The organism is Cryobacterium sp. Hz9, from assembly GCF_004402825.1.
GTDB classification, from domain to species: domain Bacteria; phylum Actinomycetota; class Actinomycetes; order Actinomycetales; family Microbacteriaceae; genus Cryobacterium; species Cryobacterium gelidum.
Window position 1 is genome coordinate 230,687 of the sequence record NZ_SOFC01000014.1, and the last position, 114,358, is coordinate 345,044.

General features: G+C 64.5%; 102 protein-coding genes and 1 tRNA gene (2 of these 103 cut by a window edge). 45 read left to right on the forward strand and 58 right to left on the reverse strand.

The annotated features are described in order from the left end of the window. Window positions 1-284, forward strand: partial view of a dihydrodipicolinate synthase family protein gene (locus E3N85_RS07870; RefSeq protein WP_134461722.1) — the final stretch only. 877 nt of this gene lie to the left of the window's left edge; only the last 284 of its 1,161 coding nucleotides appear in the window; its start codon lies beyond the left edge, outside the window; the stop codon is at window positions 282-284. Beyond that, the gene (locus E3N85_RS07875; protein WP_370289151.1) at window positions 281-1,141 is read left to right on the forward strand and encodes a sugar phosphate isomerase/epimerase family protein; all 861 of its coding nucleotides are present in this window, start codon (window positions 281-283) and stop codon (window positions 1,139-1,141) included. The genes E3N85_RS07870 and E3N85_RS07875 overlap by 4 nt, the downstream gene beginning before the upstream one ends. A gap of 76 nt (window positions 1,142-1,217) precedes the next feature. On the opposite strand, the gene E3N85_RS07880 is transcribed toward E3N85_RS07875, so the two are convergent. The 7 genes from E3N85_RS07880 to E3N85_RS07910 form a co-directional block, all read right to left on the reverse strand. Beyond that, the gene (locus tag E3N85_RS07880) at window positions 1,218-2,159 is read right to left on the reverse strand and encodes an aldose 1-epimerase family protein (protein ID WP_134461725.1); all 942 of its coding nucleotides are present in this window, start codon (window positions 2,157-2,159) and stop codon (window positions 1,218-1,220) included. Continuing rightward, complete coding sequence (locus E3N85_RS07885) at window positions 2,156-3,661, reverse strand: alpha-N-arabinofuranosidase (RefSeq protein WP_134461728.1); 1,506 nt, start codon at window positions 3,659-3,661, stop codon at window positions 2,156-2,158. Before E3N85_RS07885 ends, E3N85_RS07880 begins: the two co-directional genes overlap by 4 nt. 59 nt (window positions 3,662-3,720) lie before the next feature. Beyond that, the gene (locus E3N85_RS07890; RefSeq protein ID WP_134462225.1) at window positions 3,721-6,141 is read right to left on the reverse strand and encodes a glycoside hydrolase family 3 N-terminal domain-containing protein; all 2,421 of its coding nucleotides are present in this window, start codon (window positions 6,139-6,141) and stop codon (window positions 3,721-3,723) included. Between the two features lie 107 nt (window positions 6,142-6,248). Next, entirely contained in the window at window positions 6,249-7,109 is an 861-nt protein-coding gene (locus E3N85_RS07895) for a carbohydrate ABC transporter permease (protein ID WP_233200557.1), read from the reverse strand. Between the two features lie 26 nt (window positions 7,110-7,135). After that, window positions 7,136-8,119 carry a carbohydrate ABC transporter permease gene (locus E3N85_RS07900; protein WP_134462228.1) on the reverse strand — a complete coding sequence of 328 codons (984 nt, stop codon included), beginning with the start codon at window positions 8,117-8,119 and terminating at the stop codon, window positions 7,136-7,138. A gap of 57 nt (window positions 8,120-8,176) precedes the next feature. Next, a complete protein-coding gene (locus E3N85_RS07905; RefSeq protein WP_134461731.1) occupies window positions 8,177-9,469 on the reverse strand; it encodes an extracellular solute-binding protein in 1,293 nt (430 codons plus the stop codon). Between the two features lie 302 nt (window positions 9,470-9,771). Next, window positions 9,772-10,920 (reverse strand): endo-1,4-beta-xylanase, encoded by a 1,149-nt coding sequence (locus E3N85_RS07910; RefSeq protein WP_134461734.1) that lies wholly within the window; start codon window positions 10,918-10,920, stop codon window positions 9,772-9,774. A 349-nt stretch (window positions 10,921-11,269) separates the two neighbouring features. On the opposite strand from E3N85_RS07910, the gene E3N85_RS07915 reads away from it, so the two are divergent. Together E3N85_RS07915 and E3N85_RS07920 are read left to right on the forward strand one after the other, a co-directional pair. Continuing rightward, window positions 11,270-12,304, forward strand: a complete 1,035-nt coding sequence (locus E3N85_RS07915; protein ID WP_134461737.1) for a LacI family DNA-binding transcriptional regulator — start codon at window positions 11,270-11,272, stop codon at window positions 12,302-12,304. Between the two features lie 69 nt (window positions 12,305-12,373). Next, window positions 12,374-13,645 carry an endo-1,4-beta-xylanase gene (locus E3N85_RS07920; RefSeq protein WP_134461740.1) on the forward strand — a complete coding sequence of 424 codons (1,272 nt, stop codon included), beginning with the start codon at window positions 12,374-12,376 and terminating at the stop codon, window positions 13,643-13,645. 128 nt (window positions 13,646-13,773) lie between these two features. On the opposite strand, the gene E3N85_RS07925 is transcribed toward E3N85_RS07920, so the two are convergent. Further along, window positions 13,774-15,030 carry an FAD-binding protein gene (locus E3N85_RS07925; RefSeq protein WP_134461743.1) on the reverse strand — a complete coding sequence of 419 codons (1,257 nt, stop codon included), beginning with the start codon at window positions 15,028-15,030 and terminating at the stop codon, window positions 13,774-13,776. 197 nt (window positions 15,031-15,227) lie between these two features. Here E3N85_RS07925 and xylA point away from each other — a divergent pair, with 197 nt between their 5' ends. The 3 genes from xylA (at window position 15,228) to E3N85_RS07940 (ending at window position 17,989) form a co-directional block, all read left to right on the forward strand. Next, window positions 15,228-16,433 (forward strand): xylose isomerase, encoded by a 1,206-nt coding sequence (xylA, locus tag E3N85_RS07930; protein WP_134461746.1) that lies wholly within the window; start codon window positions 15,228-15,230, stop codon window positions 16,431-16,433. Window positions 16,434-16,706: 273 nt separating this feature from the next. Beyond that, a complete protein-coding gene (locus E3N85_RS07935; RefSeq protein ID WP_166783898.1) occupies window positions 16,707-17,594 on the forward strand; it encodes a thioredoxin domain-containing protein in 888 nt (295 codons plus the stop codon). 20 nt (window positions 17,595-17,614) lie between these two features. Continuing rightward, complete coding sequence (locus E3N85_RS07940) at window positions 17,615-17,989, forward strand: CHY zinc finger protein (protein ID WP_134461752.1); 375 nt, start codon at window positions 17,615-17,617, stop codon at window positions 17,987-17,989. Window positions 17,990-18,046: 57 nt separating this feature from the next. On the opposite strand, the gene crcB is transcribed toward E3N85_RS07940, so the two are convergent. The 4 genes from crcB to E3N85_RS07960 all read right to left on the reverse strand — a co-directional run bounded on the left by crcB (window position 18,047) and on the right by E3N85_RS07960 (window position 20,023). After that, on the reverse strand, window positions 18,047-18,427 hold the full coding sequence (crcB, locus tag E3N85_RS07945) for a fluoride efflux transporter CrcB (RefSeq protein WP_134461755.1): 381 nt from the start codon (window positions 18,425-18,427) through the stop codon (window positions 18,047-18,049). Then, on the reverse strand, window positions 18,424-18,876 hold the full coding sequence (locus E3N85_RS07950) for a CrcB family protein (RefSeq protein ID WP_134461758.1): 453 nt from the start codon (window positions 18,874-18,876) through the stop codon (window positions 18,424-18,426). Before E3N85_RS07950 ends, crcB begins: the two co-directional genes overlap by 4 nt. A 125-nt stretch (window positions 18,877-19,001) precedes the next feature. Beyond that, complete coding sequence (locus tag E3N85_RS07955) at window positions 19,002-19,502, reverse strand: universal stress protein (protein WP_134461761.1); 501 nt, start codon at window positions 19,500-19,502, stop codon at window positions 19,002-19,004. A gap of 155 nt (window positions 19,503-19,657) precedes the next feature. Beyond that, window positions 19,658-20,023 carry a helix-turn-helix transcriptional regulator gene (locus tag E3N85_RS07960; RefSeq protein WP_134461764.1) on the reverse strand — a complete coding sequence of 122 codons (366 nt, stop codon included), beginning with the start codon at window positions 20,021-20,023 and terminating at the stop codon, window positions 19,658-19,660. 116 nt (window positions 20,024-20,139) lie between these two features. On the opposite strand from E3N85_RS07960, the gene arsB reads away from it, so the two are divergent. Genes arsB through E3N85_RS07980 form a run of 4 tightly spaced genes read left to right on the forward strand, consistent with a single transcriptional unit; the run spans window position 20,140 to window position 23,730 of the window. Further along, complete coding sequence (gene arsB / locus E3N85_RS07965) at window positions 20,140-21,249, forward strand: ACR3 family arsenite efflux transporter (protein ID WP_255453870.1); 1,110 nt, start codon at window positions 20,140-20,142, stop codon at window positions 21,247-21,249. A 16-nt stretch (window positions 21,250-21,265) separates the two neighbouring features. Next, on the forward strand, window positions 21,266-21,679 hold the full coding sequence (locus E3N85_RS07970) for an arsenate reductase ArsC (RefSeq protein WP_134461771.1): 414 nt from the start codon (window positions 21,266-21,268) through the stop codon (window positions 21,677-21,679). Between the two features lie 2 nt (window positions 21,680-21,681). Continuing rightward, entirely contained in the window at window positions 21,682-22,350 is a 669-nt protein-coding gene (locus E3N85_RS07975; RefSeq protein ID WP_134461774.1) for an arsenate reductase ArsC, read from the forward strand. Beyond that, window positions 22,351-23,730: an FAD-dependent oxidoreductase gene (locus E3N85_RS07980; protein WP_134461777.1), complete on the forward strand. Its 1,380-nt coding sequence runs from the start codon at window positions 22,351-22,353 to the stop codon at window positions 23,728-23,730. It abuts the gene before it with no gap. 41 nt (window positions 23,731-23,771) lie between these two features. Here E3N85_RS07980 and E3N85_RS07985 read toward each other — a convergent pair whose 3' ends face one another. The 5 genes from E3N85_RS07985 to E3N85_RS08005 all read right to left on the reverse strand — a co-directional run bounded on the left by E3N85_RS07985 (window position 23,772) and on the right by E3N85_RS08005 (window position 28,691). Further along, the gene (locus E3N85_RS07985; RefSeq protein WP_134461780.1) at window positions 23,772-24,053 is read right to left on the reverse strand and encodes a metal-sensitive transcriptional regulator; all 282 of its coding nucleotides are present in this window, start codon (window positions 24,051-24,053) and stop codon (window positions 23,772-23,774) included. A gap of 1 nt (window position 24,054) precedes the next feature. Beyond that, entirely contained in the window at window positions 24,055-24,357 is a 303-nt protein-coding gene (locus E3N85_RS07990; protein ID WP_134461783.1) for a rhodanese-like domain-containing protein, read from the reverse strand. Then, complete coding sequence (locus E3N85_RS07995) at window positions 24,354-26,021, reverse strand: FAD-dependent oxidoreductase (RefSeq protein WP_134461786.1); 1,668 nt, start codon at window positions 26,019-26,021, stop codon at window positions 24,354-24,356. Before E3N85_RS07995 ends, E3N85_RS07990 begins: the two co-directional genes overlap by 4 nt. A 199-nt stretch (window positions 26,022-26,220) precedes the next feature. Continuing rightward, on the reverse strand, window positions 26,221-28,467 hold the full coding sequence (locus E3N85_RS08000) for a cation-translocating P-type ATPase (protein WP_134461789.1): 2,247 nt from the start codon (window positions 28,465-28,467) through the stop codon (window positions 26,221-26,223). Continuing rightward, on the reverse strand, window positions 28,467-28,691 hold the full coding sequence (locus E3N85_RS08005; protein WP_134461792.1) for a heavy-metal-associated domain-containing protein: 225 nt from the start codon (window positions 28,689-28,691) through the stop codon (window positions 28,467-28,469). The genes E3N85_RS08000 and E3N85_RS08005 overlap by 1 nt, the downstream gene beginning before the upstream one ends. Window positions 28,692-28,828: 137 nt before the next feature. On the opposite strand from E3N85_RS08005, the gene E3N85_RS08010 reads away from it, so the two are divergent. Continuing rightward, window positions 28,829-29,146 carry a metal-sensitive transcriptional regulator gene (locus E3N85_RS08010; RefSeq protein ID WP_134462231.1) on the forward strand — a complete coding sequence of 106 codons (318 nt, stop codon included), beginning with the start codon at window positions 28,829-28,831 and terminating at the stop codon, window positions 29,144-29,146. Between the two features lie 90 nt (window positions 29,147-29,236). Next, window positions 29,237-29,923, forward strand: coding sequence for a response regulator transcription factor (locus E3N85_RS08015; RefSeq protein ID WP_134461795.1), 687 nt, complete (start codon window positions 29,237-29,239; stop codon window positions 29,921-29,923). Here E3N85_RS08015 and E3N85_RS17025 read toward each other — a convergent pair. Both E3N85_RS17025 and E3N85_RS08025 read right to left on the reverse strand, forming a co-directional pair. Continuing rightward, window positions 29,823-31,694, reverse strand: coding sequence for a GAF domain-containing sensor histidine kinase (locus E3N85_RS17025; protein WP_134461798.1), 1,872 nt, complete (start codon window positions 31,692-31,694; stop codon window positions 29,823-29,825). The two genes, E3N85_RS08015 and E3N85_RS17025, sit on opposite strands and share 101 nt — an antisense overlap. A gap of 66 nt (window positions 31,695-31,760) precedes the next feature. Then, a complete protein-coding gene (locus E3N85_RS08025) occupies window positions 31,761-32,615 on the reverse strand; it encodes a universal stress protein (RefSeq protein ID WP_134461801.1) in 855 nt (284 codons plus the stop codon). A 255-nt stretch (window positions 32,616-32,870) separates the two neighbouring features. Here E3N85_RS08025 and E3N85_RS08030 point away from each other — a divergent pair, with 255 nt between their 5' ends. The 4 genes from E3N85_RS08030 to E3N85_RS08045 all read left to right on the forward strand — a co-directional run bounded on the left by E3N85_RS08030 (window position 32,871) and on the right by E3N85_RS08045 (window position 36,533). Further along, on the forward strand, window positions 32,871-33,926 hold the full coding sequence (locus E3N85_RS08030; RefSeq protein WP_134461804.1) for a zinc-dependent alcohol dehydrogenase family protein: 1,056 nt from the start codon (window positions 32,871-32,873) through the stop codon (window positions 33,924-33,926). A gap of 25 nt (window positions 33,927-33,951) precedes the next feature. Then, window positions 33,952-34,521 carry a flavodoxin domain-containing protein gene (locus E3N85_RS08035; protein WP_134461807.1) on the forward strand — a complete coding sequence of 190 codons (570 nt, stop codon included), beginning with the start codon at window positions 33,952-33,954 and terminating at the stop codon, window positions 34,519-34,521. A 109-nt stretch (window positions 34,522-34,630) separates the two neighbouring features. After that, on the forward strand, window positions 34,631-35,494 hold the full coding sequence (locus E3N85_RS08040) for a universal stress protein (RefSeq protein ID WP_134461810.1): 864 nt from the start codon (window positions 34,631-34,633) through the stop codon (window positions 35,492-35,494). A 121-nt stretch (window positions 35,495-35,615) separates the two neighbouring features. Continuing rightward, window positions 35,616-36,533 carry a hypothetical protein gene (locus E3N85_RS08045; protein ID WP_134461813.1) on the forward strand — a complete coding sequence of 306 codons (918 nt, stop codon included), beginning with the start codon at window positions 35,616-35,618 and terminating at the stop codon, window positions 36,531-36,533. On the opposite strand, the gene E3N85_RS08050 is transcribed toward E3N85_RS08045, so the two are convergent. Continuing rightward, window positions 36,530-37,303: an NUDIX hydrolase gene (locus tag E3N85_RS08050; protein ID WP_134461816.1), complete on the reverse strand. Its 774-nt coding sequence runs from the start codon at window positions 37,301-37,303 to the stop codon at window positions 36,530-36,532. The two genes, E3N85_RS08045 and E3N85_RS08050, sit on opposite strands and share 4 nt — an antisense overlap. 161 nt (window positions 37,304-37,464) lie before the next feature. On the opposite strand from E3N85_RS08050, the gene E3N85_RS08055 reads away from it, so the two are divergent. From E3N85_RS08055 to E3N85_RS08070, 4 genes are all read left to right on the forward strand, one after another. Next, the gene (locus tag E3N85_RS08055; RefSeq protein ID WP_134461818.1) at window positions 37,465-38,520 is read left to right on the forward strand and encodes a 2,3-butanediol dehydrogenase; all 1,056 of its coding nucleotides are present in this window, start codon (window positions 37,465-37,467) and stop codon (window positions 38,518-38,520) included. Between the two features lie 65 nt (window positions 38,521-38,585). Beyond that, on the forward strand, window positions 38,586-39,362 hold the full coding sequence (locus tag E3N85_RS08060) for an MBL fold metallo-hydrolase (RefSeq protein WP_134461821.1): 777 nt from the start codon (window positions 38,586-38,588) through the stop codon (window positions 39,360-39,362). A 371-nt stretch (window positions 39,363-39,733) separates the two neighbouring features. Further along, window positions 39,734-41,209, forward strand: a complete 1,476-nt coding sequence (locus E3N85_RS08065; protein WP_134461824.1) for an MFS transporter — start codon at window positions 39,734-39,736, stop codon at window positions 41,207-41,209. Between the two features lie 144 nt (window positions 41,210-41,353). Next, window positions 41,354-41,851, forward strand: a complete 498-nt coding sequence (locus E3N85_RS08070; protein WP_134461827.1) for a universal stress protein — start codon at window positions 41,354-41,356, stop codon at window positions 41,849-41,851. A 37-nt stretch (window positions 41,852-41,888) separates the two neighbouring features. Here E3N85_RS08070 and E3N85_RS08075 read toward each other — a convergent pair whose 3' ends face one another. The 9 genes from E3N85_RS08075 to mmsA (E3N85_RS08115) all read right to left on the reverse strand — a co-directional run bounded on the left by E3N85_RS08075 (window position 41,889) and on the right by mmsA (E3N85_RS08115) (window position 53,077). After that, window positions 41,889-43,202, reverse strand: a complete 1,314-nt coding sequence (locus E3N85_RS08075) for a class I SAM-dependent methyltransferase (protein ID WP_134461829.1) — start codon at window positions 43,200-43,202, stop codon at window positions 41,889-41,891. Then, window positions 43,199-44,578, reverse strand: coding sequence for an FAD-binding oxidoreductase (locus E3N85_RS08080; protein ID WP_134461832.1), 1,380 nt, complete (start codon window positions 44,576-44,578; stop codon window positions 43,199-43,201). Before E3N85_RS08080 ends, E3N85_RS08075 begins: the two co-directional genes overlap by 4 nt. 101 nt (window positions 44,579-44,679) lie before the next feature. Next, the gene (gene nrdF / locus E3N85_RS08085) at window positions 44,680-45,654 is read right to left on the reverse strand and encodes a class 1b ribonucleoside-diphosphate reductase subunit beta (RefSeq protein WP_134461835.1); all 975 of its coding nucleotides are present in this window, start codon (window positions 45,652-45,654) and stop codon (window positions 44,680-44,682) included. 73 nt (window positions 45,655-45,727) lie between these two features. After that, on the reverse strand, window positions 45,728-47,857 hold the full coding sequence (gene nrdE, locus E3N85_RS08090) for a class 1b ribonucleoside-diphosphate reductase subunit alpha (protein ID WP_134462234.1): 2,130 nt from the start codon (window positions 47,855-47,857) through the stop codon (window positions 45,728-45,730). Between the two features lie 5 nt (window positions 47,858-47,862). Beyond that, entirely contained in the window at window positions 47,863-48,267 is a 405-nt protein-coding gene (gene nrdI / locus E3N85_RS08095) for a class Ib ribonucleoside-diphosphate reductase assembly flavoprotein NrdI (protein ID WP_134461838.1), read from the reverse strand. 72 nt (window positions 48,268-48,339) lie between these two features. Continuing rightward, entirely contained in the window at window positions 48,340-48,573 is a 234-nt protein-coding gene (gene nrdH / locus E3N85_RS08100) for a glutaredoxin-like protein NrdH (protein ID WP_035880942.1), read from the reverse strand. A 460-nt stretch (window positions 48,574-49,033) separates the two neighbouring features. Beyond that, complete coding sequence (locus tag E3N85_RS08105) at window positions 49,034-50,125, reverse strand: sugar-binding protein (protein ID WP_134461841.1); 1,092 nt, start codon at window positions 50,123-50,125, stop codon at window positions 49,034-49,036. A gap of 91 nt (window positions 50,126-50,216) precedes the next feature. Next, a complete protein-coding gene (gene mmsB / locus E3N85_RS08110) occupies window positions 50,217-51,530 on the reverse strand; it encodes a multiple monosaccharide ABC transporter permease (RefSeq protein ID WP_134461844.1) in 1,314 nt (437 codons plus the stop codon). Next, window positions 51,527-53,077, reverse strand: a complete 1,551-nt coding sequence (gene mmsA / locus E3N85_RS08115) for a multiple monosaccharide ABC transporter ATP-binding protein (RefSeq protein ID WP_134461847.1) — start codon at window positions 53,075-53,077, stop codon at window positions 51,527-51,529. The genes mmsB (E3N85_RS08110) and mmsA (E3N85_RS08115) overlap by 4 nt, the downstream gene beginning before the upstream one ends. A 165-nt stretch (window positions 53,078-53,242) precedes the next feature. Between mmsA (E3N85_RS08115) and E3N85_RS08120 the strand changes: the two genes are divergently transcribed. Then, complete coding sequence (locus E3N85_RS08120; RefSeq protein WP_134461850.1) at window positions 53,243-54,052, forward strand: shikimate 5-dehydrogenase; 810 nt, start codon at window positions 53,243-53,245, stop codon at window positions 54,050-54,052. 76 nt (window positions 54,053-54,128) lie between these two features. Here E3N85_RS08120 and mmsB (E3N85_RS08125) read toward each other — a convergent pair whose 3' ends face one another. The 9 genes from mmsB (E3N85_RS08125) to galT form a co-directional block, all read right to left on the reverse strand. Next, window positions 54,129-55,358: a multiple monosaccharide ABC transporter permease gene (mmsB, locus tag E3N85_RS08125; RefSeq protein WP_104196801.1), complete on the reverse strand. Its 1,230-nt coding sequence runs from the start codon at window positions 55,356-55,358 to the stop codon at window positions 54,129-54,131. A gap of 30 nt (window positions 55,359-55,388) precedes the next feature. Further along, window positions 55,389-56,918 (reverse strand): multiple monosaccharide ABC transporter ATP-binding protein, encoded by a 1,530-nt coding sequence (mmsA, locus tag E3N85_RS08130; RefSeq protein WP_134461853.1) that lies wholly within the window; start codon window positions 56,916-56,918, stop codon window positions 55,389-55,391. Between the two features lie 170 nt (window positions 56,919-57,088). Then, on the reverse strand, window positions 57,089-58,213 hold the full coding sequence (gene chvE / locus E3N85_RS08135) for a multiple monosaccharide ABC transporter substrate-binding protein (protein ID WP_277612660.1): 1,125 nt from the start codon (window positions 58,211-58,213) through the stop codon (window positions 57,089-57,091). A gap of 55 nt (window positions 58,214-58,268) precedes the next feature. After that, the gene (gene araA / locus E3N85_RS08140; RefSeq protein WP_134461856.1) at window positions 58,269-59,786 is read right to left on the reverse strand and encodes an L-arabinose isomerase; all 1,518 of its coding nucleotides are present in this window, start codon (window positions 59,784-59,786) and stop codon (window positions 58,269-58,271) included. Continuing rightward, window positions 59,786-60,496 (reverse strand): L-ribulose-5-phosphate 4-epimerase, encoded by a 711-nt coding sequence (locus E3N85_RS08145; RefSeq protein ID WP_134461859.1) that lies wholly within the window; start codon window positions 60,494-60,496, stop codon window positions 59,786-59,788. Before E3N85_RS08145 ends, araA begins: the two co-directional genes overlap by 1 nt. After that, complete coding sequence (araB, locus tag E3N85_RS08150; protein WP_198412075.1) at window positions 60,493-62,214, reverse strand: ribulokinase; 1,722 nt, start codon at window positions 62,212-62,214, stop codon at window positions 60,493-60,495. The genes E3N85_RS08145 and araB overlap by 4 nt, the downstream gene beginning before the upstream one ends. Window positions 62,215-62,461: 247 nt before the next feature. Continuing rightward, the gene (locus E3N85_RS08155) at window positions 62,462-63,481 is read right to left on the reverse strand and encodes a LacI family DNA-binding transcriptional regulator (protein WP_134461865.1); all 1,020 of its coding nucleotides are present in this window, start codon (window positions 63,479-63,481) and stop codon (window positions 62,462-62,464) included. A gap of 143 nt (window positions 63,482-63,624) precedes the next feature. Next, window positions 63,625-64,785, reverse strand: coding sequence for a galactokinase (galK, locus tag E3N85_RS08160; protein WP_134461868.1), 1,161 nt, complete (start codon window positions 64,783-64,785; stop codon window positions 63,625-63,627). Beyond that, the gene (galT, locus tag E3N85_RS08165) at window positions 64,778-65,995 is read right to left on the reverse strand and encodes a galactose-1-phosphate uridylyltransferase (RefSeq protein ID WP_134461871.1); all 1,218 of its coding nucleotides are present in this window, start codon (window positions 65,993-65,995) and stop codon (window positions 64,778-64,780) included. The genes galK and galT overlap by 8 nt, the downstream gene beginning before the upstream one ends. 85 nt (window positions 65,996-66,080) lie before the next feature. Here galT and E3N85_RS08170 point away from each other — a divergent pair, with 85 nt between their 5' ends. The 7 genes from E3N85_RS08170 to E3N85_RS08200 all read left to right on the forward strand — a co-directional run bounded on the left by E3N85_RS08170 (window position 66,081) and on the right by E3N85_RS08200 (window position 73,979). Next, complete coding sequence (locus E3N85_RS08170; RefSeq protein WP_134461874.1) at window positions 66,081-66,998, forward strand: DeoR/GlpR family DNA-binding transcription regulator; 918 nt, start codon at window positions 66,081-66,083, stop codon at window positions 66,996-66,998. After that, window positions 66,995-67,960 (forward strand): aldose 1-epimerase family protein, encoded by a 966-nt coding sequence (locus tag E3N85_RS08175; RefSeq protein ID WP_134461877.1) that lies wholly within the window; start codon window positions 66,995-66,997, stop codon window positions 67,958-67,960. Before E3N85_RS08170 ends, E3N85_RS08175 begins: the two co-directional genes overlap by 4 nt. Window positions 67,961-68,026: 66 nt before the next feature. After that, complete coding sequence (locus E3N85_RS08180; RefSeq protein ID WP_134461879.1) at window positions 68,027-69,043, forward strand: LacI family DNA-binding transcriptional regulator; 1,017 nt, start codon at window positions 68,027-68,029, stop codon at window positions 69,041-69,043. Between the two features lie 88 nt (window positions 69,044-69,131). Further along, window positions 69,132-70,478: an extracellular solute-binding protein gene (locus tag E3N85_RS08185; RefSeq protein WP_134461882.1), complete on the forward strand. Its 1,347-nt coding sequence runs from the start codon at window positions 69,132-69,134 to the stop codon at window positions 70,476-70,478. Between the two features lie 145 nt (window positions 70,479-70,623). Continuing rightward, window positions 70,624-71,499: a carbohydrate ABC transporter permease gene (locus E3N85_RS08190; RefSeq protein WP_241978397.1), complete on the forward strand. Its 876-nt coding sequence runs from the start codon at window positions 70,624-70,626 to the stop codon at window positions 71,497-71,499. Beyond that, the gene (locus tag E3N85_RS08195) at window positions 71,496-72,395 is read left to right on the forward strand and encodes a carbohydrate ABC transporter permease (RefSeq protein ID WP_134461888.1); all 900 of its coding nucleotides are present in this window, start codon (window positions 71,496-71,498) and stop codon (window positions 72,393-72,395) included. Before E3N85_RS08190 ends, E3N85_RS08195 begins: the two co-directional genes overlap by 4 nt. Before the next feature lie 48 nt (window positions 72,396-72,443). Continuing rightward, window positions 72,444-73,979, forward strand: coding sequence for an alpha-N-arabinofuranosidase (locus tag E3N85_RS08200; RefSeq protein ID WP_134461891.1), 1,536 nt, complete (start codon window positions 72,444-72,446; stop codon window positions 73,977-73,979). A gap of 64 nt (window positions 73,980-74,043) precedes the next feature. Here the strand turns inward: E3N85_RS08200 and E3N85_RS08205 are convergent, their stop codons facing one another. Both E3N85_RS08205 and E3N85_RS08210 read right to left on the reverse strand, forming a co-directional pair. After that, window positions 74,044-75,195, reverse strand: a complete 1,152-nt coding sequence (locus tag E3N85_RS08205) for a cystathionine gamma-synthase (protein WP_134461894.1) — start codon at window positions 75,193-75,195, stop codon at window positions 74,044-74,046. A 43-nt stretch (window positions 75,196-75,238) separates the two neighbouring features. Then, window positions 75,239-76,603: a cystathionine beta-synthase gene (locus E3N85_RS08210; RefSeq protein ID WP_134461897.1), complete on the reverse strand. Its 1,365-nt coding sequence runs from the start codon at window positions 76,601-76,603 to the stop codon at window positions 75,239-75,241. A gap of 258 nt (window positions 76,604-76,861) precedes the next feature. Here E3N85_RS08210 and E3N85_RS08215 point away from each other — a divergent pair, with 258 nt between their 5' ends. After that, the gene (locus E3N85_RS08215; RefSeq protein ID WP_134461900.1) at window positions 76,862-77,542 is read left to right on the forward strand and encodes a DUF3105 domain-containing protein; all 681 of its coding nucleotides are present in this window, start codon (window positions 76,862-76,864) and stop codon (window positions 77,540-77,542) included. Between the two features lie 14 nt (window positions 77,543-77,556). Then, the gene (locus tag E3N85_RS08220) at window positions 77,557-78,261 is read left to right on the forward strand and encodes a DUF305 domain-containing protein (RefSeq protein ID WP_134461903.1); all 705 of its coding nucleotides are present in this window, start codon (window positions 77,557-77,559) and stop codon (window positions 78,259-78,261) included. A gap of 32 nt (window positions 78,262-78,293) precedes the next feature. Here E3N85_RS08220 and E3N85_RS08225 read toward each other — a convergent pair whose 3' ends face one another. From E3N85_RS08225 to E3N85_RS08240, 4 genes are all read right to left on the reverse strand, one after another. Then, window positions 78,294-80,219 (reverse strand): ABC transporter ATP-binding protein, encoded by a 1,926-nt coding sequence (locus tag E3N85_RS08225; RefSeq protein ID WP_134462240.1) that lies wholly within the window; start codon window positions 80,217-80,219, stop codon window positions 78,294-78,296. A gap of 98 nt (window positions 80,220-80,317) precedes the next feature. After that, entirely contained in the window at window positions 80,318-81,292 is a 975-nt protein-coding gene (locus tag E3N85_RS08230; RefSeq protein WP_134461906.1) for a carbohydrate ABC transporter permease, read from the reverse strand. Continuing rightward, the gene (locus tag E3N85_RS08235) at window positions 81,289-82,422 is read right to left on the reverse strand and encodes a carbohydrate ABC transporter permease (RefSeq protein WP_134461908.1); all 1,134 of its coding nucleotides are present in this window, start codon (window positions 82,420-82,422) and stop codon (window positions 81,289-81,291) included. The genes E3N85_RS08230 and E3N85_RS08235 overlap by 4 nt, the downstream gene beginning before the upstream one ends. A 152-nt stretch (window positions 82,423-82,574) precedes the next feature. Further along, window positions 82,575-83,894: an ABC transporter substrate-binding protein gene (locus tag E3N85_RS08240; protein ID WP_134461911.1), complete on the reverse strand. Its 1,320-nt coding sequence runs from the start codon at window positions 83,892-83,894 to the stop codon at window positions 82,575-82,577. A gap of 316 nt (window positions 83,895-84,210) precedes the next feature. Here E3N85_RS08240 and E3N85_RS08245 point away from each other — a divergent pair, with 316 nt between their 5' ends. After that, a complete protein-coding gene (locus E3N85_RS08245; protein WP_134461913.1) occupies window positions 84,211-85,239 on the forward strand; it encodes a LacI family DNA-binding transcriptional regulator in 1,029 nt (342 codons plus the stop codon). Between the two features lie 169 nt (window positions 85,240-85,408). Here E3N85_RS08245 and rplL read toward each other — a convergent pair whose 3' ends face one another. Together rplL and rplJ are read right to left on the reverse strand one after the other, a co-directional pair. Continuing rightward, window positions 85,409-85,792, reverse strand: coding sequence for a 50S ribosomal protein L7/L12 (rplL, locus tag E3N85_RS08250; protein ID WP_104083139.1), 384 nt, complete (start codon window positions 85,790-85,792; stop codon window positions 85,409-85,411). A gap of 54 nt (window positions 85,793-85,846) precedes the next feature. Next, entirely contained in the window at window positions 85,847-86,362 is a 516-nt protein-coding gene (gene rplJ / locus E3N85_RS08255) for a 50S ribosomal protein L10 (protein ID WP_092340410.1), read from the reverse strand. A gap of 435 nt (window positions 86,363-86,797) precedes the next feature. Between rplJ and E3N85_RS08260 the strand changes: the two genes are divergently transcribed. After that, window positions 86,798-88,411, forward strand: coding sequence for an MFS transporter (locus E3N85_RS08260; protein ID WP_134462242.1), 1,614 nt, complete (start codon window positions 86,798-86,800; stop codon window positions 88,409-88,411). Between the two features lie 9 nt (window positions 88,412-88,420). After that, window positions 88,421-88,891, forward strand: coding sequence for a MarR family winged helix-turn-helix transcriptional regulator (locus tag E3N85_RS08265; protein ID WP_134461915.1), 471 nt, complete (start codon window positions 88,421-88,423; stop codon window positions 88,889-88,891). Here the strand turns inward: E3N85_RS08265 and E3N85_RS08270 are convergent. Both E3N85_RS08270 and E3N85_RS08275 read right to left on the reverse strand, forming a co-directional pair. After that, on the reverse strand, window positions 88,875-90,425 hold the full coding sequence (locus E3N85_RS08270) for a cell wall metabolism sensor histidine kinase WalK (RefSeq protein ID WP_134461918.1): 1,551 nt from the start codon (window positions 90,423-90,425) through the stop codon (window positions 88,875-88,877). The genes E3N85_RS08265 and E3N85_RS08270 overlap by 17 nt on opposite strands. Then, entirely contained in the window at window positions 90,422-91,171 is a 750-nt protein-coding gene (locus E3N85_RS08275; RefSeq protein ID WP_134461921.1) for a response regulator transcription factor, read from the reverse strand. Before E3N85_RS08275 ends, E3N85_RS08270 begins: the two co-directional genes overlap by 4 nt. 200 nt (window positions 91,172-91,371) lie before the next feature. Here E3N85_RS08275 and E3N85_RS08280 point away from each other — a divergent pair, with 200 nt between their 5' ends. The 3 genes from E3N85_RS08280 to E3N85_RS08290 all read left to right on the forward strand — a co-directional run bounded on the left by E3N85_RS08280 (window position 91,372) and on the right by E3N85_RS08290 (window position 94,928). Next, on the forward strand, window positions 91,372-91,995 hold the full coding sequence (locus E3N85_RS08280) for a YqaJ viral recombinase family protein (protein WP_134462245.1): 624 nt from the start codon (window positions 91,372-91,374) through the stop codon (window positions 91,993-91,995). A 53-nt stretch (window positions 91,996-92,048) separates the two neighbouring features. Further along, window positions 92,049-93,026, forward strand: a complete 978-nt coding sequence (locus E3N85_RS08285; protein WP_241978379.1) for an NADP-dependent oxidoreductase — start codon at window positions 92,049-92,051, stop codon at window positions 93,024-93,026. 474 nt (window positions 93,027-93,500) lie between these two features. Continuing rightward, window positions 93,501-94,928, forward strand: coding sequence for a deoxyribodipyrimidine photo-lyase (locus E3N85_RS08290; RefSeq protein ID WP_134461924.1), 1,428 nt, complete (start codon window positions 93,501-93,503; stop codon window positions 94,926-94,928). A gap of 91 nt (window positions 94,929-95,019) precedes the next feature. Here the strand turns inward: E3N85_RS08290 and aceB are convergent, their stop codons facing one another. Beyond that, a complete protein-coding gene (gene aceB / locus E3N85_RS08295; RefSeq protein ID WP_134461927.1) occupies window positions 95,020-96,693 on the reverse strand; it encodes a malate synthase A in 1,674 nt (557 codons plus the stop codon). A gap of 265 nt (window positions 96,694-96,958) precedes the next feature. On the opposite strand from aceB, the gene E3N85_RS08300 reads away from it, so the two are divergent. The 4 genes from E3N85_RS08300 (at window position 96,959) to E3N85_RS08315 (ending at window position 102,133) form a co-directional block, all read left to right on the forward strand. Then, on the forward strand, window positions 96,959-98,440 hold the full coding sequence (locus E3N85_RS08300; protein WP_134461930.1) for a helix-turn-helix transcriptional regulator: 1,482 nt from the start codon (window positions 96,959-96,961) through the stop codon (window positions 98,438-98,440). A gap of 133 nt (window positions 98,441-98,573) precedes the next feature. Beyond that, on the forward strand, window positions 98,574-99,287 hold the full coding sequence (locus tag E3N85_RS08305) for a GAF and ANTAR domain-containing protein (protein ID WP_134461933.1): 714 nt from the start codon (window positions 98,574-98,576) through the stop codon (window positions 99,285-99,287). A gap of 244 nt (window positions 99,288-99,531) precedes the next feature. Further along, the gene (locus E3N85_RS08310; RefSeq protein WP_166783900.1) at window positions 99,532-100,449 is read left to right on the forward strand and encodes an ATP-binding cassette domain-containing protein; all 918 of its coding nucleotides are present in this window, start codon (window positions 99,532-99,534) and stop codon (window positions 100,447-100,449) included. Between the two features lie 250 nt (window positions 100,450-100,699). Continuing rightward, window positions 100,700-102,133, forward strand: a complete 1,434-nt coding sequence (locus E3N85_RS08315; protein ID WP_134461938.1) for an aminobutyraldehyde dehydrogenase — start codon at window positions 100,700-100,702, stop codon at window positions 102,131-102,133. A gap of 82 nt (window positions 102,134-102,215) precedes the next feature. Here E3N85_RS08315 and rplA read toward each other — a convergent pair whose 3' ends face one another. The 7 genes from rplA to E3N85_RS08350 form a co-directional block, all read right to left on the reverse strand. Then, window positions 102,216-102,905, reverse strand: coding sequence for a 50S ribosomal protein L1 (rplA, locus tag E3N85_RS08320; protein WP_134461941.1), 690 nt, complete (start codon window positions 102,903-102,905; stop codon window positions 102,216-102,218). 106 nt (window positions 102,906-103,011) lie between these two features. Beyond that, a complete protein-coding gene (gene rplK / locus E3N85_RS08325; protein WP_092106326.1) occupies window positions 103,012-103,443 on the reverse strand; it encodes a 50S ribosomal protein L11 in 432 nt (143 codons plus the stop codon). 183 nt (window positions 103,444-103,626) lie between these two features. Continuing rightward, window positions 103,627-104,631, reverse strand: a complete 1,005-nt coding sequence (gene nusG, locus E3N85_RS08330; protein WP_134461944.1) for a transcription termination/antitermination protein NusG — start codon at window positions 104,629-104,631, stop codon at window positions 103,627-103,629. Window positions 104,632-104,734: 103 nt separating this feature from the next. Continuing rightward, window positions 104,735-105,007 (reverse strand): preprotein translocase subunit SecE, encoded by a 273-nt coding sequence (gene secE / locus E3N85_RS08335; protein ID WP_134461947.1) that lies wholly within the window; start codon window positions 105,005-105,007, stop codon window positions 104,735-104,737. Window positions 105,008-105,047: 40 nt separating this feature from the next. Further along, a tRNA-Trp gene (locus tag E3N85_RS08340) sits at window positions 105,048-105,120 on the reverse strand. A 515-nt stretch (window positions 105,121-105,635) separates the two neighbouring features. Next, complete coding sequence (locus E3N85_RS08345; RefSeq protein WP_134461950.1) at window positions 105,636-107,090, reverse strand: NAD(P)/FAD-dependent oxidoreductase; 1,455 nt, start codon at window positions 107,088-107,090, stop codon at window positions 105,636-105,638. After that, window positions 107,087-107,929, reverse strand: coding sequence for a UbiA family prenyltransferase (locus E3N85_RS08350; protein WP_134461952.1), 843 nt, complete (start codon window positions 107,927-107,929; stop codon window positions 107,087-107,089). The genes E3N85_RS08345 and E3N85_RS08350 overlap by 4 nt, the downstream gene beginning before the upstream one ends. Window positions 107,930-108,084: 155 nt before the next feature. On the opposite strand from E3N85_RS08350, the gene E3N85_RS08355 reads away from it, so the two are divergent. The 3 genes from E3N85_RS08355 to E3N85_RS08365 all read left to right on the forward strand — a co-directional run bounded on the left by E3N85_RS08355 (window position 108,085) and on the right by E3N85_RS08365 (window position 111,164). Then, window positions 108,085-109,287 carry a pyridoxal phosphate-dependent aminotransferase gene (locus E3N85_RS08355; protein WP_134461955.1) on the forward strand — a complete coding sequence of 401 codons (1,203 nt, stop codon included), beginning with the start codon at window positions 108,085-108,087 and terminating at the stop codon, window positions 109,285-109,287. 81 nt (window positions 109,288-109,368) lie between these two features. Further along, on the forward strand, window positions 109,369-110,313 hold the full coding sequence (locus E3N85_RS08360) for an ABC transporter ATP-binding protein (protein WP_134461958.1): 945 nt from the start codon (window positions 109,369-109,371) through the stop codon (window positions 110,311-110,313). Further along, on the forward strand, window positions 110,310-111,164 hold the full coding sequence (locus tag E3N85_RS08365; protein ID WP_134461961.1) for an ABC transporter permease: 855 nt from the start codon (window positions 110,310-110,312) through the stop codon (window positions 111,162-111,164). The genes E3N85_RS08360 and E3N85_RS08365 overlap by 4 nt, the downstream gene beginning before the upstream one ends. Before the next feature lie 21 nt (window positions 111,165-111,185). On the opposite strand, the gene E3N85_RS08370 is transcribed toward E3N85_RS08365, so the two are convergent. Both E3N85_RS08370 and E3N85_RS08375 read right to left on the reverse strand, forming a co-directional pair. After that, entirely contained in the window at window positions 111,186-111,917 is a 732-nt protein-coding gene (locus E3N85_RS08370) for a response regulator transcription factor (RefSeq protein ID WP_134461964.1), read from the reverse strand. Further along, entirely contained in the window at window positions 111,914-113,326 is a 1,413-nt protein-coding gene (locus E3N85_RS08375; RefSeq protein ID WP_134461967.1) for an ATP-binding protein, read from the reverse strand. The genes E3N85_RS08370 and E3N85_RS08375 overlap by 4 nt, the downstream gene beginning before the upstream one ends. Window positions 113,327-113,454: 128 nt before the next feature. On the opposite strand from E3N85_RS08375, the gene E3N85_RS08380 reads away from it, so the two are divergent. After that, window positions 113,455-114,358, forward strand: the 5' portion of a protein-coding gene (locus tag E3N85_RS08380) for a PspC domain-containing protein (protein ID WP_166783901.1). It continues 656 nt past the right edge of the window; only the first 904 of its 1,560 coding nucleotides appear in the window; the start codon lies at window positions 113,455-113,457; its stop codon lies beyond the right edge, outside the window.

Sequence of the window (114,358 nt, forward strand, 5' to 3'; positions counted from 1 at the left end):
ATAATCCGGCCGAATACGCCCGCATTCTCGGCCCGACCGAGGCCTTGTCCCGACAGATCTTCGCGCCACCGACCTTTTATTATAAGACCGGCGTCGCCTTTATGTCGTGGCTGAACGGCCACCAGGCCGCTTTCAGCATGGTGGGCGGCCTGCACGCCACGCGCAGCCTGCCGCACCTGTCCGAAATCGTGCGCCTGGCCAACGATTCCGGCGCCCTCGAACGCCCCGAACTCGCTGCCACCCGTTGGCGCGGCATGCTGACCCTGAACGGAATCGACGTTTGAGTCTCGTGATCGCACCCCCGCACCCCCGGTTCTCGCTCAACCAGGCCACCATCAAATATGCCTCGCTCGCCGAAGCCGTGCGCCTCAGCGCCGAGTCCGGAGCCGAGAGCCTCGGCCTCTGGCGCGAGCCCGTGGCGGAGGTCGGCCTCGACAAAGCCGTTCGTCTCCTGGCCGAAGCCCGGCTCCGTGTGTCGAGCCTCTGCCGCGGTGGGTTCTTCACCGTGGCGGAAGGCCCCGCGCGCCGGGCCGCCATCGACGACAACCGCCGGGCCCTGGCCGAGGCCGCAGCACTCGGTGCCCCAACACTCGTGCTCGTGGCCGGTGGTCTGCCCGATGGCTCCCGCGACCTTGCTGGAGCGCGAGAACGTGTGCGCGATGCTCTCGGTGAGCTCGCCCCCGAGGCCCGCGCGGCCGGGGTCACCCTCGCGATCGAACCTCTGCACCCCATGTATGCCTCCGACCGGGCCGTGATCTCCACGCTCGGGCAGGCGCTCGACATCGCCGAGCAGTTCGGAGCGGATGCCGTGGGTGTCGTCGTCGACACCTTCCACGTCTGGTGGGACCCGCAGCTCTTCGCTCAGATCGCGCGCGCCGGCGCCGGCGGCTACATCGCGAGCTACCAGGTCTGCGACTGGGCCACCCCGCTGCCCGCCGACGTGCTGCTCGCGCGGCACTACCCCGGCGACGGCGTGATTGACTTCGAGGCAATCACGCGGGCCGTGCTCGCGGCCGGCTACACGGGTGACATCGAGGTCGAAATATTCAACCAAGACATTTGGGATGCCCCCGCTGCCGAGGTCGTCGCGCGAACCATCGCATCCTTTGGCACGAGTGTCGGTGTGCACCTGCCGAGCTGAACTCGAGTTCAGCCGACGTCGTCACACAACGCGTTCTCGAAACCCGTCGTCCGCGCCGGGTCCCACGAACGGGCCCCTACTGGATGGCGCTGATCGTCCACCTCGCCTGATGCACAGCTCCAGCCGTCAGGTTCACCACACTGTCCTGGGAATTGAAAGCGTCCGGAGCGCACGTCATCGGTTCGACGGCGAGGCCTAACCGGTCATGACCTCCGCCCGGAATATCCGCGGTGTGAATTTGAACCCACGAGCATGAATCATCAAATGTCATGGCGACACCTGCCCCGTCGCGTTCCCTCAATTCGACGCTGGCCAGTCCGTCGTGGCGACGCAGTGCGGTGAAGGCATGATCAATTTCAGTCGATCCGATCTCGCGCGGCTGACGAAAATCAAAGGTGCTGTTCTGCACCGGAGCCAGCGCGAGCGGGAGCAACCGGTCGGCACTGACTTCAAGGTACCGCTCCGCGGGAAGAGACAGGGTCCAACTGTTCAGGGGTGAGGCACCGGCGCGCAGGTAGGGGTGCGGGCACACCCCGTATGGCGCAATGTCTGTACCCAGATTCGTGGCCTCGACCGAGGTGCGCAGCCCGGAGGCCGTCACGGAATACGTCACGCTGAAGGCCAGGTGAAACGGGTAGCCGATGCTCGGCAGCAAGTCCAGGCCCAGGGACAGTGCATCGGCCGTGTGGGCGATGAGGTGCCACCGCTCATTAAAAACCAGGCCGTGCAGTGCGCAATTACGGCTCGGTTCATTGATCGGCAGCTGGTGCACGATGCCGTTGGCCTCATACTGCCCATCCGCAATCCGGTTGGGCCAGGGCGCTGCCAATGCCCCCCGATAGGCGATCATAGGTTCGTCGACGGCGAAGCTGACGATGAGTTCACGACCCATGAATTCCAACTCGCGCAGGCACGCACCGAGCTCGGTGATGACGGCGCGGTAGCCGAACCCCGCGATCTCATATTGAATCCCCGTGGCGCCGACGAAGGTCCTGGTCGGCTTCAGTCCCTGGGTCATTTGAGGGAGATCGCTGACCACGAGACCGGGGGTAGCGTCACCGTGAGCACCCCATCCGTGAGAACAGCACCGGCCAGCGCCTGCAAGCCGACCCTGGTCTGATCTTCCAGCGTGTTCTTGGCATACGCGTCAGAATCGTGCAAACTGACCGCCTCATCGACAACGGATGCGCCCAGCTCGGCCACATCGATCGTCACCTGCAGCGACTCGGTCTGGCTGCGGTTCACCAGGAACACCGCAGCCCGGCCGCTCCCCTCGTCAAAGGTCGCCACGGAATCCACCAGCGGGGCGGCACCGTAAACGGCAGTCTCATATATGCCGACGTCGATTCGGGGCCGCAACACCTCGCCGCGGGCCAGCCGCGACGTGACCGAAAATGGGAAGAACGTGGTTTGACGCCAGGATGCCCCACCCGGTTCCGTCATGATCGGCGCAATCACGTTCACCAGTTGAGCCAGCGATGCCGACCCGACCCGGTCGTGATTCTTCAGCAACGTGATCAGCAGGTTGCCCAGCACCACGGCATCCGCTACCGAATAGGTGTCTTCGAGCTGACGCGGCGCAATGCGCCACTCGTCGTTGACCTCTTCAGATGCCTGGTGTTCGTCGAGGTACCAGATGTTCCACTCGTCGAACGAGATCTTGATCGTCTTGTTGCTGTGCAGCTTGTTCTTCACGTGATCGGCCGTCGACACGACGGTGTCGATGAAATACTGCATATCCAGCGACGACGCGAGATACGAACCCAGGTCTCCATTGCGCTCCTGATAGTAGGCGTGCGCGGAGATATAGTCGACGTGCTCGTAGCTGTGCTCGAGGACGGTGCGCTCCCAGTCACCAAAAGTCGGCATCGTTGACCCCGAGGACCCACAGACCACGAGCTCCAGGTTCTTGTCGGCGGCCTTCAGCGCCTGCGCCGTGCGGGCGGCCAACTTGCCGTAATCATCGGCCGACATATAGCCGGTCTGCCACGGGCCATCCATCTCGTTGCCCAGGCACCACATGCGGATGTCGTGCGGTTCGCTCGTACCGTTAGCAATGCGCTGGTCGCTGAGCGCGGTGCCAGACGGATGATTGGCGTACTCCAGCAGATCCAGCGCATTTTCGATTCCCCGCGTGCCGAGATTGACGGCCATCATGAGCTCGGAGCCCGTCAGCTTGCACCAACGCGCAAATTCGTCCAAGCCGACCTGATTGGTTTCGAGTGAGTGCCAGGCCAGGTCCCGGCGCACCGGGCGCTCATCCTTGGGTCCGACGCCGTCTTCCCAGCGGTAGCCGGAGACGAAATTCCCACCGGGATAGCGGATGGTCGATGACCCCAGTTCTTTGACCAAATCAATCACATCCAGCCGAAACCCGTCTTCGTTGGCATTCGCGTGACCGGGCTCATAGATGCCGTCATAGACACACCGGCCCAGGTGCTCGACGAAGGAGCCGAAGATGCGGCGATTGATTGGGGCGACGAGCATCGTGCGGTCGATGGCAATCCGTGCCTGGGGCATTGGTGCGTACTCCCTTGATTCGTGAGGTGGATGGAGGGGAGCTTGGTCGTCGTTCACGTTCAGGCCGACACCGATGATCGCACCAGCGCGTCTTGACGAACATCCACCATGCGCAGATCCGCCGCGGTGACCTCATGGACGTCGCCAATGATCGCAACGATGGCGCGGGCGGTTGACACGCCAGGGATGCGTCGCACCCGTGCTGTTTTCTCGCTGACGATCGCGCCGTTGGTGGCCTCTTCTGCCCGCGCGCCATCTGAGGCGGCCGAGTGGGAAGCGAACCACACCTCCACATCGCCGGGTTCGACGACCTTGACCATGCGCCGGTCGCTGAAGGCGAATCGACTCGCCGGTACCGAGTAGGTCAACCGCACGGACTCCCCCGCATCGAGTTCCACGCGGGAGTAGCCGAGCATTTGCGCCACCGGACGGGCCACCGTGCCGTGCACGTCGTGCCCGTAGAGCTGCACGATGTCGGACCCACGAACGGCGCCGGTGTTGGACACCGTCACCTCGGCCGTGAAGACGCCGCTGGCCGCCACGGCAGTATCGACGTCGAGGTCGGAGTATTCGAAGGAAGTGTACGACAGACCGAATCCGAAGGGGAACAGCGGTGTCGAATCGGTCGCGGTGACGTCGGACGGCCCACCCAGAATCGGATGCAGATATGAATACGGCTGCGCGCCGACCGACCGCGGCATCGAGACCGGCAGGCGCCCCGACGGATTCACCCGGCCCGTGATGATGTCGGCAATCGCCAGACCGCCGCCCTCGCCGGGAAAGAATGCCTGGAGTACGGCAGCCGGGGCTGTGCTCGCACCCTCGACAGCCCACCCGATCGCGTACGGCCGCCCGGTCAAAAGCACCATGATGACCGGTGTTCCGGTCGCGATCACGGCCTCGACCAGTTGGCGTTGAAGGCCGGGCAGCTCCAGAGATTCAGAGTCATTGCCCTCGCCGACAGTGCCACGACCAAAGAGGCCTGCCTGGTCGCCAACGACGACGATGGCCAGTTCGCACGACGACGCAGCGTCAACGGAGGCAGCGAAGCCGGAGTCGTCATCGCCCTCGACGGCGCAGCCTGCGGCGTAGACGAACTCTGGCACTGCGAGGCCGGCCGCTTCGAAGGCACCGGGGAGCGAGTCAAGTACCGTCGGGATCTCGAAGCCGAGTGGGAGATCGGGATACCCGGAGAGCACGTGGTTCGCAAAAGAGTAACAGCCCTGAAGTGCCTCGGCCCGGTGGGCGTTGGGGCCGATGACCGCTACCTTCGAGAGCGGTCGCGCCCGGAGTTCCACCGGCAGTACGCCGTCGTTCGACAGCAGCACGACGGATTCCTCGGCGAGTCTGCGGGCCAGTTCTTTATGGCGCGGCGAGTCAAGGTCGATGTTCGTTGGCGGATCACCCTCGAAGGCATCCTCATCGAGGAGCCCCAGCTCTTCCTTCTGCGCGAGAGCACGCAACACCGCGCGGTCGACATAGGCCACATCGAACTTTCCCGCACGGATGCGATCAGCCAGGGGCTGCAGGTAGGCGTCGCCGGTCGGCAGCTCGATGTCGATGCCCGCTTCGAGCGCCAGCGCCGCTGCCTCGCCCCGATCGGCCGCGACGGCATGCATGACCTCAAGGAAAGCCACTGCGAAGTAGTCGGCGACGACAACGCCGTTGAATCCGATTTTGTGGCGAAGTACACCGGTGAGGTAGTCGGCATTGGCCGCCATCGGAATTCCATCGACGTTAGTATACGAATTCATGACGGACTTCGCGCCGCCGTCGAGGATCGCCATCTCGAACGGCGGCAGGAAGACGTCCGCGATCTCTCGCGGGCCGGCGTGCACCGGCGCATGATTGCGACCGGCGCGCGATGCGGAGTATCCGAGGAAGTGTTTCAACGTCGCATGCACCCCAGCTCCCTGAAGGCCGCGCACGTACGCCGTGCCGACGGTGCCGACGAGATAGGGATCCTCTCCGATGCACTCATCGACCCGACCCCAGCGGGGGTCACGGATCACGTCGAGCACGGGGGCCAGCCCCTGGTGAATGCCCAGTTCTTTCATCGAGTCGCCGATGACACCGGCCATCTCCTGCACCAGCGCTGGGTCGAACGAGGCGCCCCAGGCGAGCGGCGTCGGGAAGGTGGCCGCCTTCCATGCGGCGAGTCCGGTCAGGCATTCTTCGTGCACGAGCGCGGGGATTCCCAGTCGCGTCTCACGCTTGAGGCGGCGCTGCTCACCCCACAGCCAGGCGGCGCGTTCCGCCGGCTCAACGGGGCGTGTGCCGTAGACGCGGGTGTAGTGCCCGATGCCATGCCTGGTCACCTCGGCGAGGCCAGTGGACGCCTTCTGCCCCGCAACCATCTCGCCCTGCATGGGCGCGACGACGCCGTTCTGGTCGAGCCAGTAGCCGACGATCTGGGCCAGCTTCTCTTCGAGGGTCATCCGAGCATGGAGCGCACGTACGCGTTCAGACACCTCGGGCATAGCTAGGACTGTTTCAGTCACGAATTCATCACTTTCATTCACGGTCAAATATACGGTTAGTCCACCGCGCGCAAGCAGCACTTCACGGCCCGCACTGCGCGTACGGCTCAGCCCTTGACCGCCCCGGTCAATCCGCCGACAATGCGGCGCTCGAACAGTGTGAAGAAAATGAGCGCCGGGATCATGGAGAGGGAGGTGAAGGCCAGGACGCTGGCCGTGTCCACCGAATACTGCGATGCGAACGCCTGCACGCCCAGCGGCAGGGTGTACGTCGATTGGTCGCTCAGGATGAACAACGGCAGTAGGTAGCTGTTCCAGCTGGCGACGAAGGCGAGGATGCCGGTGGTCACGACGCCAGGAATCGACAATGGCACGACCATGCGAAAGAAGAAGCCGAGGCGGCTCGCACCGTCGATCGACGCGGCCTCCTCAATCTCATCGGGAATCGCTTTGAGGAACGGCACCAGGATAATGACGGTCACTGGCAGGCCGAACGCAATTTGCGGCAGGATCACACCGGCCAGGCTGTTCATCAGTCCCAGGTCCTTGACCAGGATGTAAAGCGGCGTGATTGCAACGGTCATCGGAAACATAAGCCCGGCCGCGAACAGGGAGTACATCGCCGCGCGCCCCTGGAAGTGGTAGCGAGCAAGTACAAAGCTGACCATCACACCGAGTACCACTACGCCGATCGTCGTCGTGATGCCGACGATGGCCGAGTTGCCGATCTGCTGCCAGAAGGTCGTACTCGACAAGACGTTGAGATAGTTATCGAAACGCCACGGGGTCGGAAATCCTGCGGGCGACGAGGTGATCTGGGAATTGTCGCGGAAGCCCCCGGTCACGATGTAGAGAACCGGACCCAGGCTCAGGGCGATGAACAGGAAGGCGATGAAGTAGGTGACGGGGTTACCCCACTTCTGGCGTTCGCGAGTGCCGCGTACCTCGGGCAGTTCCTCCTCGAGCATTGGCCTCACACTCGACGTTGCGGACATTATTTCTGCCTCTCGGTGAGCGCGCCAGCCGTGTCGCGTCGCAATACGAAGCGCTGATAGGTCAGCGCAATGACGAGTGAGATCAGGAACATGACGACCGCGACGGCGCTGCCGTAGCCGAAGTTGCCCGACGTGCGACCGTTTGCGACCATATATGTCGCCATGGTGGATGTTCCCGCTGTCGAAGCGACGTACTGGCCCCAGATGATGAAGACGAGATCGAATAACTGGAGCGACCCGATGATCGAGAGGAATGCCCAGATTCGCAGTGTCGGGCCGAGCAGCGGCAGGGTGATGTGGCGCTGCACCTGCCAGTAGGTCGCCCCGTCAATCGACGCCGCCTCAAAAAGCTCCTCGGGGATGCTCTGAAGTCCGGCGAGGAACAGGATGACCGCAAAGCCGACGTACTTCCAGGTGATGATGACCATCAGCGACCAAATGGCGATCTTGGGATCCGAGAGCCAGTCGGCCCTGAACGCACCCAGCCCGACAGCGGCCAGGAGGTCGTTCACCGCGCCATTGGTCTGGAGCATCAGTCCCCACCCGATGCCGACGATAACCTCCGAGATGATGTACGGCACGAAGATCAGAACTCGTATAAGGGATCGCCCTCGGATCTTCTGGTTGAGCAGCAGTGCAAGGAAGATCGCGATCGGCAGCTGGAAAACCAGTGACAGCACGACGATGATGCCGTTGTGGAGCACCACTTCGTGGAATGCGCTGTCTGCGAAGATGATGAGGTAGTTGCCCCAGCCGACGAAGTCGGTTGCCGGCCCATAGCCCTTCCAGCGAAAGAAGCCATAGTAAGCGGCCAGGATGACGGGAAAAATCACGAAGCCGACGAAGACGATGATTGCCGGCCCGGAGAGGATCGTGATCTCCAGGCGCTTACGCCAGTCTGCCGTTTTTCGCGTAGGGCGCGGTGTGGCCGGGGACGACGCACGAGGTGCGCCATCCCCAACAACCTTCCCCGTGCCCGGCATCGGCCGCTCGTCGGTCAACGACGCGGCGCCTGCGGACTCTTTTCTCATGGGTTCGAGTTATCCCTTGGCTGCTGCCGCGTTGACGCCTGAGACGAGGTCCGCTGCCCCACCCTTGCCGGCAAGCATGTCGACGACGCCGGTGTTCAGCGCGGTACCGACATTCTGGCCGAACAGGGTATCCAGCCATACCGTCACGTACGGTGCATCGTTGTAGGCCTTCAGAATGGATTGCAATGCGGGATCAGCCACGACGCTCTGGGCATCCGTATTAGCCGGAAGTGTGTGGAATGCGTTTGCGTACCCTTCCTGCTGTTGCTTCTGCATGAAGAAGTTGAGGAAATCGGTGCACTCCTGCTTGGGAGCCTGTGCTGAGCAGGTGAATCCGTCCACGCCGCCCATCATCGCGCCCGGCGTACCGTCGCCGCCTGTAACCTCGGGGAAGGGGAACCAGCCGAGGTCGGGTAGCGGCTTCTGGTCAGGGGTCAGGCTGGCGATCACACCCGGGTTCCAGGCACCCATGAGTTCCATCGCCGCCTCGTGATTGGCCAGGAGGCCAGCCGAGCTGCCCGCTCCCTGCTGCGCCGAGGTGGTGAGGAAGCCTTGGTTGAACGGCTCGGTCTTCACAAATGTTTGCATGTTCTCACTTGCCTGCAGCCAGCACGAGTCGTCGAACGTCTTGGTCTTGGCGGCCTCGTTCATGGCGTCCTGCGAGCACGCTCGCTGGGCGAAGAAGTAGTACCAGTGCGCAGCGGGCCAGGCGTCCTTCGCGCCCACGGCGATCGGCGCAACACCGGTGGCCTTGAGCTTGTCCACCGCAGCATCAAGCTCATCCAACGTTGTTGGCACGGCATCGATGCCGGCCTCCGCGAAGAGGTCTTTGCTGTAGAAGATGCCACCAGGGAGCACCGCGGTCGGCATGCCGTAGATCTTGCCGCCAATCGCGAACGCGCTGAGCACGCCTTCGGGGACTGCCGCTTTGGTGACGTCGTCAATGGAATCGGTGATGTCCATGGCCTGTCCGGCCGCTACAACGTCTGCCAGCTTGCCGCCGCCGCGTGCCATGAAGATGTCCGGTGCATCGCCGGAGTTCAGCGCGGTCTGGAGCTTTCCATCCATCTCCTCGTTCTGGATGGACTGCATCTCGATAGTGACCTTCGAGTTCGCCGCTTCGAACTCAGCGATCGTCTTCTCCCAGTAGGCCTTGCCTTCTCCGGTCGTTGAGTTCTGCCAGAAAGTCAGGGCGACGGTGTCCCCCTGACCGCTGTCGCCGCCACTGGCGCAACCGGAGGCGAGTAGTGCGGTACTCGCGGCCAGCGCGAGAATACCCGCGAATCGGTTTTTCCTCTTCATTGTGGAATCTCCTTGATAGTGATGACTGACAGACGTTACTTACCTGTTGCATACAGAGCTTCTCAGGATGGCTCCGGCGTTGTCAATCGATATCGATATCGATTTCGATAACGTTTTCCACTTTGGTAACGGCGCACAAAATGACTATGCCGCCTGGGCCGATCTGCATCGGCTACCGCGACCAACTTGGGACCGCGACAGACCTGAGCGGCAAGGCCACGAGGGGGCACGCCCGGTTGGATGTGCCCCTCGTGCGTTCCGAACCGAGCACTGCTGAACGTGAACTGCTGCTTATGCGGTGCTCAGGCGGCGTTCCGCAGTACCACGCGCAGCGCCTCGTACTGCGGCTTGGGATTGGAGTGCAAGTCGAAGATCAGCCCGGCACCCTGCCCGGTGAACCAGCCCGGGATCCACGAGTTCGCGTCCGAGACGCCCCACGCCGTGAAGGAGTTGCACGCCTCGACGGCCAGGCACGCCTCAAGGGTGCGCGCCCAATAGTCCACCTGCTGGGCGCCCTCCGCGGCGTCCGCCGGTGTGTTGGTGTAGGTACCGTTCGACTTCTGGGTCACGAAGGTGCGCACGTCTACCTCGGTCAGTGCGACCTCGATGCCCTGGTCGGCGAACCGCTGCAGGTTGCTCTGCAGGTCGGGGAAGCCGTACTGGGTGTCCAGGTGGCCCTGGAAACCAACGCCCTGGATCGGCACGTCGTCGGCCAGCAGCTCCCGGACGAACGCGTACGCAGCGTTGCTCTTGGGACCCGTGAACTCGAGGTTGTAGTCGTTGTAGAACAGGACGGCCGCAGAGTCGGCCTCGTGCGCCCAGCGGAACACGTCGGCGACGTATTGCTCGCCGGGCAGGCCCAGCTCCTCGTACGCCTGGTACCAGAGCGTCTCGCGGAAGCTCCCCGCGGCATCGTCGTTGAAGATCTCGTTAACGACGTCCCACTGCTGGATGTCGCCGGCGAAGTGCTCGGCGACAGTCCGGACGTGGTTTTCAAGAATCGCGCGCAACTCCTCAGCGCTGAAGCGGCCGGTCGTGAGCCAGGTCGGCAGCTGGTTGTGCCACACGAGCGTGTGCCCGCGGACGACCTGGCCGTTGGCCTCAGCGTTAGCGATGAGCGCCTCCGCCGCCGCCCAGTCGTATACTCCGGGTGCCGGGTTGATGGCCTCCCACTTCATGACGTTCTCGGCCGTCACGCTGGAATACTGGGTGTTGACGATGTTGCGATACTTGCCGTTCTTCGCCAGCAGGTCCGCGTTCACGGCGACGCCGAGCTTAATGCCAGCCTCTTCGGCCAGGCCGCGCAGGCTGTCCTGACCGATGACGGCCGAGTGCTGCGAGGCACTCGGGTCCGTCGGCGGTGCGGGGGCAGCGAACGCCCCGGTGGGGAGGACCACCAGAGAAGCCAGTGTCAGGGCGGCGGCGGCGGCGATGAGATGAGAAGTGCGCACTATATGCTCCTTTGCATAGGCAGCCGGTGGCACTATTCGGATATCGTTATCCACCGGTCAGGTGAACGCTAGCAGGGTTTGTTGAGCGGGTCAACAAATTCTCACGGCGGCAGCCGAGCTCGGGTTTGACCGGCGGCGCTGGTGGCGGGCGCTGCGGCATTCGCTTGGTGGACTTGAGGCGTGCGGGCGCGGGCTTGCTCAGCCGGACAGCCCTGTCGGAGCAGAACTTCAGCTCACGAAAACCCCTCCGTGCCTGATGCCAGCTCCCCATCGGCACCAACAGGAACATCCAATGGAACACCCCGGGCAGCGAGTCGGGTGTGTTGCACCGCGCTGTACCCTGAGCATTATGAACACCGATGTCAACGGATCCCCTCTGCTCGGGCGAGTGACAATCGCCGACGTCGCTCGTGAAGCCGGCGTTTCGGTGCCGACGGTATCAAAGGTTGTCAATGGACGGTACGGCGTCGCGCCCGCGACCTTCAAGCGAGTGACGGAAGTCGTCGCCGCACTCGGCTATGAGACCTCGCTCGTGGCGGCGAGTTTGCGGCGACAACGCACCAACGTGATCGGAATCCTCGTCCCTGAATTCGAGTCGTTCTCGGCCGAACTCCTCAAGGGCATCTCGACGGCTGCCACCGGGACCGGCTATGAGTTGCTCGCGTATTCGGCCCTCGCTCCTGGCGGCATCAGTGCTGGCTGGGAACGCCGATCCCTGTCCCGCCTGGCCGGCACGCTCATCGACGGCGCCATCATCGTCACGCCAACGTTGCTCATGCCGACGAACTCGATCCCAGTCGTCGCCATTGACCCGCATGACGGGCCGGGCGGACCTTCCACGATCGACTCGGACAATATCGGTGGCGCCCGGGTCGCCACCAGACACCTCATCGAGCTGGGGCACCGCCGCATTGCCCATATCCGCGGGCGGGGCGACCTCGTATCGGCCCAGCTGCGCGAGGCCGGTTACCGCGAGTCTTTGGAGAATGCCGGCATCCCGTTCGACTCAACCCTTATCCGCGACGGCGAATACCAGGCCGCCCTCACAGCCAAGGCGGCTCACGAACTGCTGATGCGCCCGGATCGGCCAACCGCGGTGTTCGCCGCCAACGACATGTCCGCCCTCGGCGTATTGGACGCTGCACGCGAACTCGGACTTCGGGTACCGGAAGACGTTTCCGTCATCGGGTTCGACGACATTCCCGAAGCTGCGAGCTCGATGCCGCCGCTGACGACCATAGCCCAGCCGCTGCAGGATATGGGCGCACAGGCACTGCGCATGCTCGTGAAGTTGCTCAACGGCGAGGACGTACCCAACCATATCCAGCTGCCCGCTGAACTCGTGGTCCGGGCAAGCACTGGCCCCGTACCCATCGGACGCTGATTTCTCATCTTTCCACCGTTTGATATGTTGACTGTTACAACAATCCAACCTGGAAAGTGACCTGCAACGATGCACTCCGCCAGCCTCTCATCCACCTCCTCCTCCAGCCATAAGGTCTGCGAAGCCGTCGTGACCGTGACGGATACCTCGGGTTCCCCCCTGACAAACACCGAGGTCGTCGTCTCGCAGGTGAGCCACGCCTTTGGCTTCGGCAACATCGGATTCGATTTTCTCCGCCTCGCGAACGGCGAGCCCGACGAGATCGGCACCGAGAGCCTCGCCGACCTGTATGCCGACCTCTTCAACACGGCAACACTCCCGTTCTACTGGGGCCGCTTCGAGCCCGTGCGCGGCGCACCAGACACCGCTCGGCTGCAACAGACCGCGCGGTGGTTCCGCCAGCGTGGCGTGACCCTCAAGGGGCATCCGCTCGTCTGGCACACCGTGCAACCCGACTGGCTGCTCGGCCTGTCCCTACAGGAGGTCGAGCGGCTGCAGCGCGAACGCATCCGCCGCGATGTTGCCGACTTCGAGGGACTCATCGACACCTGGGACGCCATCAACGAAGTCGTCATCATGCCCGTGTTCGCCAACGGCGACAAGGGCATCACCCCACTGGCTCGCGCCAGGGGACGCGTCGCGATGATCCGCATGGCGTTCGAAGAGGCCCGGGCGGCAAATCCTCATGCCAGGCTGCTGCTCAATGACTTCGATCTCTCGAGCGCATACGAGGACCTCATCGAGGAGGCTTTGGAGGCCGGCATCGAGATCGATGCCCTCGGGCTGCAGACCCATATGCATCAGGGGTACTGGGGCGAGGACGTCATGCTCGAGATGGTCGACCGCTTCGCCCGGTTCGGCCTGCCGCTGCACCTGACCGAGTCATCGCTTGTCTCAGGCCATCTCATGCCGGCCGACATCGTGGACCTGAACGACTACAAGATTCCCGAGTGGCCATCCACTCCCGAGGGCGAGGCGCGTCAAGCGGACGAGCTCATGCGACACTACCGCTCGCTCGTGTCGCACCCCTCTGTCGAGGCCATTACCTACTGGGGCATCACCGACGCAGGCGCCTGGCTCGGCGCACCGATCGGGCTGGTGCGTGCCAACGGCACTCCGAAGCCGTCCTACCAAGCGTTGCACGGGCTGGTCAAGGGCGAGTGGTGGCTGGCACCCACGACCGTGGTTACCGACGCGGAGGGCAGGATTACGGTCAAGGGATTCTCCGGCGAATACCAGCTCAGTCCCGGTGCCAGCTTCGCCGCTGGGGCACAGCCCACCCGATTCACCCTCCGTTCAAAGGAACAGAAAATTCGCGTCACCCACCCATCGATCGGCTGATCTCTCGGCGCTGGTCAGGCTGCGATCAGGTCAATCACGTCCTAAACTATGAGGGGTGCCGAGTGCGTGGATCCGAGAATTCTGCGGAATCGCGGTTGCGTGAATTGGCCACGCTCGCAGACGCACGATCAGCGCGCGAACACCGTTCGCTCCAGAAAGTCGTTACGAAACTTACCCGCCGGGTCGAGCCGATCAGCAAGGGCCCGAAAATCATCGAGCCGGGGGAAGCTGGTCGCAAGAGTCGCGGCATCCATCTGGAAGAGCTTGCCCCAATGCGGCCGAACCGCGAAGGGGGCCAGTGCCGCTTCGAGCGCCGGCAGCAACGCCTCAACGGCGGCCTGCTCGGGCTTCCAGGTGAAGTGCAGTGCCACGCCGGCGCGTTCGAAGTTCGGGCTGAGCCAGAGGTCGTCGGCCGCGATGCTGCGCACCTCGCTGACCAGCAGCAGCGGCGCGATCCGGTCGGAGAGAGTGCGCATCGCCTCGATTGCCGCGACGGCATGCTCGCGCGGCACGTGGTATTCGCTCTGCAACTCCTCGCCATTGCTCGGAGTGAAGGCCATCCGAAAGTGTGCCAGTCGCTCAGACCACGGTCCGGCCACACCGAGCTGCTCGGTGCAGTTGACCGCTGAGATATTGGGCAGCGGATGCCGCCCCTTTGTCGCCGGAGCTCCCCCGAAGAACTCGGATTCCCCCGCAAAATCATCGTTGCGGCTTTTCACCCAGGCCTGATCAGCCGACTCGCCTTGCCAGTCCGTGAACAGGCTCACGCTGTAGGCGCTGTTCATCACGGCATCAAAATTCTCCAGGACGCTGGTCCATGGCAGGTTCTCGTAGACGAACTGTCGCACGTCGAACGCCGGCTGAATATCCAGCGTGACCCGGGTGACGATGCCGAGGGCGCCCAGCGCCACGACCATGCCCGCAAAGTCGGGCGTCGAAGCCCGGCTGACCCGCAACAGTGCCCCGGAACCCGTTACGATCTCCAGGGCCGTCACTGCGGTAGCCAGACTACCGTTCTGGTCGCCGGAACCGTGGGTTCCCGTGGCGATCGCACCCGCCACGCTGATGTGCGGCAACGAAGCCAGGTTGTGCAGTGCGTACCCCTGGCGCTCCAGCTCCACGGCAAGCGTGCCGTAGGTCGTGCCGCCGGAAACGGTCACGCTCATCGCGGCCGGGTCAATGACGATCGCGTCGTCGACCCGGCCGAGCGCCAGGAGAATGCCGGGGGAATCGGCGATCGCGTTGAAGGAGTGGCGCGAGCCGAGCGCGCGCACCTGTGAGGCCGCGGCCACGAGCTCCTGTACTTCATCGATCGATGTCGGATGCACGATCGGAGCCGCGTAGCGGTAGTTCCGAGCCCAATTGCGTTCACTCGCCTGATTCATGCCGGCCGCCTCACGAGATTTGATGTTTTGGACAACATACCAGCCCAGTCAGGTCACCTTGGCACGATTGCACTCGGATTCTGGAGCTGCGTGGCTGCGGCGGATTCAATGGTCCGGCTATTGACGGCTGCACCCATCCCCGGTATATGTTTGAGTAACCAACAAATCATCGACGAAGCTGAATCGGAAGTACTGATATGACCCTGAGTGACGTGAGCCTGACCCCCACCCGTGACGACAAGTTCTCCTTCGGCCTCTGGACCGTCGGCTACAACGGCAGTGACCCGTTCGGCGGCCCGACTCGCCCCAAGCTCGACGTCGTCGATGCCGTGACCAACCTGGCCGAGCTCGGCGCCTACGGCCTGACCTTTCACGACGATGACCTGTTCGACTTCGGTTCAACGGATGCCGCCCGCCAGTCCCAGATCGACCGCCTGAAGCAGGCGCTCGCCGACACTGGCCTGATCGTGCCGATGGTCACCACCAACCTGTTCAGCGCCCCGGTCTTCAAGGACGGCGGCTTCACCTCGAACGACCGCGCGGTACGACGGTTCGCCCTCCGCAAGGTGCTGCGCAACATCGACCTCGCTGCCGAGCTCGGCGCCAAGACATTCGTCATGTGGGGCGGCCGCGAGGGCGCCGAGTATGACGCGGCCAAGGACATCCGTTCGGCGCTTGAGCGCTACCGCGAGGCCGTGAACCTGCTCGGTGACTACGTCACCGACAGGGGCTACGACATCCGCTTTGCCATTGAGCCCAAGCCCAACGAACCGCGCGGCGATATTCTGCTACCGACGGTCGGCCACGCGATGGCCTTCATCGAAACCCTCGAGCGTCCCGAAATGGTCGGCGTGAACCCTGAGGTCGGGCACGAGCAGATGGCCGGGCTCAACTTCGCCGCTGGCATCGCACAGGCGCTGTACCAGGGCAAGCTGTTCCACATCGACCTCAATGGTCAGCGCGGCATCAAGTACGACCAGGACCTCGTCTTCGGCCACGGCGACCTGCAGAACGCCTTCGCGCTCGTCGACCTGCTCGAAAACGGCGGCCCAAGCGGCGGCCAGGCCTACACCGGGCCGCGCCACTTCGACTACAAGCCGAGCCGCACCGAAGACGTCGCCGGAGTGTGGACGTCGGCCGCGGCCAACATGCGCACCTACTTGCTGCTCAAGCAGCGGGCGGCGGCGTTCCGCGCGGATCCCGAGGTGCAGGCGGCCCTCGCCGCGTCGAAGGTGCCTGATCTGTCGAGCAATACCCTCGCATCCGGCGAAAGCTACGATGACCTGCTCGCCGACCGCGGTGCCTACGAAGACTTCGACACCGACGCGTACTTCGGTGGCAAGGGCTTCGGCTTCGTGCACCTGCAGCAGCTCGCCCTCGAGCACCTGCTCGGCGCGCGCTAGCCCCACGGCATGCCCAACTGGGTCTGAGCGATGCCGATCCAGGAGGACATTACCGACGAGTCGGGTGCAGGTTTAATCGGCCATCAGATACTTCAGCCGCCCATGTCCACAACCGGGCCTTTTCTGACCCCCGGACGGGTGCAGGGTTCTGAGCTCTCAGCCAGCTCACAGCCGGTCGGAACCGCACGAGGAGCAACGGCCAGTAACGTCAGAGGCAGTGCGGTGCCCAGCAGCACCCGGCATCGACCCGACGAACGAATGGTGAACTTCCGCATGAGCACTTCCGGCCAGTCCCGTCCCCCGAAAAAAAGCCGACGCGAGGACGCCAGAGAACAGGCCCGCCTCCTGCTCGTAGAACAGGCTAAGCGGGACAAACGCCATCGTCTCTTTCTGCGCGGCGGCATCGGCATCGGCCTGCTCGCCGTGGTCGCCATCGTGGCCCTCGTCATCGTGAACAATGTCAACGCATCGGCGGCACCGGGGCCGGCCAACATGGCCAGCGACGGCATTCTGCTTGGCAGCGACGGCACCACGGTCTCCGCCGCCACGACGGTCGCCCGTGGCGCCGACGCCAATCCCATCGCGACCGACCAGACCACCCTGACCGATACGGCCAACATCGTGCTGTACGTCGACTACCTCTGCCCGATCTGTGGCAATTTTGAGACCACCAACGGCGAGCAGATCACCCGCTGGGTGACCGCTGGCAATGCCACGGTCGAGATCCACCCGATCTCGATTCTCGACCGCGCGTCGTCGGGCACCAGGTACGCCACTCGCGCCGCGAACGCGGCGGCCTGCGTGGCCAACTACGACCCCGACAACTTTCTCCCCTTCAACACGGCGATGTACGCCGGTCAGCCCGCAGAGAACTCGAGCGGCCTGACGGACGCTGAATTGACCAGCCTCGCCCAGGGGGCCGGGGTGACCTCCACCGAGGTCGCCGGCTGCATCACGGATCAGACCTACGCCGGCTGGGTGAATGCTTCGACCCAGCGCGCGCTCGCGGGGCCGATTCCCCACTCCGACATAGAAAAAGTCAAGGGAACGCCTACCGTGCTGGTGAACGGCGTGAGCTACACCGGCTCGTTTACCGACGCCGCCGCCTTCGAAGCGTTCGTCACCGCACAGGTGAGCAAAGCTGCCGGATCGAGCGAATAACCGCGTGGGCAGGAAACCAAATGTCGAACAGCGACGGCGCAGCACCGACGACGGGTTCCGTGCCGACCGTGTACGGGGCGGTTCTCGATGCGTCGACCCGGTGTATCCACTTTCACTCGGAGCGCGACATTGTGGCGATCAAGTTCGCCTGCTGCCGGCGGTATTATCCGTGCTTTCAGTGCCACGACGAAGCCGTGCGGCGGGAACTTTCCCCCCACACGGCCCGGCAGTGGCCGCAGGCGGAGTGGTCGGAACTTGCGATACTGTGCGGTGCCTGCCATCGCCAGCTCAGCATCACCGAGTATCGCCAGGTTGACCGCTGCCCCCACTGCGCCGCTGAGTTCAATCCCGGTTGCCGACTGCACGGTCACCTCTACTTCGACGAGTCTGACTGAGTTTCATCCCTAGACGGCTGGATTGTGGGCCCGCGGTCCGGCCGGGGCCGGGCAGCCCTAACCCAGCCCGAGCCCGGCCCAGAGGCCGAGCGCTGCAGCGACAACGGATGCCACGAGCATGCCCATTCCGTTGACGACCGCGGCCAGATACCGGTGCGCCTGGGCGAGCCGAACGGTCTCGAAGCTGGCCGTGCTGAACGTCGTGTAGCCGCCGAGCAGACCGACGCCGAGCACGAGGCTCCACTCCGGCGCGAGGAGGTGGTGCATGGCGAGGCCGGTGACGAGGCCGAGCAGCAGCGAGCCACTCACGTTGATGATCGTGGTGCCGAACGGAAACGCCCCGCCGAGGCGAGAGCGCACAACGCCGTCGAGAAAGAGGCGGGCGGCCGCGCCCGCGCCTCCGGCGGTGGCGATTGCCAGAAACAGCAGCGGGCTCATCTCTGCTCCCCTGCAGCGGATGCGTCGCCAGCGTTCCTACCCCGGTAAAGCGCTGTGCCGATCACGATGCCGAGGCAGGTGGCGAGGCCGCCGAACAGAACCGTGCCGATCATATAGGCAAGAGCGACTCCAACGGCGCCGTCCTGCAGTAGCACGGCACTGTCGGTTGCGAGGGCGCTGTAGGTCGTGAAAGCACCGAGCAGACCAGTGCCGAGCAACACGCGGGCGGTACGCCGGCCATCGGCATCGAGTCCGCCGCGCCCAAGGGCCTCGAGGAGCAGGCCGAGCAGCAGGGCGCCCAGCAGGTTGATGCCGAGTGTGGTCAGCGGGAGGCGTGAGCCCGAGGCGAGATCGACCGGTGGCAGCGCGAGCTCGAGCGCGGCGCGAAGAGCTGTGCCCACGGTTCCGCCGAGAAAAACCAAGCCGAGGTAGCGCCAGCGCAGGTGCACGGGGCTCGCCGTGATGCTATCGATGGTCTACCTGCCTGTTGGATCGCGGGTGTCGTCCGTCGGAATCGTCAGCGGTGTGCGCGCCTGCCCTGGCGGGATCCTTCGCCGTGGCCAGAATACATCCTCTAGTCGGTGGATGCCCACGGCAGCTCGTCGCGGAAGGCGACCGGTGCCAGCGGGATGACTACGACCGGCCGGTGCTGCCGGTGCGCGAGGTGCACTGCAACGGAGCCGCCGAAGAACTCCTGGATGCCAGCGCGAATGCCGGACTCACGGGTACCCACCACGATCATCGCAGCGTCGAGCGTGTCGGCAAGGTCGGCCAGGGCCCGGGCCGGGTCGCCTGCCAGAGCGCGAGTCGACCAGGCCAGGTTGCGGCGGTCGAGCAGGGTCGTCAGATGAGCCCGGAGCGCCACGTTGAATCCGTCGTCGTCCAGGTCGAGCAGGTCGGGGTCGACCGGCAGCGACACGATGCTGTTGTCGCTGAACTCATCAATGGCATACCGGCCCGGCTCGACCGTGGCGCAGACGAGCTCGGCATGAAACTGGGCCGCAAAGGCGGCGGCCTCCAGCACGATAGTGTCGGGCTGGCCCGGTGTCACCCCGACGATCACGTAGGTGCTCACGACTGACTCCTTAGCCTGACAACCCGACTCCCGGTGTGCCGCCAGCTTGGCAGAATTTCGGCCGACCGGCTAGGGGCGCCCGGTACGAGCGTGACCGAACCGGGCGAGCCGAACAGCGGCTGGCCGGGATCGCCTCTGCGGCATCCCCGCAGGCGTCAGATGGCGGCGAGCACTGCGCCGACGGCGGTGAGGGAGCCGGGAACGAGACTGTAGTACGACCAGGTTCCGCGTTTGGCACGGATCAGAAAGCCCGCTTCGACGAGCACCTTGAGATGGTGCGAGATCGTCGGCTGGCTCAGCGTGAGCTGGTCGGTCAGGTCGCAGACGCAGGCTTCCTGGTCGGCGTGGGCGGAGACGATCGAGAGGATGCGCAGCCGCGCCGGATCGGCGAGGGCCTTGAGTGAGTGAGCGAGGGCGTCGGCGCGTTCAGCGGCGATGGCCTCGCGGGCCAGCGGGGAGGAACAGGCGGCAGCATCCGCTTGGGAGATGTCGGTCAGTGGCAGGATCTGGGCAACCGTCACGTAAACACACACTCCTTGGATTGACAATGGTCGATATATTGTTCTAGCGTAGGCATCGACAACAATCAATGTTACCGCGAGTCGCCGTAACGGGTCTGTCCCAACTTTGGAGATTCGTGAGCATTACGGCACCCGCCCCCACCCGACTCGGCGCGATCGATCGGCTGCTGCCGGTGTGGATCATCGCCGCCATGGGCCTCGGCCTGCTGCTGGCCATCTACGTGCCGGTCGTCGGCGACCTGCTGCACGCCTTCACGATCGGGTCGATCAGTGTGCCGATCGCCATCGGGCTGCTCGTCATGATGTACCCGGTGCTCGCCAAGGTGCGCTACACGGATGCCCGCGCCGTAGCCGGCGACAAGCGCCTGCTGGTCTCCTCCCTGCTGTTGAACTGGCTGGTCGGGCCGGCGCTCATGTTCGCCCTGGCCTGGATTTTTCTACCCGACCTGCCGGAATACCGCACCGGCCTCATCATCGTTGGTCTCGCCCGCTGCATCGCCATGGTGCTGATCTGGAACGACCTGGCCTGCGGCGACCGCGAAGCCGCCGCCTTTCTCGTCGCCGTGAACTCGGTGTTCCAGGTAGTCGCGTTCGGCGCGCTGGGCTGGTTCTACCTGCAGATACTTCCGGCCTGGCTCGGCCTGCCGACCACGAGCGCCGAGTTCTCGATCTGGGCGATCACCGCGAGTGTGCTGGTGTTCCTCGGCATCCCGCTGCTGGCCGGCTACCTGTCCCGCAGCATTGGCGAGGCCCGGCGCGGCCGCGAGTGGTACGAGGGGCGTTTTCTGCCGCGGGTCGGCCCCTTCGCCCTCTGGGGGCTGTTGTTCACGATCGTGATGCTGTTCGCCCTGCAAGGCCAGCAGGTCATCGACCACCCCGGTGATGTCGCGCGGATCGCGCTGCCGATGCTGGTCTATTTCGCGGTCATGTTCCTGGTCGGTTTTCTCACCGGACGCCTGCTGCGCATGACCTACCAGCGCACCACGACGCTTGCCTTCACGGCCGCCGGCAACAACTTCGAACTCGCCATCGCCGTCGCGATCGGCACCTTCGGCGCGCTCAGCGGCCAGGCCCTGGCCGGCATCGTCGGTCCGCTGATCGAGGTGCCGGCGCTCGTCGCCCTGGTCTACGTCGCGCTGTGGCTGAAGCCTCGTCTGTTTCCCGAACGGATGCCGGCGGCCGACGCGCCGACGCCGGCCGCGGCATCCGCTCGCACTCTCGTCTAACCGAAAGAAGCCAAACATGACCATCGAAAAACCTTCAGTTCTCTTCGTCTGTGTGCACAACGCTGGCCGCTCGCAGATGGCCGCCGGTTTTCTGACCGCCCTGGCGCAGGGTCGCGTCGACGTGTTCTCGGCCGGGTCCGAACCCAAGGACCAGATCAACCCGGTCGCGATCGCCGCGATGGCCGAAGAGGGCATCGATATCGCGGGCAACGTGCCGAAAATTCTCACGACCGAGGCCGTCAGGCAGTCCGATGTGGTCATCACCATGGGCTGCGGCGACGCCTGCCCGATCTTTCCGGGCAAGCGTTACGAAGACTGGCAGCTCGACGACCCGGCCGGCCAGGGCATCGAGAGCGTGCGCCCTATCCGTGATGAGATCAAGACGCGTATCGAGGCGCTGCTCGCCGAGATCCTGCCGGCTCAGGCCTGACCTTGACGAACTTGAGCGACCGCCGCGCGCTGCCCGGCCTCAGCTATCCCGAAGAGTCGCTCAAGCGTCTGTCCAGTGATCTCGCCGAGCGATTTCACGGCATCTTCGCTGCCGAGACGGTCGAGCGATACGTGCTCGAGTCCTATACCGGGCTGCTACGGACGTCGAGCGTGAAGGCGCACCTGACGACCAGCACGTCGAGTTTTGCCCGAGAGCGCCTTACCGCGCTCGCCCAGGCCAAGGGGGCCATTGAACGCCCGGTGCCCGAGGTTCTGTTTGTGTGCGAGCAAAATGCCGGACGCTCGCAGATGGCCGCCGTGTTCACCAACGCGCTGTCCGGCGGTGCCGTGCACGTGCGGTCGGCCGGTTCGATGCCGTCCTCGGAACTCAATCCGACCGTGGTGCAGGTCATGAACGAACTTGGCCTGTCACTGGACGAGTCCTTTCCCAAACCACTCACCGACGATGTGGTGCAGGCGGCCGACGTCGTGATCACCATGGGCTGCGGCGACGCCTGCCCGATCTACCCCGGAAAGCGCTACGTGGACTGGGAACTCCTCGACCCGGCTGGCCAGTCGATAGATGAGGTACGTCGCATTCGCGACCAAATCAAGACGAACGTCAGCGCAATGCTGGTGGGGCTCGGTGTCACCCCGGTTGCGGAGCACTGAGTGTCCGAGCTCCTGACCCTCTCCCTGCCGCCGCGAACCGACGACTCGAGGCTTGCGGGGCTGCCCGTGGCCATCATCGGCGCCGGGCCGGTCGGCCTGGCTGCTGCTGCCCAGCTGCAGGAACGCGGCATTGACGTCGTGATCTTCGAGGCGGGCGGCGCGGCGGGCGCTGCGGTCTCAAGCTGGGGCCACACCCGTTTGTTCACACCCTGGGAGTACCTCATTGATGCGGCGAGCGCTCGCCTGCTCACCCGTGCCGGCTGGCAGGCGCCTGCCGACCTCACGGCTCTGCCGCTCGGACGCGAACTGGTCGAACGGTACCTTGTGCCGCTCGCCGCGACGCCGGAGCTGGCCGGTCGCATCCGCTTCAACTCGACCGTCGTCGCGGTCAGTCGTCAGGGCATGGATCGCAGTCGCTCGACGAACCGTGCCGGTACACCGTTCGTACTGCGGGTGCACACGGATGTCGGCACCCTCGATTACGAGGCCCGCGCCGTCATCGACGGGTCCGGCACGCATGGCACACCAAACGGCCTCGTCGCCTCTGGACTGGATCCCCTGCACGCTGACGAGGTGCGCGGCAGTATCCTGCCAGCTCTGCCCGACGTGCTCGGCGCCGATCGGGCCCGGTTCACTGGCCGTCACACGCTCGTGGTCGGCGCCGGACACTCGGCGGCGAACACCCTGATCGACCTGGCGCGGCTCGCCGACGACGAACCCGACACCACCATCACCTGGGCCATTCGCACGGCGAGCCCGGAGCGGCTATTTGGGTCGGAACAGGATGAGCTCGCCGCCCGCGGTTCTCTCGGCGCCCGCGTTCAGGCGCTGGTCGAGCTCGGACGGATCACCCGGGTCGACCGGTTTGAAATCGACGACGTGCAGCGCTCGACCGATGGTCGCGTCGCGGTCGTCGGGCGTCGCCGAGGCCTTGGCTCGCCCGACGACCGTGGCCCCGCGCCGGTCGAAGCGGGCGGCCGCGTGCGCGTTGACACCATCGTCGTAGACCTGGTTGTGACGGCCACCGGGTTCCGGCCCGATCTTGTGCCGCTGAGGGAGATTCGCCTCTCGCTCGACGAGATCGTCGAGGCGCCGCGATTGCTGGCTCCGCTGATCGATCCGAACCTGCACAGTTGCGGAACCGTACCTGCCCATGGCGTCGACGTGCTCACCCACCCCGAGCCCAATTTCTATATTGCCGGAATGAAGAGCTTCGGGCGGGCACCAACATTCCTGCTCGCCACCGGGTACGAGCAGGTGCGTTCAATCGCCGACGAGCTTGCCGGAAATTGGCAGGCCGCTCGCACGGTTGCGCTCGTGCTGCCCGAGACCGGCGTCTGTTCCACCGGCGGCACCGACGCCGGTTCCTGCTGCGCCTAAATGCGCGGCCGGGCCCGGCGCGCGGATGCCCCGTCAGGGCGCTACGCGAGTGTCAGGAACAATTTCTCAAGTTCAGCCACCGTGAGCGAGTTCTCGTTGTCGGGATTCTCCAGGCAGTCGCGCATCGCGGTCGACACGATGACGAAGCCGGCCTTGTCGAGTGCGCTCGACACTGCGGCGAGCTGAGTGACGACGTCGCGGCAGTTGCCGCCGCCCTCTACCGCGGCGATCACCGCGTTCAGCTGCCCCTGCGCGCGGCGCAGCCGGTTGAGAATTTTCTTCTGCTCGGCGGCCCGGGTGTCCGCGACGGGTTCGATCCCCATCTCAGGCTCCCTGCTCGGTGGGAAGCCCGGCCCGCTGCCAGGCAGTGGTGCCGCCGGCAATGTTGATGGCGTCGTGGCCCGTCGCGGCCAGGTACTCGGCCACCTGCGCGCTGCGTCCGCCGATGGCGCAGATGACGTGCACCGGCACATCCGCTGGAATCTCGCTTATTCGTGCGACGACCTCGCTCATCGGAATGTGCGTCACTCCGGGCACGTGGGCGGCTTCGTACTCCCACAATTCGCGCACATCGATCACGACGGGCTCGGCGAGCGCGGACAGCTCGGTAACGGTGATCTCCTTCATGCGAGGACCCTTTCAGCAGTGGGGGGAACAATAATGCTAGACGTTCCGGCAAGCCAGGTGCGATAGCCGCCGTCGAGATTGCGCACGTCGAATCCGTGCTGGGTGAGAATGCGAGCGGCGGTGTGCCCGCGCTGGCCAACCTGGCAGTGCACGATCAGCGGCACCCGCGGCAGTTCGTCCTGCCGTGCGCGCAGGTCGTCGAGCGATACGTTGAGCGCTCCGGGAATGCTGCCCGCGGCAAATTCGCCCGCGGAGCGCACGTCGACGAGCACGGCGCCATTCGTGCGGGCCGCATCCAGCTCGTGCCACTGCAGACTCCGGCTCGCACCCTGCGCGAGGTTGTCGGCGACGTAGCCGAGCTGGTTGATCGGGTCTTTCGCCGAGGCGTACTGCGGGGCGTAGGCGAGTTCGAGACGCGTCAAGGCGGAGGCGCTCAGCCCGGCCGCCATCGCGACCGCCAGCACGTCGATGCGCTTGTCCACCCCCGCACCACCCACGATCTGCGCGCCGAGGATGGCGTCGGTCTCGGCGTCGATGAGAAGTTTGATGGACATCCCCTGCGCGCCGGGATAGTAGCCGGCGTGGTTGGCGGGGTGGGTGTGCGCGATGCGGTGGGCACGCCCGGCGGCGACGAGGCGCTTCTCGTTCCAGCCGACCAGTGCCACGGTCAGGCCAAAGATTCCGACGATTCCGGTGCCGAGGGCCGGGGCGGCCTGCTCGGGGGTGCCGGCGATGCTGTCGGCGACGGAGCGCCCGTGGCGGTTGGCGAGGCCGGCCATGGTGACGAGCGCGCCGGAGCCGTCGACGGCATCTGTTTTCTCCACGCCGTCGCCGACCGCGAAGATGAGCGGGTCGCTCGTGGCCTGGGTACCATCAACCCAGATGCCGCCGTTCTCGCCGATTCTCAGGCCGGCCCGCTCAGCAAGGGTCAGGTCGGGGCGCACGCCGCTCGCGTCGATCACCAAGTCGGCGGGCACAGTCGTGCCGTCACTGAGTGTCACGACGCCGGGGGCGGAGGCGCTGCTGACGGTCGTGCTCAGTCGCACGTCGACGCCGCGTTCGCGCAGCCGGTCGAGCACCGGCGCGACCATTTCCGCATCGAGGGGGGTGAAAATCTGGGGTCCACGCTGCACGAGCGTCACGTGCACGCCGCGGAGCACGAGGTTCTCGACGGCTTCGAGGCCGATGAATCCGCCGCCGATGACCACAGCGGATGCCGCGCCCATACTCGCCAGCACCGCGGTGATGTGATCGACGTCGTCGACCGTGCGCAGCGTGTGGGTGGGAATCGTGCCGTCCTCGGACGCACCGGAGCGGGCGGTGGCGCCGGCGGCGAGCACGAGGCGATCGTAGCCCTCCACAGTTTCGGCGCCGGTGAGCAGATTGCGCACCGAGACGGTCTGGGCGACGCGGTCGATCCGCACGACCTCGGTATCGATGCGCACGTCGAGCCCGAAGCGGCTACCGAGGGATTCCGGGGTCTGCAACAACAGGTCGTCGCGATGACGGATGACTCCCCCCACGAAATACGGCAGACCACAGTTCGCAAACGACACGTAGTGCCCGCGCTCGAACACGATGATCTCGGCCGCCTCGTCGAGTCGGCGCAACCTGGTCGCCGCTGACATTCCGCCCGCAACCCCGCCCACGATGATGATTTTCACGTTTACCTCCGTCGTCAGGATACCCTAGAGGGTATATGCGCGCAAACGCAGAGCCGCGGCGGCATCCGCATTGTTGGCGGCAGCAGCGGCAGCATCCGCTCGCTCCGGGCCCACCTTGTGCAACCGGGCGTACTTTCTATCGTGCGCCCGACAATTTAACGTGCGCCCGGCTCCGCAAGCCCGCGAACTGAGGTGCGCGTCAGGGGGTCGGCAGCGCTCGGAACCCGCGCAGGCGCAGGCTGTTAGTCACCACGAAGACAGACGACAGGGCCATCGCGGCGCCCGCGATGAGTGGATTGAGCAGTCCGGCCATCGCGAGCGGAATCGCCGCGACGTTGTAGGCGAAGGCCCAGAACAGGTTGGCCTTGATCGTCGTCAGGGTGCGGCGAGACAGCCGGATGGCATCCGCTGCTGCGAGCAAATCGGTCCGCATGAGGGTGAGGTCGCTCGCTTCGATGGCCACGTCGGTACCCGAACCCATGGCAATGCCCAGGTCGGCCGTGGCGAGAGCGACGGCATCGTTCACGCCGTCCCCGACCATGGCGACCACGCGCCCCTGCGACTGCAGGTCGCGAATAACCCGAGCTTTGCCTTCGGGTAGCACCCCCGCGGTGACGTCGGTGATGCCGACCTCGGCCGCGACACTCTCCGCCACGGCCAAGTTGTCGCCGGTGACGAGCAACGGCGTCAGGCCCATCGCACGAAACTGAGCGATCGCAGCGGCACTCGTGGGCTTGATTGTGTCGGCAACCGTGATTACTCCGCGCACCTTGCCCTCCCAGGCGACCATCACGGCCGTCCTGCCATGCGCCTCGGCGGTGCCGACCATGGCCTGCAACTCGATCGGCACGGTCAGGCTCCACCGCTCGATGAGCCAGGCCGGTCGACCGACCAGAATCTGTCGCCCACCCACCGTCGCCTGCACTCCGAGCCCCTGCTCCGACATAAACGCCGACGCGTCGGGCAACGCTCCCAGCCGGTCGCGGGCACCCGCGGTGATGGCGCGCGCGATCGGGTGCTCCGACCCGCTCTCTGCCGCCCCCGCCAGCAGCAGGAGCTCGTTTTCATCGCCACACTCGTGCACGTCGACGTTCGAGAGCGTCATACGCCCGGTGGTGACCGTGCCGGTCTTGTCAAGAACGATCGTGTCGACGCGGCGCGTGGATTCCAGAACCTGCGGTCCCTTGATCAGAATGCCGAGCTGGGCACCACGCCCGGTCCCCACCAGCAACGCGGTCGGCGTGGCCAGCCCGAGCGCGCACGGGCAGGCAATGATAAGCGTCGCCACGGCTGCGGTGAACGCCATCGCAGCGCCCGCGCCGACCAGCAGCCAGCCGACCAGAGTGGCCAGGGCCAGCCCGATCACGATCGGCACGAACACGCCGGAGACCCGATCGGCCAGGCGCTGCACCTCGGCCTTGCCGGTCTGCGCCTGCTCCACCAGCCGGCCGATATGGGCCAGCTCGGTATCGGCGCCGACCTGCGTCGCCCGCACCACGAGGCGCCCGCCGGAATTCAGGGTGGCGCCCACAACGCTGTCGCCGGGCCCAACCTCGATCGGCACCGATTCGCCGGTGAGCAGGCTCGCATCGATAGCGGATGACCCATCAACGATCACCCCGTCGGTCGCGACCTTCTCCCCCGGTCGCACGACAAACTGGTCGCCAGCCACGAGCAGCGCGGTGCTGATGCGACTCTCCACGCCGTCTCGCAACAGCGTAGTCTCCTTCGCGCCGAGTTCGAGCAGTGCCTGCAGTGCCGCGCCGGAGTTGCGCTTGGCCCGCGCTTCCGCGTAGCGACCGGCCAGAATAAACACGGTGACAGCGGATGCCACCTCGAGATAGATCTCGTCGGCGCCGCTTCCCGGGGTGGCCGAGAAGGTGAAGCTCATGGTCATGCCGGCCATTCCGGCCATGCCGAAGAACAGGGCGTAGAGCGACCAGCCGAGGGCGGCGAGCACGCCGACGCTGACCAGGGTGTCCATGGTCGCGGCTCCGTGGCGGGCGTTCACCCAGGCTGCGCGGTGGAACGGCCAGGCACCCCAGGTGGCGACGGGGGCCGCGAGGGTCAGGGCCAGCCACTGCCAGTTTTCGAACTGCAGCACGGGAATCATCGACAGGGCGGCGACCGGCAGGGTCAGCGCGGCCGACAACAGCAGACGTTGACGCAGGGCCGACACCTCCAGCTCGGCGGCGTCGGGCACGCTGGAGTTCGGCGGAGTCGGCAGCGGCTGTACGGCCGTGTAACCCGTGGCTTCGATGGTCTTGATGGCATCGTCGACGCTCGTGCCGGCGGGCACGAAAACGCTCGCCTTTTCGGTGGCGTAGTTGACCGTGGCGGCGACCCCGGGCATCCGGTTGAGTTTCTTCTCAATGCGGGCCGCGCAGGAGGTGCAGGTCATCCCCCCGACGAGGAGATCAACCTGCTGGCCGAGGTCTGAGGTCATCAGGCCGCGGCGACCAGCTGGTAGCCCGCCTCCTCGACGGCTGCGGCGACCAGGGCGCGGTCCAACGTGTCGGCACTCGTGACGGTGACCTGCGAGGTGCCACCCTTGACCAGTTCCACGGTGACGTTTTCGGCACCCGCGATGAGGCCGATCTCTTCGGTCACGCTCGCGACGCAGTGGCCGCAGGTCATTCCGTCAACGCCGTAGGCGGTCGTGGTGCTCATGGTGGTACCTCACTGTCTTCTACCCTCGAATGGGCCGTCCTTCGAGCATACCCCTTGGGGGTACTGATCCCCTACTATACCCCGAGGGGGTACAGTAGGAAACGGGGAGATTCATGAGCGACGCAGAGGACATTGTTATGCACGAGTCAGACCCGGCCGAGACCCACGACGGCCCACACGGCTACATCTCGAACAAGGACGCCTACCTGAAACGCCTGCGCCGCATCGAGGGCCAGGCCCGCGGGCTGCAGGGCATGGTCACCGACGACAAGTACTGCATCGACATTTTGACCCAGATCTCAGCCATGACGAGCGCTCTCGAATCGGTTGCTCTCGGCCTGCTCGACGACCACCTCAACCACTGCGTGTTGCACGCGGCCATGGCCGGTGGCACCGAAGCCGAGGCCAAGCTGCAGGAGGCATCGGCGGCCATCGCCCGGCTGGTGCGGTCCTGAAGACCGGACCTTTGGCCCTAGTCGTCGGGCACGGCCGCGCGCGACACTGATAATACGTAAAGCCTGCGTGCTCATTCGGGAAGGACCACCATGAACCCGCCGCACAGCGCGCCCCCGACGACAATGAAGGCGACCGCTGCCGACGCCATTCGCGTCTTCATTCTCGACGACCATGAACTGGTGCGCCGCGGCCTGCGTGAACTTCTCGAGGGTGAAGGTTTCAACGTCGTCGCCGACAGCGGCCTCGCAGCGGAAGCCACCGTCATGATTTTGCAGCTTCGCCCCGATGTGGCCATTCTCGACGCCCGCCTGCCCGACGGCACGGGCATCGAGGTCTGCCGCGACGTACGTTCGGTCAACCCCACCCAGCAGTGCCTCATCCTCACCAGCTACGACGACGAGCAGGCGCTGCGCGGTGCGGTGCTGGCGGGTGCAGCCGGCTACGTGTTGAAGGAGATTCGCAGTACCGACCTGCTCGGCAAGATCCAGCGCGCGGCCGCTGGGGAATCCCTGTTCGACCCGACGCTCAAGGCGAGCATCATCGCCGGGCTGGCCGATCCGCAAGACGCCCGGCTCGCCTCACTCACCGCCCAGGAACGCAAAGTTCTCGACCTGATCGGCGACGGCCTGACCAACCGTGAAATCGGTAAGACCATGTTTCTGGCCGAGAAAACGGTCAAGAACTACGTGTCGTCGATGCTGGCGAAGCTGGATTTTCAGCGCCGAACCCAGGCTGCCGTGTACGTCGCGAAACGTGGAGACGAACACCCACGGTAACCTCCGGCACCGGCGCCGACCAGCGCAACCGCGTTCCCTCGCCCAAAACGCTGCGCACCGAGAACTTTCCGCCGAGCAGCGTCGCGCGCTCCTTGAGGTTGTCGAGGCCGCTGCGCCGGATGGGTTTAATGAACCCGCAGCCGTTGTCGGCGATGACAAGTTTGATGCGATCAGTGTCGGCGTCGACCGCGATGTCGATCGCGCTCGCCTGGGAATGCCGCGCGGCATTGCTGAGCCCCTCCGAGATGACCGCGAGCAGGCTGCTGCTCAGGTCATCAGCGAGCGGCGCGTCGATCGGCCCTGACAAGCGGATGCGCGGCGCATACGACAGACTCGCCGCGCCCTCCTTGATCACGGTCAGAATGCGGCTGCTGAGCGTGCCGGTGTCCTGCGCCATGCCGCGCAGCGAATAGATCGTGTCGCGCAACTCGCGGATGGTGTCATCGAGCTCGGTGGTGACGGCGTTGATGCGGTCGAGCGCTACGGAATCGTTGGTGAACCGCCGCAGACTCTGTATGCTCAGCCCGGCGGCGAATAGCCGCTGAATGACCAGGTCGTGCAGGTCGCGGGCGATGCGGTCGCGGTCACCGAGCACGGCCTGCTCTTCGCGCATGCGATGCACCGAGGCCAGTTCCAGGGCGAGCGACACCTGGGTGCCGAATACCGCGCTCATCTCCACATCGGTGAGGCTGTATCCAGTGGATGCGGGTGCGCGCGACAGCAAAATGACTCCCTGCCCGTCGCCGGCCGGGCCCAGGGCAGCAATGAGCGTGGAACCCAACTGCGACCACTGGGCAGCCGAGCCGGGCGCGGCATCCGCGCTCTGCAGTGGCGGGCGAGCGAGCGTGACGGACCGGCCGGTAGCCTGCAGCTCGCGCAGAACGCCGGGCTGCAGCAGTACGGTCGCGCCGACCAGCGCCGCGGCGGTCGTGGCAGCTGCAGTGCCAGCAATGCCAGCAATGCCAGCAATGCCAGCAGTGCTGGTGCCAGCCGTGGTGGTGCCAGCTGCGGTGGTGCCAGCTGCGGTGGTGCCAGCCGTGGTGGTGCCAGCTGGCGTTCCGGCCGCGGCCGCACAGTAGAGGCTGTCGTCGGTGGGAAACCCGATCACGGCCAGTTCGGCGCCCGACGCCGCGAGTACCCGCTGAACGACGAGATTGAGACCGTCGCCGTCACCGTCGACCGGTCGCAGCAGGTCGCGGCCCATCGCAGCGACCGCTTCGAGCCAACCTGAGCGGGCACGGGACTCATCGTAGAGACGAGCGTTCTCGATCGTGACGCCGGCAGCCGCGGCGAGCGCGACGGCCAGTTCCTGGTCTTCGTCCGTGAAGTCGCCGCCACCTTCTTTCTCGGTGAGATAAAGGTTGCCGAAGACCGTGTCGCGCACCCGCACCGGAACGCCGAGAAACGACTTCATCGGCGGGTGATGTGCGGGAAAGCCGAAGGAGTCCGGGTGATCGTGCAGATCGTGCAGGCGAAGGGGATGGGGTTCGCGAATGAGCAGGCCGAGCACGCCGTGCCCGACCGGCAGAGCGCCGATCTGACGAATCGTCTCCTGGTCAAAGCCCACGGTGACGAAGTGGCTGAGCGCCTGGTCGGGGCCGATCACGCCGAGGGCGCCGAAACGGGCCTGCACGAGCTGGCAGGCCGCCGTGACGACGCGTTCGAGCACCGCTTCGAGGCTGAGGTCTTCAGCCACCGATACGACAGCGTCGAGCAGGCCGCGCATGCGTTCCTGGGTGAGGGCAAGTTCGGTGGCGGTCTGATCCGTCATCGTCCTCCCCCACCCTCAGCGTGCCATCTGGTGTTCTCACCTTGGCACGACTGAGTGGTGATGACCCTACTTCCGGCTGGTTCTGGTGACAATCGTCGGGCAGGTGATGTGCAGTAGCACCTCGTGGCTGACCGAACCCATCAGCAGGCGCTGCAGCGAGCCCCGGCCCCGGCTGCCGACCACCAGCATCTGGGCATGCTGGGCCGCGGCGACGAGCGCGCGGGCTGGCGATTCGTCGGTCTCGAGAACCTGATGCACCACGAGGTCGGGATAACGCGCGGTGAGACCGGCCACGGATTGGGCGAGCACGACGCGTTCTTCTTCCATGCGCTCGGTCACGGCGTCGGCCGGAATTTTGCGCAGCACACGACGGTTCGGCAGGTGTACCGCGTAAAGGGCGTACAAATCCTGGCCGGTGCGGTCGGCCTCGGCGGCGGCGAACGTCACTGCGGCGATCGAATCGGCCGACCCGTCGACGCCGACGTAGACGCCGGAGCGCACGGTTTCGGGCAACGACGGGATAACGGCGACGGGACAGGCAGCCAGCGCGGCAATCTGCAGGCTCACGCTGCCAAACAATTCGCCCTCAACCCGGCCCTTGCGGTCTGTGCCCACGACGATGAGGTCGGCGTCTTTGGACAGCTCGCTGAGCACGCGCGGGGCGCTGCCGGTGCGAAGGTCGGTGCGGGTGGCCACGGCGGGGGCCAGAGTTGCGGCGCGGGCTCCGGCCTCGGTGAGCAGTTTCTTCTCGGCGTCGAGAATGGAGTCGTAGTAGCCGTAGCCGTCGGCCAGCCAGGTTTCGTACACGGTGTGCACGAGGGTTACCGGGCTTTTGACGCTGTCGGCCCGGGCCATGGCCCAGGCGAGGGCGGTCTCGCCGGCAGCCGATTCGTCGATGCCGACCACAATCATCCGCTTCATTGCTCTACCTCGATCTGAATCAGTGGTCGCAGCAGTGGAGTCCCCCGCTACGGGTGAGGAGCTGCTGCCCCATCGCCTTGACGCCATCCTGTCAGCCGACAGCGCGAACGCCTAGGGCCGGAAGTCCCGATTAGGTGCCCAATCCGCGGTCTCGGCCCAACGGGACTTTCGGCCCTAGCCGCACCGGCCCGCCGGTCGTATCGTGATTGTGACGGGCCGCTTGCCCGCCCACATTCGCGAATCAAGGAGATGCCCGTGAAGGCACTGGTTTACGGCGGCCCCGGTCTGAAGAGCTGGACCGATGTTCCCGATCCGACCCTGCAGAAGTCGACCGATGCGATCGTGCGGGTGGACACCACTACGATCTGCGGCACCGACCTGCATATTCTCAAGGGCGACGTTCCCGCCGTCACGGTCGGGCGTATCCTGGGCCACGAAGGTGTCGGTACCATCACCGAGCTCGGCTCCTCCGTGAGCAACCTGAAGGTCGGCGACCGGGTCATCATCTCCTGCATCAAGAGCTGTGGCCACTGCAGCAATTGCGCAAACGGACTCTACTCGCACTGTCTGGGCGACGAGGGCGCCTCCGGCATCGGCTGGGTCTTCGGACACCTCATCGACGGCACCCAGGCTGAGTTCGTGCGCGTGCCCTACGCCGATAATTCCCTGCACAAGCTGCCCGAGGGCGTCAGTGACGACCAAGCCGTCATGCTCAGCGATATTCTGCCGACCGGTTTTGAGATCGGCGTGCAGTACGGCCGGGTCAAGCCCGGCGATGTCGTCGCTGTGATCGGCGCCGGTCCGGTCGGGCTCGCCGCTATCGCCACCGCGGGCCTGTACGGCGCCGCGACCATCATCGCGATCGATCTCGACCACAACCGACTCGAGCGGGCCCGCGACTTCGGCGCTACCGACACGGTCGTTTCCGGTGCCGCCGACTGGAAGGAACAGGTTTTGGCACTCACCGACGGCGCGGGCGTCGACGTGGCCATCGAGGCCGTCGGCATTCCGCAGACCTTCACCATGGCCACCGAGATCGTGCGCCCGGGCGGCAACGTCGCCAACGTCGGCGTGCACGGCAAGCCGGTCGACCTGCACCTCGAGAACCTGTGGATTCAGAACATCACCATCAGCATGGGCCTGGTCAACGCCAACACCACGAAGATGCTGCTGAAGCTCGTAGCGAGCAAGAAGCTGCCGGCCGAAAAACTGGCCACGCACCACTTCAGCTTCGACCAGTTTCTCGAGGCCTACGACACTTTTGGTCGTGCGAGCGAAACCAAGGCGCTCAAGGTCATCATTTCCCGCTAGCTCTCGTCGCTCTTCTGGAGGTTCCATGCGCGCCCTGATCGTCTACGAATCGATGTACGGCAATACCCGTCTCATCGCCGAGGCGATCGGGCGCGGCCTGGCCCCCGCCGAGGTGATCCTCGTACCCACCGCTCAGGCCGCGGGGGTGAACCTGTCGCAGGTCGACCTGCTCGTGGTCGGCGGCCCCACCCACGTGCACGGCATGAGCCGGCCGCGCACCCGCCAGGGCGCCATCGACGCCGCAGTCACGCCCCAGCGCACCCTTCACCTCGAAGCGGATGCCGCCGGTACCGGCGTGCGCGAATGGCTCGCACCCCTGAGCGGGCTGGTCTGCCGCGCTGCGGCGTTTGACACCCGGCAGGAGGGTCCGATCCTGCTGACCGGGCACGCGGCCAAGAGCATTGGCAAGCACCTGCTCGAAGCGGGCGCCGATCTCGTCGCCGACGCAATGAGTTTTCTGGTGACCAAGAGCACGGTTCTGGTGCCGGGTGAGGTGCGCCGCGCCGAAGCCTGGGGCGCCATGCTCCTCAAGCAGGTGACAGCCCCGCCGCGGCATCCGTCGGTCGACACGGGATCGATCACAATCGCGACGTGACTTAAGGCCCTACTTCGGCGCGCCGGCCGCGGCTAGCGTGAAGAACACTCGTTACTGACGGTCGCGACATTTCCACTCGCTGCCCGGCACCACAGAAGGGATAGAGCTCATGATGCACACGCTCACACGGAGCCAGACGGTAGTCGCCTGGGATGGGTCGGAACCGGCCAGAACTGCCCTGGCTTGGTCGCTCGCCCGTGCCGCCGGCGGCGACTTCACCCTGGTGCGTGTGCTTGACCGTACGGTATCGACGGCCGACTACTTCACGGAGGAATCCACCACCGTGCGTGCTCGCGAGGTCTTGAAGGACGATGCCGACCGGGTGAGCGCTCAGTATCCGACTCTCACCGTGCACGCCGATCTGCGCTCCGGCGACCCGATCACCGAACTGCGGGCGTTGAGCGCACCTGACACCCTGGTCGTGGTCGGAACGCACCGCCGCCGCGGCTCTACCCTGCGTTACGAATGGTCGATGGGGGCCAGGCTGGCCGGTTCGGCCAACGGACCGATCGCGATCATTCCGGAGAGTGATGACACACACCACACCGGTATCGTGGTCGGCGTCGACGGTTCGGTGGCGTCGAACGCTGCCGTGGACTTCGCCGCTGCCGAGGCGGATCGCACCGGTCAGGAACTGCACGCGATCCACGCCTGGCAGGAACCGCTGGTCTGGCGCGATACGACCGAACCCGACGGACGCTTTCTGCAGACGCTCGAGACCTCGCATCGGCACGTCCTCGACCAGTCGCTGCTCGCCATCTCCCGGCGCTATCCAGCGCTCAACATTCGCGCCTCGCTCGTGCGCGGCGCCCCGCAATCGGCGCTGCTCGACGCCGCCCGTGGGGCAGCGCTGCTCGTCGTCGGCGACCACGGGCTCACCGCGGTGTCGAAAGTGCTGCTCGGTTCGGTGAGCCACTCGATCGTGCTGAACCTTCAGTCGCCGATGGTGGTCATCCCGGCCCCGTCCGACTAGCGAGTCTGCCCAGACCACCAGCGGCTCGCGGCACTCGTTTGGCACGCGGGCACCCCTAGGGACGAGTGCCCGCTTCTCGCAGGCGTGCCGCGAGCCGGCTGGCCACGGTTAGGGTTTTGGTATGAGCACATTCGCGCTGCCCCGTCGTCTTCTGCGCATTGTGGCGACCGGGGTGGCCCTCGCCGGGCTCGCGGCGACGCTCATCGCGCTGCCGTCACCGCCGGTCGCCGCAGCGCCGCTATTCACCGCCAGCACCGACCCCGCGCCCTTCGACCCGGGCCTCATCATCAGCGATTACAACTTCTTCAACCCCGACAGTCTCACCGAGAGTGAGATTCAGGATTTTCTTGAAAAGCGCTCGTGCCGGCCGAGCGACGGTGTGCCGTGTCTCTGGGAATACCGCGAGACGACGACCAGCCAACCGGCGAAGGGTGACGGGCACTGCCTGCCCTACTCCGGCGCCGAGAACGAGACGGCCGCTCGCATCATCGCGAAGATCGCGGCGGCGTGCACGATCAGCCCCGAGGTCTTGCTGGTGTTGCTGCAGAAGGAGCAGTCCCTGCTGACCCGGCCGAGCGCATCCGGTTATTTGCGCGCCACGGGCTATGGCTGCCCGGACACCGCGGACTGCGACGCCCAGTACTTCGGATTTTTCAATCAGGTCTACAACGCGGCCTGGCAGTTTCGCCAGTACACGCAGGAGCCCGACCGGGCTTTCCAGGTCGGAACCGTCGACGTTGGCTTCAATCCCAGCGCCGAGTGCGGGTCCGCCGCCGTCTCCATCGCGAACCAGGCCACGGCCAACCTGTACAACTACACGCCGTACCAGCCCAACCCGGTTGCCGTCGAGAACGCCGGTGACGAGGGCGACGGATGCTCGACCTACGGCAACCTGAATTTCTGGCTGTTCTTCACCGACTGGTTCGGGGATTCGGCCCGTGAACCGTTCTCGGTCGTCTTCGACGACTGCCTGCACTTCGTCGACGGTCAGGGCTGCCCGCCCGTGTCGCTACTGCCGACCGTTCCCGCTGCCGGCTAGCTCAGCCCGCTCGTGCTGTACACCCACGGCACCTGGCCGATCTCCAGGCGGTGCCGCCCCCCGGCCCGCTCGGCGAGCGCATCATCATCGTAGGCGACATCACCGGACCAGAACAGCACCGGCCCACGCTCGCTGGCCCCGAGCCGGGTTTCGTAGTGCGTTACCCCGCGCTGCCTCGCAACTGCCATGATCTCGGCCACCGACCCGTGCCCCTGCATCCCGTGCAGCGTGACCCAGGTCGGTGCCACGAGGGTCAAGGAAGCGGATGCGTGCCGCTCCAGCGCCGCCTCCGGCCTCAGCCAGGCATAGTCGATGACCTCGTCCTCGGCCAACACAATCGGCCCGTGCGGCGCCGCCGTGAGGTAGAACCAGGTGCGCAGCCGCTTCGGGGCACTGCGCGGCGGAACCCACAGGGCGGTCGCCACGAGCGCATCGGGCAAGACCGCCAGCCCGGTCTCCTCCCGCACCTCACGCACAGCGGCCCGGCGGGCGGCGAGCTGGTCGACGACGTCGTCTCGCGCGGCTGCAGCAGCGGTAATGGCAACCTCGAGGGGCGCGCCGGCGTCGCCGGCTGGCACTGCGGCATCCGTTGGCAGTCGGTCGCCGGGGTCGACTCCTCCGCCCGGAAACACCCAGGCGCCGGCGAACGACCCGCGGTGGCGGGGACGTTCGAGCAGCAGCACTTCGGGGCCATCTACGCTGTCACGCAGCAAAACGACGGTCGCCGCGTCTCCAATTGGTGCTGGCGCGACCTCGGTTTCTCGCGACATTGCCTGTCCTTCGGTGTCGGGTCGTGCACGTTTTCCCACCCTAATGCCACGCCCCGACCGGCACCGGAGGCAACCCGGACAGTAGGCTGAAAGTAGGACGGAATGCACCGCAGGTGCCACGAGGGCATCGTCGGGCTTCGGTGAGGGAGTAGTGACGCATCATGAAGGCAGCTCGTTTTCACGGCCCGGCGGACATTCGCATCGAGGAGATTCCGGAACCCACCCTTCGACCGGGAGCCGTCGCGATCGACGTGGCCTGGTGCGGCATCTGCGGCACAGACCTGCACGAGTACCTCGACGGGCCGATCTTCATTCCGGCCGAGGGACACCCACACCCCCTCTCGCACGAGGAAGAACCGGTCACGCTCGGCCATGAGTTCTCGGGCACGGTCACCGCACTCGGCGAGGGTGTGTCCGACCTCGCGGTCGGAGACAACGTCGTGGTCGAACCGTATTTCGTCTGCAACGAGTGCGCCCCCTGCCTGGCCGGCAACTACCACCTCTGCACGAAGATGGGCTTCATCGGCCTGGCTGGCGGAGGCGGCGGACTCAGCGAGAAGGTCGTCGTCGACCGCCGCTGGGTGCACGCCATCGGCGATATCCCCTTGGATGAAGCGGCGCTGATCGAGCCGCTCTCCGTTGCCCACCACGCCTTTGTGCGCAGTGGCGCGAAAGCCGGCGATGTCGCCCTCATCGGCGGGGCCGGCCCGATCGGACTGCTCGTCGCCGCCGTGCTCAAGGCCGAGGGCCTGACCGTGATCATGTCCGAGCTCAGCGAGGCTCGCAAGGAGAAAGCGCGAGTCACCGGGGTGGCAGACTACGTGCTCGATCCCAGCCAGGAAGACGTCGTCGCCCGGGTTCACGAACTCACGGGCGGTAACGGCGCCGACGTCTGCTTCGAGTGCACGAGCGTCAATGTCGTGCTGGGCCAGCTGTTCGACGCGGTGCGGCCTGCCGGTGTCATCGTCAATGTGTCGATCTGGGGCAAGCCGGCCAGCATCGACATGCAGAAGCTCGTACTCAAGGAGATCGACCTGCGCGGAACGATTGCCTACGTGCGCGATCACCCGGCCACCATCAAGCTCGTGCAGGACGGCCGGGTCAAGCTGGCGCCGTTCATCACCGGGCGCATCGCGCTCGACGATCTGATCGCCGAGGGCTTCGACACCCTGATCAACCACAACGAGACCGCGGTCAAGATCATCGTGCACCCCTGATTAGTGCCGGCAGCGGCACCTCGAGCATCGGGGTACCGGTCGTGGCAGTCGCTAAGCTGCGAGCTATGCCCGACGACAGCGCCCGCCCGCAGCGCACGAGCCCGCTCACCCGCAGCCTGCTCGCGCCAAACGCCGGTCCGATGACTCTCGACGGCACCAACACCTATCTGATCGGTGCGCCCGACTCGCGCTCGATTGTCGTCGTCGACCCCGGGCCGCTTGACGAGGGCCACCTGTCCACGCTCGCCGCTTCCGGCCGGGTCGAGCTCGTGCTGATCACGCACCGACACGCCGACCACACGGCGGCAAGCGAACGATTCGCGGCGCTCACCACCGCCCCGGTACGTGCGTTTGATCCCGCCTATTGCGTGAACGGTGACCCTCTCGTCGACGGGGAGCAGCTCTCAGCCGCTGGTACCAGCATCCGCGTTGTGGCCACGCCCGGGCACACCGACGACTCGATCTGCCTACATCTGCCCGGCGACGGCCTCACCGGCTCGGTGCTCACCGGCGACACCATTCTCGGCCGTGGAACGTCGATCATCGACGGCGCCCTCGCCGACTACCTGGCCTCGCTCGAGGCGCTGCGCGCGCTCGGGCCGGCCACCGTGCTGCCCGCGCACGGCCCGATACTGCCCGACCTCGCGGCGATCTGCACTGCCTACCTCGCGCATCGCCACGAACGACTCGACCAGGTGCGAGCTGCCCTCGCCACGTTCGGTTCTGAGGCGACGGTGGCCGAGGTCACCGATCTCGTTTACGCCCAAACGGATGCCGCGGTGCGGTTCGCCGCCGAGGCATCCGTTCGCGCGCAGCTGGCCTACCTGCGCGAACCGCGCTGACCGAGCTCGCGAGTCTACTTGCCGGGCTTCTTGTTCTCCAGGGCCCGGGCCGCCAGGGCGCGGCCTCGCGCAGCGGCAGTGTCTGCTGCAGCACTGAACCGGGTATTTCTGATCCCCGAGCTGGCGGTTCGTGCAACCTTGTTGCTTTGTTTGGGGTTTTGGGCCATGGTGCATTTTCCAATCACGTGAAACCGGGAGATAACTCCTTGTTTAACCCTATCCGCCCGAAGCCTCCGGCGCCTGTGTGGCACGCACGCGCCGTGATCGGCGCCCGGTATCCGCTTACGCGACGGCACCTAGAGGCCAGTCCAGGTAGTCCGCGTGCCGCACACCGTACTGGCCTGTGACCCTGGATCTAGAATCAATGGATCATGCCGAAGATCACTCCTCCCATCTCCGAGCATGCCGACAGGTCGAAGCGGCAAGCCTTCTGGGTGTGCGTCGGAGTTGCTTCGCTGACAATTCTCGACCTGTCCAAGATAAATGTTGGGTTACCGGCCATCGAGCAGTCGCTCGGCGGCGGTACCACCGAACTCCAGCTCCTCGTCGCTGGTTACGCACTCGCTTTTGGGCTCGCGCTGGTACCGTCCGGTCGGCTGGGCGACATTCATTCCCGGCGACTCATGTTCATTGTCGGCCTCAGCTCCTTCACGGTTGCAAGCATCCTGTGCGCGCTCGCGCCCACGATCGAATTCCTGATAGTGGCGCGTATCCTGCAGGGAATTGCTGCGGGAATTCAGATGCCGCAAGTACTCGGACTTATCCAACAGCTGTTCCAAGGCGCGGCACGAGGGCGCGCCTTCGGCTTGTTTGGAGCGGTCATCGGAGTTTCGACGGCCTTCGGACCGACCCTGGGTGGCCTCCTGATCGCCGTTGGCGGCCCCGATAACGGCTGGCGCCTGTCGTTTTGGATAAACGTGCCGCTGGGCCTTCTGGCACTCTTCTTCGCGATGCGAGTGCTTCCGAAACGCCAGAGTCATGCACGAGAACGCACGGGGCTCGACCTCGTCGGCATCCTGTTGCTGGGAATTGCCACTCTCGGCCTCATGCTTCCGTTCGTACTGACGACCGGCGCCCCAACGGATGACCCCCGCCGCTGGTTCTGGCTGATTGTGTTCGGTCTTTCCGGCGCCGCGTTCTTCTGGTGGGAACGGCGGTACCAGCACATCGGCAAGTCACCCGTTGTGAATTTCGCGCTCTTTCGCACGGCGTCCTATCGCAACGGGATACTGATCACCACGGCCTATTTTGCGGCGATTCCGCCATACTTTCTGCTGGTCACCCTTTTTCTGCAACAGGGCCTTGGGCTTGAGCCCGTCTTCGCCGGAATGGTGAGCATCTCCTTTGCCCTCGCCTCAGCGGTAACGTCGTGGATCGGCGGTCGCCTAGTCTTCCGTTGGGGCCGCCAGCTCGTCGCTCTCGGCCTGGTCACCGTCATGATCGGCTTCGTGCTCGTTCTACTGGCGGGATTATTCGCCTCGGTAGGCCTCGCACCGTGGCTGATCGCGGCAGCCATGACGATGACCGGTGTCGGTGGCGGCCTCGTCATCTCGCCGAACCAGACGCTCACCCTGACCGAGGTTCCAGTTACTCAGGGCGGCGTCGCCGGGTCGATGGCCCAGGTGGGTCAGCGGGTGGGAACGGCCATCGGAGTCGCGGCGATAATCTCGACCTTCTACGCAACGTTGTACGCGGAGGCGAGCCAGCCCGACCGCGTGCAGGTGTTTCGTGACGGCTTCCTCAACGGAATCCTGGTCGCGCTGGTACTCGTCGCCGTTGCCCTGGTATTCGCCCTGGTCGACCTGTTCGGGCACCGAACTGAAACGTCGGCCCTACCGAGGGCCTGAACGCAGACATGTCTTCGCCGATGAACGAAAATCTCCGCCTTGGTAAACGGCGAATCGGGGCGGAATCTGCCATGCTGGCCGTGAGTCGAGGTGCGATAGTCGGTCCTGTCCGCCTGCCGGGCGCCGTAGACAAGGGAGTGCAGCATGAGCGCGTGCGTGATTGTTGGGGTGGTGCCCGGCCAGCCGGACACCGTCGTGCAGCAGGCGGCCATGTTCGCGGCGCGTTTCAACGCTGAACTGGTGTGCGCATCGGTGGACGCCGGCCAGTACCAGGTGTACGACCTGGGCTACGGCACGATGACGAGTCTGCCATTCACTGCGGACTCGCCCGAACGTGCGGAGGAGAGATTCGACCCGGATCTCGCGGCGCGCCTGGCCGCGCTCCTCGACGGACGCGGTCTCACCTGGAGCACCCGTGCCCTGGTCGGTAATCCGGCCCAAGCCCTCGGCGACCTGGCCGACACGCTCAATGCGGCGATGATCGTGGTCGGAACCAGGGAGGCGACGTTGCGGGCCAGCCTGCAGGAGTTCATCAACGGTTCGGTGGCGGTGCAACTGGCGCACCGTCAGCATCGTCCGGTGGTCGTGATTCCGCTGGCCCCGGTTCCGTCTGACCAGGCCCTGCCCTGGGACCCCGCCTGATCGCGGGCCGCTCTAGTAAGACTCGGCGAAGCTTCGGCTACGGTGTCCACCACGGCCGCAGCGGCAGCCCACCGACACCGACACCCTCGTCGGGCTTGGCCATCAACACCTGATGCAGCTGGATGCCGTTGCTCTCGAAGGCGAGCCGTGAGCCCGCCATGTACAGCCCCCACACTTTCGCGGTGGGGAGGCCGACCTCGGCGACCGCCTCGTCCCAATGCTCGACGAGGTTGGCGCACCAGTCGCGCAGCGTCAGCGCGTAGTGCTGGCGCAGGTTCTCCTCGTGCAGCACCTCGAGCCCCGCATCCTGCGCTTCGCTGATGATCCGGCCCGAGCCGGTGAGCTCCCCATCCGGAAAGACATAGCGATCGATGAACCCGCGGGGCGCCGGTTCGGTTCGGTTCTCTGGCCGCGTGATGCAGTGATTGAGCAGAAGACCGCCGGGGCGCAGCCTGGATTGCAGAAAGCCGAAGTACGACGAGTAGTTGCGCACTCCGATGTGCTCGAGCAGCCCGATTGACGACACCGCGTCAAAGCCGATTTCGGTGATGTTGCGGTAGTCCCCGTGGCGAACCTCCGCGAAATCGTTGAGGCCCTCCTCGGCGATGGCCCGCTGCGCCCACGCGGTCTGCTCACGCGACAGCGTCACTCCGGTGGCGAGCACGCCGCGGCGTGCGGCGTAGCGCACCATGCCGCCCCAGCCGCACCCGACGTCAAGCAGGCGGTCACCCGGCAACAGCCGCAGCTTCTCGAACACGAGCCGGTACTTGTTCTCCTGTGCCTCATCGAGGGATGCGTCACCGCGTGGGTAGCAGGCGCAGGTGTAGGTCATCGACGGCCCGAGCACCCACTCGTAGAACCGGTTTGAGACGTCGTAGTGGTGGCCGATCGCCTCGGCGTCGCGCGTTTTGCTGTGCCGGAGCCCCCCGGCAACACGGCGCCAGCGCGGCATTGCTTCCTCCGGCGGCGGCGCGATCGGGCGTAGCAGCCGCACACCGATAGAGCGGATGATGTCCACCATCATTCGCGCCGGTGGCCGAGTGAAGTCCAGGCTGTCGGCGAGCGCCGTGAGCAGTTCATAGGGATCACCGGGGTGCACCCCGTGCAGGTCGAGGTCGCCGGCGATATAGGCGCGGGCCAGGCCGAGGTCGCCGCGGCCCGTGGCGAGGTAGGTCGTGCCGCGCGGGGTCAGGAGATCCAGCCCGAACGGTGCGCCCTGCGGTCCGGCTGCGCTCCCGTCGTAGGCGGTGAATCGCACCGGGAGGCGACCGCCGGCCAGGATCTCCAGCACCTGGGCGAGGGTGAATTTTCCCGCCGTCGCATTCGTCGCACGATTCTTGAACGTGGTCATCGTCGTAGCACCGCCTTGGAGTAGAGGTCGAGGAGACGGGAATCGGGGTCGTATCGCTTCTTCGCGGCTCGGTAGCTGTCCCCGCCGTAGAGTTCGTCGAACTCCGGCCGCGAGTAATACGAGTCGGAGTACAGCGACTTGTGCCCGTCGAGTTCGCCGACCTTGCGTTCGATCAGCCGGTTCGTCGCCCCGTCGCTGGACCCAACCGGTACCGTCGACCAGAAGCCGACGTTGACGTAGTTCTGCTGGGGCCGGATCGGGTAGAGCGGCCAGTGGTCATCGCCTCTCAAGCGCAGCGGGCACAGCCAGATCGGCGTGATCGGTACGTTGTTTAGAAACCAGTCCAGAAACTCCGCGCATCGCGCAATCGGTACCTCGACGTCTTGGACGACTCGCTCGCGGGGCGGTCTGCCGTTCAGTTTTTCGATACGGTCGCCGATGTGGAACCGCTGTTCGAGCTTCATCAGCTTTCCGTAGAAGCTGCTGCGCCGGTAGCGCCCGGGCCAGACCCTTCGAATCAGCGGATGCTGCGCGCCGAACGCCTCGGAGCACCAGAACCAGTCCGTATCCCAGCGCCACAGGTAGTCGTGAATGGTGAGGCGATCGTCCGTCGCGCCGCGGTCGTGCTGGATGGAGCGGTAGTAGATCTGCTGGCCGGTGTAATCGCTGGCGGGGCCGGGCGCGCTGGTCTGCCTGCCGACGCAGAGGTAGCTTTCGTCGGCGCTGAACACCACGCCGTCGAGGTAGTCGACGAGAACGCCGTCGAGGCGGCCGGTCTCGAGGATGCCGCGCAGCGCCGCGACCAGGTCGACCAGCGAGTGGAATCGCACATGGGTGAGCGTGACGAACGGCTTGACGGGTTCGAGTTCGATGCGCAGACGCACCGCATAACCCAGCGTCCCGTACGAGTTGGGGAAGGCGCGGAACAGGTCGGCGTTCTGGCCGGGCGACGCGGTGATTATCTCCCCGGCGCCGGTGAGGATGTCCATCTCCAGCACCGACTCGTGCGGCAGACCGTTGCGAAACGACGTCGACTCGATGCCGAGGCCGGTCACCGCGCCGCCGAGGGTGATGGTCTTCAACTGCGGCACGACCAACGGTGCCAACCCGTGGCGCAGCGTCGCGGCAACGAGGTCGTCGTAGGTGCACATGCCGGCCACGTCGGCCGTTCGCGCCGCTGCATCGACCGCGATGACGCCAGTCAAGCCGGACGTGTCGAGGCCCCGGGCGCTGTTCGTAGTCCGTGTCCGGAACAGATTCGAGGTGGACTTCGCCAGCCGGATCGGGGCCGTCGCCGGGACGGCGCGGTAACTGTCAAGAAGTCGCTGCACGCCAGCGGCGTGAGCGCTCTGGGCGTCAACCACAGCAACGGGCACGCCTTCACGCTAGTCCTGGGCGTCAGCCGGCGCGACCCGAATTTCCACAATTATGCACGAAGGGCGGATGCCGAGGCATCCGCCCTTCTCGAAATTCAGACCTAGAAGTCCCAGTCGTCGTCTTCGGTAACGACAGCCTTGCCGATCACATACGAGGAACCCGAGCCCGAGAAGAAGTCGTGGTTCTCGTCGCCGTTCGGTGAGAGGGCGGAGAGAATCGCCGGGTTCACGTCGCAGACGTCCTTCGGGAAGATCGCCTCGAAGCCGAGGTTCATCAGCGCCTTGTTGGCGTTGTAGTGCAGAAACTTCTTGACGTCCTCGGTCAGGCCGACCTCGTCGTAGAGGTCCTGCGTGTACTGCACTTCGTTCTCGTACAGCTCGAACACGAGGTTGAAGGTGTAGTCCTTGATCTCGTCGCGGCGCTCCTGCGTCTCCTTCTCGAGACCCTTCTGAAACTTGTAGCCGATGTAATAGCCGTGCACCGCTTCATCACGAATGATCAAACGGATGAGATCGGCCGTGTTGGTCAGGCGGGCCCGGCTGGAGAAGTACATCGGCAGGTAGAAGCCCGAGTAGAACAGGAACGACTCGAGCAGCACCGAGGCGACCTTGCGCTTGAGCGGGTCGTCGCCCTGGTAATAATCCATCACGATCGAGGCCTTGCGCTGCAGGTACTCGTTCTCGGTCGACCAGCGGAACGCTTCGTCGATCTCCTTGGTGGAAGCGAGCGTCGAGAAGATCGACGAGTAGCTCTTGGCGTGCACCGACTCCATGAACGCGATGTTCGTGTAGACAGCTTCTTCGTGCGGGGTGATGGCATCCGGAATCAACGACACGGCGCCGACGGTGCCCTGGATCGTGTCGAGCAGGGTCAGCCCGGCGAACACGCGCATGGTGAGCTGCTGCTCGACCGGCGTGAGCTGGTTCCACGACTGGATGTCGTTGCTGAGCGGAATCTTCTCCGGCAGCCAGAAGTTGTTGGTCAGCCGGTTCCAGACCTCGACGTCTTTCTCGTCTTCGATCTTGTTCCAGTTGATCGCATCAACGTGCGACACCAGCTTGAGCTTGTCAATCATGGGTTCCTCCGGGAGTCGTACCACTACAGTCAGTCAGAAATTTACAGTGAACTCACTTGAGCGCTTAATTTGCTCACAGTGCGCAGGACACGCAACCTTCAATTTCCGTCCCCTCGAGCGCCATCTGGCGCAGACGGATGTAGTAAATGGTTTTGATGCCCTTTTTCCAAGCGTAGATCTGGGCGCGGTTGATGTCACGGGTGGTCGCGGTGTCCTTGAAGAACAGGGTCAGCGAGAGGCCCTGGTCTACGTGCTGGGTTGCCGCCGCGTACACGTCGATGATCTTCTCGGAGCCGATTTCGTAGGCATCCTGGTAGAAGTCCAGGTTGTCGTTCGTCATGAACGGCGCCGGGTAGTACACGCGGCCCAGCTTGCCTTCCTTGCGAATCTCGATCTTCGCCGCAATCGGGTGGATCGACGCGGTCGAGTTGTTGATGTACGAGATCGACCCGGTCGGCGGCACGGCTTGCAGGTTCTGGTTGTAGATGCCGTGCTTGACAACGGATGCCTTCAGCTCGGCCCAGTCGGCCTGCGTCGGAATCGACACCCCGGCCTGGGCGAACAGCTCGGCGCCGCGAGCGGTCGACGGCTCCCAGACCTGGTCGGTGTACTTGTCGAAGAACGCCCCGGATGCGTAGGTCGAGTCTTCGAAGCCCTCGAAGGTGCGGCCGCGCTCCATGGCGATGGCGTTGGAGGCGCGCAGGGCGTGGAACAGGACCGTGTAGAAGTAGATATTGGTGAAGTCGATGCTTTCTTCACTGCCGTAGTAGACGCGCTCGCGGGCGAGATAGCCGTGCAGGTTCATCTGGCCGAGGCCGATGGCGTGCGAGCGATCGTTGCCATCTTCGATCGAACGAACCGAGCTGATGTGGCTCTGCTCCGATACCGCGTTGAGGCCGCGAATGGCGGCATTGACGGTGCGTCCGAGGTCGCCGGAATCCATGGCCAGGGCAATGTTCATCGACCCGAGGTTGCAGGAGATGTCCTTGCCGATCTCGTTGTACGAGAGGTCTTCGTTGTAGGTCGTCGGGGTGTTCACCTGCAGGATCTCGGAGCACAGGTTCGACATGTTGATGCGGCCCTGGATCGGGTTCGCCGCATTCACCGTGTCTTCAAACATGATGTACGGGTAGCCCGACTCGAACTGGATCTCGGCGAGGGTCTGGAAGAACTCGCGCGCCTTCATCTTGGACTTCTTGATGCGGGGGTTGTCGACCATCTCGTGGTACTTCTCGCTCACCGAGATATCGGCGAAGGGCACGCCGTAGACGCGTTCCACGTCGTAGGGCGAGAAGAGGTACATCCAGTCGTCGTTCTTGGCCAGCTCGAAGGTGATGTCGGGAATGACGACACCGAGCGAGAGGGTCTTGATGCGAATCTTCTCGTCGGCATTCTCCCGCTTGGTGTCGAGAAAACGCATGATATCGGGGTGGTGCGCGTGGAGGTAGACAGCGCCGGCGCCCTGGCGAGCACCGAGCTGGTTGGCGTAGCTGAAGGAGTCTTCGAGCAGCTTCATGACGGGAATGATGCCGCTGGACTGGTTCTCGATCTGCTTGATCGGTGCGCCGGCTTCACGAATGTTGGTGAGCAGCAGGGCCACGCCGCCGCCGCGCTTGGAGAGCTGCAGCGAGGAGTTGATGCCACGCGAAATCGATTCCATGTTGTCTTCGATGCGCAGCAGGAAGCACGAGACGAGCTCGCCGCGCTGGGCCTTGCCGGAGTTCAGAAACGTGGGGGTTGCTGGCTGAAAACGGCCGGCGATGATCTCTTCGACCAGGGCAACGGCGAGCTTCTCATCACCGGATGCGAGACCCAGCGCGGTCATGACCACGCGGTCTTCGAAACGCTCAAGGTACCGCTTGCCGTCGAAGGTCTTCAGCGTGTAGGAGGTGTAGTACTTGAACGCACCGAGAAAGCTCTGGAAGCGGAACTTCTTGGAGTAGGCCAGGTCGTTCAGGCTTGTGATGAACTCGAAGGAATACTGGTCGAGCACGGCCTGCTCGTAGTATTCCTTCTCGACCAGGTAGTCGAGGCGCTCGCGCAGCGAGTGGAAGAACACCGTGTTCTGGTTGACGTGCTGCAGGAAGAACTCACGGGCTGCTTCGCGGTCTTTGTCGAACTGGATCTCCCCGTTCGGGCCGTACAGATTGAGCATCGCGTTGAGCGAGTGGTAGTCCATGCCCGACGGTGCGTCAATGGGCATGATTTTCACGGCTGTTGTTTCCAAAATTCTTCCAATCCGTCGTGAACGATGCGCACATCATCCGGTGTTCCAAATACTTCAAAGCGATAGAGGTGCGGCACCTTGCACTTGGCGGCGATGATGTCGCCAGCCAGGCAATAGGCCGTACCAAAATTCATGTTGCCTGCGCCGATGACGCCGCGGATCAACGACCGATTGGTCTTGTTGTTCAAAAACTTTATGACCTGCTTGGGCACCGCCCCGCCCTCGCTGCCGCCACCGTAGGTGGGCACGCAGAGCACGTACGGCTCCTCGGCGACGAGTGGTTCCTCGCGCGCATAGAGGGGTATGCGCGCCGCCGGCCGACCGAGCTTTTCGACGAACCGACGGGTGTTGCCCGACGTGCTCGAAAAGTAAACGATGTCAGTCATCTAAAGTTGGCGATTCTGATCGGGCCAGGCATCCGGCGAGCGGGGGCCTGCTGGGTGGTGGGGTGGAGTGACCTACGCGAGGCGAGCGGCGAGTGCGTTGATCTTGTCGGGACGAAAACCCGACCAGTGCTCTTCGTCGGTGATCACGACGGGCGCCTGCAGATAGCCGAGAGCCTTGACGGCCTCCAGGGCATTTTCATCGACCGAGAGGTCGAGCACTTCATACTCGATGCCCTTGTTGTCGAGGGCACGGTAGGTGGCCGTGCACTGCACGCAGGAGGGCTTCGTGTAAACGGTGATTGCCATGGTTATGGCCTTTCTCATTAGCAGTTCAATGGTAAATCTGTTCGACCTACTTCGCAAGTATGTTCTATAGAACCTTGCGGTTGGCGAGAATATTCCGCCGTCAACCGGGAAGCACGGTGAGCAATTTTGGCGACAAGCTGTAGGGCCTGACCAGAGTCTCAATACTACATCTTGTGATCCGAGTTCGATAGACCCACTACATGCAGTAATTACAATTATGTAGTTATCCACCGACATTCCACATGTTACGCACAGCTCCCCGGCTTCAAACCGCCCGAATTCCGCGGAATCCAGCGTAGTTATCCACAGGCATCGCTGACGACCCAATTTTTCCTCTGGAATGGCATCCGGCGTGTCGGGCACCGGCCGGCTGCGAGCGTGCGGGTGAGCCAGCACAGACAAAACGGGCCGGCCCCACGACTGTGGAGACCGGCCCGTTGGGTCAGCGGATGCTGCGTGCTTACTTGGTCAGCGGTGACAGCTTCGGGTCATTGGCGTAGGCCTCGGCCGCGTTGTCCTTCGTCACGATGACCGGCGGCAGCAGAAACGCGGGCACGATCTTGTTGCCGTTGTCGTAGGTGTCGTCGTTGGTCTCGGGAGTGCCGCCGGTCTGCAGCATCTTGACCATGTCAATGGCCTGCTTCACGAGAACGCGGGTGTCCTTGTTGATGGTGGAGTACTGCTCACCGGCCATGATCGACTTGACCGACTCCACTTCGGAGTCCTGACCGGTGACCACGGGGATGGCCTTGCCGGCTGCCTTCACCGAGGTGATGATGGCACGGGCCAGGGTGTCGTTGGGCGAGAGCACGCCGTCGATGTCCTGGCTGCCGTAGGTGCTGGTCAGCAGCGAGTCCATGCGGCTCTGCGCGTTCTCCGGCTTCCAGTCGGCGGTCGCAGTCTGCTTGATGTCGGTCTGACCGGAGGCAACAACGAGCGTTCCGTCGTCGATCTTCGGCTGCAGCACGCTCATGGCCCCATTGAAGAACACCGGCGCATTGGCATCAGCGGAGTTGCCGGAGAACAATTCGATGTTGTACGGACCCTGGGGCTTTTTCGCCGCGAGACCGTCAAGCAGGGCCTGTCCCTGCAACTCGCCCACCTTGAAGTTGTCGTAGGCCACGTAGTAGTCGACGTCATCGGTATTCAGGATGAGACGGTCGTAGGCGATGACGATGGCACCAGCGTCATGGGCGTCCTTGACCTGCGTGCCGAGCTGGCCGCCGTCCTGGGCACCGACGATGATGACCTTGGCTCCGTTGGTGACCATGGCCGACATCTGATCCTGCTGGTCTTTCACCGTTGTAGACGCTCCGGCGTACTGTACGTCGCCCTTGAACCCGGCCTCTTTGAGACCGTCCTCGAACAGCCCCCCAGCGAGAACCCAGTTCTCGCTGGTCTTCGAGGGAAGGGCTACGCCGATGACGGAGTCAGCCGGGAACCCGACCGCGGCACTGCCGTCACCGGCCGTCTCGGGCGCTCGGCTCGAGCAGCCGGAGAGCGCCATGAGCGCTACTGCGGCCATCGCTGTGACCGTGAGAATTTTTCGCATGTCAATCACTTTCTGTTCGTTAATGTACAGGACTTGGCGGAAGGGAATAGGGAAAACGCATGAGACCGGTGGCGTTACGGAACGCGGGCACTCAGTTGGAGGGCAGGTCGGCTGGCCGAGAGGTCTCCGATGCGCCGGCATCCGGTCGCACCACGGGCGGCGGTGTTGACGGGTCGGTGACCTTGCGCTTGCGGGTGAGGAGACCGATAATCGACGGCCGACCCTGGCTCTTGTTCCAGACGTCCACTCCAACGGCCGCCAGCAGCACCATGCCCTTGATGATCTGCACCAGGTCGGAGCCCACGCCGAGCAGCTGTAGCCCGTTATTCAACACCGCCATCACCAAACCACCGACGATGGAACCGATGACGGTGCCGATCCCGCCCGACACCGCGGCGCCACCGATGAAGACCGCGGCAATCGCGTCGAGTTCCCAGCTGAGGCCGTCTTGCGGGCCGGATGCCCCGGCCCGGGCTACGAAGATCATGCCGGCCAGGGCGGACAGGATCGACATGTTCATCATGACGAGAAAATCCACTCGCCGTGAGTTGACTCCGGAGAGTTCCGCGGCGAGTTTGTTGCCGCCGACCGCGTAAATGTGGCGGCCGAGGATGGTGTTGCGGGTGACGAAACTGTAGAACAGCACGAGCACGCCGAGGATGATGCCCGACACCGGGAAGCTGGTGCCCACCCGGCCGCCAGCGAATAGGAAAGTCGCGTAGATGACAACAGCGTCGAGGAGTCCGATCTTGACCAGGCTGGCCCAGAGCGGAGAGGAATCCGAGTGCATCGTCTTCTGCACCCGCCTGGCCCGCCACTCCCGCACGGCAATGGCGATGGCGATGGCGAATCCGAGCAGCAGAGTGAGGTTGTTGTATCCAGTGGTCGGACCCACCTCCGGCAGGTATCCGGCACCGATTACGGTGAAGCCCTCTGGAACGGGCACCGTGTTGGCGTTACCGAAAAATTGGTTACCACCACGGAAAATGAGCATGCCAGCCAGGGTGACGATGAAGGCTGGCACGCCGATGTAGGCCACCCAGAATCCTTGCCAGGCCCCGATCGCTGCGCCAACCAGGAGGCCGAAAAGCAGCGCCAGTGGCCAGGGGAAGTTCCACTGCGACATAGACGTGGCCACCACGATGCCGGCGAACGCTGCAACCGATCCAACCGATAGGTCAATGTGACCGGCGATGATCACCATGACCATGCCGATGGCCAGGATCAAAATGTAGGAGTACTGGCTCACCAGGTTGATCAGGTTGCCCGGAGAGAGCGTGAGCCCACCGGTCAAAATCTGAAACAGCGCAATGATGGCGATCAGGCTGAAGAGAATGCCGAACTGACGAACATTACTGCCGAAGATCGACTTGCGTTTCTCGGTCGTGGTTGTGTTGCCGCTCATATGCTGCGCACCTTCTTCTTGGCAGAGGTCATGCTTTTCATCAGGGTTTCCGGGTCGGCGTCTGCGCCGTCAATGCAGTCGGTGATGGCGCCTTCGAAGATTGTGTAGATGCGGTCGGCCAGGCCGAGCAACTCCGGCAACTCAGACGAGATCAGGATCACGCCCTTGCCCTGGGCGGCCAGGGCCTGGATGATCCCGTAGATCTCGTATTTGGCCCCGACATCGATGCCGCGGGTGGGTTCGTCCAGAATCAGGATGTCGGGGTCGGTGAACATCCATTTGGCCAACACCACCTTTTGCTGGTTACCACCAGACAGCTTGCTCACCCCCATCTCAACGTTGGGGGTCTTGATGCGAAGGTTTTTGCGGTACTCCTCGGCGATCGAGTACTCCTTGGCGTCGTTCACCACCGGTCCGGCCGAGATCTTCGAGAGCTTGGCCGAGACGACGGAGCGCTTGATATCGTCGAGCAGGTTGAGCCCGAGTGCTTTGCGGTCCTCACTGACATAGGCGAGGCCGTGCTCGATCGCCTCGCCCACGTTGCGCAGCACGATCTCCTTGCCGTCTTTGAAGATGCGGCCCGAGATGAAGTTGCCGTAGGAGCGGCCGAAGATACTCATGGCGAGCTCCGTGCGCCCGGCACCCATTAGCCCGGCAATGCCGACGATCTCACCGGTGCGCACGGTGAGGGTGGACCCTTTCACGACCATCCGCTCGGATACCTGCGGGTGCTGCACGGTCCAATCGCGCACCTCGAAGAACACCTCGCCGATCTGTGGAGTGCGGTCGGGAAACCGACCCTCCAGGCTGCGTCCGACCATTCCGCGAATGATGCGGTCTTCATTGACGCCGTCGGCGGCGATATCGAGGGTCTCGATCGCGCGGCCGTCACGAATGATCGTGATCGAGTCGGCGATCTGCTCGATCTCATTGAGCTTGTGCGAGATCATGATCGAACTGATGCCCTTGCCCTTGAGTCCGCGGATGAGGTCGAGCAGGTGCTGGGAGTCTGCCTCGTTGAGCGCAGCGGTTGGCTCGTCAAGGATGAGCACCTTGACCGATTTGTTGAGCGCCTTGGCGATCTCAACCAGCTGCTGCTTGCCGACACCGATGTTCTTGACCTGTGTGTCCGGATCGTCACGCAGGCCAACCCTGGCGAGCAGTTCGTAGGCTGTGCGCTTGGCGCCAACCCAGTCGATGGCACCCCACTTGGTGGGCTCATTGCCCAGGAAGATGTTCTCGGTGATCGAGAGCTCCGGAATGAGCGCAAGTTCCTGGTGAATGATAGCGATGCCCGCGGCTTCGCTCGAGCGGATGTCTTTGAACCGCATCTCGGCGCCCTGGAAGATGATGTCGCCCGAGTACGAGCCGTATGGGTAAACCCCGGAGAGCACCTTCATGAGCGTGGACTTGCCGGCACCGTTCTCGCCGCAGATCGCGTGGATCTCTCCGGCCAGGACGGTGAGCGACACATCGGACAGCGCTTTCACACCGGGAAATTCCTTGGTGATGGAGCGCATCTCAAGAATTACGTGTTCAGCCGCCATTGGTTGCTCCTCAGGTAGCGCAAAATTGTGACCGTTCACAGCGTACTAAATGGTGGCCTTGCTGCTTACCACTGTCAAGATTTCTTAGTAACGCTTGAATAACAGGAGCCGGAAGTCAGTGCCGGTCACGTCAAATGAAAGATTGGACCGCGCCACACTAGAGCCATGCCCATTCTCAACAAAGACATGACCCTGTGCATCTCGCTGTCGGCCCGGCCCAGCAATATCGGCACCCGGTTCCACAATTATCTCTATGAGGAACTCGGTCTGAACTACATCTACAAGGCGTTCGCCCCTGTCGATCTTGCCGATGCCATCGCGGGCGTTCGCGGGCTGGGTATCCGCGGTTGTGCGGTGTCGATGCCGTACAAGGAAGACGTGATTGCCCTCGTCGACGAGATGGATGCCTCGGCGCAGGCCATCGACTCGGTAAACACCATCGTGAACGACAACGGTCGACTGCGGGCCTACAACACCGATTACACCGCTGTTCGCCGGTTACTTGCCCAGCACGACATCTCCCCCGAGCTTTCGGTTCTGGTTCGCGGCAGCGGCGGCATGGCCAAGGCCGTCACGGCCGCACTACGCGACACGGGATTTCGAAACGGCACGATCGTCGCGCGCAACGAGGTGACCGGACAAGCTCTCGCCGCTCTCTACGGCTACGCCTGGGCACCACGGGTCGGTGCTCTGACAGCTGACCTCCTGGTCAACGTCACCCCGCGGGGAATGGCGCCCGATGAAGCGCGCTTGTCCTTTCGCACCGAAACCATTGCGGCTGCGCTGGTGGTCTTCGATGTCGTCGCCTCCCCTTCGGAAACGCAGCTCATTCGCGTTGCTCGTGCAGCAGGCAAGCCCATCATCACCGGCGCCGAAGTCGTGGCGCTACAGGCAGAGGAGCAGTTCGTTCTCTACACGGGCATCCGGCCGACCCCCGACCAGATCCAGCGCGCCGCGGCGTTTTCCCGCGACTAGCCGCTGCGACCAGAACAGGCCGTAACGCTCATGCGTTCCGGCCTGTTCTGCGTCTGACGCGGCTCGTGCAGTGCGGTCAGCGACCGCCGGAGCGGCGCTTGTTGTAGACGTCGAAGGCCACAGCGAGAAGCAATACGAGGCCCTTCACTGCCTGCTGCCACTCGATGCCGATGCCGAGAATCGACATGCCGTTGTTGAGCACGCCGATGATCAAGCCGCCGATGATGGCGCCGCCGACAGTACCGATACCGCCCTGCACGGCCGCACCGCCAATGAATGCAGCGGAGATGGCCTCGAGTTCGAAACCGTCACCAGCTTTCGGTCCGGCCAGGTTGAGGCGGGCGGTGAAGATGAGGCCCGCGAGGGCGGCGAGAATTCCCATGTTCACGAACAGGTAGAAGTCCACCTTGCGGTTCTTGATACCCGAGAGTTCCGCCGCGTGGCGGTTGCCACCGATCGCGTAGATGTGACGACCGAATACCGTGCGGTTCATGACCACGCCGTAGATCAGCACGAGCACGGCGAGCACGATCAGTGTCACCGGGATGCCCTTGTAGCTGGCCAGGGCGTACGCGAAGAAGCCGAGCGCCGCGGTGATGAGTACGAGCTTGGCTACGAACCAAACGAGAGGCTCGACCTCCTGGCCGTACTTGGCCCGACCGAGGCGCGTACGCACCTGCTGCACGATCAAGGCGATCACGGCGATCACGCCGACCCCGAGGGTGAGCGGATCGAGGTCGAACTCGCCGAACACGTCAGTGAGGAAGCCGTTGCCGAGCGCGCGGTACTCTGCCGGGAAGGAGCCGATATTCGAGTTTCCCAGCACAACGAGTGCGAGGCCACGGAAGATCAGCATTCCGGCCAGGGTCACGATGAAGGCCGGGATACCCACGTAGGCGATCCAGAAGCCTTGCCAGACGCCCACGAGCGCGCCGATGCCGAGGGACATGATGATGGCAAGCCACCACGGCAAGCCCCACTGCACGGCAAAGACACCGGAACACGCACCGACGAAGGCCGCCACCGATCCGACCGACAGGTCGATGTGGCCCGCGACGATCACCATCACCATCCCAATCGCGAGAACGAGGATATAGCCGTTCTGCACGATCAAGTTGGAGATATTTTGCGGGCGCAAAAGGATGCCGTCGGTCAGGAAAGTGAACAACACCACCACCAGAACGAGGGCAATGAAAATACCGTTCTTTCCGAGGTCGGCCAGTACGTGGCTCAGCCAGGAAGCAGTCTTGTTCTCCCTCGGGTTGACCACGCCTCCCGTGGCCGGCGTGGTCTCTTGGTCACTCATTGGGTTTCTCCTTTTCCGCTAGCGCCGGCGCTAGCGGGCCTTTTCCATGGTCATGTGCTTGATGAGAGTCTCCGGGGTGGCGCTCTCAATCGGGAATTCCCCGGTGATGGCGCCCTCGGCCAGGGTGTAAATTCGGTCGCAGATTCCGAGCAGTTCCGGCAGTTCCGAGGAGATGACGATCACGCCCTTGCCGGCCGCGGCGAGTTTGTTGATGATCGTGTAGATTTCATATTTCGCCCCGACGTCAATACCGCGGGTCGGCTCGTCAAGAATCAGCACGTCGGGGTTGGAATAGATCCACTTCGACAACACCACCTTCTGCTGGTTGCCACCGGAGAGCTTGCCGGTCTTCACGAGCACGTTTGGAGCCTTGATGTTCATGCTGGCGCGATATTCGTTGGCGACCTGATACTCCTCGTTGTCGTTCACGAGGCCGTTTCGCACTAGTCGGTGGAGCGCCGCCATCGAAATGTTGCGCTTGATGTCCTCGATCAAGTTGAGACCGAAGGTCTTGCGGTCCTCGGTCGCGTAGGCCAGGCCGTTGTCGATGGCTTCGGTCACGGTGCGGGTCCTGATCTCCACGCCGTGCTTGAAAACCTTGCCGCTGATCCGGCTGCCATACGAGCGCCCAAACAAACTCATCGCGAATTCGGTGCGGCCAGCTCCCATGAGTCCGGCAATCCCCACGATCTCCCCGGCGCGCACGTTGAGGTTGACGTGGTCGACCATCATGCGGGTCGTGTCTTGCGGGTGGAAGGCGGTCCAGTCCTCCACCCGGAGAATCTCCGCCCCGATGTCGGGGGTGTGATCCGGGTAGCGGTGTTCGAGGTCCCGACCAACCATGTCCTTGATGATGCGCTCTTCGGTGACATCGTCCTTGGCGATGGTCTCGATGGCCCGGCCGTCTCGAATGACCGTGACGGAGTCGGAGACTTTCTTGATCTCGTTGAGCTTGTGGCTAATGATGATCGAGGTGATGCCCTGGCCCTTGAGGTGCAGAATGAGGTCGAGCAGGTGGTCGGAGTCGTCATCGTTGAGCGCCGCCGTTGGCTCGTCCAGAATCAGCAGTTTCACCCGTTTGGAGAGGGCTTTGGCGATTTCGACGAGCTGCTGCTTGCCGACACCGATGTCCATGATGCGGGTCGTCGGGTTTTCTTTCAACCCCACGCGTGCAAGAAGCTTCGCAGCCTCTAAGTTGGTTTCGTTCCAGTCGATAAGACCCAACGCGCCTCGTTGCTCGTTGTTCAGAAAGATATTCTCTGCAATGGAGAGGTAGGGGCTGAGGGCGAGCTCCTGGTGGATGATCACGATCCCTTTGGCCTCGGAGTCGCTGATGCTCTTGAACTCAACGATCTCGTCCTCGAAGACGATGTCTCCCGTGTAGGTACCGTGTGGGTAGACGCCGCTGAGCACCTTCATCAGGGTTGATTTTCCGGCACCGTTTTCGCCGCAAATGGCGTGCACCTCGCCACGACCGACGTCGAGCGTCACCGCGGAGAGTGCTTTTACGCCGGGAAACGTCTTGGTGATGCCGCGCATCTCAAGGATGTTCGTGGTCACGTGAGCACCTTCTTCATTCCTCTTGTGAATGGTCGATACCGGAAGCGATCTCGCAAGAAACCGCGATCTCGGCAGCCGGCAGAAAATCTAGATGGCAGAACGGTCGGTGGGGTACAACTACCCCACCGACCGTTGTGCAGAGTGTGAAACAGGGTGGAACGGGGTGGAAATTAGCCCTTGATTTCGGCTTCGGTCCAGTAACCAGAGTCGATAAGCAGGGCTGGGATGTTGTCTTTGACCACGATCGCCGAGTCGAGCAGGAACGACGGAACGACCTTCACTCCGTTGTCGTAGTCCTTGGTGTTGTTGATCTCTGGTTCTTCGCCGTTGAGCAGGGCGACGGCCATGTCCACGGCCACAGCTGCGAGTTCGCGGGTGTCCTTGAAGATGGTGCCGTACTGCTCACCCGAGTTGATCGCCTTCACCGAGTCGATCTCGGCGTCCTGGCCGGAGATGACGGGCCAGCCGTCTCCCACGGTGTAGCCCGAGCCCTCGAGTGCCGAGATGATGCCACGGGAGATACCGTCGTACGGGGACAGGATGGCGTTGACCACGGTGCCGTCCGAGTACTGAGCGGTGAGAAGGTCCTCCATCCGAGCCTGAGCTTCTTCTCCAGCCCAGCGCAGGGTTGCAACCTGCTCGATGTCGGTCTGGTTGCTCTTGACCACGAGCACGCCGTCGTCGATCAGCGGCTGAAAGACATCCATGGCACCGTTGAAGAAGAAGAAAGCGTTGTTGTCATCGAGCGAACCGGCGAACAGCTCCAGGTTGAACGGACCAGCGGGCGCGCCCTCAATGGCAGTGCCGTCGAGTTCGACGAGGCCAAGGCCGTTCAGAACCGACCAGGCCTGCTGCTGTCCGACCTTGAAGTTGTCGAAGGATGCGTAGTAGTTGACGTTCTCGGTGTCGCGAATGAGTCGGTCGTAGGCGATTACCGGAATGTCTGCATCAGCAGCATCCTGCAGCACGCTGGTGAGCGTCGTGCCGTCGATCGAGGCCACGATCAGGGCTTCCGCTCCCTTGGTGATCATGTTCTCAATTTGCGAAACCTGCATGGGGATGTCGTCCTCGGCATACTGCAGGTCGACGGTGAATCCCTGTTCTTCCAGCTGGCTCTTCACGGCGTTGCCGTCCGCGATCCAACGTTCGGAACTCTTTGTCGGCATGGCCACGCCGATCAGGCCCTTGTCGCCGCTGCCGGCGGTACCGGCGGAGCCGCCACCCGAGGAGCAGGCTGCCATCGATACCACGAGGGCACCCGCGGCCACGACGGCGAAGAATACGTTCTTTTTCACTGTGTTTCCTTTCGATCTTTATCGTCATTGATGTGAATTGCAGAATGTGAAACGGTTACATGCCTTGCGCCAGTCGGTAGTAGGACTGATTCCAACGCACTTCGCGGCTAAAATCGCGCAGGGTGGTGGTCTTATCGATCACGAGAAGCTCGGTGCGAGCGATCTCGGCGAAATCGTGGAACACCTCGATACCGACGGATGTCGACATCACGGTGTGGTGGGCGGCGCCGGCGGTCAGCCAGGCGGCCGCGGAGGTGGCGAAGTCGGGTTCGGGGCGCCAGACTGCGCGCCCCACGGGCAGCTTCGGGAGGGCCTGAGTCGGCTCGACAACCTGGACGACGTTCGCGACCAGACGGAAGCGGTCGCGCATGTCGCTCATGGCTACGACCACGGCAGGCCCGGCATCCGCCGTGAACACCAGGCGCACGGGGTCTTCCCGGCCCCCGATGCCGAGCGGGTGGATCTCCAGGCTCGCCCTGGCCGATGAGAGTGCCGGGTTCACCTCGAGCATGTGGGCCCCGAGGATGAGCTCCGCCCCTGGCGTGAGGTCGTAGGTGTAGTCCTCCATCAGGCTGGCACCGCCGGGCAGGCCAGCACCCATAACGTTGGCGACACGCACAAGCACGGCGGTCTTCCAGTCGCCCTCCGCTCCGAAACCGTAACCCTGCGCCATCAGGCGCTGCACGGCCAGCCCGGGCAGTTGTCGCAGCGCGCCCAGGTCTTCGAAACTCGTCGTGAACGCGCCAAATCCGCCTTCTTCGAGAAAAGACAGCAGGCCGAGTTCCTGCGCGGCACCGTAGCGAAGCGACGCATGGCGGTCCCCGCCATCGCGCAGCTCGGGTGCCACGTCATACAGCTCTGCATATTCAGCCACGAGCGCATCGATCTCGGCGTCGGAGACGGAGTCGACGACCTCGGCCAGTTCGTTGACGGGCCAGGTATTGACCTGCACTCCGAAGCGCAACTCGGCCTCGGTTTTATCACCCTCGGTCACGGCCACGTAACGCATGTTGTCGCCGAACCGGGCAAGCTTCATGCTGCGGCTCGCGGCCCAGCCCGCGGCGGCACGGGTCCAGGATCCGATACTGCCCGACACGGCCGGGTTCGACACGTGGCCGACAACGGTCTTGCGGGTCACACCGAGGCGCGTCTGAATGTAGCCGAACTCCCGGTCACCGTGGGCTGCCTGGTTGAGGTTCATGAAGTCGAAGTCGATCTCAGCCCAGGGCAGTTCCACATTTGCCTGTGTGTGCAGGTGCAACAGCGGCTTGGTGAGCGCGTCGAGGCCGGCAATCCACATCTTCGCCGGTGAGAAGGTGTGCATCCAGGCGATGAGGCCGATCACGGAGTCGTCGGCGTTCGCGTCGAGGGCGGCGCGGCGGATGGACTCGGAGCCCGTCAGCACGGGCTTCCAGACGATCTTCACCGGGACATCACTCGACGCATCGAGGGCTCGGGCGATTTTCTGGCTCTGCTCAGCTACCTGGCGGAGGGTTTCTTCGCCATAGAGGTTCTGGCTTCCGGTGAGGAACCAGACCTCGACGTGGTCGAGGGTGGTCTTGAGGGCAGCCATTACTGAAGTTCTCCTTGGGGCGCTTGTCCGTAGACGTTCTGGTACCGGTCGAACAGGGAATCAACTGCCGACTGCGGAATAGCGACGAGCGGCCCACCCGTACGGGCCAGGTGCACGGTGCGAGCGACATCTTCGACCATGACAGCGGCCTTCACCGCGTCGCGGGCGTCCCTGCCAATCGTGAACGGGCCATGGTTCGCCATCAGCACCGCGCGGGAGCGATGCCCGCTCAGGGTCTCCACGATGCCCCGCCCGATGGAGTCGTCACCGATAATGGCGAACGGACCCACCGGTACCGGGCCACCGAATTCGTCGGCCATCGCCGTGATCACGCACGGAATCGCTTCGCTTCGCGCGGCCCACGCTGTGGCGTAGGTGGAGTGCGTGTGCACGACGCCGCCGACGTCCGGCATGTGCCGGTACACGTACGCGTGGGCTGCGGTGTCGCTCGAGGGGGAACGTTCACTTCCCGGTGTGCCGAGAATGACCTGTCCGTCGAGGTCGCACAGGATCATGTTCTCGGGCGCCAGGTCGGCGTAGTCGACACCGCTGGGCTTGATCACGAACAGGTCGGCTCCTGGCACCCGACCAGAAACGTTGCCGCCGGTCCAGACGACGAGGGCGTTCCTGACGAGCTCGCCGTGGAGCAGGGCGATGTCGGCCCGCACGCGGGCGATCGCGACCTCGATCTGAGGCCCGAAGGTGCTCATGAGAGCACCGGCAGGTTTGCGGGGGCCGTGGCATCCGCTGCAGCAGCTGCGTTACGCTTCAACGCCTTCAGCCGGTGCATCACATCGTTCTCGCCGCGACCGAAGTAGTCGTGCAGCTGCGTGTACTCCGCATAGAGCAGGTCATAAGCGGATGCCGCCGCCTCGTTGGGCAGGTACACGTTCTTATTGAGTTTGCCCATCTTCTCGCCAGCGGCGCGCACGTCTGGGTAGGCCCCCGCCGCGACGGCGGCGTGGATTGCGGAGCCGAGAGCCGGGCCCTGGTCGCTTGCGATGGTCGAGATCGGCAAGCGCAGGATGTCGCTGTAGGTCTGCATCAGGAACGCGTTCTTCAGCAGTCCGCCCGCCACGATGAACTCGGTGACCGGCACGCCGGAGTCCTGGAAGGTCTCTACAATGGTGCGGGTGCCGAAGGCCGTCGCCTCCAGGAGGGCTCGGTAGACCTCTTCCGTGCGGGTCGTGAGCGTCGTACCCACGACCAGGCCGGACAGTTCGTGGTCGACCAGTACCGAGCGGTTACCGCTGTGCCAGTCGAGTGCGACGAGCCCGTGCCCGCCGACAGGCTGATCCTTGGCCAGGTCGGTCAGGTACTGGTGCACGCTCTGGCCGGCCGCTGCCGCCTCGTCGTGGTACCGCGCGGGAACCTGGGTACGCACGTACCAGGCGAAAATGTCCCCCACGCCACTCTGGCCGGCCTCGTAGCCATAGAGCCCGCTGACAATGCCGCCGTCAACGACGCCGCACATGCCGGGAACCTCGGCGAGGCGGTCGGAGTTCATGACGTGGCAGGTACTGGTGCCCATGATGGCGACCATCTGGCCGGGATTCACGGCCTGCGCTGCCGGGGCAGTCACGTGCGCGTCCACATTGCCCACGGCCACCGCGATACCTTCCGGCAGACCGGTCCACGCGGCGGCAACGGCCGTGAGGGTGCCAGCGGATGCGCCGAGCTGGCCAATCCGGTGCGCCACCTTGTCCACGGCAAACCGGGCAAAAGCAGGATCTAATGCGCCCAGAAACTCTTCGCTCGGATACGCACCATCCTGCAGGATCCCTTTGTAACCGGCCGTGCAGGCATTGCGCACGTACTCGCCGGTGAGCTGCCAGACGATCCAGTCCGCCGCTTCGACCCAGTGGTCCATTCGGGCGTACAGCTCGGGGTCTTCCTCCAGCAGCTGCAGACCCTTCGCGAATTCCCACTCGCTCGAGATGAGGCCCCCGTAACGCGGCAGCCAGCTCTCGCCGCGCTCGAAGGCGAGGTCGTTGATGCGGTCAGCCTGCGACTGGGCCGCGTGGTGCTTCCACAGCTTCACGTAGGCGTGCGGGCGGGCCGTATATTCGGGCAACTCGCACAGGGGGGTGCCATCACTGATCACCGGCACCATCGTGCAGGCCGTGAAATCGGTGCCGATGCCGATAACGCGGGTGGGGTCAATTCCCGCGTTACGAACAGCGGCGGGAACGGCGCTCTGAAGCACGGCGACGTAATCCTGGGGTACCTGCAGAGCCCACTCGGGCGGCAAAGAGGTCGCGGTCGCGGTGAGCGTCGTGTCCATCACGGCGTGCGGGTAATCAAGAACAGCAGAGCCCAATTCGACGCCATCCGACACACGAACGACAACGGCCCGGCCGGAGAGGGTGCCGTAGTCGACGCCGATCACGTACGATTCGTGCTCGCCGGACACCTGCTCACTACTCACGAATGTGACTCCCTTGTCGATGGCCGTGCTGTGTTCGATCCCGTTCCCGGTGTGCTCTGATGTTCCGACGATGGCGACTCGTCGCCGGTGCCGGTTGAGGCTGTCCCAGGAATGTGACCGTTCACATCTAGGTTTTCATAGTACCGGAAGACAGGATTCGCGTGTCAAGTACGCGACGTTACGTTTCCGTAACGGAGATATTCGTCCGGAAGTGAACGCGAAACCTGCCCAGGGCACGAGCTTGGCCTCAGAACGACGGAGCCGCCGTGGACGAACGCACGATCAGCTCGGGAACAAGCGTGTCGGGATGCACTGCGCCTTCTCCAGCGATCTCGGACAGCAAGACGGCGATGCACCGGCGTCCCAGCTCGGCGAAGTCCTGCCGCACCGTCGTCAGCGGCGGCCAGAAGTGCGCAGCTTCCGGGATGTCGTCGAAGCCCACAATGCTCACGTCGCCCGGGATGCTCAATCCCGCGTCGTGCAGCGCGTGCATAAGCCCGAGCGCCATCTGATCGTTGGAGGAGAATATCGCGGTGAAGTCACGCACTCGCAGCAGTTCCCGACCGACCTGGTAGCCGAAGTTGGCGGTCCAGTCGCCGAGAATGGGAGCCGTGGTAGGAACATCCCTGGCTCCCATTTCTGCCAGGAACCCGTGCATCCGGGCTTCGGCCTCGATCCAATTCTGTGGGCCCGCCAGATGAAAGATGCGGCGGTGACCCAGTTGGATGAGGTGGCGGGTGGCCAACCGTGCTCCGGCTATCTGGTCGACGAAAAGCGTGCGGTTCCCGCGGTTGCCGTCGGATTGCAGCGTCACAAATGGCACGTCGATCGACAACCGCTGCAGAACGGCGAAGACGCGTTCCTGCGGGGCGATCACGACAATGCCCTCAACGCCCTGGTTCAGCAGGTGATCGAGGGCGCCCTGGATAGATTCGGGTTTGTCCCCGGCGATATTCGCAATATTCACGAGGTATCCGGCGTCACGGCCGGCGTCCTGAATCGCCGCGATACTGCTCGCCGGGCCGTATTCGGCACTCGAGGCTGACAGCACCCCGATGGTGCGCGAACGCCCCCGCGAGAGGTCTCGGGCAGCCCTGTTCGGGCGGTAGTTCAAGTCCTTCATAGCCTGCACGACGCGAGCCCTGGTGGAATCCCGAATGCTCGGGTGGTCGTTGAGCACCCGAGACACGGTCTGGTAGGAGACCTCGGCGACGCGCGCGACGTCACGGATGCTCGGCGCGCGCGCCTTGGGTACTTCAATCGACACGACAAGACCCTGCTGAGATGTGAGCGGTCACAATTGTGATCCACTCTCATTATGCCCCGATCGCCGCCGGATGTGACAGTCACAATCGTGCAATCGTGCGCCATTCGCCGCGCGGATCCGCCGGTTGAAGAGCATCCCGGTGGCTATTGCTCGCGGTGCGCCCCACCCGCCGCCCGCACCACGAACATGACCGGCGCCGCGTAGCCGTGGCCGGCGAAGGCGGCGCTGACAGCGGCCATCACGGTCGGAAGAACGTCGCGGGGGGTGAGGGCGATCGCGGCGCCGCCGAAGCCGCCCCCGGTCATCCGCGCGCCGATCGCGCCGGCTGCGCGGGCGGTTTCGACGGCGAGATCAAGTTCGGGGACCGAGATTTCAAAGTCGTCCCGCATCGACAGGTGGGAGGCATCCAGTAACGCGCCGATCTGGGCCGGTCCCTGCTCGCGGAGTGTCTGCACGGTGTCGAGCACGCGCTGGTTCTCGGTCACGATGTGCCGCACCCGGCGAAATGTCTCGTCATCAAGCACGTCGGAGGCCCGATCGAGATCGTTCAGGGTCAAGTCGCGCAGGGATGACACACCCATGAGGCGCGCACCGACTTCGCAGGATGCCCGACGTGAGGCGTAGCCGCCGGTCGAGTGGGCATGGCTCACCCGGGTGTCGATGATCAGCAGATCGAGGTTGACCGAGTCGAAGCCGAGCGGAATAACCTCGGATACCAGGGTTCTGCAGTCGAGGAACACGGCGGCGTCGGGGCTGCCGAACAGCGACGCGGACTGGTCCATGATGCCCGTCGGCGCGCCAACAACCCTATTTTCGGCCAGCTGGCCAGCTCGGGCGAGGGCGCGCTGATCGAGGCCAAGGCGCCACAGGTCGTTGAGCGCGACGGCGACGGCGCTTTCGATCGCGGCGGACGACGACAGGCCAGCTCCGATCGGTACATCGGAAACGATGTAGGCGTCGAATCCGGTCACGGCGTCGAGCGGAGTGCCGACCTGGCCGAGCGCCCAGGCAACGCCGAGCGGATAGGCCGACCAGTCGTGCAAATTCTCGGGAACGAGCTCGTCCAGGCCGAGTTCGACGGCCTCCTCGGCGAAGGAACTTGCGACTCGAATCAGTCGATCTTCGCGGGGCGCAAGCGCGACGATCGTTCGCCGGTCAATCGCGAAGGGAAGGACGAAACCTTCGTTGTAGTCGGTGTGCTCACCGATCAGGTTCACCCGCCCGGGAGCCGACCAGAGCCCGGCGGCCGGATAGTCGTATCGGGCTTTGAATCCGGCGAGCGCGGTGCGGGTCAGGTCATGCATGCTCAAATACCTCACGGGTGGTCGGGAATGTCGAGTCGGGACGATTAGGCGTGGCGGAGCCGGACGCGGATGCATCCGCTGCATCGGCTCGATCGATCGCCGCGCGAATCGTGGTCGCCGCCTGTTCGGGGGTGACATCACCGATCCAGGCCCCCATCGCTGCTTCCGACCCGGCCAGGTACTTCAGCCTGTCCTCCGCACGACGGGGGCTCGTCACCTGCAGCATCAGCCTGATCTCAGACCGCCGAGCGTGAACGGGGGCCTGATGCCACGCCGCGATGTACGGCGTCGGCGTCGTGTAAATGGCATCGATCCCACGAAGCAGACGTCGGTACAGAACCGCAAGCTCGTCGCGCTCGGCGAGGGTCGTGGCCGCAAAATCCGGAACGTGGCGATGCGGGAGCATGTGCACCTCAATGGGCCAGCGCGCTGCGAAGGGCACAAAAGCGGTCCAGTGCGCGCCCTGCACGATGATGCGTTCACCGGACTGCTCGTGCGCCAGAATGTCCGCGAACAACGTGGGTCCGTAGGACTCGAGCGAGGAAATTACCCGCTGGGTGCGGGGCGTGACGTAGGGGTAGGCGTAGATCTGCCCGTGTGGATGCCGCAGGGTCACACCGATGGCCTCACCACGGTTCTCGAAGGGGAAGACCTGCTCGATGCCGGGCAGGTTCGACAGTGCGTGCGTGCGCTCGGCCCAGGCCTCGATCACGGTACGGGCACGGGTGACCGACAGGCTGGCAAACGAGCCTTCGCTCTCGGGACTGAAGCAGACGACTTCACAGCGTCCGACGGACGTGCGGGTGCGTCCCAGCCCAATCGTCGACAGGTCCGTGAGGTCGATGGGAGCGTCGGGATCCGTTAGTAACGGGCCGAAGGACGGTGTTTTGTTCTCGAAGACGGCCACGTCGTAATTGCTGGGCACCTCGGACGGATTCTCCGGAGTGGACGGAGCGAGTGGATCGAGGTTGGCGGGCGGCAGGAACACCCGGTTCTGCCGGGCTGCCGCGATTGACACCCACTCCGCGCTCAGTGGATCCTGCCGCATACGGGCGGTAACGGGGCGCGGATCGAGCTCCCGCAGGTCGGGGGCCCTGTGCTTGGGAAGCTTGGTGTCTGGGTCGTCGAAGTAGATGAGGTCACGCCCATCGGCAAGGGTGTGGCGCTGGCGGGCGATGCCGGTATCGGCGACGAAGTCTGCGTGTGTCATGGCGATCCCCACGATAACGGATTGTCTCAATAGAAACTACTACTTTCGTATTGAAAGAAATATATAACTAAGCGAAGATGGATGGATGACTTCTGTTGAGCCAACCGCATCGCCGTCGACGGCTCGCGCCCACCCCCCTGCAGCGTCGAGTGACCGCGACGCGCTGCCCGGGCCGGTCAGGCGGGAGCAGATCCACCGACTCATCGACGAGCGCGGTTTCGTGCGGGTCAGCGAACTCCGCGAGACCTTCGGGGTCTCCGCTGTCACCGCCCGGTCCGATCTCGACGCGCTGGAAGCTGACGGCACGGTGCAACGGGTACACGGCGGGGCGGTAGTCGTGCAGCGGCGCGACCACGCGGAGCGCCCCCCGCGTGAATCGTCCTTCGAACAGGCACTGGCAGCATCCGTGGTGCCGAAACAACAGATCGGCGCCCTCGCGGCCGGCCTCGTCTCGAACGGGCAGAGCGTAATCCTTGACGTTGGCACGACCACTCTCGCGATCGCCCGCGCCCTGGTGACTCGATTGGACCTCACCGACGTCGTCATCATCACCAATGGGCTGAGCATCGCGCTCGAGCTTGAACCGGCCATCCCGCGGTTCACCGTGATCGTTACCGGGGGATCTCTGCGCCCGCGTCAGCACTCCCTCGTCGAGCCGCTCGCCGCTACCGTGCTCAGCCAGGTACATGCCGACCTCGCCTTCATCGGCTGCAATGGCGTGCACGCCGAAGCCGGCGTCACCAACATCAACCTGCCAGAGGCGGGCATCAAGAAGCACATGCTCGCCGCGGCGACCCGCTCCATCGTTGTGGCCGACGCCTCCAAGCTCGGCCAGGTCCACCTCGGCCAGGTCGGGTCTCTCCGTTCGTTCCACTTACTGATAACGGATGCCGCCGCCGCCACCGCTGCGCTCGCCCCCCTGCGTGAGGCCGGTCTGGCCGTTCTGCAACCGGAACCGCCGGCCCCACAGCCCGAAACGAACACAGGAGTCACAACGTCATGAACACCGACACCACCCTTGACCAGACCCAGGCGACCGTTCGCGATCGCCCCCGGTCTGGTACCCAGTTCACCATCGCCCATTCCGGCTACTCGGCGGTGATCGCGAGCATTGGGGCCAGTGTCAGAACGCTTCAATACGACGGGCGAGACCTCATCGTTCCATTCGAAGCGGATTCCCTGCGACCGAACTATCGAGGCGCGACCCTGGCCCCCTGGCCCAACCGGATAGTGGACGGCCGCTACACCCACGACGGCGTCGCATACCGCCTTCCGCTCAACGAACCGGACAGGGGGCACGCCCTGCACGGACTGGTCTGCTGGCTGGACTTCCCGGCCGTGCGTCAGACCGACCGTGCCGTCACACTCGGTGCCATGATCGAGCCGCAGGACGGCTACCCCTTTCGTCTGGCGCTTGAAGTGACGTTCACGATCAGCGAGCGTGGACTCACAACGACGGTCTCGGCGACCAACCTGGGGGCAGAACGAGCGCCGTTTGGAACCGGACCGCACCCCTACCTGGTCGCTGGTCCTGGTCGCGTCGACGACTGGACCCTGCAGCTCCCCGCCGGCGAAGTGATGACCGTCACCGAAGATCGCCTCACGCCCGCCGGCATCCGACGCGTTGAAACTGAATCGAATGGGGCCTACGACTTTCGGACGCCGCGGCCCATCGCCGGGACGGCGATCGATCACGCCTTCACCGCTCTCGTGCGGGATGGTTCGGATACCGCGACGGTCCGACTGCTTGATCCCTCCGGCTCCGGGGTCGCGATGACCTGGGGCACCGACTGCCCGTGGGTGCAGATTCACACCGCAGACCTTCCCGACCCGGCGCAATCACGGCGTGGGCTTGCCGTAGAACCCATGACCTGCCCACCGGACGCCTTCAACTCCACGATCGACCTGATCTCTATCCGGCCCGGCGAGACGTCCAAGGCGTCGTGGAGCATCAGTGCGCTCTAGCCACGATTCAGCCTGAACCGCCTGACCAAACGAGGGGTCGCATCGCGTTTGGGTTAGCCTTCAGCTATGCGCCCAACGGTCAAAGACGTCGCGGCCCTCGCGGGTGTATCGCCCAAGACCGTGTCAAACGTCATGAACGGCGTCGTGTTCGTCGCGCCGGAAACCCGGAGCCGAGTCGAGTCGGCGATCATCGAGCTCGGTTACGTTCCCAACCTGAGCGCCCGCGGGCTCCGGAACGGCCGCACGGGGGTCATCGCTCTTGCCATGCCGGATCTGGGCACCCCGTACTCGGCAGAGATGTCGCATTTTTTCGTGGAAGTGGCGCACGAACAGGGCTGGGGCGTGCAGTTCGAGGAGACGGCCGAACGCCCGGGCCGCGCACTCAGCCTTGTATCGCGGGCCAGGGCGCACCTCGTCGACGGCGTCATCCTGAACCCGATCACCATTCAGGAAAGCCAATTGGTTGACGATGGCTCTCTGCCGCCACTCGTCATGATCGGAGAAGTCGAGCAGCAGCGCAACGATCAGGTCTGGGTGGACAGCGTCGCCGCCGCGCGGGACATGACGAGGCACCTGATCGAGCTCGGGCATCGACGCATTGCGATCGTCGGATCCCCCGGCCCAGCCTTCCAGACCGCCACGGCCGACCTGCGCCAGCGCGGCTACCGGGAGGCACTCCGCGCCGCGGCCATCGATCCGGATCCCCTTCTGGAGATCTCCTGTCACGAGTGGTCGCCGCGAGCAGCTTCCGAGGCGGTGACCGAATTCTTAAGGGTGAACCCGGCGCCCGATGCGTTCTTCTGCTTCACCGATTCCATGGCCATCGGCACGATGAGCGCCCTGTGGACCGCGGGAATCCCGGTGCCGGGCGACGTGTCGGTCGCCGGATTCGATGACATCGCCGACGGACAGTTCGCCACACCGCCGCTGACGACGGTGAGCTTTGACAAACGTGAATTCGCCGAGCGCGCGCTCGCACTTCTGGTGCAGCGCATGGGCAGCCCCGACGCGCCCCCGACCCGCGTGACGATCGCTCACACCGTTGTGGCTCGAGCAAGCACCCGCGTGCGAACACCAGCCTGAGGTTTCACTCCCCCGGTATCCAAGAAAAACTTCTTGCTCTTTCATTACAACGATGTAATGCTGGGGCCACCTCACAAAGGAGTGATCAATGACACCAGCACGGGTACCGATCGGAAGCACCGGAGTGCTCACCCGTCGCAGCGTTCTCGCTGGCAGCGCGGCGCTTTTCGGGGGCGCCTTCCTGGCCACTGGCCTCAGTGGATGCGCCGCCACCGCCGGTCAATCCGGCGCGGAACAGTTGGCGTTTTGGCACCTGCTCACCGGCGGCGACGGCATCAAAATGGCGGGCCTCGTCGACGAGGCAAACGCCGACAACCCGGGCTTTCACGTGACGCAGACCGTGCTGACCTGGGGCACGCCGTACTATACGAAGCTCGCGATGGCCTCGGCCGGAGGCCGCGCTCCCGACGTAGCGGTCATGCACGCCTCGCGCCTCCCCGGCTACGCACCCGGGGGGCTGCTCGACCCCTGGGACCTGGATGTGCTGGCCCATTACGGCATCACCGAAGACAGCTTCCCGGCACCGATCTGGGAAGCATGCTTCAGCGGCGGCGAGTTGTTCTCCGTCGCGCTCGACGCGCATCCGTTCATCTTGATGTACAACACCGAGATCGCTGCCGCAGCCGGTGTGCTCGGCCCCGACGGCCAGCTGATCGACATCGACTCCCCCGAGCAGTTCGTGGACGTCGCCCGGAAGATGCAGGTCGTCACCGGCAAGCATGGATTGTCCTACGGCTATCTCGGCGACGGCGCACAGATGTGGCGTCTCTTTTACACTTTCTACAAGCAGCAGGGGGCCGATATGACCCTCACACCGGGCGAAAACGTCGAGGTCGACGAAGACGCCGCGGTCACGTCCCTCGAATTCATGCAGACCCTGCTCGACGACACAATCGCCACGGCGAGTGGCGACTATGCCACGGCCCTGGCCGAATTCGTCAACGGCGAGAGTGGGCTCTTCTTCAGTGGCGTCTGGGAGTTGCCCACCATGACGGCAGCCAACGTACCGATGGACGCGACGCCGATCCCCACACTCTTCGGCACTCCGGCCGTCTACGCAGACTCGCATACTTTTGTTCTGCCGCATCAGGACAACCCTGACCCCGCCAGGCGCGAAGAAGTGTACCTGTTCGTGTCGAACGTACTGAAGAACTCGATCAGCTGGGCACAGGCCGGCCATATTCCGGCCTACTTGCCCGTCGTCGACGGCCCCGGCTACGCCGAGCTGATCCCGCAGGCGCACTACGCGATGGCGGCGGAGAATCTGAACTACGACCCGCAGGCGTGGTTCACCGGTTCGGGTTCCGATTTTCAGAATTTCTTCGCGGAGAACGTGCAGTCCGTCCTGCTCAACAAGACGGATGCCAGAGCGGGCTTCCAGGGATTCGTGCGGCGCCTCAACGTGCTGCTGTCCAAGCCGAACCCGGTCCGATGATGAACACCGCGACCAACCCTGGTACCACCGAAACATCTATTCGTGACTCATCAACCGGGCAACGAGGGAGCCGATCATGACTGAGGTTGTCGCACCACCCCGCGCCGAGGTATCCGTGCAGACCATCGCGAACGCAGTCCCGCGCATGCCCCGCTCTCGCCGGCGGGAAAACACGGTGGGCTGGGCTTTTCTCGCCCCGTTCGCCGTCGTGTTCGTCCTCTTCCTCGTGACGCCGCTGGCCTGGGGTTTCTATCTCAGCTTCACCGGGCAGTCCCTCACCGGGGCCGGCGGAGGACTCGTCGGCTTCGCCAACTACTCCGAGGCGCTCGGCGACCCCGACATGTGGCGTTCCATGGGCAACACCCTGTGGTTTACCGTGCTGAGCACGGTGCCACTCGTGCTCGTCGCTCTCGCCATGGCGGTGCTCGTCAACCTCGGCCTTCCCGGCCAGTGGATCTGGCGGCTCGCTTTCTTCATGCCCTACCTGCTCGCCTCGAGTGTGGTCTCGCTGTTCTGGGTGTGGCTGTACAACCCCCAACTCGGACTCGTGAACGCCCTGACCGGACTCTTCGGGGCGACCCCGGTGGCGTGGCTACAGGACACCGACTGGGCCATGATCGCGATCGTGGTCACCACGGTGTGGTGGACGGTGGGCTTCAATTTTCTGCTCTACCTCGCCGCCTTACAGAACATTCCCGAACAGCAATACGAGGCAGCCGCACTCGACGGCGCGGGCAAGTGGCGTCAGCTGTTCTCCATCACGATTCCCCAACTGGCACCCACGACCATGCTGATCGTCATCCTGCAGGTGCTCGCGTCCCTCAAGGTCTTCGATCAGGTCTATCAGATGACCGGTGGAGGTCCCGGTGGTGCCACCCGGTCAACGGTCGAGTACATATTCGAGGTCGGATTCACCGGCTACCGCTTCGGCTACTCGTCGGCGATTTCGTACATCTTCTTCGCCATCATCGTCATCGTGTCCATCGCGCAGTTCGTGTTCCGAAAGGGAGCCCGCTCATGACCGCTCAGCTGCTCGTCCCGTCCGACATCGTTGAGCGCGCGATTCCATCACGCCGTCGGACGGTGCCCACAAGAACATCGGCGTCCTCCGTCGTGGCTTTCGCCATCCTTGCCGTGCTGGCTCTCGGCTGGCTGCTGCCCTTTGTCTGGGCGGTCGTCACGTCGCTGAAGACCGAGACGGATGCCGGCTCGACACCGGTGTCGTGGTTTCCGGAGAGCGGATTCACCATCGCTGCCTATCTCAAGGTGCTGGGCGAAGGAAACCTGCTCACCTGGACGGCCAACAGCCTCTTCACCACCGTGGCAATCACCGTGATCACCGTTGTCGTCTCGGCGCTGGCCGCCTACGCGTTCTCCCGCATCGATTTCAGCGGCCGCCGCTGGATTTTCGTGCTGGTTATCGCCTCGATCATCATCCCCCCTCAGGTTCTCATCATCCCGTTGTTCTACCAGATGCTCGCCCTCAACCTGGTGGACACCTACTGGGGCATCATCCTGCCCCAGGTCATCGCTCCGGCCATGGTGTTCGTGCTGAAGAAATTCTTCGACCAGATTCCGATCGAGCTCGAAGACGCCGCACGGATGGACGGCGCGTCCCGGCTGCGCATCTTCTGGTCGATAGTGGTGCCGCTGTCCCGCCCCATCCTCGCGGCCGTATCGATCTTCGTCTTCATCGGGGCCTGGAACAATTTTCTGTGGCCATTCATCGTGACGAACAACTCCTCACTGATGACCCTTCCCGTAGGACTGCAGACGGTCAAGAGCGCCTACGGCGTGCAGTACGCCGAAAACATGGCGATGGCGATCCTCGCCGCCCTGCCGCTCATTGTCGTGTTCCTCATCTTCCAGCGCCAGATCATCAAGGGCATCGCCACCACCGGGCTCGGCGGCCAGTAGGTCAGCACACCCAGTTCAGACTTCACCCGCACCATTGATAGGAGAATCATGACCAACGCTCGAATCACCCTCGTTCGCGACTTCACCCTCGGGGAGGTGCCCCGTCGCCTGTTTGGGTCCTTCGTCGAGCACATGGGGCGCTGTGTTTACACCGGAATCTTCGAGCCCGGGCATCCTGAGGCCGACGAGAAGGGCTTCCGCCAGGACGTTCTCAAACTCGTCAAGGAATTGGGCCCCACCGTCGTGCGCTACCCGGGTGGCAATTTCGTCTCGGGATATAACTGGGAGGACGGCGTCGGTCCCGTCGACAAGCGCCCGCGCCGGCTTGATGGGGCCTGGCACACCGTCGAGTCCAACGCCTTCGGCCTGCACGAATTCGTGGACTGGTCCAGACTCGCCGGGACCGAGATCATGGAGGCGGTCAATCTTGGCACCCGGGGGGTGGATGCTGCCCGTGAGCTCGTGGAATACTCCAACCACCCCGGCGGCACGTACCTCTCCGACCTGCGCAAGCAAAACGGCTCGGCCGAGCCGTTCGACATCAAGCTCTGGTGCCTCGGCAATGAGCTCGACGGCCCCTGGCAGATCGGGCATAAGACCGCGCACGAATACGGTCGGCTGGCTCAGGAAGCCGGCAAAGCCATGCGCTTCGTCGATCCAGACATCGAACTGGTTGCCGTTGGAAGTTCGCACTCCAGCATGCCCACCTTCGGCGAATGGGAGCACACCGTGCTCACGCACGCCTACGACGAGGTGGACTACGTGTCGCTGCACGCCTACTACCAGGAAGACGACGGCGACGTGAAGAGTTTTCTCGCCACGGCAGTCGACATGGACTATTTCATCGAATCCGTCGTGTCAACGGTGGATGCCGTTCGTGCGGCCGGCAAGCACAGCAAGCACGTCAATCTTTCCTTCGACGAGTGGAACGTCTGGTACCAGCGCGGCCTCGACACCGACGACCAGCCGCATAATGTCTCGAAGGGCTGGCGCGAGCATCCGCGTCTCATCGAAGATGCCTACAACGTGACAGATGCCATCGTCGTCGGGACACTGCTGAACTCACTCCTGCGCCATGGCGACCGCGTGAAAATCGCCAATCAGGCCCAGCTCGTGAACGTGATCGCGCCGATTCGCAGTGAAGAAAACGGGCCGGCCTGGCGCCAGTCCATCTTCTGGCCCTTCGCCAGAATGGCGGAGCTGGCCCGTGGGCAGATCCTTCGGGCCAGCGTCGACTCAGACAAGTACGAATCCGCGAAGTTTGGCGACGTAGACGTCGTCGACGTGAGCGCCACCTGGGACGAAGACAACGGCCGGGTAGCTCTGTTCGTCGCCAATCGCGGCCTCGACGAGTCTGCCGACGTGGACGTGTCCCTGTCTGGTTTCGTGTGCGGACGCGTGAGTCGAGCTGAGGTACTGCGTGTGCCAAACGGCAAGGACAGGTTTGCCACCAACACCCTCGAGAGCGGCGAACAGGTGGGGCTGTCCCCGCTGGCCGGGGTGACCGTGACCGGCAGCCGTCTCCGGTTCACGCTCCCCGCGCTGTGCTGGGCTGTCATCGAGGTCGAGGTCACCCGGGCGTAGTCGGCGCAAACCGCGGGATGGCTGAGCTCGCCATCCCGCGGTCGCGCCCGGCCACGCGGCCCCGCTATCCGCGGGGCAGAGCGCTCGCGAGATCGGCGATGAGGTCATCGACGTCTTCGATGCCGACCGACAGGCGCACGATGTTGTCGGGCACCTCGAGTTCGGTGCCGCGCACCGAGGCGTGCGTCATCTCGGAGGGGTAGTTCACAAGCGACTCGACTCCTCCGAGCGACTCGGCCAGTTGGAACAGGTGTGTGGCTTCAGCGAAGCCGCGCGCCGCCGCGGCGCCACCGGCGAACGCAATGGAGATCATGCCGCCGAAGCCGGACATCTGCTTTGCGGCCAGCTCGTGGCCGGGGTGGCCGGGCAGCCCCGGGTAGAAAACCTGCTCGATCGCCGGATGTCCATCGAGATACTCGGCAATGGCCTGCGCGTTTTTGCAATGGCGCTCCATCCGCACCGAGAGCGTCTTAATGCCGCGCACGGTGAGCCAGGCGTCGAGCGGAGCCGAGACCGGACCGGCCGCGAACTGCAAGAATTGGGCCTTCTCGTGCAGCGCGTCGTCGTTGATGATGAGGGCGCCGCCGAGCACGTCGGAGTGGCCGCCGAGATATTTCGTGGTCGAGTGCACGACCACGTCAGCGCCAAATTCCAGCGGATGCTGCAGCGCCGGTGACGCAAAGGTGTTGTCGACGATCGCGACCACACCGTGGCGATGCGCGATCTCGGCCAGGGCCGCAATGTCGCTGATCTTCATGAGCGGATTGCTCGGCGTCTCGACCCAGAGAATTTTTGTCTCCAGGCGGATGGCCGCTTCGACCGCAACCAGGTCGCTCATCTCCACCGTGGTGTTCTGCACACCCCACGCGGCGTGCACCTTGTTGATGAGGCGGTGGGTTCCGCCGTAGACGTCGTTGCCGAGCACGACGTGGTCGCCGGGCTGGAGGATTGCGCGCAAAATGGTGTCCTCCGCGGCAAGTCCGCTCGCGAACGACAGGCCGTGTTTACCACCCTCGAGCGCGGCGAGCAGGCTCTCCAGCGCGGTACGCGTGGGGTTGCCGCCACGGCTGTACTCGTAGCCGCCGCGCAGGTTGCCGATGCCGTCCTGCACATAGGTGGAGGTCTGGTAGATCGGCGGGATGACGGCACCGGTGGTCGGGTCGAATTCCTGACCAGCGTGGATGGCGATCGTGTCGAACTTCTGGGTGTTGGCCATTGCGGGCTCCCTAGTGATCTGCGTATGAATAGAACCGAAAAAGTTAGACGCTCAGATAGCTGAGCAGGTCGTGCCGGGTGATGACGCCGAGCGGCTTGCCACCGCCGGTCACGAGCAGCGCGTCGTGCTCGGCGAACGCGGCTCGCGCTGCGGCGACCGGCTCGTTCACCCCGATCAGCGGCAGCGCTTCGCCAACGATCGAACCGACCCGATCGGTGAGCTTGGCATCGCCGGAGAAAACGAGGCCCATCAGGGCACGTTCATCGACCGCGCCGAGCACCTCGCCCATGACGACGGGCGGCTTGGCGCTCAGCACAAGCAACTGCGATACACCGCCCCTCGTCATCGTTTCGATGGCGTCGTGCACGGTGTCGCTCGGGTGCACGTAGACGAACGCGGGAAGTCCCCCGCTCTTCGACTCGAGCAGGTTCCCCACCGTGTGACCGGTCGGGGCGTTGCTGAAACCGTAGCTGCGCATCCACCCGTCGTTGAAGATTTTGCCGAGGTAGCCACGGCCGCCGTCGGGCAGCAGCACGACGATCGTGTCGTCGGGTCCGAGCTTTTCGGCCGCGCGGAGGGCCGCCACGACGGCCATCCCACTGGAGCCGCCGACGAGGATTCCCTCCTCGAGGGCGAGCCGGCGGGTCATGGCGAAGGAGTCGGCGTCGGACACGGCGATGACCTCGTGCACGACCGTTGGATCGTAGGCGCCAGGCCAGAAATCCTCCCCGACACCCTCAACCAGGTAGGGGCGGCCGGTACCGCCGGAGTAGACCGACCCTTCCGGGTCGGCGCCGATGATGCGCACGGCGTCGCTTGAGACCTCGCGCAGGTAGCGGCCGGTGCCGGTGATGGTGCCGCCGGTGCCGACGCCGGCGACGAAGTGGGTGACGGTGCCGTCGGTGTCACGCCAGATCTCGGGACCGGTGGTCTCGTAGTGGCTGAGCGGGCCGTTCGGGTTGAAGTACTGGTTGGGTTTGAAGGCACCCGGAATGTCGCGGGCCAGCCGGTCGGACACGCTGTAGTAGGACTCGGGGTCGTCCGGTGCGACGGATGTCGGCGTCACGACGATCTCGGCGCCGTAGGCCGTGAGCACATTGCGCTTATCTTCGCCGACCTTGTCGGGCAGCACGAACACGCACTTGTAGCCGCGCTGCTGGGCTACGAGGGCCAGGCCCACACCGGTGTTACCCGACGTGGGTTCGACGATTGTGCCACCAGGCTTCAACAGGCCGTCGCGCTCGGCGGCATCGATGATGCGCACCGCAATGCGGTCTTTCGCCGACCCGCCCGGGTTGAGGTATTCGAGCTTCACGAGCACCGTTGCGGTCAAGCCTTCGGTGACCTTGTGGAGTTTGACCAACGGGGTGTCACCGATAAGGTCAAGAACGGTGTCTGCGATCTTCATGGAAATTCCTTCTGTCGGGCTGCGCGCCAGGTGGCAGGCGCGGCCTCGGATGTGCTCACCGATTCGGCGCTGGCCGGCGCGTTCGTACGAAATCGACTAGCGACAGCAGCAACTCGACGATGAGCGGTCGCTCCTCCACTCTAACGGGCGGCGAGATCCGGTCACCAGCCTGAGAAATAGCCGTGAGAGCGGCATCGGGGGAAGCTACAGGGACGACTGATACGTTCACAGTGAAGCAGTTCCAATAGAGAGGCCCTCGTGACCCCCCAGCCCGGTTCCCCCGTGAACAAAGCGTCGATCAAGGAAGAACGCACCGCGAAGCGTGCGAAAAAGCTGGAGCAATATCACCGCCAGCAAAAGCGCGGCAAGCGTAATCGTCTGATTGGCATTATCGGTGGCGCTGTAACGATCGTCGCGATCATCGCCCTGATCGTGACCGCGTTCGTGCTCACGCCGAAGGCCGCCAACTATGCCGGCGGTGGCGCAGGCGATGCGTCGACCATCGACGGTGTCGAGACCTTCACGAACGGAGCCGGCCACGTCGAGACCGCCGTCACCTACGAGCAGACGCCGCCCGCCGGCGGCCAGCACGCTTCGGCTTGGCTCAATTGCGGCGTGTACGATCAGGCGGTTCCGAACGAGAACGCCGTGCACGCACTCGAACACGGTGCTATCTGGGTCACCTACGATCCGTCGATCTCCGACGCTGAGCTCGATCTGCTGAAGACGGAACTGCCCTCCAGCTACGTTGTGCTGTCGCCCTTCGACGGAATTCCCGCACCGATCGTGCTGAGCGGCTGGAATTCACAGCTGCAGGTCGACAGCGCTGACGACCCGCGCGTCGCCGAATACTTCACCGAATTCTGGAAGAGCACCAACGTGCCAGAAAACGGCGCCCCCTGCTCCGGCGGGATCGACGCACCCGGCAAAGTTTCTTGAGCCGCACTTAACCCGTGACTTCTGACCCCCCACAGCCCCCAGCGGACGCTCACCCACCGCGCCAACGCCGCTCCGTTTTGCGCGCCATCACCGTCACTGTCGCGATCACGGCTCTCGTCGTCGGCGCTGCGGCCTTTTCGGCGGGACGCTTGAGCACGCTCACCGACGCCACGCCCGACACCACAAGTGCCGAGGCTGGCTTTGCCAGGGACATGCAGGAACACCACAACCAAGGCGTCGAACTCGCCCTGATTGTTCGCGACCGTACCGGCGACGCACCCGTGCGGCTACTCGCCTACGACATCGCCACGACGCAGGCCAGGCAAAGCGGGCAGATGTCGGGCTGGCTCGCTGTCTGGGGGCTACCGCAATTTGCTCCCGAACCGTCGATGACCTGGATGACCCGGTCCGGACTGTCCGGCAACACGCACGATTCGTCTCACTCGGCGGGCACCGACGCCGGCCACGTCGCCGGGGCACCGATGCCCGGACTCGCGACCCCGGCGCAGATTGCCGCTCTCACCGCGGCATCCGGTGTGGAAGCGGAGCGGCAGTTTCTCGTCATCATGATCGCCCACCACCTGGGCGCGATCGCAATGGCCGAGGCCGTTCTCGATCGCAGCACGAACGCGACCGTGCACGCTTTCGCGACGTCCGTCGTGCTGAGCCAGAAGTCCGAGATCGACCTGATGACCGGGATGCTCGCTGAACGTTCCTAGCCTGACACCCCGCTGTCACCCGGAACGTATCGCTAGGGGGCCGGGAGGCGCTCGGGGGAATCCGTCACGGGGCTCGCGGTGATCTGGCGGGCGTAGAGGCTCGCGTAGACGGCGCCGCGGACGAGCAGTTCGGCGTGGGTGCCGCGCTCCACGATCCGGCCGGCATCGACGACGAAGATCACGTCGGCGTCGACGATCGTCGAGAGACGGTGCGCGATCGCAATCGTGGTGCGGCCATGGCTCGCGGTGTCGAGGGCTGCCTGCACCACGCTCTCCGAGATGGAGTCGAGCGCGCTCGTGGCCTCGTCGAGGATGAGCACCGGCGGGTCTTTCAGTAAGACGCGCGCGATGGCGATGCGCTGCTTCTCACCGCCGGACAGCCGGTAGCCGCGCTCCCCGACCATGGTGTCGTACTTCTCCGGGAAGGAGTCGATCGTGTCGTGGATGTTGGCGGCGCGCGCGGCCGCGATGAGCTCAGAATCCGTCGCCTCGGGTTTGGCGTAGCGCAGGTTCTCGGCGATGGTTGCGTGGAACAGGTAGGTTTCCTGGCTCACGATACCGATGTGGGAGACGAGCGACTCCTGCTGCAGGTCGCGCACATCGAGGCCGGAGAACAGCACACGGCCGGCCGCGGCTTCGTAGAAGCGCGGAATCAGGTACGAGACGGTGGTCTTGCCGGCCCCCGACGGCCCCACAAAAGCGGCGAACTGGCCCGGCTCGATCGTCAGTGACACATCGTCGAGGGTCGGGCGCGCGTCACCGCGAGCGTCCGGGTAGGCAAACCGCACCCGGTCGAACTCCACCCTGCCTCGAGCCGCCCCAGCCGACGGCACCAGGGCAGCATCGGGCTTGTCGCTGATCGCCGGCTTCAGGTCGAGGTATTCGAAGATGCGCGCGAACAACGCAGACGAGGTCTGCAGGTCGAGGGCGACCCGCATCAGACCGAGCAACGGAAAGATCAGCCGAGCCTGCACCGTGGTGAAGGCCACGATCGTGCCGGGCGTGACATCGGTCGTGCCATTGAACATGAGCGCCCCCGCGACGAGGTAGACGATCGCAGGAATGGCCGATAGGAACACGCTCACCGTGGCGAAGAACCACTGGCCGCTCATCTGCTGACTCACCTGCAGGCGCACCTGATTGCGGTTCTCTTCAGCGTAGCGTTCGATCTCGTTCTGCTGTCGGGTGAAGCTCTTCGACAGGAGGATGCCAGACACGCTCAAGGTTTCCTGCGTGATGGCGGTCATGTCCGACAGCGATTCCTGCGTCTTGCCGGCAATGCGCGCCCGCACCTGGCCGACGCGGCGCTGGGCGAATACCAGAATGGGCATGAGTACCACCGCCACGATCGTCAGCTGCCAGTTCAGCAGCAGCATCGCCACGAAGGCGGCGATCACCGTGACGGTGTTGCCGAGGATGCTCGAAATGGTGTTGGTCAGCACCGTCGCGACGCCACCGACATCATTTTGCAGCCTCGACTGAATGACACCGGTCTTGGTCTTGGTGAAGAAGCTCAGTTCCATCGCCTGCAGGTGGGTGAACAGCCGCACGCGCAGGGCGCCCATGACCTTGTTACCCACCGTCGCCGTCAGCCAGGTCTGCCAGACGCCGAGCAGCGCATTGACCAGGAAGACGCCGAGCATGAATGCCACCAGCACCCCGAGCACCGAAAGGTTGGGAGTGCCGCCGGCCGGAAAGAGGCCGTCGTCGAAGGCGCGTTGGGTGAGGAGCGGCGGCACCACCGAGAGGGCGGCGCTGACCAGAACCAGGACGACGGTAACGATGAGGGTGCTGCGATGCGGGGCGAAGAGTGCACCGATGCGTCGCAGTAGGTGCGGGATGCGCGGGGCAAGCGCGTTCTCGGCGCGCTGCGCTTCGGCATCCGCTCCGCTGACTCGCTTACGCGGGCGTTCGACCCCTGCCTGCTGCCTCGGGCCGTGGCCGGGAGCACCGTGCATTCCACTCATGCATTTACTCTAAACGTCACCGCAGACTCGGCAGCACGGATGCCCGCGGCCAAACCGGCCACGGGCATCCGTTTCTAAGAAAGGCGGGTCTAACCCTTGGTAGAACCGGCGAGCAGTCCGCGCACGAAGAAGCGCTGCAGCGAGAAGAACACGATCAGCGGAACCAGAATCGACAGGAAGGCACCGGCTGTGAGCAGATGCCAGTCCTGCCCGCGGGCACCGGAGAGTTCGGCGAGTAGTTTGGTCATCGGGGCGACCGCACCGTCCGCGAAGATCAGCGCCACCAGCAGGTCGTTCCAGACCCAGAGAAACTGGAAGATGGCGATCGACGCGATGGCCGGCATGGTCAGCGGCAACACGATGCGAAAGAAGATCTGCCCGTGGCCGGCGCCGTCGACCCTGGCCGCTTCAATGACCTCGCTCGGTATCTCCGAGACGAAGTTGTGCAGCAGGTAGATGGCCAGGGGAAGAGCGAACATGGTGTGCGCGATCCACACCTGCGAATAGCCGCTGCCGGGGTTGAGCGCCGCGACGACCGGGAAGCCAAAAATAGTGCCGCCGGAGAAGAATTGCAGGAGCGGCACGAGGGCCATCTGAATCGGCACGATCTGCAAGGCGAAGACACCAATGAACATGGCGTTCTTGCCTCGAAAGTCAATCCAGGCGAAGGCGTAGGCGGCGAGGCTGGCAATCATCAACGGGATGAGCGTGGCCGGCAGGGTGATCGCGATCGAGTTGATGAATGACCCAGCCAGATTGAGCTGGCTGTTGCCCGCGGCCAGAGCCGTCGTGTAGTTGTCGAAGGTGACCCCGGTGTTGGTGAAAATGGTCCACCAACCGGTGGTGCGCACCTGCTGCGCCGGCCGGAAAGACGACACCAGCAGGCCCAGGGTGGGGATCGACCACAGCACCGCGATGATGAGCGCCCCAATGGTCGCTCCGCGGCTGGTCAGCCGTTTCTTGGTGTTGCGGGCGATGGGCGACTCCATCCGGCGAACGCCGCGTCGGAGTCGCCGCGTGGTCTGGGCGTCAACGGGAAGTCTTACGGGCATGACGGAGCTCATCGGATTTCCCTCTGCTTCTTAATCTGGCGGGCGTTGTAGACGACGATCGGCAGTACCAGCAGGAACAGCACCAGGGCGAAGGCGGCTGAGCGGCCCTGCTCGAAGTTCTTGAACTGGGTGTACATTTCGTTGGCGACGACGCTGGTCTCGTTGGACCCGGCCGTGGTGGTGCGCACAATGTCGAAGACCTTGAGCGACACGATGGAGATAGTCGTCAGAACGACCACGAGGGCGCTACGGATGCCGGGGACGGTCACGTTCACGAACTGCTCCCAGGCGTTGGTGCCATCGAGTTCGGCCGCCTCCATCTGCTCGGTCGGCACGCCCTTGATGGCGGCAGACAGCACCACCATGGCGAACCCGGTCTGCACCCAGATGAGAATCACGATGAGAAACAGGGTATTGAACGGGGACACCGAGAGAAAGTCGACCGGCTGCCCGCCGAACATGACCACGAGCTGGTTCAGCAGGCCGATCTGCTCCTGGTCGGCCGGGCGGGCCGTGTAGACGAAACGCCAGATAATGGATGCTCCCACCAGGGAGATGGCCATCGGCATGAAGACCAGAATCTTGAAGTACTTCTCACCGCGGCTCTTGTCGATGAACACCGCGTAAGCGAGGCCGGCGATGGTCGAGATGGTCGGAACGATCAACACCCAGACAATGGTGTTGAGCACGATGCGCACGTTCTCGGGCTGGGTGAAGATCCAGGCGAAGTTGTCCAGGCCAACGAACCGGTCACCGCGAGCGCTCATGAAGGCCTGCACCGTGGTCTGAATGGTGGGAATGACCAAGCCGATGCCGAGCAGGATAGCGGCCGGGGCGAGAAAACCGACCAGCTGGAACAGGTAGCCGGCACCCGTGCGGGAGCGGTAGTCGATGTAGAAGAAGCCGAGTCCCAATACGCCGGCGCCGATAATGGCCCAGGTGTAGGAGTTGGCAACCAGCAAAATCAGCAGTGGTGCCAGAACGCAGACGGCAAGACGAATGATCGTGTAGCCCCGGCCAGAGCGTGGGGCGATCTCGACGAAAAACAAGATGGCACCAACAACGACACCGAACGCCAGGATGACGATGGGGACTTGTGCCAGCGCTGGTAATTGCGCCAGCCAGGAGAAGAAAGCGGACATCTGAAACCTTCCGAGTACGACAGTAAACCCTGGTATTCGCCCGACAACCGGTGAAAACGTATCGATAACGCACACCTGCCACGCACGGTGTGCCGCCCGGTATTCGAAGCGGGCGGCACACCGTTTTCATGCCTGAGTGATGGCTGTTCCAGCTAGCTGGACGGCCAGCCCGCTTCGATGCTCGTGAGCACCTCGTCGGTCGGTGTGCCGTTGATCCAACTGACCATGCCCTTCCAGAAGGTTCCCGATCCCACAGCGCCCGGCATCAGGTCGGAACCGTCAAAGCGGAAGGTGGTTTTCGGGTCCTGCAGGATGGTGATCGCTTGTTGCAGAATAGGGCTCGTTGCCTTGGATGCGTCCAGGCCCTTGTTCGCGCTGATCACGCCGCCGAGACCGACCCGGCTGTTAGCCCAGTCAGCGCTCGAGAGGTATTCCAGCACCTTCTGGGTGTCGGCGTCATCGGAGAAGGCGCCGACAATCTCGCCGCCGCCGGTGACCGTCTGGCCACCCGCCTTGACCGAGGGAGTGATGAAGGCCCAGACGTCGGCGTCCGGTCCAACCTGTCCGCCAGCATCCGTGATGAATCCATCGAAGAAGGAGGCCTGGTGGGTCAGCGCGCAGGTGCCGTTGGAGATGGGGGTGGCCACATCTCCGAACGGGGTGCTGTTGATCGACTTGACGTCACCAAAGGTGGCATTGACGTAGCTGGGGTTGAGCAGAATCTCACCGAGGGAGTCAAAGGCACCCTTGATGGCCGGGTCGGTGAAGGGGATCTCGTTGGCGACCCACTTGTCGTAGGTCTCGGCGCCGGCCTGGCGCAGCACGAGGTCTTCGACCCAGTCGGTGCCGGGCCAGCCGGTGGCGTCACCGGAGCCGAAGCCGGCGCACCAGGGAGCCGCACCGGTCTTTTCCTGGATGGTCTTGGTGACGGCGAGCAGTTCGTCCCAGGTGGTGGGAACTTCAACGCCCCACTCCTTGAATTTCGCCGGTGAGTACCAGACGAAACCCTTGACGCTGGCCATCAGCGGCGCGCCGTACAGAGTGCCGTCCACCGTGCCGTAGGCCTTCCAGTCGGCCGACCAGTTCTTGTCGACATTAGCCGCAACGGCGTCGGGTGCTGCCTTGAGGAAATTGCGGGAAGCGAGGTCCTTCATCAGCCCGGGCTGCGGGAAGATCGCGATATCGGGAGCGTTGCCGCCCTGCGCGCGGATAGAGATCTGGGACTCGAATTCCTTCGACGATTCGTATTGAATGTCGATCTTGTTGTCTTTCTCCCACCCGGCCCAGGACTTCTCGAGGAGCTGGGCTTCGGTGTCGGCGATCGTGCCGTAGACGGTGACGACGCCATCGCCCTTCGCGCCCGAGTCGGCGGTGGTGGCGCCGGGTCCGCCGGAACAACCAGCCAGTGCCAGACCAGCTATCGCCGCCATGGCGATCGGTGCTGTAAATCGACGGTGCAGGGAAGGCCGCATCTTGTTTCTCCTCATTGAGTGGTGTCGGATCGTGTAGAGCGAATGCGAATGGTGAATAGAGCTGGCGGTGCCCGTGGGAACAGGGTCTCGTGCATGAATCTCGGGAACCGGTTCCAGATCATAAAGTATGTCACCTCTTGAGGGATGGCAAGTCCAAGAATGTAACGGAATGGCAAAGATCCCAGCCACAGCGTTGGGCGGTGTCCGAGTTTAGCGGCTGCATCACGACAGAATCAAGAGATTTCATGGAACCGGTTCCATGCCTGCCGAACGCACGCTAGGGTGTGAGAAGCAGTCACCATAGACGGAGGCATAGATGAGCGCGATCGCCGATGTCGCGCGCCTCGCCGGTGTGGCCAAAGCCACGGCCAGCCGTGCATTGAGCGGCCGCGGCTACGTTTCTATCGAGACCCGAGCAAAGGTCATCGCCGCTGCCCGGCAAATTGGGTACGTTGCATCGCCGAACGCCGCGAGTCTGGTGACCGGGCGCACGCAGAGTGTCGGCGTGATCATTCCGTACATCAGTCGCTGGTTTTTCGGGGAGGTCCTCGAAAGCCTGGAACTGGCCCTGCTGGAGCAGGGCTACGACATGACCCTGTACAACCTGCCTCCCGCTTCCCCGGAGCGCGACCGTGTCTTCGAGTTTTTCCTGGCCCGCAAGCGATTCGACGGCATTATCTCGGTCTGCGTCGAGCTGAGCGAGCAGGAGGTCGAACACCTGCATCGGCTCCGCCGCCCCCTCGTCGGCATCGGTGGCCCCATCCGCGGCGTGGCCACGATCGAGATCGACGACGTTGCGGCCGCCCGCCTGGCCACCGAACATCTGCTCAGCCTCGGGCACCGCGACATCGTGCACGTGGGCGGCAGCCAGGTTGACGAGATGGACTTTCAGGTGCACAGTAACCGCCTGCGCGGCTTTGAGGCTGCGATGACGGCGGCCGGTCTTCCGGTCAGCGGATGCTTCTACTCCTCGGAGTTCACCACGCCCGGTGGGTACGCCCGGGGCCTGGCTGTACTCGGCGACCCCCGGAGACGCCCCACGGCAATCTTCGCGGCGAGTGATGAGATCGCCTTCGGGCTCATTTTGGCGGCCCGGGAATTGGGAATTCGAGTGCCCACGGAACTGAGCGTGATAGGAATCGACGGGCATCCGCACGCCGAGATGTTCCGTCTTACTACCCTCGCGCAGCATCCGCGCATGCAGGGCGAACTCGCGGTACGCACGCTGCTGGCCGGACTTGCCAGCGGGAGCAGCGTCGGCGCGTCGGCCGTGTTGCCCACCAGCCTCATCATCCGGTCAAGCACCAGTGCGCCACGAATGCTACGCGGCCTGGGTGCCGAATAACGCCCATTCACGTCCGCCGGCATCCGCGCAACCTATCGACGCGAATGAATGACGACGGGTACGACAAAGGGGGGCGCCGTCTCCGTTCCGGAAACGACGCCCCCCTGCTCACTGATCGGCTCGAAGCCGGTCGGTTACGCCTCAATCAGAACCCCTCGCGGGGCATAGATTACTTGAGGGTAACGGTGGCGCCGGCCTCTTCGAGGGAAGCCTTGGCCTTGTCGGCAGCATCCTTGGCAACGCCCTCGAGGACGGCCTTCGGCGCGCCATCGACAACGGCCTTGGCCTCGCCGAGGCCCAGGCTGGTGAGCTCGCGCACAACCTTGATGACCTGGATCTTCTTGTCGCCAACGGCGTCAAGGATGACGTCGAATGCGGTCTGCTCTTCAACCTCTTCAACGGCAGCGGCGGGGCCAGCGGCTCCGGCAGCGGCGACGGGGGCTGCTGCGGTGACCTCGAAGGTCTCCTCGAACGCCTTGACGAACTCGGAGAGCTCGATGAGGGTCAGGCCCTTGAACTGCTCAAGCAGGTCTTCAGTGGAAAGCTTTGCCATGATGTACTCCTTTTAGTTTCTTAAAAATTCGTGAACCGCGGTGTAGGCAGGTGCCTAGTTCGCGGACTCCTGCTTCTCACGCAGCGCGTCGATGGTGCGAACAGCCTTCGACAGCGGTGCCTGGAAGAGATAAGCGGCTCCGAACAGCGATGCCTTGAAGGCGCCGGCCAGCTTGGCCAGCAGCACCTCACGGGACTCGAGGTCGGCAAGCTTGCCAACCTCCGCTGCGGTGAGCGGGTTACCGTCAAAGTAACCGCCCTTAACCACCAGGAGAGGGTTTGCCTTGGTAAAGGCACGCAGGGTCTTCGCGACGGCGACGGGGTCTCCGTGCACGAAGGCGATAGCGGACGGACCGACAAGTTCCTCGTCGAACGAGGTGATGCCGGCCTTGTTGGCCGCAATCTTGGTGAGCGTGTTCTTTACCACGGCGTACGTGGCGTCCTCACTGATGGACTTGCGCAGGCTCTTGAGCTGCGCAACAGTGAGACCGCGGTACTCGGTGAGCAGAACGGCGGTCGAGCTTTCGAATTTCTCCGTAAGCTCGGCGACCGTTGCTTCCTTGTTCGCCATGGTGCTCCTCATTAATAATCATGTGCCGGGTAGCCCGGGGCGCAAACATGAAAAAAGCTCCAGCGCAGGGCGCCGGAGCTTGGGAAACAATCCAGAAGACTGAAACAAAACTTCGAACACCTGCGCGGGCCGTTCACGTGAATGAACCTTCGTCTGCTCCCCGTATTTTTACGCGGCGCAGCGACCGGCGGTCTGTGGCTTTTCAGTACGTTACGGCATGCACGGCCAGATACCAAATGCGCCGCGGCGCCGGGCCCGACTCAGCGGCTTCCGACGGCGATGGCGTCGAGTTTCCATTCGGACAGAAAAGTTGTTGACATCGGTCTACTATCTGCGTATTGTTGACCGTTGTCAACTAATTGCAGGAGTTTCATGAGTCGCGCAGCACGCCGCAGCAGGGCATCCGTCACCCGCCGTCCCAACGCCGACGGGTCGATGAGTCATCGCCAGGTTCTGGAGTCCCTCTCCGGCCTGCTGCTGGGCATGTTCGTCTCGATTCTCGCCGGAACCGTCGTCGCCACCTCCCTGCCGCTGATCGTCTCCGATCTTCAGGGCGACCAGTCGGCCTACACCTGGGTGGTCACCGGCACGCTGCTGGCGACCACGGTAAGCACACCGGTCTGGGGCAAATTCGCCGACCTGTTCAATCGCAAGCTGCTGATTCAGGTCGCCCTCGTGGTTTTCGTACTGGGATCGGCGCTGGCCGGATTCTCGGAGGACACCGGCACACTCATCGCGTTCCGCATTTTGCAGGGCCTCGGCGCCGGTGGCCTGGCCGCCCTCAGCCAGATCATCATGGCCGACATCATCAGCCCCCGCGAACGCGGCAAGTACGCCGGCCTGTTCGGCGCTGTCATGGCCCTTGGCACCATCGGCGGGCCGCTCCTCGGCGGCGTGGTGACGGACGCCTTCGGCTGGCGCTGGAACTTTTTCATCGCCCTTCCGGTAGCGGTGGTCGCCATCATCCTGTTGCAGGTCACCCTGCACCTGCCCGCGCGCGTGAAGCGCGTTGTGAGCATCGACTACCTGGGCATCGTGCTGATCGGCGGCGGGGTGTCACTCCTGCTGATCTGGGTCACCCTGGCGGGCAAGTCGTTTGCGTGGACCTCGCTCCCCTCCTTCGCCATGGTGCTCGGCGCAGCCATTCTGCTCATTGCCGCCGTGATCGTGGAGTTCAGGGTGAAGGAACCGATCATTCCACTTGACCTGTTCAAGAACCGCACCGTCACGCTCGCCGTCATCGCAAGCCTCGCGGTGGGCGTGGCCATGTTCGGCACCTCGGTTTTTCTCAGCCAGTACATGCAACTCGCTCGCGGCGCCACGCCAACCCAGTCTGGCCTGCTCACCATCCCCATGATGGGTGGACTACTCATCGCCTCGACCGTTTTCGGCAACCTGATCAGCCGCACCGGAAAGTGGAAAGCCATCATGGTCTCCGGCAGCGTGCTCGTGCTGGCCGGTTCCCTGCTGCTCGGCTCCCTGCGCTTCGACACGAGCCTGGTTTTCGTGGGCGTGTTCATGTTCATCCTGGGAGCCGGTGTGGGCATGATCATGCAAAACCTCGTGCTCGTCGTGCAGAACACCGTAGAGATTACCCATCTCGGCGTGGCCACGAGCACCATCACGTTTTTTCGCAGCCTCGGCGGCACAGTCGGCGTCTCGGTTATGGGCTCGGTGCTCGGCACCCTGGTCGCCCAGTACATCCGGGACGGCACCGCCACCCTCAGCCCGGCTAACCAGCTTGCAGCCATGCAGACCCTCGGCGATGGCACCATCCCGCAGGTGTCCCTGCTGCCGGCGGCACTGCGCATCGTCGTCGAGTCGGCCTACGGCACCGGAGTGGGCAACGTGTTCTTGATCATGGTGCCCCTCTCGATCATTACCCTGGTTATGATCGCGCTGCTGCCAAACATTCCCCTCGGCACCATGACCGGCATCGAACGGGAACGCTCGGGCGCCGATACGGATCCGACGACCGGACAGATTTTGGTCGGCGTGAGTACGGCATCCGTTGCCCTGCCCCCAGTAGCCCCCGATCAGCGTCGGTAGAATTCTATCGTGACAGACACTATGCCCGGGAGCGTGCCGGCAACGACAACGACAACGGATGCCGCGCTGGCAGCGGTCGAAGAGCAAATGGCCCTCCTCGCCAAGAATATTCGTGCCAGCCTGCGGGACACAGCCCTGTGCATTCACCCCACCCTGCAACCGTTCGGATTCAAGTTTCTGCGCATGCTGGAGCGGTGCGGCCCCACCCCCGCCGGCGCCCTCGCCGAAAATCTGGTGGTCGACAAGAGCATCATCAGCCGTCAAGCTCGCGCGTTGTCCGACCTCGATTTGATCACAACCCAGGCCGATGACGACGACGGGCGAATCAAGTATTTCGCACTCACTCCCCTGGCCGAGGCGAAACTGGCCGAGGTGCGTGCCAACAATTCGGCGCGCATCCTGAGCCGGCTACGCGGCTGGCCCGCAGATGATCTGACCCACTTCGCCGAGTTTCTCGCCCGGCTCAATACCCCCGACTGACCGCCTCGGCCCGAGGAAGGGCGACACGGAATTCCGTCCGGCCGGGCCGGCTGTTGACTTCGACCGTGCCGCGGTGCGCGGTGACGACGGCGTCGACGATGGCCAGGCCCAGGCCCGTACTGCCGGTGCTCGCGGTCCCCGAAGCATTGGCGGCACGAAAACGGGAGCTGTCGCCGCGGGCGAAACGTTCAAACAGTGTGGCCGTGAGCTCGTCGGGAATGCCCGGGCCGTCGTCGGTCACCGAGATCACCGCGCATTCGCCGTCTTCCACGAGCGCGACCACCACGGTTGTGCCAGCCGAGGTGTGCACCCGTGCGTTGGCGAGCAGATTCGTGATGACCTGACGCAGGCGCGGTTCATCGCCGATCGCCTCGAGAGGTTCTCGAGGCAGCTCGAGGTTCCAGACATGATCACGGCCGGCCGCGTGCGCGTCGCTGACGGCGTCGACGAGCAGCATGGTGAGGTCGACCGGTTCCATTTCGAGTTCACGGCCCTCGTCGAGGCGGGCGAGCAGCAGCAGGTCTTCGACCAGGCCGGTCATGCGCACCGACTCCGATTCGATCCGGCTGAGGGCGTGGATCGTGTCAGGAGGCAACTGCTGGCCGCTGCGGCGGGTGAGTTCGGAGTAGCCGCGAATGGAAGCGAGCGGTGTGCGCAGCTCGTGGCTCGCGTCGGCGACAAACTGGCGCACCTTGCGTTCGCTGGCCTGCCGTGCCTCCAGGGCGCGGTCGACGTGGTCGAGCATACGGTTGAGCGCGGCTCCCACCCGACCCACCTCGGTGCGCGGGTCGGTGTCGCCGGCCGGAACCCGGTCGTCGAGCGAGACCTCGCCGCGGTCGAGGGGCAGTTGTGCGACCCGGGTGGCAGTAGCGGTGACACGCTGCAGCGGGCGAAGAGCCAGCCGCACCACCCAGGCCGCGATGATGGCGACGACGATAAGCCCGGCGAGTGAGACGAAGGTGATGATCAGGGCCAGTTGGGCCGCAGTGGCGGCGACGCCCGACAGCGGCAGGCCGACCAGGTAGAGCGTGCCGGTTTGGGCCGTTTCAGCCTGCACCCGGTACTCGCCGAGTTCACCGCCGAGGTTCACGGTGACGGCGGCCGACTGGTTGACGTGGTCGGCAAGCTGCCGCACCTGCTGCTCCGACAGCTCTTCGATCGCGCCACTCTGGTCATCGGTGTAGCCCGTCGTGATGCTCGACCCGTCATAGACCAGCGCGAGCAGCCCGGGCGGCTGGGCGGGACCGCTGAGGATCCTGTTGGCCGTGGGGGTACCGAAGGAGGGGCTGCCGGGTTTATCACCCAGACGGTCCCCATCGTTGTCCCCGCTGCTGCCCAACACCGAACCGGAACGATCGGCGGCCGAAGCGAGTTGCACGTCGAGGCGGTCAAGCAGGGACGCGCGCAATATGACCACACTCACGACCCCGATCGTGATGCTCACGAGGGCGAGCAGGCCGACAACGGTGAGCACGAGCCGCCGCTGCAGTGTCCAGGGCGAGCGGGTGCGGCCGCGGCGCCTTCTCTCGGTCATGCAGCGGTCTTGAGCATGTAGCCGGCGCCCCGCACCGTGTGGATCATCGGCTCCCGGCCAGCATCGATCTTTTTACGCAGGTACGAAATGTAGATCTCGACGACAGAGGATTTACCGCCGAAGTCGTAGCTCCAGACCCGGTCGAGAATCTGCGCTTTGCTGAGCACCCGGCGTGGATTGCGCATGAGAAAGCGCAGCAGTTCGAACTCGGTCGCGGTCAGTTCAATGGCCTCTTCGGCGCGGAAAACCTCATAGCTGTCCTCGTCGAGGGTGAGATCGCCGACGGTGATCCGCGGGTCGGCCGAGTCGGCTACGGCGAGGGTGGAGCGGCGAATGAGACCGCGCAGCCGAGCGACGACCTCCTCAAGACTGAACGGTTTGGTGACGTAGTCGTCGCCGCCGGCGGTGAGCCCCGCAATCCGGTCGTCGAGCGAGTCCTTGGCGGTCAGAAACAGCACGGGAGTTTGATGGCCGTCGGCGCGCACCCGCTGCAGTACCTGCAGACCGTCAATGTCCGGCAGCATAACGTCGAGCACTATCGCGTCGGGCCGAAATTCACGGGCAATGGTGAGTGCCTGACGGCCCTCGGCGGCGGTGCGCACCTGCCAGCCTTCGTAGCGCAAGGCCATCGCGAGCAGATCGGTGAGGGTGGGTTCGTCGTCCACGACCAAAACTCGGATGGCGCTGCCATCGGCCTTGGTCAGTCGCGGACCGTGGCCGGCCTGGATACTCGCAGGTGTGCTCATTCTGATTAGTATCCGGCAGTTGTCTATGAACGGGCTATGAAAAACCTCTCCGGCAGCTGTGCTCCCCGTTCATGGCGCAGCCCGGGCCAAGGACCTCCTAGGGAAGCTTTCCAGAGCGTGACTGCGTGGCGGTGGCGAGCGGAGCACGCTCGCGGGCCCAGAATAGATGAGTGCCAGAATCCACGCTCTCTCTCTTTGATCTGGATGAGCGTACCGAGAACTCGACACCTTTTGTTCTTCGGCCGGCACCGCACACGCTGCGCATCGTCGCCGACTCGACCGACCGGGTGGCCTGGCTCCGGGCGCGCAACCAGGGCATCACGGCAACGGATGTCGCGAAACTGTCGACCCCCAAATCCATCGTGAACGCCGCGCACGACAAAATGCACGGCACGAGCTTTTCCGGCAACAGCTACACCGACCACGGTCGGGCCCGGGAACCGATCATCGCCGCGTGGGTGCTGGAGAACTACGGCATCGAGCCGAGCACAAACCTGTTTCGCTCGCTGTCGCACCCGCGGCACCTGGCCACGCCCGACGGCGTCGGCGTGGTGGCGAACGGCGACCTGCACCTGGCCGAGATCAAAACCACCAGCAAGCCGTGGCGCAGCATTCCCCGCAGCTACCTGCGCCAGGTGTGGTGGCAGCAGTACGTGCTCGGCGCTGACCGCACCCTTCTGGTCTGGGAAGAACACCTCGACTTCGTGCCGGTGGCTGCCGAGCCGCAATTTCGCTGGATCGAACGCGATGAAGACCAGATCGCTATTCTGGTCGGTCTCGCCAACGCCCTGATCGACAACCTCGACGAGCAGGCCCGCCGCTAGTCTCCTCTTTCTTGCGCTCTCGGCCGGGCCACGCTTGCAGCAGAATGGGGGGCATGGCTACTGAATTCGAACTGCCGCAGACCATGCGCGCCCTGGTCATCGACGAGACCGGCGCCCCCGAGGTGTTGCACCTGGCCGATCGCATGCTGCCACGCCAGATTGTCGACGAGGTGCTCGTCAAGGTCATTGCGGCTGGTCTTAATCCGATCGACGCCAAGACCCGGTCGGGCAAGGGCGTCGCGGCCGCGATCGAGAGGTACCCGGCCGTTCTCGGCTATGACTTCAGCGGCGTGGTGGTGCGCGCAGCCTTCGAGGCTGCGCCACTGCAGCCGGGCGATGCGGTCTATGGCATGGGCCGGGTGCCGCGCATCGGCGGCAGTTTCGCCGAGTATGTCTCGGTGTCGAGCATGAGCGTCACCCGCAAGCCCGCCCGGCTCAGCCACGCCGAGGCGGCCGCTGTTCCCCTCGCGGCGCTGACCGCGTGGGGAATGGTCAAGCTGGCCCAGGCCGGCCCCGGGCAGCGCCTGCTCGTGCACGCTGGCAGCGGCGGCGTCGGTCACTTCGCGGTGCAGTTTGCCCGCGTCCTGGGCGCGCACGTGACCGCGACCGGGTCAACCCGCAACCTCGATTTTCTGTGCGAGCTCGGCGCCGACGAGGTCATCGACTACACCACCACGCGCTTCGAAGACGTGGTCAACGACCTCGACTCGGTCATCGACCTCATCGGCAACGTGCACGACAACACCGGCACCCGTTCCCTCGCCGCGCTCCGCCCCGGCGGCCTGCTCGTGAACGCCCCGACCGGCAGCTGGCCGACCATGGCAGCGGATGCCGCAGCAGCGGGCCGACGCGCAACCGGTTTCAAAGTGTCCCCCGACGCGCGCGCCCTCGATGAAATCTCGGCGCTGCTCGACGCCGGTTCCGTGCGGGTGCACGTCGACTCGGTGTTCGAGCTCGCCGACGGCGCCGCGGCCCATCGGCTGCTCGAGGAGGGTCATACCCGCGGCAAGATCGTGCTGCGCGTCTCGTAGGAGGAATCGGCATCCGGCTTCTGCTGGAACGAAAGAAACGGGGATCACGGGCGCAGCCCGGGGTGCCCATCGTCGGGTGACGGGCACCCGTGGCTGCGCACGAGAGGGAAGAAAGAACTCGGCCGTCTGCAGCAGTGTCACGGCGTTGGCGCGATGAAAAGTTGGTTCAGCTGAAACTTTTTTTTGGGAGATCGGCTCAGTGACGAGCCGTTCACACACTATGTGGGACAGACAGATTTGTCTGTCCCAGGCGAGGCCCCAGAATGGGGTTTCGTGAAAACGTCGCTGTGCCAACGAATGAGATGAGAACCACTGAGAAATCAACGGATCTGTCGGCCGATGAGGCCAAATCCAACTACCGAGAGATCGATTTACCCCTTCGACACCATTCGAGAAAAATCGGGCAGACGGCTCTATCCCCGAATTGGTCTGACCCGTGGCATGGTCCACACTAGAGACTCACGAGGAGGCAGAATGACGTCACCCAGTTCCGCGCAGACTGCCGGAGATCGTTCACCTGGCCACATCGGCCCCGCCATCGTCTGGTTTCGCGACGACCTGCGGGTTGCCGACCACCCGGCCCTGCACGCGGCCCTCGAGCATGAGCGCCCGATCGTGGCCATCTACATACTGGACGAGGAGTCGCCGGGGGTGCGCCCGCTCGGCGGCGCGGCTCGCTGGTGGCTGCACCAGAGTCTGCGATCGCTCGCCGCATCGCTCGAAGCGCTCGGCGGCCGACTGATCTTGCGCCGCGGTGCCGCCGGCCCGATCATCGCGGACCTCGTTCGAGAAACGGATGCCGCAGCCGTGTTCTGGAACCGCCGCTACGGCCTAGCCGAGCGCACGCTCGACACCGCGATCAAGCACGACCTGCGCGCCGGCGGCGTCGACGCCCACAGCTACGCCGGTTCACTCCTGTTCGAACCCTGGACGATTCAAACCGGTCAGGGCGGCTCGTACTCGGTCTTTACGCCGTTTTGGCGTGCCTGCACCGCGGGCCCACCACCCCGTGCACCGTTCCCCGCGCCCACGGCCATTCCCGGCTGGACGGGCGAGATCGCCTCCGACGAGGTCGATGGCTGGGGCCTCGAGCCGAGCGCGCCAGACTGGGCAGCCGGGTTGCGCGCCACCTGGGAGCCGGGCGAGGCATCCGCTCAAGCGGTGCTCGCCACTTTTCTGGCCGAGTCGCTGCCCCACTACGCTCGCGATCGCGACGAACCGGCGCAAAACGCAACCTCGCATCTGTCTCCGCACCTGCGCTGGGGCGAGATCAGCCCACACCAGGTGTGGGCTACCACCCAGACAGCTCAGCGCGATCTAACGGGACCAGCCCTCACCAGCGCGACCCGGTTTCTCACGGAAATCGGCTGGCGCGAGTTCGCATACCACGTGCTCTTTCATGCGCCCGATCTCGCGACCAAGAACCTGCGGCCGGCCTTCGATGCCTTTCCGTGGCCGCCGCTCGACCACGAGGCCCTGGCTGCCTGGCAACAGGGCCGCACCGGCTTCGGCCTCATCGACGCCGGCATGCGCGAACTGTGGCGCACGGGGAGCATGCACAACCGGGTGCGCATGGTGACCGCCTCATTCCTGATCAAGAACATGTTGGTCGATTGGCGGGAGGGTGAGCGCTGGTTCTGGGACACCCTGGTCGACGCCGATGCGGCGAGCAACCCGTTCGGTTGGCAATGGGTGGCCGGCTCAGGGGCGGATGCCGCGCCGTATTTTCGCATCTTCAATCCCGACCTGCAGGCGGCCAAGTTCGACCCACGCCAGCAGTACATTCGCGACAACGTGACCGAGTACGGCACGAACGCCTACCCCGCGCCGCTCGTGGACCTCGGCGAGACTCGCCGCGCCGCCCTCGCAGCCTACGAGCGAGTCAAGAACCCAGCCTCGTGACACGAAAAACGGGCAAATGGTGTACTCACCCCTGTGATGTTGCCGGGGCCGAAACAACCATTTGCCCGCTCTCGCGGATCTCGAAAACTGCTTAGAAGAAGCGAGCGTACGCGCCGACCGTGAGGAAGGTCGGGAACTCCTGCTCGAGAGCCGAGGTGCGCAGCACCGTGAGGGCGTCGTCGAAGCGGTCTGTGGGCGTGCGCTCGAGGCCATCGACGATTTCGTCCAGCACATCTTCGACCCAGTCGGAGTCGATCCGGCGACCCTCGGCGGTGACCGAGTTCTCGTGGATCCACTGCCAGAGCTGCGACCGGGAGATCTCCGCGGTGGCGGCGTCTTCCATCAGGTTGTCGATCGCCGCCGCGCCAACGCCGCGCAACCAGGACTCGATGTAGCGCAGCGCTATGAGCACGTTGCCACGCACGCCGGCTTCGGTGATTTGGCCGCCGACCGAAGCGACATCCAGCAGCTCGGCGGCCGTCACGCTCACCTCGGGGCGGGTACGTTCGAGCTGGTTCGGCCGGTCACCGAGCACCTTGTCGAACTCGGCCTGCGCGGTCGGGATCAGGTCGGGGTGCGCGACCCAGGAACCGTCGAAGCCGTCGGTCGCTTCACGCTGCTTGTCGGCCGCAACCTGGGCGAGCGCCTGCTCGGTGACCGCCGGGTCGCGCCGGTTGGGAATGAAGGCGCTCATCCCGCCGATGGCGAAGGCTCCGCGACGGTGGCAGGTGGCGACGAGCAGTTCGGTGTAAGCCCGCATAAACGGCACCGTCATGGTGATCTGCTTGCGGTCGGGAAAAACGAACCGGCTGCCACGGGAACGAAACGTCTTGATGATGCTGAAGATGTAGTCCCATCGACCGGCATTGAGGCCTGCGCAGTGGTCGCGAAGTTCGTAGAGGATCTCTTCCATCTCGAAGCCGGCCTGAATCGTCTCGATCAACACCGTGGCACGAATCGTGCCGTATGTGATGCCGAGGCGTTCTTCGGCGTAGGTGAAGATATCGTTCCAGAGACGTGCTTCCCCGTGGCTCTCCAGCTTCGCCAGGTAGAAATACGGGCCGGTGCCGTTCTCGATCAGCTTTTTCGCATTGTGGAAGAAATACAGGCCGAAGTCGACGAGGCTGCCCGAGGACTTCATCCGGCGGTTGGCGCGGTCGATGAACGTGATGTGCTTTTCGACGAGGTGCCAGCCACGCGGACGCATCACGATGGTCGGCGTCGACTCGTTCGTGACCTCGTATTTCTTGCCCTCGGGGCTCGTGAAGCTGAGCTGGCCGCGCACCTGGTCGAACAGGGTCAGCTGGCCCTCGATCACGTTGGTCCAGGTCGGGCTCGTGGCGTCTTCCTGATCGGCGAGCCACACCTTGGCGCCCGAGTTCAGCGCGTTGATGGCCATCTTTCGGTCGGTCGGACCCGTGATCTCGACACGGCGATCTTCCAGGCCCGGTCCGGCTCCCGCTACACTCCAACTGGGATCGAGACGGATGCTCTCGGTAGCACTGAGAAATTTGGGGTCGCGACCATTGGCAGTATCCACTCGAGTCTGCAGCCGGGCGGCGAGCAGGCCGTGGCGGGTGCCCGCGAAGCGCTCGTGCAATTCGGCGAGGAATTCGAGGGCGTCGGGGGTGAGAATCTCGTCATAGCGATCACCGAGCGGCCCGGTGACCTCGAGGTGCGGGCGGATAGTGGCGAAGCTGCCGGTAATCGTCTTCACGGTTTCGGAGTTGACCGCCTGATCGAGGGTCGGGTTCGGGGTGTTCATGGTCTGGCTCCTTGCGAAAGTTGGTGGTACCGACAGGGGACGAGCCGCAGGAGCGGATCGCCCGATCTCAGGCGGAGGGAGGGTAGAGCTGTTCTGCTTCGGTCGAACCGACGAACGCGAAGGTGGATGTGGTCGCATTCGAGGGTCGGTGCTTGCCTGTGTTCCTACTCTGCCCGGTCCGTGCCGGGCAAAACCACAATGGTTAGGCAGAAGAAACTGCATTCTTCCGATTGTGGAAAGTTTTTAATCATGTGACACTGAGCGCATGGTCCCCGCCGAAGCCCTTGCCGCACTCTCCACCCTCGCCGCCGATGAACCCGAACTCGATGCGCTCACGCTGGGCCGTCGCATCCGGGAACTGCGCACGAGTCGGCACATGACCCTCGACGCCCTCGCCGCCGCGATCGACCGCGCGCCCTCACAGGTATCGATGATGGAGAATGGCAAACGCGAACCGCGCCTCTCGATGCTGCGAACAATCGCGCTCGCTCTGGGCACCACCCTCGAAGAACTCATGAGAACGGATGCCCCCTCCGAGCGAGCCGCCCTGGAGATCTCAGTCGAACGCGCCCAGCGCGGGCCGGTGTTCCAGGCTCTCGGCCTTCCCCGCATCCGGGTGAGCAAAGGCCAAAGCGACGAAACCCTGCAGACCATCCTGAGCCTGCACAATGAAATCGATCGACTCAACCGCGAGCGCGCCGCGACCCCGGAAGAGGCGCGCCGAGCCAACTCCGCCCTGCGCCAGATCATGCGCCAACAAGACAACTACTTTCCCGAGCTGGAGGCGCAGGCCCTCGAACTGCTCACCGCGGTCGGGCACTCCGGCGGTCCGGTGTCCCAACAACTCGTCGCCGACATGGCCACCCATCTCGGCTTTTCGCTGCACTATGTGAATGATTTGCCACACTCCACCCGATCGGTCACCGACAAACGCAACGGGCGCATCTACCTGCCGACCGAACGTTCGGCGTCGCGGGATTCCCGCTCCCCCATCGTGCAGGCCTTCGCCAGCCACCTGTGCGCGCACGAAGAGCCGAAAAATTATGCCGATTTTCTGCGCCAACGGGTAGAAACCAACTACCTCACCGCGGCGATTCTGTTGCCGGAGCGCGACGCGGTGCGCATGTTGACCGAGGCGAAGACCCTGCGGCGCATCTCCATGGAAGACCTGCGGGACGCCTTCGCGGTCTCCTACGAGACGGCCGCGCACCGCTTCACCAACCTTGCCACCGCCCGGCTGGACATTCCGGTGCACTTCATGAAGGTGCACGAGTCCGGCACGATCATCAAGGCCTACGAAAACGACAATGTGCGTTTTCCAAGCGACGCGCTCGGCGCAGTCGAGGGCACCACGGTCTGTCGCAGCTGGACGGCCCGCACCGTGTTCGACGTCGAGGATCGGTTCAGCGCGTGGTATCAGTACACGGATATGCCCGCCGGGAGCTTCTGGTGCACCTCCCGCATCGAAAAGGCCAAGGAAGGCGAGTACTCGGTGAGCGTGGGCGTGCCGTTCGCGCACGTGAAGTGGTTTCGCGGCCGAGAGACCCCCAACCGCGCCGTCTCACTATGCCCGGATGAATCCTGCTGCCGCCGCGCGCCCGACGATCTCGCCGGGCGCTGGGCCGGGCAGTCCTGGCCGGCGGCGCGCACCCCGACGAGCCTGCTCGCCGCGCTGCCCACCGGCACTTTTCCCGGCGTCGATCAGACCGAAGTGTACGAGTTTCTCGAAGCCCACTCGCCACATTGAAACGACACATTCCGCGGCCGACGGCGGATCGGCCGCGCTCCAGTGTGTGATCGCGCACGTGCAACCTGAGCGTACCCACATACTTACCTTCTGAAGCATTTACCTACCGCGACTTCGGGTGGAAAATACGAGCATGGCCGCTTCTACCCGCGCATCGATGGTGAGTGATGCATTCGTCAAACTCGCTGACGCGCTGGTCGGCGAGTATGACGTGCTGGATCTCTTGCACACTCTTGTCGACCAGTGCGTCGCGTTGTTGGATGCCACGGCGGCCGGTCTGCTTCTGGCTGACCAGGACGGCAACTTGCAGGTTCTCGCTTCCACGAGCGAGCAAAGCCAACTCGTCGAGATGCTGCAAAGTCGGGCCGGCGCGGGCCCCTGCGTGGACGCATACCGATCCGGAACAGTGGTGGCTCTCGGTGACATTGCCGCTGAAGGGCATCGATACCCCGACTTTCAGGCGGCGGCGCTGTCCCACGGCTTTCAGTCGGTCCATGCCATTCCGATGCGTTTTCGTCCGAGCACCATCGGGGCGCTGAACCTATTCCGCGTTAAAACCGGCACGTTGACCGAGGAAGACGCAGCAATTGGCCAGGCACTTGCCGACGTGGCGACCATCAGCCTCCTGCACGAACGAACGGCCCGCGAAAACGCGACGGTCAACGATCAACTACAACGAGCGCTCAACAGCCGGGTGTTCATTGAACAGGCCAAGGGCGTTATCGCGGAACGCAGCAACATAGATATGGATGAGGCCTTCAACCGACTGCGGCTGTACGCCCGCTCACACAATGAGTCGATGCATGCAAGCGCCCAAAATGTGATCAGGAACCTGATCAAGATCTAGTGCTGGGCGTATCGACCTGATCCTTCGACCGATTCGGCAAAAACAAACCGGTACGTTGTGGTCAATAGTTTTCGGTAATGTTGGAGTGACGCGAAATTGTTTTGATTGAATTGCACTTTTGCTGTACCACGCACCAGAGACCAACGGTTGGGCTCGTCCCTGTAGCGCCGCTCTTTTCGACCGACTGAAATGCGAGCCGACCATGTGTGAAGCGCGCGTTGTCCTACGTCGCCTCCATCACGTCGTGCGGGCGGGCATCCCCACGGTGGCAGCATTGATGGCTGCGGTGCACGAGCCGGTTGAGGATCCCTCCTCTGCCGAGACGGCCGTGCCCATGCCGTCGCACTGGTTTCGCTCGGCGGCGCTGCTCGACATGCGCGGACTTCGGGTCAGTGCAGCGGTGCACGCGGACGCACCGCAACTGGTCAACGGCATCTCGCTCTCCATCACCTGCGGCGAGGTCGTCGGGCTGGTCGGTGATGTCTTCTCCGGCGCCCTCGAGGTCGCCCAGTCCATTGCCGGCGTACTCCCGAGACCGGCCACCATTCGTTCCGGGTCGATCCTGTTCAACGGTGTCGAATTGGTCGGACTGCCCCCACGATCACGCGACCGGTTGCCTGGCACCAAAATCGTCTATCTGCCGCGTGATCCGCTCGGCCGCCTCGACCCCGCCTCGACCGTCGGAGCGCAGCTGGCCGCATCCTTGCGCTCCTCCTTCGGCCTGTCAAAACCGGCCGCCTACGAGCGCTCCATTGGCCTGCTGCACCAAGCCGGCGTCGAGCACCCCGAGCACACGTTCACCTCATATCCGCGCGACGTGTCAGCGACGCTGGCGCAGCGCGTGCAAATTGCCGGTGCCCTCGCCGGCAACCCGAACCTGCTCGTGGCTGATGATCCGACCGGCACCTTGAATGCGTCGGATAGCTCCGACATTCTTGATCTGCTGCGCCGGTTGCAGGTCGAACGCAACTTGACGATGATTATTGTGACCCGCTCAGCGCGCGTCGCGGCGCTGATCTGCCATCGGGTTGCCGTGTTGCGCACCGGTGCGGTCGTTGAATATGCGTCGGTCGCCGACCTCTTCGGCTCCCCCAAGCATGCATATACCCGCATGCTGTTGTACGCCGCGGACAATGAGTGGCCGGGCAGCCCGGCGTTGTAGATCGACGCTCACGTCGAAGGGTTGGCCCTTCCGGCCCTCATCGACGCCAGCTGATGGTTGGGTCCGCGGGGCGGCGACCAGCTGCTCGGCAGCAGCAGCCGGGGTACACCGCCAGCCCCGTGGACTCGCCACAAAACTAACGATTAGATTCCAAATGATTTACGGTATCGTCGCGATAGATACCCCGTGGGTGCGCAGCGCAATCCGCGTTCCCACAGTGAGTGACTACCCGACTTTTCGAAAGGACCCTATGTCTATCCGCGAACTGCGCAACTTCGTCAACGGGGAGTACACCTCTTCAACGGCCAGTGAGCAGCTGGACATCATCAACCCGGCCACCGAAGAGGTGTTTGCGCGCACCCCCATCTCGACCGAAGCCGATGTGGCCGGGGCGTACGATGCCGCAGCCACCGCGTTCACGACCTGGGGCCAGACCACCCCGAGCGAACGCCAGCTCGCCCTGCTGGGATTCGCCGACGCCCTCGAGTCGCGGGCCGAAGAACTCGCCGACGCCGAGTGTGAGAACACCGGCAAGCCGCGCGCCGGCATCGTGGGCGAAGAGGTGGAGGTCATGATCGACCAGGTGCGCTTCTTCGCCGGAGCCGCCCGCCTACTCGAAGGCAAAGCCGCCGGCGAGTATATGAAAGACCACACCTCGTTCGTACGGCGCGAGCCGATCGGCGTCGTCGGCCAGGTCACCCCCTGGAACTACCCAATGATGATGGCGATCTGGAAGATCGCTCCGGCCCTGGCCGCTGGCAACACCGTCGTGCTTAAACCGAGCGACTCGACCCCGGTCTCCACCCTGATGCTGGCCGAAATCGCCTCCGACTTCCTGCCGGCTGGCACGTTCAACGTCGTGACCGGAAACCGCGACACCGGTCGCGCCCTGGTCACCAACCGCACCCCGCAGCTCGTCTCGATCACGGGTTCGGTACGCGCCGGCATGGAGGTCGCCGGCGCTGCCGCCCTCGATCTCAAGCGAGTACACCTTGAGCTCGGTGGCAAAGCGCCCGTCATCGTGTTCAACGACGCTGACATCCAGCAGGCCGTCGAGGGCATCGCAGCCGCCGCGTTCTACAACGGCGGCCAGGATTGCACCGCGGCTACCCGCCTGCTCGTGCAGGAGGGCATCCACGACGAGTTCGTGGCTGCACTCGCCGCCTACGCCAAGGTCAACGCCCGCACGGGCGCCCCGCTCGATGACGGCATCCTGTTCGGCGCGCTCTCGAGCGCCGACCAGCTGGCCAGGGTCGAGGGTGTCATCTCACGTCTGCCCGACCACGCGACCCTCGCACTCGGCGGCCACCGCCAGGGCAGCACGGGATACTTTCACGAAGCCACGATCGTCGCCGACCTGCTGCAAAGCGACGAGGCCGTGCAGAACGAGATCTTCGGCCCGGTCATCACCGCGCAGAAATTCAGTGATGAGGCTCAGGCTCTGGCCTGGGCCAATGACGTGCAATACGGCCTCGCCTCGTCGGTCTGGACCTCGAACCATGGTGTCGCGATGCGCATGGCCAAAAACCTTGACTTCGGCTGTGTCTGGATCAACACGCACATCCCCCTCGTGGCGGAGATGCCGCACGGTGGCTTCAAGCACTCCGGCTATGGCAAGGACCTCTCCATGTACGGCCTCGAGGACTATACCCGCATCAAGCACGTCATGAGCTACATCGGCTAGCAGCATCCGTTAAAAGCAAGCAGGACCCGTCCGAAGACGGGCCCTGCTTGGTGCTCTAGCGGATGCTTAGATGCTTTGAGCCTTAGATGCTATTGACATCGAGCTGGATGCCGGGACCGAAGGTGGTCGAGACGACGCCCTTCGTGATGTAACGGCCCTTGGACGAGCTCGGCTTGAGACGAACAATCTCTTCGAGCGCTGCGGAGATGTTCTCGCCCAGCTGCTCGACCGAGAAGGAGGCCTTGCCGACGACGAAGTGCACGTTGGAGTGCTTGTCGACGCGGAATTCGATCTTTCCGCCCTTGATGTCGGACACGGCCTTGGCGACGTCGGGCGTCACGGTTCCGGTCTTCGGGTTGGGCATGAGGCCGCGCGGGCCGAGTACCTTTCCGAGACGACCGACCTTACCCATGAGCTCGGGGGTCGAGACGGCCGAGTCGAACGAGGTGTAGCCAGCAGCTACCTTCTCGATGAGCTCGTCGCCACCGACCTCGTCGGCGCCGGCTGCGATGGCGGCTTCGGCGGCGGGGCCGGTTGCGAAGACGATGACGCGTGCGGTGCGGCCGGTGCCGTGCGGGAGGATGACGGTTCCACGAACCATCTGGTCGGCCTTGCGGGGGTCGACTCCGAGGCGGAGGGCGACCTCAACCGTGGAGTTGAACTTCGCGGAGCCGGTCTCCTTGGCGAGGGCTACGGCCTCGGACGGGGTGAACACGTTGTCTTCGCCGATTTTCGCGGCGGAGGCGCGGTACGCCTTTGACTTGGTTGCCATGTGAAATCTCCTGTATGTACTTCAGAGTGTGGTGCGAGCCTGGCAGGCTCTTCCACTAATTGCTAAGGGTGCAGAGGCGCCGTGGGGCGCTGATGCGGGGGTGTGCTTAGGCGCTGACCGTGATGCCCATGGAACGGGCGGTTCCGGCGATGATCTTCGCGGCGGCGTCGATGTCGTTGGCGTTGAGGTCAACCATCTTCGCTTCAGCGATCTCGCGGACCTGGGCCTGCGTGAGGTTGGCAACCTTGACGGTGTGCGGGGTCCCGCTGCCCTTGGCGACGCCGGCGGCCTTCTTGATGAGCTCCGCTGCGGGCGGGGTCTTCAAGATGAACGTGAACGAGCGGTCGTCGTAGACGGTGATCTCAACGGGGATGACGTTGCCGCGCTGGGCTTCGGTCGCCGCGTTGTAGGCCTTGCAGAACTCCATGATGTTAACGCCGTGCTGGCCCAGTGCCGGCCCGATGGGCGGTGCGGGGTTGGCTGCGCCGGCCTTGATCTGAAGTTTGATCAGACCTGTAACCTTCTTCTTCGGTGCCATTGTATTGTCCTTCGTATTGATGTGCGAGCAGCCCGGGGGCCGCTCTCCCGGTGGCCCGGATGGGCCCCGGTGGTTTGGGAGAACCAGCATGGATGACCCTGGCGGGGCATCCACTGTGCTGGTTATTGCCGTACTGGTTTATGCCGTGTCGATTCAAGCCGTGCTGGCGAGAAGAGCGCCTGGTTAGAGCTTGGTGACCTGGTCGAAGCTGAGCTCGACCGGGGTCTCACGCTCGAACAGGGAGACGAGCACGATGAGCTTGCCGCTCTCCGGCTTGATCTCGCTGATCGAACCGGGCAGGCCCGCGAACGAACCTTCCTTGATCGTGATGGTCTCGCCGATTTCGTAGTCGACCTCGGCGGCGATGACGCGCTGCGCCGACTTTCCGGGGGCGCCGCCAGCCTTGGTCGGGGCTTCGACAATCTCCACGAGTCCCTTGAGCATGCCGAAGGCCTCTTCGAAGCGCAGCGGCGTGGGGTTGTGGGCATTGCCGACGAAGCCGGTCACACCGGGGGTGTGGCGAACAACCGACCAACTGTCTTCGTCGAGGTCCATGCGCACGAGCACGTAGCCCGGAATGCGCACGCGGGTGACCATCTTGCGCTGGCCGTTCTTGATCTCGACGACATCTTCCATGGGAACTTCGCACTGGTAGATGAAGTCTTCCATCGCCATGGACTGCTTACGGTTTTCAATGTTCGACTTCACACGACGCTCGAAGCCAGCGTAGGAGTGAATGACGTACCACTTGCCCGGCAGGAAACGAAGTTCCTTGCGGAAGGCTTCGTACGGGTCGATCTCGACGTCGGCATCCGTTTCGGAAACGATCTCGGCGGCAGTATCCGTTTCGGGAACGATCTCGGCGACAGCGTCGGCCGTGACGAGTTCGTCTTCGTCTTCGACGGCTTCGACGGAGGCGTTGGCTTCTTCAGCAGAGTCAGTGTCGAGGGCGTCGTCGACGATGGCGTCAGCTTCGGGATCCGAGGAATCGGCGAGGGCATCGAGCGCAGCGTCGAGGTTGACCTCTACGTCGTCGCTCTCGTCGACGACATGCAGGGCCGCCTGCTCGGCAGCCTCTACGGAGTCTTCGTCGGCGGCAAGGGTGTTGCCTTCCTGTGCCTCGTCTACCTCGGAGGACTGCTCGGCGGCAGTGGCCCAGTCGACATCGTCGTGCTTCGTCTCAGTCACTAAATCTCAATCCCTAATTTTTTCTACGTGTGCAAGTTGTCTGGGCACGATTCACATGCCGGTCATGCAGGCGTTCCGCCAGAGCGGATGCCCTTGGTGCGACTTACCCCGGCGTTCCGAAGACATAAAGGACAGCGAAGCCGAAAACCCAGTCGAATGCCGACACGATGGCCATCATGATGATCACGAACACGAGCACGACACCGGTGTAACTCAGCAGCTCTTTACGAGTGGGGGTGACCACCTTGCGCAGTTCGGCGAAAACCTGCTTGATAAACAGGGACAGCCGAGCGAAAGGACCGCGATTGGACTCGCGGGCAATTCGTGCGTTCGCGACGACTTCCTCACTAGGTTCGTCGACAACTTTTCGGGCCACCTGTCACACCTCTCATGATCGGCAGAAACTTACCGATGTGCAGGGCGGACAGGACTCGAACCTGCAACCTGCGGTTTTGGAGACCGCTGCTCTACCAATTGAGCCACCACCCTATGGAAGCAGACCCGCACCGCCGCCTGGACTTCAACCAAACAAGAACATCTGGAAAAAGGCGCAGAGAAGCTTGGTGGAATTCAACGACCGTAAGCCAGTCTAGGTCACGGACCGGCCACTGTAAAGCTGAGGCGAACTAGCTGGGCAGTACCACTAGCCCGAGGAGCGAGCTATCGCTTCCCTGTCAGCTTGGCACACGAACCCTCCAGGGCGTACCTCCCGGAGGAGTGCGTCCTCATCGACTGATCTAGTGTCACCCGCCCCGTCCGCTCCAAGTTTCTCATGTCAACGCTCGGCCAGCGGCTGGGATCAGGAATTTTCCCATGTGAACGCTCGGCCAGCAGCTGGGATCAGGCAGTTTCTCATGTGAACGCTCGGCCAGCAGCTGGGATCAGGCAGTTTCTCATGTGAACGCTCGGCCAGCAGCTGGGATCAGGCAGTTTCTCATGTCAACGCTCGGCCAGCGGCTGGGATCAGGAATTTTCTCACGTGAACGCCCGGCCAGCAGCTGGGATCAGGCACCATCGAGGCGGCCGATCAGCTTGTGCATCGCGGTCATGGCGCCGCCGAGCACGGCCGGGATACCGCCGCCGGGGTGCACCGACGCGCCCACCCGCCATAGCCATGGGCGTGCACGGCTCGTGTAGCCGGGGCGGTGGAACGGCCCGCTCTGCCAGAGCGGGTGGGTGGCGCCGTACAGTGCTCCGCCGGTGGAACCCCAGCCGCCGAAGTAGTGCGGGTCGAGCACGACATGGTCGCGAAACAGCTCGCTGATCGGCCGGTCCAGGCCCACGGCGGCGCTGACCCGAGCAACCTCACGCGCCACCCACGGGCTGTCGAGGTCGTAGTGGCGGCCATCGGCGGGCGCGGTGAGGAGTACCGCCACGGTGGCCCGGTCATTGGGATAGACCTCGTGCGGCCGATAATAGTTCAGGAAAGCCATCGTCTGCTCCGGCACGACTCCGGCATCGAGGCTGCGGTGCAGGGCGGCCGGGTCGTCGGGTAGTACGACGGAGTGCGTGGCTGTGCCCTCCGGCAGCGGCGTCTCGAGCGCCGCATAGATGGCCACCCCCGAGCACGAGCGTGCCCGCGCCCGGGCCGGTGGCGCGCCGAGCAGACCGTCGAGCACCACGCTGTCGAGCCCGCTCACGATCACGTCGGATGGGTACGTCGCCGACGCCGTGGTCACCAGACCTTTCGACACGGATGTGACGGGCTCGCCGGTGTGCACATTGGCACCAGCGTGCAGGGCTAGCCGGTGCAATGCGAGTGGGAGCTCGTTCACTCCGCCCTCGGGAACCCAGACGCCGTCCCTGGCCATAATGGCCGGCATACTCGCGTACAGGGCGAGAGTCTGCCGGGGAGAGACGCCCGCATTGAGGGTGTGGATGGCGATGACCTCTCGCAGGCCGTCGGGCATCCAGCTCAGGCCGTCAAGAAAGCTGCGGGTGGTCAGCCGGGTGCCATACAGGCGGAACACGTTGCGTACGGCCGGCAGAGACGCCGGATCCAACGGGTTGGCGGTGAGCATGCTCGTGAGTTGGGGCCCGAGGCCGCCGTGTTCGCGTTCGAAACGGGTCCAGGCCGCGTACCAGGGATGCCCGGCCGGCACCGGCAGGGTGACTGCTTCTCCACGGTAGAAGTACCGGCCCACTTCGGGCAGTCTGTGCAGCGTCACCCCGGCCACCGCGGCAGCTTCCGAGGAAGCAGACCAGCGGGCACCGAGCGCGTCGTAGCGAGCGAGCAGTTCCTCCCAGACCGGGGGGAAAGTCACCAGCGCTGGTCCGGTGTCCACGCGCTGCCCGTCAATCTCGAGGCGCCTGCTCTTGCCACCGATCCAGTCGGATCCCTCCAGTACGGTCACCGAATGGCCGGCGCGGGCCAATAGGGCGGCGGCCGTGAGCCCACCGATGCCCGCGCCGAGCACGACTATGCGCTGCGGGGACGTGTTCGTGCGTGATCGGGTCATGGATAGGCTCCCAGCAACATGGCTGCCACGATTTGGGTCCCGGCAACGGAACCGGCAACGTAGGGAAACACGATCGAGTATCGGTACAGGCGGCGGGCCGTCGCCGGTGTGGGGCTGCGCCCCAGCGATACCACCAGCCAGCCGGCAATGAGTGCATTCACCGCGGCGACCGGCCAACTGATCAGCGCGAATCCCACGGTGGACAGAGCCCACCACACGCCGCTCCACACCGTGGCGCCGCGCGCAGCGAGGTGGACGGCAGTGGTGTGAATTCCGGCAGCGCGGTCCTCGTCGATGTCCTGCACCGCGTCGTAGGTGTGCTTGGCCACGCTCCACGCCATCAGCCCGATAGCCGCCGCCCAGACCGGCGACTTGCCGAAGGCCAGGGGTACGAAGATCAGCGGGAAGGCGTAGGCGGCGTTGCTGAGCGAATCGAGGTAGCGCCGGGCTTTGAAACGCAGCGGGGGTGCCGAGTAGAAGATGAAGATCACCGTGTACGCGACAATCCAGGCGAGCGCCGCCGGCGGCAACGTGACGAGAAAATACGCCACGAACGGCACGTTGGCCAGCACGACCGCGAGTGCGATGCTGCGAGTTTCCGAGCTGAGGATGCGAGCCCCCTCGAGGCCGCCCTTGCGGGTGTTCTGCGCATCCGTTTCCTGGTCGAAGATATCGTTCACGCCGTAGATCAGCAGGTTGAACGGCAGGGTCGCCCAGAGCAGCAGCGGAACGATGTCCCAGCGCCACAAATCCCCGATCAACCACATGCCGATGACGGTCGTTCCGACGGTGTTGACCCACAGCACCGGTCGAGAGATCTGAACCAGGCGGGTGATCATTTCATCACTCTATTCCTGCGGGGGACCCAATTTTTACGGGCGTCGTGTCGCTCAGCCGGTGCGCGGCAGATCTGCGTCATCGGAGCTGACACGAGCGCTGGCTCGGCCGGGGGCTCCGCTAGCTAGCGCGCGGGTCGGGTAGCTAAACTCAACACGTGGATCACGAACTCAAGCGAATTTCAACTCGGATCGGTTCTATTGCCGAGTCAGCGACCCTCAAGGTTGACGGCAAGGCCAAGGCGCTGCAGGCGGCAGGAAGGCCGGTGATCAGCTTCGCGGCGGGGGAACCCGATTTTCAGACGCCTGAGCACATCGTGGAGGCGGCGTTGACCGCCGTTCGCGACCCGAAGAACTATCGATACACCCCCGCGGCCGGTCTGCCAGAGTTGCGCGAGGCCATCGCGGCCAAGACGCTGCGTGACAGCAGCCTCGCGGTCTCGCCGAGCCAGGTCGTCGTCACCAACGGTGGCAAGCAGGCCGTCTACCAGGCCTTCGCGACCCTGCTCGATCCCGGTGACGAGGTCATCGTGCCGACCCCGTATTGGACCACCTACCCCGAAGCGATCCGCCTCGCCGGCGGCGTGCAGGTCGACGTCTTCGCCGGCAGTGACCAGGGCTACCTCGTGACCGTCGAGCAGCTCGAAGCCGCACGCACCCCGCGAACCAAGGTGCTGCTGTTCGTCTCACCCTCCAACCCCACCGGCGCCGTCTACTCGCCGGAGCAGACCCGTGCCATCGGCCAGTGGGCCGAAGACAACGGCCTCTGGGTCATCTCCGATGAGATCTACCAGAACCTCACGTACGACGGCGTGCGCGCCGTTTCCATCGTCGAAGCCGTTCCGGCGCTCGCCGACCGCACGATCCTGGTCAACGGCGTCGCCAAAACGTATGCCATGACCGGCTGGCGGCTGGGCTGGATGGTCGGCCCCGCCGACGCCATGAGGGCGGCAGCAAACCTGCAGTCGCACCTCTCCTCGAACGTGTCGAACATCTCTCAGCGCGCGGGAATCGCCGCGCTGAACGGACCGCAAGACGCCGCCGAGGCCATGCGGGTGGCCTTCGACCGCCGCCGCAAGCTGATCGTCGCCGAGCTGAACAGGATCCCCGGTGTCGTGACACCCACCCCGCAGGGTGCCTTCTACGTCTACCCCGATGTGACCGGCCTGCTCGGCCGCCAGTGGGGCGGCGTGACCCCGACGACGTCGCTCGAACTGGCCGACCTCATTCTCGATCGGGCCGAGGTGGCCGCAGTTCCCGGCGAAGCTTTCGGGCCGAGTGGATTCCTGCGCATGTCATACGCCCTCGGCGATGACGCCCTGCTCGAGGGCGTGCAACGCCTGCAACGCCTGTTCACCTAGTACGGCATCCGTCGACTGGCGGATGGGCAAAGACGACCAGCAGCGGTGGTGCGGGGAGCGCGGGAGTGGGACTCTGGACCTATGACATCCACTCCCCCGGCTGTGCACGTGCGCGACCTGCAGAAATCGTATGGCGGCGTCGAGGCGGTGCGCGGCGTGAGTTTCTCGATCGCGGCCGGTGAGACCTTCGCCCTGCTCGGCCCGAATGGCGCCGGCAAGAGCACGACGATCGAGATCCTTGAGGGCTACCGTGACCGTTCCGGCGGTGAGGTGAGCGTGCTCGGCATTGATCCGCACCGCGGAGGCCTGGACTGGAAGGCCCGCCTCGGCATTGTGTTGCAGACCAGCAACGAGAGCGGCAATGCGACCGTGACCGAGCAACTGCGCCACTTCGCCGGGTTCTATCCCCATCCCCGCGACGTCGACGAGGTCATCGACGCGGCGGGCCTGCGTGAGAAGGCGAAAACCCGCGTCAGCAAGCTTTCCGGCGGGCAGCGTCGCCGAGTGGATGTCGCCCTCGGCATTATCGGACGCCCCGAGTTGCTGTTTCTCGACGAACCGACCACAGGCTTCGACCCCGAGGCTCGGCATCAGTTTTGGAATCTGATTCGCGGGCTCAAGGCGGAAGGCACCACCATTCTGCTGACTACCCACTACCTCGACGAGGCCGCGCAACTCAGCGACCGTGCCGGAATCATCGTCGGTGGCCGGCTCATCGACATCGGCCCGCTCGACGAAATCGGCGAAGCGGATGCGCGCGTTCCGGTCGTGCGCTGGCGTGACGGCAACGGAGTGGTGCGCGAGGAGCGCACGAGCCGCCCTGCGCAGGTCGTGGCGGACCTGGTCGCAATCGGCAAGGGCGCCGAACCCGAAGGTCTTGAGGTGATCCGACCAAGCCTGGAAGACGTGTACCTGTCCCTCGTGCGCGGTCACGAAGCGATGGTCGCCGGGAACGAAGCTGCCGCATCCGCCAATGACGCTCGGCCCGATCCAAGCCGGCACACCGACAGGGACGTGCGGGCATGAGCGCCACGACTTTGGGCACCCGCCCGCAGAACAAGGCTCCGCGCACGCTAGCGCTCGGCCTGTCCCGCATCGGCTATGAAACGCGCCTGTACTTTCGCTCCCCCGACACCCTGCTGTTTACGTTCTTTTTTCCCTTCATCATGCTCGGCATTTTCACCGCCGCGTTCAGCTCCTCCGGAAATATCGGTGCGAATCCCGACGGCACCGGCGGCGTCAGCGTGGGTACCTACTACCTGCCCGGCATGCTCGCCGCCGGCATGCTTCTCTCCGGTGTGCAGAACCTCGCCGTCGATATCGCGGGCGAGAAAAGCGACGGCACCCTCAAACGTCTGGGCGGCACCCCGCTATCCCCGCTGAGCTATTTCCTCGGCAAGATCGGACAGGTGTTCGTCACCGCGATTCTTCAGGCCGGCCTACTGCTTCTCGTGGCGCGACTTGTGCTCGATATCGCGCTGCCGACTGAGCCCGGGAAATGGGCGACTTTCGCCTGGGTGTTTGTGTTCGGCGTGATCACGAGCGCGTTTCTCGGTATAGCGCTGTCGGCGGTGCCTCGGTCGGGGCGCAGCGCCACGGCCGTGGTAGCTCCCGTGGTGCTCGTGCTGCAGTTCATCTCGGGCGTCTACCTGCAGTTCACGACGCTGCCCGAGTGGATGCAGAACCTGGCGAGCATCTTTCCGCTCAAATGGATGGCGCAGGGCATGCGTTCGGTCTTTCTTCCGGAAAGCTTCGCGGCTGCCGAGCAGAGCGGCACATGGGATCTGCTCTGGGTGGCCGGCGCCCTCGGCGTCTGGCTGGTGCTGGGGCTTGTGCTGAGCCGGGTGACGTTTCGTTGGATTCGACGCGACGCGTGAGCCTGGCCTGAAGCCCGGGCGCTACAGCAGTTTGCGCGCGAGCGCCCAGGCCGTCAGCTCGTGCCGACTCGAGAGCTGCAGTTTGCGCAGCACGGCAGATACGTGGGTTTCGACGGTCTTGGCTGCGATGAACAGGGTACTCGCGACTTCCTTATAGCTGTAGCCGCGTGCGATGAGGCGCATCACCTCGGTTTCGCGGACAGAGAGCCGGTCGAGTTCCTCGGTGGTCTCGGCCGTCTCGCCGGCGACAGCGCCGAAGGCGTCGAGCACGAACCCGGCCAGGCGCGGCGAGAACACGGCGTCGCCGCCGGCGACACGGCGGGCAGCGTCGGACACTTCGGCCCCGGAGGCGCTCTTGGTGATATAGCCTCGGGCGCCGGCGCGAATGACGCTCACCACGTCGTCGGCGGCGTCAGAGACGCTGAGCGCCAGAAACAGGGTGTGCGGTGCACGCTGCGCCGCCTCACGGATAACCTCGGCGCCGCCCCCGCCGCGCCCACCGGGCAGGTGCACGTCGAGCAGCACAACGCGCGGCTGCAGTGCAATGACCTTCGCGATCGCCGCGTCGACCGTCGCAGCCTCGCCGAGCACCGAGATGTTGGCGTCGAGTTCGGCGCGCAGCCCGGAGCGAAAGATGGAGTGGTCGTCGACGATGAGTACGCGCAGGCCGGCGGATGCCGCAGCTGGTTCGTTCGGCGTGCCGCCGTCTTGCCGGGCACGCCCGCCCTGTTCGCTCGGTTCGGGAATGGTCATTGCACGCTCGTTTCGGTGTGGCGCTCATCGGTGGCCGGTTTGGTTTTCGGCGGAGCCGGGAGGGTCAGCAGAATCTCGGTGCCGCCCCCATTCGGACCGGGACGCACAGCGGCGGTCCCGCCGGTCCGGCGCATCCGTCCCAGGATGGATTCGCGCACGCCGAGCCGGTCTTCGGAAATCTGGTCGAGCCGAAAGCCCGGGCCGCGGTCGGTCACGCTCAATTCGATGCCGCGCGTGCCGGTCTCAAGATAGACCGACACCGCTCCCCCGGCATGCCGGGCAGCATTGAGCATGGCCTCTCGGGCAGCGGCGACCAGGGATTCTTGGGCATCGACACTGCTCGGGGTCGACTCGGCGCCAGGTGCCGATCGCACACCCACCCCCGAGCCGACCGTCACGACCTCGAAGCGCACCGCGAAGTCTTCTTCGATCTCGCTGGCGATGCGACGCAGCGCGGTGGCCAGGTCGGTCGCCGGTTCTCCGCCACCACGGGTCCCGGTGAACAGCCACTCGCGCAGTTCGCGTTCCTGCGCGCGGGCCAGCCGGGCGGCATCGCTGTGCGGCCCGGCCTTCTGTTGAATGAGCGCGAGGGTCTGCAGTACCGAATCGTGCAGGTGCGCGGCGATGTCCGCCCGTTCCGCTTCACGGGCCCGCGCGGCCCGCTCGTCGGCGAGGTCGCTCCACAGGCGCAGCAACCACGGCGCGGTGACCACGGCGACACCGAGCAGAACGGATGCCGCCGCCAAGATGACCGTCCACGCATTCGGGTTGGTGCCGGTGACGAAAAACAGCAGGATACCGACGGCAACAAGCACGAGTGCTCCGAGAATGCGCACGAGCAACGCCGAGGATTGCTGCGACGCACCACTGCGAATGTCAGCGAACTGACGCCAGGCGAGTGCCGTGCCGGCGAGCACGACGATAGCGGGCACCACGACGGCGAGCGGAATGTCGGCGCCGAGGCGGCTCGCCACGAGGGCGCCACCGGCAGCGAGCAGGGCCAGACCGAGCAAGATTTCGGTGACGGGCGCGGCCCGGGTGGAAGTGGCATCCGCTCGCGGGAACGGTCTAGCCGCGCTCGATGGGCGGCTGGTGTTGCCCGCATCGACCCGTGCAGCACCGAGACCATCGACGGTGCGGGTGAGGGAGGTTGGCCCACGTGCCTCGCGGGCCGCCGCGGACGGCGCGACTCTCGATCGCGCCAGGCTCGACTTCGGCAGCGGGTCTGCCGCCGCCCGGCTATCGACGCTCGGAACCGTCCCCCACAGCCAGGCATAGAGCAACGCGCCGAAGCCGCCGCAGAGGCTGAGCAGCACGGTGACCAAACGCACCGTGCCCAGGGGAACGCCGGTGTGCTCGGCGAACCCCGCGCAGACACCGCCGACCAGCCGGAGCCGGGGCCGTGTCATCCGTTCGGTTCTCACGTCTTCATCCAAGCACGCCGCACTGACACGGCGGAACCCTGCGGAAATCAATCAGGGTCCAATCAGGGTCATCCCCCATGGCAGCGATCTCGGCACGCTGCCACACTCGAATCATGACCGACACACCGAGGGCAGACGCCCCTCACCCTCCGCAGCGACCCGACCAGATCACCCGTTTCTTCGACTGGATTCGCGGCAGCGGCCTGAACCGTGACGGCGACCGTTGGATCGCCGGCGTCTGCGGCGGCATCGCCGCCCGCACCGGACTCGACCCGCTGATCGTACGTGGCATCGTCGTGGTGATCGCCATCCTTGGCGGCCCCGTCGTTTTCGTCTATGCCGTCGGCTGGGCGCTCATGCCTCGCGGCGCCGGCCGTATCTACGTCGAAGAAGCAATTCGTGGCCGGTTCCAACCGGCCATGGTCGCCATCGGCGCGCTGCTCCTGATCACCGTCGTACCGCTGTTGCGCGGCCTCTGGTGGAATGGCCCGACCGGGTTCTGGGCCCTCCCCGACTGGCTCGCGGGCATCTTCTCGCTCGGCTGGGGCATGGCCCTGACGGCTGGCATCGTCTGGCTGGTCGTGTCCCTGGTACGCCGCTCTCAGAAACCGCGCCCGGCACCCGGCACCGGCTCCGACCCGACCGGCCCCTTCGGCCCTGGCAGTGTGTACGACCCCCGACCGTTTCCCAGCCCCGACGCTGGCGTGCATCCGCGACCGGATGCCCCGGCCACGTCGCCGGAGGCATCCGCATCGAGCGGGCCGGCACAGGACCAGTCGACAGCCACCGCGAGCGCTATCGACAGCGCCACCGATTCGTCGACCGCCCCGACCCTGGCATTCGCGACCACCGGCACGGCCACGAACGTCGCACCGACGGCCGGCTCAACCTACCCGCCCACCTATCCCTACGCGCCCTACGCGCAGGACTCGGCCCGCAACATCCGCTCGGAGCAGAATCGCCTCTGGCAGGAACAAAACCGAGCCCGCCAGGCCGCCGAACGTGCCCGGGTGCGGG

What these genes read in the sequence shown, in the direction of transcription:
- E3N85_RS08300 (WP_134461930.1), top strand. Translation starts at nt 96,959, where the DNA reads ATGGTCCCCGCCGAAGCCCTTGCCGCACTCTCCACCCTCGCCGCCGAT.
- E3N85_RS08260 (WP_134462242.1), top strand. Translation starts at nt 86,798, where the DNA reads ATGAGTCATCGCCAGGTTCTGGAGTCCCTCTCCGGCCTGCTGCTGGGC.
- E3N85_RS08350 (WP_134461952.1), bottom strand. Translation starts at nt 107,929, where the DNA reads ATGATCACCCGCCTGGTTCAGATCTCTCGACCGGTGCTGTGGGTCAAC.
- nrdE (WP_134462234.1), bottom strand. Translation starts at nt 47,857, where the DNA reads ATGCCCATTGACGCACCGTCGGGCATGGACTACCACTCGCTCAACGCG.
- E3N85_RS08375 (WP_134461967.1), bottom strand. Translation starts at nt 113,326, where the DNA reads ATGACACGGCCCCGGCTCCGGCTGGTCGGCGGTGTCTGCGCGGGGTTC.
- E3N85_RS08145 (WP_134461859.1), bottom strand. Translation starts at nt 60,496, where the DNA reads ATGAGCACCTTCGGGCCTCAGATCGAGGTCGCGATCGCCCGCGTGCGG.
- E3N85_RS07905 (WP_134461731.1), bottom strand. Translation starts at nt 9,469, where the DNA reads ATGAAGAGGAAAAACCGATTCGCGGGTATTCTCGCGCTGGCCGCGAGT.
- E3N85_RS08235 (WP_134461908.1), bottom strand. Translation starts at nt 82,422, where the DNA reads ATGTCCGCTTTCTTCTCCTGGCTGGCGCAATTACCAGCGCTGGCACAA.
- E3N85_RS07915 (WP_134461737.1), top strand. Translation starts at nt 11,270, where the DNA reads ATGAACACCGATGTCAACGGATCCCCTCTGCTCGGGCGAGTGACAATC.
- E3N85_RS08170 (WP_134461874.1), top strand. Translation starts at nt 66,081, where the DNA reads ATGACTTCTGTTGAGCCAACCGCATCGCCGTCGACGGCTCGCGCCCAC.
- E3N85_RS07895 (WP_233200557.1), bottom strand. Translation starts at nt 7,109, where the DNA reads ATGCTCGAGGAGGAACTGCCCGAGGTACGCGGCACTCGCGAACGCCAG.
- E3N85_RS07900 (WP_134462228.1), bottom strand. Translation starts at nt 8,119, where the DNA reads ATGCCGGGCACGGGGAAGGTTGTTGGGGATGGCGCACCTCGTGCGTCG.
- nrdI (WP_134461838.1), bottom strand. Translation starts at nt 48,267, where the DNA reads ATGACTGACATCGTTTACTTTTCGAGCACGTCGGGCAACACCCGTCGG.
- E3N85_RS08370 (WP_134461964.1), bottom strand. Translation starts at nt 111,917, where the DNA reads ATGACCATTCCCGAACCGAGCGAACAGGGCGGGCGTGCCCGGCAAGAC.
- mmsA (WP_134461847.1), bottom strand. Translation starts at nt 53,077, where the DNA reads ATGGCGGCTGAACACGTAATTCTTGAGATGCGCTCCATCACCAAGGAA.
- E3N85_RS08000 (WP_134461789.1), bottom strand. Translation starts at nt 28,467, where the DNA reads ATGACCTCAGACCTCGGCCAGCAGGTTGATCTCCTCGTCGGGGGGATG.
- E3N85_RS08195 (WP_134461888.1), top strand. Translation starts at nt 71,496, where the DNA reads ATGACCGCTCAGCTGCTCGTCCCGTCCGACATCGTTGAGCGCGCGATT.
- E3N85_RS07935 (WP_166783898.1), top strand. Translation starts at nt 16,707, where the DNA reads ATGAGCACTTCCGGCCAGTCCCGTCCCCCGAAAAAAAGCCGACGCGAG.
- E3N85_RS07880 (WP_134461725.1), bottom strand. Translation starts at nt 2,159, where the DNA reads ATGACCCAGGGACTGAAGCCGACCAGGACCTTCGTCGGCGCCACGGGG.
- crcB (WP_134461755.1), bottom strand. Translation starts at nt 18,427, where the DNA reads ATGAGCCCGCTGCTGTTTCTGGCAATCGCCACCGCCGGAGGCGCGGGC.
- E3N85_RS08120 (WP_134461850.1), top strand. Translation starts at nt 53,243, where the DNA reads ATGCCCATTCTCAACAAAGACATGACCCTGTGCATCTCGCTGTCGGCC.
- rplK (WP_092106326.1), bottom strand. Translation starts at nt 103,443, where the DNA reads ATGGCACCGAAGAAGAAGGTTACAGGTCTGATCAAACTTCAGATCAAG.
- E3N85_RS08240 (WP_134461911.1), bottom strand. Translation starts at nt 83,894, where the DNA reads ATGCGGCCTTCCCTGCACCGTCGATTTACAGCACCGATCGCCATGGCG.
- E3N85_RS07985 (WP_134461780.1), bottom strand. Translation starts at nt 24,053, where the DNA reads ATGGGGATCGAACCCGTCGCGGACACCCGGGCCGCCGAGCAGAAGAAA.
- nrdF (WP_134461835.1), bottom strand. Translation starts at nt 45,654, where the DNA reads ATGATTGACAAGCTCAAGCTGGTGTCGCACGTTGATGCGATCAACTGG.
- E3N85_RS08005 (WP_134461792.1), bottom strand. Translation starts at nt 28,691, where the DNA reads ATGAGCACCACGACCGCCTACGGCGTTGACGGAATGACCTGCGGCCAC.
- E3N85_RS08360 (WP_134461958.1), top strand. Translation starts at nt 109,369, where the DNA reads ATGACATCCACTCCCCCGGCTGTGCACGTGCGCGACCTGCAGAAATCG.
- E3N85_RS08035 (WP_134461807.1), top strand. Translation starts at nt 33,952, where the DNA reads ATGCGCGCCCTGATCGTCTACGAATCGATGTACGGCAATACCCGTCTC.
- E3N85_RS08010 (WP_134462231.1), top strand. Translation starts at nt 28,829, where the DNA reads ATGCACGAGTCAGACCCGGCCGAGACCCACGACGGCCCACACGGCTAC.
- E3N85_RS08245 (WP_134461913.1), top strand. Translation starts at nt 84,211, where the DNA reads ATGAGCGCGATCGCCGATGTCGCGCGCCTCGCCGGTGTGGCCAAAGCC.
- E3N85_RS08305 (WP_134461933.1), top strand. Translation starts at nt 98,574, where the DNA reads ATGGCCGCTTCTACCCGCGCATCGATGGTGAGTGATGCATTCGTCAAA.
- mmsB (WP_104196801.1), bottom strand. Translation starts at nt 55,358, where the DNA reads ATGAGTGACCAAGAGACCACGCCGGCCACGGGAGGCGTGGTCAACCCG.
- E3N85_RS08060 (WP_134461821.1), top strand. Translation starts at nt 38,586, where the DNA reads ATGCCCGACGACAGCGCCCGCCCGCAGCGCACGAGCCCGCTCACCCGC.
- E3N85_RS07970 (WP_134461771.1), top strand. Translation starts at nt 21,266, where the DNA reads ATGACCATCGAAAAACCTTCAGTTCTCTTCGTCTGTGTGCACAACGCT.
- E3N85_RS07920 (WP_134461740.1), top strand. Translation starts at nt 12,374, where the DNA reads ATGCACTCCGCCAGCCTCTCATCCACCTCCTCCTCCAGCCATAAGGTC.
- E3N85_RS08210 (WP_134461897.1), bottom strand. Translation starts at nt 76,603, where the DNA reads ATGAAGATCGCAGACACCGTTCTTGACCTTATCGGTGACACCCCGTTG.
- nrdH (WP_035880942.1), bottom strand. Translation starts at nt 48,573, where the DNA reads ATGGCAATCACCGTTTACACGAAGCCCTCCTGCGTGCAGTGCACGGCC.
- E3N85_RS08345 (WP_134461950.1), bottom strand. Translation starts at nt 107,090, where the DNA reads ATGACCCGATCACGCACGAACACGTCCCCGCAGCGCATAGTCGTGCTC.
- E3N85_RS08040 (WP_134461810.1), top strand. Translation starts at nt 34,631, where the DNA reads ATGATGCACACGCTCACACGGAGCCAGACGGTAGTCGCCTGGGATGGG.
- E3N85_RS08175 (WP_134461877.1), top strand. Translation starts at nt 66,995, where the DNA reads ATGAACACCGACACCACCCTTGACCAGACCCAGGCGACCGTTCGCGAT.
- rplA (WP_134461941.1), bottom strand. Translation starts at nt 102,905, where the DNA reads ATGGCAACCAAGTCAAAGGCGTACCGCGCCTCCGCCGCGAAAATCGGC.
- araA (WP_134461856.1), bottom strand. Translation starts at nt 59,786, where the DNA reads ATGGCTGCCCTCAAGACCACCCTCGACCACGTCGAGGTCTGGTTCCTC.
- E3N85_RS08230 (WP_134461906.1), bottom strand. Translation starts at nt 81,292, where the DNA reads ATGAGCTCCGTCATGCCCGTAAGACTTCCCGTTGACGCCCAGACCACG.
- E3N85_RS08315 (WP_134461938.1), top strand. Translation starts at nt 100,700, where the DNA reads ATGTCTATCCGCGAACTGCGCAACTTCGTCAACGGGGAGTACACCTCT.
- E3N85_RS08055 (WP_134461818.1), top strand. Translation starts at nt 37,465, where the DNA reads ATGAAGGCAGCTCGTTTTCACGGCCCGGCGGACATTCGCATCGAGGAG.
- E3N85_RS08065 (WP_134461824.1), top strand. Translation starts at nt 39,734, where the DNA reads ATGCCGAAGATCACTCCTCCCATCTCCGAGCATGCCGACAGGTCGAAG.
- E3N85_RS07890 (WP_134462225.1), bottom strand. Translation starts at nt 6,141, where the DNA reads ATGCCCGAGGTGTCTGAACGCGTACGTGCGCTCCATGCTCGGATGACC.
- mmsB (WP_134461844.1), bottom strand. Translation starts at nt 51,530, where the DNA reads ATGAGCGGCAACACAACCACGACCGAGAAACGCAAGTCGATCTTCGGC.
- E3N85_RS08205 (WP_134461894.1), bottom strand. Translation starts at nt 75,195, where the DNA reads ATGGCCAACACCCAGAAGTTCGACACGATCGCCATCCACGCTGGTCAG.
- E3N85_RS08225 (WP_134462240.1), bottom strand. Translation starts at nt 80,219, where the DNA reads ATGCACGGTGCTCCCGGCCACGGCCCGAGGCAGCAGGCAGGGGTCGAA.
- aceB (WP_134461927.1), bottom strand. Translation starts at nt 96,693, where the DNA reads ATGAACACCCCGAACCCGACCCTCGATCAGGCGGTCAACTCCGAAACC.
- rplL (WP_104083139.1), bottom strand. Translation starts at nt 85,792, where the DNA reads ATGGCAAAGCTTTCCACTGAAGACCTGCTTGAGCAGTTCAAGGGCCTG.
- E3N85_RS08075 (WP_134461829.1), bottom strand. Translation starts at nt 43,202, where the DNA reads ATGACCACGTTCAAGAATCGTGCGACGAATGCGACGGCGGGAAAATTC.
- E3N85_RS08180 (WP_134461879.1), top strand. Translation starts at nt 68,027, where the DNA reads ATGCGCCCAACGGTCAAAGACGTCGCGGCCCTCGCGGGTGTATCGCCC.
- E3N85_RS08070 (WP_134461827.1), top strand. Translation starts at nt 41,354, where the DNA reads ATGAGCGCGTGCGTGATTGTTGGGGTGGTGCCCGGCCAGCCGGACACC.
- E3N85_RS08275 (WP_134461921.1), bottom strand. Translation starts at nt 91,171, where the DNA reads ATGAGCACACCTGCGAGTATCCAGGCCGGCCACGGTCCGCGACTGACC.
- E3N85_RS08365 (WP_134461961.1), top strand. Translation starts at nt 110,310, where the DNA reads ATGAGCGCCACGACTTTGGGCACCCGCCCGCAGAACAAGGCTCCGCGC.
- galT (WP_134461871.1), bottom strand. Translation starts at nt 65,995, where the DNA reads ATGACACACGCAGACTTCGTCGCCGATACCGGCATCGCCCGCCAGCGC.
- E3N85_RS07990 (WP_134461783.1), bottom strand. Translation starts at nt 24,357, where the DNA reads ATGAAGGAGATCACCGTTACCGAGCTGTCCGCGCTCGCCGAGCCCGTC.
- E3N85_RS08185 (WP_134461882.1), top strand. Translation starts at nt 69,132, where the DNA reads ATGACACCAGCACGGGTACCGATCGGAAGCACCGGAGTGCTCACCCGT.
- rplJ (WP_092340410.1), bottom strand. Translation starts at nt 86,362, where the DNA reads ATGGCGAACAAGGAAGCAACGGTCGCCGAGCTTACGGAGAAATTCGAA.
- E3N85_RS07925 (WP_134461743.1), bottom strand. Translation starts at nt 15,030, where the DNA reads ATGAATCAGGCGAGTGAACGCAATTGGGCTCGGAACTACCGCTACGCG.
- E3N85_RS17025 (WP_134461798.1), bottom strand. Translation starts at nt 31,694, where the DNA reads ATGACGGATCAGACCGCCACCGAACTTGCCCTCACCCAGGAACGCATG.
- E3N85_RS08015 (WP_134461795.1), top strand. Translation starts at nt 29,237, where the DNA reads ATGAACCCGCCGCACAGCGCGCCCCCGACGACAATGAAGGCGACCGCT.
- E3N85_RS08290 (WP_134461924.1), top strand. Translation starts at nt 93,501, where the DNA reads ATGACGTCACCCAGTTCCGCGCAGACTGCCGGAGATCGTTCACCTGGC.
- E3N85_RS08285 (WP_241978379.1), top strand. Translation starts at nt 92,049, where the DNA reads ATGGCTACTGAATTCGAACTGCCGCAGACCATGCGCGCCCTGGTCATC.
- E3N85_RS08025 (WP_134461801.1), bottom strand. Translation starts at nt 32,615, where the DNA reads ATGAAGCGGATGATTGTGGTCGGCATCGACGAATCGGCTGCCGGCGAG.
- E3N85_RS08190 (WP_241978397.1), top strand. Translation starts at nt 70,624, where the DNA reads ATGCCCCGCTCTCGCCGGCGGGAAAACACGGTGGGCTGGGCTTTTCTC.
- E3N85_RS08045 (WP_134461813.1), top strand. Translation starts at nt 35,616, where the DNA reads ATGAGCACATTCGCGCTGCCCCGTCGTCTTCTGCGCATTGTGGCGACC.
- E3N85_RS08270 (WP_134461918.1), bottom strand. Translation starts at nt 90,425, where the DNA reads ATGACCGAGAGAAGGCGCCGCGGCCGCACCCGCTCGCCCTGGACACTG.
- E3N85_RS07885 (WP_134461728.1), bottom strand. Translation starts at nt 3,661, where the DNA reads ATGCCCCAGGCACGGATTGCCATCGACCGCACGATGCTCGTCGCCCCA.
- galK (WP_134461868.1), bottom strand. Translation starts at nt 64,785, where the DNA reads ATGCATGACCTGACCCGCACCGCGCTCGCCGGATTCAAAGCCCGATAC.
- E3N85_RS08105 (WP_134461841.1), bottom strand. Translation starts at nt 50,125, where the DNA reads ATGCGAAAAATTCTCACGGTCACAGCGATGGCCGCAGTAGCGCTCATG.
- xylA (WP_134461746.1), top strand. Translation starts at nt 15,228, where the DNA reads ATGACCCTGAGTGACGTGAGCCTGACCCCCACCCGTGACGACAAGTTC.
- E3N85_RS08200 (WP_134461891.1), top strand. Translation starts at nt 72,444, where the DNA reads ATGACCAACGCTCGAATCACCCTCGTTCGCGACTTCACCCTCGGGGAG.
- E3N85_RS07940 (WP_134461752.1), top strand. Translation starts at nt 17,615, where the DNA reads ATGTCGAACAGCGACGGCGCAGCACCGACGACGGGTTCCGTGCCGACC.
- E3N85_RS08050 (WP_134461816.1), bottom strand. Translation starts at nt 37,303, where the DNA reads ATGTCGCGAGAAACCGAGGTCGCGCCAGCACCAATTGGAGACGCGGCG.